93 protein-coding genes and 11 pseudogenes are annotated in these 115343 nt (G+C 41.8%); 49 read left to right on the forward strand and 55 right to left on the reverse strand.

Going from position 1 to position 115343, the window contains the following annotated elements; genetic code table 11:
- A pseudogene (locus H6G92_RS14895) lies at window positions 1-190 on the reverse strand (photosystem II q(b) protein); the annotation flags it as partial.
- A 348-nt stretch (window positions 191-538) separates the two neighbouring features.
- On the opposite strand from H6G92_RS14895, the gene H6G92_RS14900 reads away from it, so the two are divergent.
- A complete protein-coding gene (locus tag H6G92_RS14900; protein WP_190894448.1) occupies window positions 539-1300 on the forward strand; it encodes a hypothetical protein in 762 nt (253 codons plus the stop codon).
- Here H6G92_RS14900 and urtE read toward each other — a convergent pair.
- The 3 genes from urtE to H6G92_RS14915 all read right to left on the reverse strand — a co-directional run bounded on the left by urtE (window position 1263) and on the right by H6G92_RS14915 (window position 2670).
- The gene (gene urtE, locus H6G92_RS14905; RefSeq protein ID WP_109007390.1) at window positions 1263-1961 is read right to left on the reverse strand and encodes an urea ABC transporter ATP-binding subunit UrtE; all 699 of its coding nucleotides are present in this window, start codon (window positions 1959-1961) and stop codon (window positions 1263-1265) included. The genes H6G92_RS14900 and urtE overlap by 38 nt on opposite strands.
- 107 nt (window positions 1962-2068) lie before the next feature.
- Window positions 2069-2371, reverse strand: coding sequence for a type II toxin-antitoxin system VapC family toxin (locus H6G92_RS14910; RefSeq protein WP_242059141.1), 303 nt, complete (start codon window positions 2369-2371; stop codon window positions 2069-2071).
- 17 nt (window positions 2372-2388) lie between these two features.
- Window positions 2389-2670, reverse strand: a complete 282-nt coding sequence (locus H6G92_RS14915; RefSeq protein ID WP_190894449.1) for a hypothetical protein — start codon at window positions 2668-2670, stop codon at window positions 2389-2391.
- A 155-nt stretch (window positions 2671-2825) separates the two neighbouring features.
- Here H6G92_RS14915 and H6G92_RS14920 point away from each other — a divergent pair, with 155 nt between their 5' ends.
- Complete coding sequence (locus tag H6G92_RS14920) at window positions 2826-3074, forward strand: Uma2 family endonuclease (protein WP_190894450.1); 249 nt, start codon at window positions 2826-2828, stop codon at window positions 3072-3074.
- Window positions 3075-3092: 18 nt separating this feature from the next.
- On the opposite strand, the gene urtD is transcribed toward H6G92_RS14920, so the two are convergent.
- The 7 genes and pseudogenes from urtD to H6G92_RS14955 all read right to left on the reverse strand — a co-directional run bounded on the left by urtD (window position 3093) and on the right by H6G92_RS14955 (window position 10902).
- On the reverse strand, window positions 3093-3839 hold the full coding sequence (urtD, locus tag H6G92_RS14925; RefSeq protein ID WP_190894451.1) for an urea ABC transporter ATP-binding protein UrtD: 747 nt from the start codon (window positions 3837-3839) through the stop codon (window positions 3093-3095).
- Window positions 3814-4932 (reverse strand): urea ABC transporter permease subunit UrtC, encoded by a 1119-nt coding sequence (urtC, locus tag H6G92_RS14930; protein ID WP_190894452.1) that lies wholly within the window; start codon window positions 4930-4932, stop codon window positions 3814-3816. The genes urtD and urtC overlap by 26 nt, the downstream gene beginning before the upstream one ends.
- Window positions 4933-5037: 105 nt before the next feature.
- Entirely contained in the window at window positions 5038-6198 is a 1161-nt protein-coding gene (urtB, locus tag H6G92_RS14935; RefSeq protein WP_190894453.1) for an urea ABC transporter permease subunit UrtB, read from the reverse strand.
- Window positions 6199-6403: 205 nt separating this feature from the next.
- Entirely contained in the window at window positions 6404-7720 is a 1317-nt protein-coding gene (gene urtA, locus H6G92_RS14940; RefSeq protein WP_190894454.1) for an urea ABC transporter substrate-binding protein, read from the reverse strand.
- 198 nt (window positions 7721-7918) lie between these two features.
- A complete protein-coding gene (locus H6G92_RS14945; protein ID WP_190894455.1) occupies window positions 7919-9064 on the reverse strand; it encodes an NAD(P)/FAD-dependent oxidoreductase in 1146 nt (381 codons plus the stop codon).
- A gap of 40 nt (window positions 9065-9104) precedes the next feature.
- Window positions 9105-9898, reverse strand: a pseudogene (locus H6G92_RS14950) (IS5 family transposase).
- A gap of 110 nt (window positions 9899-10008) precedes the next feature.
- The gene (locus H6G92_RS14955) at window positions 10009-10902 is read right to left on the reverse strand and encodes an isopenicillin N synthase family dioxygenase (RefSeq protein WP_190894456.1); all 894 of its coding nucleotides are present in this window, start codon (window positions 10900-10902) and stop codon (window positions 10009-10011) included.
- 86 nt (window positions 10903-10988) lie between these two features.
- Between H6G92_RS14955 and H6G92_RS14960 the strand changes: the two genes are divergently transcribed.
- Window positions 10989-11573, forward strand: a complete 585-nt coding sequence (locus H6G92_RS14960; RefSeq protein ID WP_190894457.1) for an Npun_F5749 family FMN-dependent PPOX-type flavoprotein — start codon at window positions 10989-10991, stop codon at window positions 11571-11573.
- A gap of 82 nt (window positions 11574-11655) precedes the next feature.
- Here H6G92_RS14960 and cysE read toward each other — a convergent pair whose 3' ends face one another.
- From cysE to H6G92_RS14975, 3 genes are all read right to left on the reverse strand, one after another.
- Entirely contained in the window at window positions 11656-12420 is a 765-nt protein-coding gene (gene cysE / locus H6G92_RS14965) for a serine O-acetyltransferase (RefSeq protein ID WP_190894458.1), read from the reverse strand.
- Window positions 12421-12633: 213 nt separating this feature from the next.
- Window positions 12634-13125, reverse strand: coding sequence for a hypothetical protein (locus H6G92_RS14970; protein WP_190894459.1), 492 nt, complete (start codon window positions 13123-13125; stop codon window positions 12634-12636).
- A 394-nt stretch (window positions 13126-13519) separates the two neighbouring features.
- On the reverse strand, window positions 13520-15181 hold the full coding sequence (locus H6G92_RS14975; protein ID WP_190894460.1) for a DUF3352 domain-containing protein: 1662 nt from the start codon (window positions 15179-15181) through the stop codon (window positions 13520-13522).
- Window positions 15182-15338: 157 nt separating this feature from the next.
- Between H6G92_RS14975 and H6G92_RS14980 the strand changes: the two genes are divergently transcribed.
- On the forward strand, window positions 15339-15671 hold the full coding sequence (locus tag H6G92_RS14980) for a rhodanese-like domain-containing protein (RefSeq protein ID WP_190894461.1): 333 nt from the start codon (window positions 15339-15341) through the stop codon (window positions 15669-15671).
- A gap of 445 nt (window positions 15672-16116) precedes the next feature.
- Window positions 16117-17268, forward strand: a complete 1152-nt coding sequence (gene hrcA / locus H6G92_RS14985; protein WP_190894462.1) for a heat-inducible transcriptional repressor HrcA — start codon at window positions 16117-16119, stop codon at window positions 17266-17268.
- Between the two features lie 29 nt (window positions 17269-17297).
- Here hrcA and H6G92_RS14990 read toward each other — a convergent pair whose 3' ends face one another.
- The gene (locus tag H6G92_RS14990) at window positions 17298-18080 is read right to left on the reverse strand and encodes an ABC transporter permease (RefSeq protein ID WP_190894463.1); all 783 of its coding nucleotides are present in this window, start codon (window positions 18078-18080) and stop codon (window positions 17298-17300) included.
- Window positions 18081-18357: 277 nt separating this feature from the next.
- On the opposite strand from H6G92_RS14990, the gene H6G92_RS14995 reads away from it, so the two are divergent.
- Both H6G92_RS14995 and H6G92_RS15000 read left to right on the forward strand, forming a co-directional pair.
- Entirely contained in the window at window positions 18358-18981 is a 624-nt protein-coding gene (locus H6G92_RS14995; RefSeq protein ID WP_190894464.1) for an exopolysaccharide biosynthesis protein, read from the forward strand.
- Window positions 18982-19041: 60 nt separating this feature from the next.
- Window positions 19042-19575 (forward strand): hypothetical protein, encoded by a 534-nt coding sequence (locus tag H6G92_RS15000; protein ID WP_190894465.1) that lies wholly within the window; start codon window positions 19042-19044, stop codon window positions 19573-19575.
- 115 nt (window positions 19576-19690) lie between these two features.
- Here the strand turns inward: H6G92_RS15000 and H6G92_RS15005 are convergent, their stop codons facing one another.
- Complete coding sequence (locus H6G92_RS15005) at window positions 19691-20245, reverse strand: hypothetical protein (RefSeq protein WP_190894466.1); 555 nt, start codon at window positions 20243-20245, stop codon at window positions 19691-19693.
- Between the two features lie 131 nt (window positions 20246-20376).
- On the opposite strand from H6G92_RS15005, the gene H6G92_RS15010 reads away from it, so the two are divergent.
- On the forward strand, window positions 20377-20967 hold the full coding sequence (locus H6G92_RS15010; protein WP_190894467.1) for a thioredoxin family protein: 591 nt from the start codon (window positions 20377-20379) through the stop codon (window positions 20965-20967).
- Window positions 20968-20998: 31 nt separating this feature from the next.
- Here H6G92_RS15010 and H6G92_RS15015 read toward each other — a convergent pair whose 3' ends face one another.
- On the reverse strand, window positions 20999-22336 hold the full coding sequence (locus H6G92_RS15015) for a cytochrome P450 (RefSeq protein WP_190894468.1): 1338 nt from the start codon (window positions 22334-22336) through the stop codon (window positions 20999-21001).
- Window positions 22337-22418: 82 nt separating this feature from the next.
- Between H6G92_RS15015 and H6G92_RS15020 the strand changes: the two genes are divergently transcribed.
- On the forward strand, window positions 22419-23012 hold the full coding sequence (locus H6G92_RS15020) for a TetR/AcrR family transcriptional regulator (protein WP_190894469.1): 594 nt from the start codon (window positions 22419-22421) through the stop codon (window positions 23010-23012).
- Between the two features lie 6 nt (window positions 23013-23018).
- Here H6G92_RS15020 and H6G92_RS15025 read toward each other — a convergent pair whose 3' ends face one another.
- Both H6G92_RS15025 and H6G92_RS15030 read right to left on the reverse strand, forming a co-directional pair.
- A complete protein-coding gene (locus H6G92_RS15025; RefSeq protein ID WP_190894470.1) occupies window positions 23019-24230 on the reverse strand; it encodes a sensor domain-containing diguanylate cyclase in 1212 nt (403 codons plus the stop codon).
- 520 nt (window positions 24231-24750) lie between these two features.
- Window positions 24751-25047 carry a hypothetical protein gene (locus H6G92_RS15030; protein WP_190894471.1) on the reverse strand — a complete coding sequence of 99 codons (297 nt, stop codon included), beginning with the start codon at window positions 25045-25047 and terminating at the stop codon, window positions 24751-24753.
- Window positions 25048-25191: 144 nt separating this feature from the next.
- On the opposite strand from H6G92_RS15030, the gene H6G92_RS15035 reads away from it, so the two are divergent.
- Window positions 25192-25545 carry a hypothetical protein gene (locus H6G92_RS15035; protein WP_190894558.1) on the forward strand — a complete coding sequence of 118 codons (354 nt, stop codon included), beginning with the start codon at window positions 25192-25194 and terminating at the stop codon, window positions 25543-25545.
- A gap of 109 nt (window positions 25546-25654) precedes the next feature.
- Here the strand turns inward: H6G92_RS15035 and H6G92_RS15040 are convergent, their stop codons facing one another.
- The 4 genes from H6G92_RS15040 to H6G92_RS15055 all read right to left on the reverse strand — a co-directional run bounded on the left by H6G92_RS15040 (window position 25655) and on the right by H6G92_RS15055 (window position 28910).
- Entirely contained in the window at window positions 25655-25885 is a 231-nt protein-coding gene (locus H6G92_RS15040) for a DUF6737 family protein (protein ID WP_190894472.1), read from the reverse strand.
- A gap of 119 nt (window positions 25886-26004) precedes the next feature.
- The gene (locus H6G92_RS15045) at window positions 26005-26142 is read right to left on the reverse strand and encodes a hypothetical protein (protein WP_190894473.1); all 138 of its coding nucleotides are present in this window, start codon (window positions 26140-26142) and stop codon (window positions 26005-26007) included.
- A gap of 165 nt (window positions 26143-26307) precedes the next feature.
- Window positions 26308-28344 (reverse strand): NAD-dependent DNA ligase LigA, encoded by a 2037-nt coding sequence (ligA, locus tag H6G92_RS15050; protein WP_190894474.1) that lies wholly within the window; start codon window positions 28342-28344, stop codon window positions 26308-26310.
- Window positions 28345-28502: 158 nt separating this feature from the next.
- Window positions 28503-28910: a hypothetical protein gene (locus tag H6G92_RS15055; RefSeq protein WP_242059142.1), complete on the reverse strand. Its 408-nt coding sequence runs from the start codon at window positions 28908-28910 to the stop codon at window positions 28503-28505.
- A gap of 118 nt (window positions 28911-29028) precedes the next feature.
- Here H6G92_RS15055 and H6G92_RS15060 point away from each other — a divergent pair, with 118 nt between their 5' ends.
- The gene (locus H6G92_RS15060) at window positions 29029-30042 is read left to right on the forward strand and encodes a glycerophosphodiester phosphodiesterase (RefSeq protein ID WP_190894475.1); all 1014 of its coding nucleotides are present in this window, start codon (window positions 29029-29031) and stop codon (window positions 30040-30042) included.
- Between the two features lie 73 nt (window positions 30043-30115).
- On the opposite strand, the gene H6G92_RS15065 is transcribed toward H6G92_RS15060, so the two are convergent.
- The 4 genes from H6G92_RS15065 to H6G92_RS15080 form a co-directional block, all read right to left on the reverse strand.
- Window positions 30116-30811 (reverse strand): SAM-dependent methyltransferase, encoded by a 696-nt coding sequence (locus H6G92_RS15065; RefSeq protein ID WP_190894476.1) that lies wholly within the window; start codon window positions 30809-30811, stop codon window positions 30116-30118.
- Window positions 30812-31027: 216 nt separating this feature from the next.
- Complete coding sequence (locus H6G92_RS15070; RefSeq protein WP_190894559.1) at window positions 31028-32143, reverse strand: iron-containing redox enzyme family protein; 1116 nt, start codon at window positions 32141-32143, stop codon at window positions 31028-31030.
- A gap of 236 nt (window positions 32144-32379) precedes the next feature.
- Complete coding sequence (locus tag H6G92_RS15075) at window positions 32380-34218, reverse strand: peptidoglycan D,D-transpeptidase FtsI family protein (protein WP_190894477.1); 1839 nt, start codon at window positions 34216-34218, stop codon at window positions 32380-32382.
- A gap of 243 nt (window positions 34219-34461) precedes the next feature.
- Window positions 34462-35160 (reverse strand): hypothetical protein, encoded by a 699-nt coding sequence (locus tag H6G92_RS15080; protein WP_190894478.1) that lies wholly within the window; start codon window positions 35158-35160, stop codon window positions 34462-34464.
- A 505-nt stretch (window positions 35161-35665) separates the two neighbouring features.
- Here H6G92_RS15080 and H6G92_RS15085 point away from each other — a divergent pair.
- The 4 genes from H6G92_RS15085 (at window position 35666) to H6G92_RS40845 (ending at window position 39508) form a co-directional block, all read left to right on the forward strand.
- Complete coding sequence (locus H6G92_RS15085; protein WP_190894479.1) at window positions 35666-35860, forward strand: hypothetical protein; 195 nt, start codon at window positions 35666-35668, stop codon at window positions 35858-35860.
- Between the two features lie 542 nt (window positions 35861-36402).
- Window positions 36403-36735 carry a hypothetical protein gene (locus H6G92_RS15090; protein WP_190894560.1) on the forward strand — a complete coding sequence of 111 codons (333 nt, stop codon included), beginning with the start codon at window positions 36403-36405 and terminating at the stop codon, window positions 36733-36735.
- 189 nt (window positions 36736-36924) lie between these two features.
- A complete protein-coding gene (gene glgB / locus H6G92_RS15095) occupies window positions 36925-39216 on the forward strand; it encodes a 1,4-alpha-glucan branching enzyme (protein ID WP_190894480.1) in 2292 nt (763 codons plus the stop codon).
- A gap of 106 nt (window positions 39217-39322) precedes the next feature.
- The gene (locus H6G92_RS40845; RefSeq protein ID WP_313889969.1) at window positions 39323-39508 is read left to right on the forward strand and encodes a WD40 repeat domain-containing protein; all 186 of its coding nucleotides are present in this window, start codon (window positions 39323-39325) and stop codon (window positions 39506-39508) included.
- A 294-nt stretch (window positions 39509-39802) separates the two neighbouring features.
- Here H6G92_RS40845 and H6G92_RS15105 read toward each other — a convergent pair whose 3' ends face one another.
- The gene (locus H6G92_RS15105; RefSeq protein ID WP_190894481.1) at window positions 39803-41032 is read right to left on the reverse strand and encodes a tetratricopeptide repeat protein; all 1230 of its coding nucleotides are present in this window, start codon (window positions 41030-41032) and stop codon (window positions 39803-39805) included.
- Window positions 41033-41341: 309 nt separating this feature from the next.
- The gene (locus tag H6G92_RS15110; protein ID WP_242059143.1) at window positions 41342-41782 is read right to left on the reverse strand and encodes a transposase; all 441 of its coding nucleotides are present in this window, start codon (window positions 41780-41782) and stop codon (window positions 41342-41344) included.
- Between the two features lie 3 nt (window positions 41783-41785).
- On the opposite strand from H6G92_RS15110, the gene H6G92_RS15115 reads away from it, so the two are divergent.
- From H6G92_RS15115 to H6G92_RS15125, 3 genes and pseudogenes are all read left to right on the forward strand, one after another.
- Window positions 41786-42109: a hypothetical protein gene (locus tag H6G92_RS15115; protein WP_190894482.1), complete on the forward strand. Its 324-nt coding sequence runs from the start codon at window positions 41786-41788 to the stop codon at window positions 42107-42109.
- Between the two features lie 362 nt (window positions 42110-42471).
- Window positions 42472-42705, forward strand: coding sequence for an EF-hand domain-containing protein (locus H6G92_RS15120; RefSeq protein WP_190894483.1), 234 nt, complete (start codon window positions 42472-42474; stop codon window positions 42703-42705).
- A 136-nt stretch (window positions 42706-42841) separates the two neighbouring features.
- Window positions 42842-43093, forward strand: a pseudogene (locus H6G92_RS15125) (GNAT family N-acetyltransferase); the annotation flags it as partial.
- 30 nt (window positions 43094-43123) lie between these two features.
- On the opposite strand, the gene H6G92_RS15130 reads toward H6G92_RS15125, so the two are convergent.
- Together H6G92_RS15130 and H6G92_RS15135 are read right to left on the reverse strand one after the other, a co-directional pair.
- Window positions 43124-43411, reverse strand: coding sequence for a Mo-dependent nitrogenase C-terminal domain-containing protein (locus H6G92_RS15130; RefSeq protein WP_190894485.1), 288 nt, complete (start codon window positions 43409-43411; stop codon window positions 43124-43126).
- Between the two features lie 13 nt (window positions 43412-43424).
- Entirely contained in the window at window positions 43425-43904 is a 480-nt protein-coding gene (locus tag H6G92_RS15135) for a hypothetical protein (RefSeq protein ID WP_190894486.1), read from the reverse strand.
- A gap of 244 nt (window positions 43905-44148) precedes the next feature.
- Here H6G92_RS15135 and H6G92_RS15140 point away from each other — a divergent pair, with 244 nt between their 5' ends.
- A complete protein-coding gene (locus tag H6G92_RS15140; RefSeq protein ID WP_190894487.1) occupies window positions 44149-44379 on the forward strand; it encodes a hypothetical protein in 231 nt (76 codons plus the stop codon).
- Window positions 44380-44709: 330 nt separating this feature from the next.
- Here H6G92_RS15140 and H6G92_RS15145 read toward each other — a convergent pair whose 3' ends face one another.
- The 5 genes and pseudogenes from H6G92_RS15145 to H6G92_RS15165 form a co-directional block, all read right to left on the reverse strand.
- Entirely contained in the window at window positions 44710-45090 is a 381-nt protein-coding gene (locus H6G92_RS15145; protein ID WP_190894488.1) for a response regulator, read from the reverse strand.
- Window positions 45062-48838, reverse strand: coding sequence for a PAS domain S-box protein (locus H6G92_RS15150; protein ID WP_199344831.1), 3777 nt, complete (start codon window positions 48836-48838; stop codon window positions 45062-45064). Before H6G92_RS15150 ends, H6G92_RS15145 begins: the two co-directional genes overlap by 29 nt.
- A 63-nt stretch (window positions 48839-48901) precedes the next feature.
- The gene (locus H6G92_RS15155) at window positions 48902-51220 is read right to left on the reverse strand and encodes a response regulator (RefSeq protein WP_190894489.1); all 2319 of its coding nucleotides are present in this window, start codon (window positions 51218-51220) and stop codon (window positions 48902-48904) included.
- 78 nt (window positions 51221-51298) lie between these two features.
- Window positions 51299-51469: a hypothetical protein gene (locus H6G92_RS15160; protein WP_190894490.1), complete on the reverse strand. Its 171-nt coding sequence runs from the start codon at window positions 51467-51469 to the stop codon at window positions 51299-51301.
- Between the two features lie 181 nt (window positions 51470-51650).
- Window positions 51651-51884, reverse strand: a pseudogene (locus H6G92_RS15165) (transposase); the annotation flags it as partial.
- Between H6G92_RS15165 and H6G92_RS15170 the strand changes: the two are divergent.
- Window positions 51873-52056 (forward strand): annotated as a pseudogene (locus H6G92_RS15170) (IS5/IS1182 family transposase); the annotation flags it as partial. The pseudogenes H6G92_RS15165 and H6G92_RS15170 overlap by 12 nt on opposite strands.
- Before the next feature lie 114 nt (window positions 52057-52170).
- Here the strand turns inward: H6G92_RS15170 and H6G92_RS15175 are convergent.
- The 5 genes and pseudogenes from H6G92_RS15175 to H6G92_RS15195 all read right to left on the reverse strand — a co-directional run.
- Window positions 52171-52275, reverse strand: a pseudogene (locus tag H6G92_RS15175) (pentapeptide repeat-containing protein); the annotation flags it as partial.
- 75 nt (window positions 52276-52350) lie between these two features.
- The gene (locus H6G92_RS15180) at window positions 52351-52572 is read right to left on the reverse strand and encodes a hypothetical protein (protein ID WP_190894492.1); all 222 of its coding nucleotides are present in this window, start codon (window positions 52570-52572) and stop codon (window positions 52351-52353) included.
- A gap of 141 nt (window positions 52573-52713) precedes the next feature.
- Window positions 52714-53946: an endo-1,4-beta-xylanase gene (locus H6G92_RS15185; RefSeq protein ID WP_313889967.1), complete on the reverse strand. Its 1233-nt coding sequence runs from the start codon at window positions 53944-53946 to the stop codon at window positions 52714-52716.
- Between the two features lie 151 nt (window positions 53947-54097).
- Complete coding sequence (locus H6G92_RS15190; RefSeq protein ID WP_190894494.1) at window positions 54098-56278, reverse strand: glycosyltransferase; 2181 nt, start codon at window positions 56276-56278, stop codon at window positions 54098-54100.
- 111 nt (window positions 56279-56389) lie between these two features.
- The gene (locus H6G92_RS15195) at window positions 56390-57721 is read right to left on the reverse strand and encodes an HlyD family secretion protein (protein WP_190894495.1); all 1332 of its coding nucleotides are present in this window, start codon (window positions 57719-57721) and stop codon (window positions 56390-56392) included.
- Between the two features lie 1563 nt (window positions 57722-59284).
- Between H6G92_RS15195 and H6G92_RS15200 the strand changes: the two genes are divergently transcribed.
- From H6G92_RS15200 to H6G92_RS15215, 4 genes are all read left to right on the forward strand, one after another.
- The gene (locus H6G92_RS15200) at window positions 59285-60778 is read left to right on the forward strand and encodes a sensor histidine kinase (RefSeq protein ID WP_242059144.1); all 1494 of its coding nucleotides are present in this window, start codon (window positions 59285-59287) and stop codon (window positions 60776-60778) included.
- 20 nt (window positions 60779-60798) lie between these two features.
- Window positions 60799-61227 (forward strand): response regulator, encoded by a 429-nt coding sequence (locus H6G92_RS15205; protein WP_190894496.1) that lies wholly within the window; start codon window positions 60799-60801, stop codon window positions 61225-61227.
- Window positions 61228-61346: 119 nt separating this feature from the next.
- A complete protein-coding gene (locus tag H6G92_RS15210; protein ID WP_199344832.1) occupies window positions 61347-62384 on the forward strand; it encodes a sensor histidine kinase in 1038 nt (345 codons plus the stop codon).
- 21 nt (window positions 62385-62405) lie between these two features.
- A complete protein-coding gene (locus H6G92_RS15215; RefSeq protein ID WP_190894497.1) occupies window positions 62406-64880 on the forward strand; it encodes a GGDEF domain-containing response regulator in 2475 nt (824 codons plus the stop codon).
- A gap of 151 nt (window positions 64881-65031) precedes the next feature.
- Here H6G92_RS15215 and H6G92_RS15220 read toward each other — a convergent pair whose 3' ends face one another.
- Entirely contained in the window at window positions 65032-65496 is a 465-nt protein-coding gene (locus H6G92_RS15220) for a hypothetical protein (protein WP_190894498.1), read from the reverse strand.
- 165 nt (window positions 65497-65661) lie between these two features.
- On the opposite strand from H6G92_RS15220, the gene H6G92_RS15225 reads away from it, so the two are divergent.
- A complete protein-coding gene (locus H6G92_RS15225; RefSeq protein ID WP_190894499.1) occupies window positions 65662-66567 on the forward strand; it encodes a YihY/virulence factor BrkB family protein in 906 nt (301 codons plus the stop codon).
- A 166-nt stretch (window positions 66568-66733) separates the two neighbouring features.
- Here H6G92_RS15225 and H6G92_RS15230 read toward each other — a convergent pair whose 3' ends face one another.
- Window positions 66734-66892 carry a hypothetical protein gene (locus tag H6G92_RS15230; RefSeq protein WP_190894500.1) on the reverse strand — a complete coding sequence of 53 codons (159 nt, stop codon included), beginning with the start codon at window positions 66890-66892 and terminating at the stop codon, window positions 66734-66736.
- A 141-nt stretch (window positions 66893-67033) separates the two neighbouring features.
- Here H6G92_RS15230 and H6G92_RS15235 point away from each other — a divergent pair, with 141 nt between their 5' ends.
- Together H6G92_RS15235 and H6G92_RS39450 are read left to right on the forward strand one after the other, a co-directional pair.
- Window positions 67034-68464: an aromatic ring-hydroxylating dioxygenase subunit alpha gene (locus H6G92_RS15235; RefSeq protein WP_190894501.1), complete on the forward strand. Its 1431-nt coding sequence runs from the start codon at window positions 67034-67036 to the stop codon at window positions 68462-68464.
- A 211-nt stretch (window positions 68465-68675) separates the two neighbouring features.
- A pseudogene (locus H6G92_RS39450) lies at window positions 68676-69394 on the forward strand (IS701 family transposase); the annotation flags it as partial.
- A gap of 23 nt (window positions 69395-69417) precedes the next feature.
- On the opposite strand, the pseudogene H6G92_RS15245 reads toward H6G92_RS39450, so the two are convergent.
- Window positions 69418-69693, reverse strand: a pseudogene (locus H6G92_RS15245) (transposase); the annotation flags it as partial.
- A 68-nt stretch (window positions 69694-69761) separates the two neighbouring features.
- Here H6G92_RS15245 and H6G92_RS15250 point away from each other — a divergent pair.
- The 5 genes and pseudogenes from H6G92_RS15250 (at window position 69762) to H6G92_RS41130 (ending at window position 72209) form a co-directional block, all read left to right on the forward strand.
- The gene (locus H6G92_RS15250; RefSeq protein WP_190894572.1) at window positions 69762-69920 is read left to right on the forward strand and encodes a hypothetical protein; all 159 of its coding nucleotides are present in this window, start codon (window positions 69762-69764) and stop codon (window positions 69918-69920) included.
- A 240-nt stretch (window positions 69921-70160) separates the two neighbouring features.
- Window positions 70161-70625: pseudogene (locus H6G92_RS41120) on the forward strand (hypothetical protein); the annotation flags it as partial.
- Between the two features lie 140 nt (window positions 70626-70765).
- Window positions 70766-70996, forward strand: coding sequence for a DUF2997 domain-containing protein (locus tag H6G92_RS15260; RefSeq protein ID WP_190894503.1), 231 nt, complete (start codon window positions 70766-70768; stop codon window positions 70994-70996).
- Window positions 70997-71086: 90 nt separating this feature from the next.
- Window positions 71087-71737, forward strand: coding sequence for an AAA family ATPase (locus tag H6G92_RS41125; RefSeq protein WP_242059146.1), 651 nt, complete (start codon window positions 71087-71089; stop codon window positions 71735-71737).
- Between the two features lie 52 nt (window positions 71738-71789).
- Window positions 71790-72209 carry a hypothetical protein gene (locus H6G92_RS41130; protein WP_390625444.1) on the forward strand — a complete coding sequence of 140 codons (420 nt, stop codon included), beginning with the start codon at window positions 71790-71792 and terminating at the stop codon, window positions 72207-72209.
- Between the two features lie 246 nt (window positions 72210-72455).
- Here the strand turns inward: H6G92_RS41130 and H6G92_RS15270 are convergent.
- Window positions 72456-72788: pseudogene (locus H6G92_RS15270) on the reverse strand (IS5 family transposase); the annotation flags it as partial.
- Window positions 72789-73161: 373 nt separating this feature from the next.
- Between H6G92_RS15270 and H6G92_RS15275 the strand changes: the two are divergent.
- A complete protein-coding gene (locus H6G92_RS15275) occupies window positions 73162-73353 on the forward strand; it encodes a hypothetical protein (RefSeq protein WP_190894504.1) in 192 nt (63 codons plus the stop codon).
- A 353-nt stretch (window positions 73354-73706) separates the two neighbouring features.
- Here the strand turns inward: H6G92_RS15275 and H6G92_RS40300 are convergent, their stop codons facing one another.
- The 7 genes and pseudogenes from H6G92_RS40300 to H6G92_RS15310 form a co-directional block, all read right to left on the reverse strand.
- A complete protein-coding gene (locus tag H6G92_RS40300; RefSeq protein WP_190894505.1) occupies window positions 73707-75101 on the reverse strand; it encodes an ATP-binding protein in 1395 nt (464 codons plus the stop codon).
- A 20-nt stretch (window positions 75102-75121) separates the two neighbouring features.
- Window positions 75122-76783: an FAD-dependent oxidoreductase gene (locus H6G92_RS15285; protein ID WP_190894506.1), complete on the reverse strand. Its 1662-nt coding sequence runs from the start codon at window positions 76781-76783 to the stop codon at window positions 75122-75124.
- A gap of 358 nt (window positions 76784-77141) precedes the next feature.
- On the reverse strand, window positions 77142-79313 hold the full coding sequence (locus H6G92_RS15290) for an STAS domain-containing protein (protein WP_190894507.1): 2172 nt from the start codon (window positions 79311-79313) through the stop codon (window positions 77142-77144).
- A 39-nt stretch (window positions 79314-79352) separates the two neighbouring features.
- Window positions 79353-81470: a glycogen debranching protein GlgX gene (gene glgX, locus H6G92_RS15295; protein WP_190894508.1), complete on the reverse strand. Its 2118-nt coding sequence runs from the start codon at window positions 81468-81470 to the stop codon at window positions 79353-79355.
- A gap of 170 nt (window positions 81471-81640) precedes the next feature.
- Window positions 81641-81892, reverse strand: a pseudogene (locus H6G92_RS15300) (DUF1830 domain-containing protein); the annotation flags it as partial.
- A gap of 29 nt (window positions 81893-81921) precedes the next feature.
- Entirely contained in the window at window positions 81922-82551 is a 630-nt protein-coding gene (locus tag H6G92_RS15305; RefSeq protein WP_190894510.1) for a DJ-1/PfpI family protein, read from the reverse strand.
- A 153-nt stretch (window positions 82552-82704) separates the two neighbouring features.
- Window positions 82705-83097, reverse strand: a complete 393-nt coding sequence (locus H6G92_RS15310; RefSeq protein WP_190894511.1) for a carboxymuconolactone decarboxylase family protein — start codon at window positions 83095-83097, stop codon at window positions 82705-82707.
- Between the two features lie 1547 nt (window positions 83098-84644).
- Between H6G92_RS15310 and H6G92_RS39480 the strand changes: the two genes are divergently transcribed.
- From H6G92_RS39480 to H6G92_RS15400, 15 genes are all read left to right on the forward strand, one after another.
- Window positions 84645-87722 carry a nuclear transport factor 2 family protein gene (locus H6G92_RS39480; RefSeq protein ID WP_242059148.1) on the forward strand — a complete coding sequence of 1026 codons (3078 nt, stop codon included), beginning with the start codon at window positions 84645-84647 and terminating at the stop codon, window positions 87720-87722.
- Between the two features lie 357 nt (window positions 87723-88079).
- Window positions 88080-89267 (forward strand): Nif11-like leader peptide family RiPP precursor, encoded by a 1188-nt coding sequence (locus H6G92_RS15335; protein WP_190894512.1) that lies wholly within the window; start codon window positions 88080-88082, stop codon window positions 89265-89267.
- 235 nt (window positions 89268-89502) lie between these two features.
- Entirely contained in the window at window positions 89503-90627 is a 1125-nt protein-coding gene (locus H6G92_RS15340) for an alpha/beta fold hydrolase (RefSeq protein WP_242059149.1), read from the forward strand.
- Between the two features lie 62 nt (window positions 90628-90689).
- Entirely contained in the window at window positions 90690-91148 is a 459-nt protein-coding gene (locus tag H6G92_RS15345) for a nuclear transport factor 2 family protein (protein WP_190894513.1), read from the forward strand.
- Window positions 91149-91216: 68 nt separating this feature from the next.
- Entirely contained in the window at window positions 91217-92296 is a 1080-nt protein-coding gene (locus H6G92_RS15350; protein ID WP_190894514.1) for a cupin domain-containing protein, read from the forward strand.
- Window positions 92297-92472: 176 nt separating this feature from the next.
- A complete protein-coding gene (locus H6G92_RS15355; RefSeq protein WP_190894515.1) occupies window positions 92473-93207 on the forward strand; it encodes an SDR family oxidoreductase in 735 nt (244 codons plus the stop codon).
- A 54-nt stretch (window positions 93208-93261) separates the two neighbouring features.
- Window positions 93262-94986 carry an iron uptake porin gene (locus H6G92_RS15360; protein WP_313889968.1) on the forward strand — a complete coding sequence of 575 codons (1725 nt, stop codon included), beginning with the start codon at window positions 93262-93264 and terminating at the stop codon, window positions 94984-94986.
- A 308-nt stretch (window positions 94987-95294) separates the two neighbouring features.
- Window positions 95295-96488: an MFS transporter gene (locus H6G92_RS15365; RefSeq protein ID WP_190894516.1), complete on the forward strand. Its 1194-nt coding sequence runs from the start codon at window positions 95295-95297 to the stop codon at window positions 96486-96488.
- A 99-nt stretch (window positions 96489-96587) separates the two neighbouring features.
- Window positions 96588-98135, forward strand: coding sequence for an EthD domain-containing protein (locus H6G92_RS15370; RefSeq protein ID WP_190894517.1), 1548 nt, complete (start codon window positions 96588-96590; stop codon window positions 98133-98135).
- Between the two features lie 142 nt (window positions 98136-98277).
- Entirely contained in the window at window positions 98278-99798 is a 1521-nt protein-coding gene (gene malQ, locus H6G92_RS15375) for a 4-alpha-glucanotransferase (protein ID WP_190894518.1), read from the forward strand.
- A 129-nt stretch (window positions 99799-99927) separates the two neighbouring features.
- Window positions 99928-100506 carry an NADPH-dependent FMN reductase gene (locus H6G92_RS15380; RefSeq protein WP_190894519.1) on the forward strand — a complete coding sequence of 193 codons (579 nt, stop codon included), beginning with the start codon at window positions 99928-99930 and terminating at the stop codon, window positions 100504-100506.
- Between the two features lie 555 nt (window positions 100507-101061).
- On the forward strand, window positions 101062-101871 hold the full coding sequence (locus H6G92_RS15385) for an MIP/aquaporin family protein (protein ID WP_190894520.1): 810 nt from the start codon (window positions 101062-101064) through the stop codon (window positions 101869-101871).
- An 86-nt stretch (window positions 101872-101957) separates the two neighbouring features.
- Window positions 101958-102731 carry a glucose 1-dehydrogenase gene (locus H6G92_RS15390; protein ID WP_190894521.1) on the forward strand — a complete coding sequence of 258 codons (774 nt, stop codon included), beginning with the start codon at window positions 101958-101960 and terminating at the stop codon, window positions 102729-102731.
- 386 nt (window positions 102732-103117) lie between these two features.
- Window positions 103118-105775, forward strand: a complete 2658-nt coding sequence (locus tag H6G92_RS15395) for an MGH1-like glycoside hydrolase domain-containing protein (protein WP_190894522.1) — start codon at window positions 103118-103120, stop codon at window positions 105773-105775.
- Window positions 105776-106184: 409 nt separating this feature from the next.
- Window positions 106185-106550: a hypothetical protein gene (locus H6G92_RS15400; RefSeq protein WP_190894523.1), complete on the forward strand. Its 366-nt coding sequence runs from the start codon at window positions 106185-106187 to the stop codon at window positions 106548-106550.
- Between the two features lie 97 nt (window positions 106551-106647).
- On the opposite strand, the gene H6G92_RS15405 is transcribed toward H6G92_RS15400, so the two are convergent.
- Window positions 106648-107829, reverse strand: coding sequence for a low temperature requirement protein A (locus H6G92_RS15405; RefSeq protein WP_190894524.1), 1182 nt, complete (start codon window positions 107827-107829; stop codon window positions 106648-106650).
- Window positions 107830-108658: 829 nt separating this feature from the next.
- Here H6G92_RS15405 and H6G92_RS15410 point away from each other — a divergent pair.
- The gene (locus H6G92_RS15410; protein WP_190894525.1) at window positions 108659-112198 is read left to right on the forward strand and encodes a WD40 domain-containing protein; all 3540 of its coding nucleotides are present in this window, start codon (window positions 108659-108661) and stop codon (window positions 112196-112198) included.
- Window positions 112199-112526: 328 nt separating this feature from the next.
- On the opposite strand, the gene H6G92_RS15415 is transcribed toward H6G92_RS15410, so the two are convergent.
- Complete coding sequence (locus tag H6G92_RS15415) at window positions 112527-112796, reverse strand: hypothetical protein (RefSeq protein ID WP_190894526.1); 270 nt, start codon at window positions 112794-112796, stop codon at window positions 112527-112529.
- Between the two features lie 298 nt (window positions 112797-113094).
- Window positions 113095-113943: a hypothetical protein gene (locus H6G92_RS15420; RefSeq protein ID WP_190894527.1), complete on the reverse strand. Its 849-nt coding sequence runs from the start codon at window positions 113941-113943 to the stop codon at window positions 113095-113097.
- Window positions 113944-115343: the final 1400 nt, after the last annotated feature.

A 115343-nucleotide genomic window follows, 5' to 3' on the forward strand; every position in this document is an offset into this window, starting at 1 on the left:
GGATTCCATCGATGTCTACTGGAGGTGCAGCGATGAAGGCGATTACGAAGCAAGCTGTTGCGGCTAGCAGGGTGGGGATCATGACTACGCCGAACCAACCGATGTAGATACGGTTATTGGTGCTGGTGATCCAGCTACAAAACCGCTCCCATACGTTGGCGCTTTCGCGACGTTGTAAGGTTGTTGTCATTGTTTTATAAATGCGATTATTTGCGAATGAATTAGGTAGGTTTGACTACCTGTTACACATCTTAAAGAATTTATTTCGTTTTGTAAAGTACTTTCACAAAAAAATTTTTCTTTGGATTTACGCACCTGCAATAGAAAATCCCCAATCCACTAAAAAAGGGGGTGTATGAACCTCTAATCGTTTTCCTGGTAAGCTTTTGCCAAAATAGCAATCAAGATTGTCGCTGCCCATCTTCTACGTAGCGATGATTGGCTAAGATTTCCCAGCCATAGTTTTAGATACAATGGGGATTCCTAATCGCCCTGAAGACGGGTTGCGGGTTCGATTTAAGACTCAGTAAAATCTTTTATGGCACCTTCTATAGAGATAAATTTGCCTGAAGGAGTTTTGCAACGCTTGCAAACAGCGAGAGATATCGTCAACCAAAGCGTTAACTCTTTCAGTAACTCAGTCCAACAAGCTGGACAGTCTTTGCAGGATACAGCAGCTACCACGACCGATAGGGCAATTAATACAGTTACTACAACTCTTGAACAAGCTAAAGGTTCTTTAGAACAAAGTTGGCAACCGATTGATCAATTTAAGAGTACAACATCGGGAGCAGTAAAAACAGCAATTAGTTCTTCTGTTAATGATTGGCTGACACAACAACCTATAGTTTATCGGTTAGTTCAAATACTAGGTTTGGCAGCTAATCACCCAATTATTAGCTTAGTAATTCTGCTTGTCGCACTTGCTCTCATCTGGAGCATCATCAAAGCAATTGTTCGCTTGATTGAAACAGCTAGTTGGTCAATACTCCAAGTTCCGTTAAAATTGCTTCAGGCTTTGATGAAAGTTAGCTTTTTATTCTTAACTAAAATTGGCAGTTCTGCTATTCATCGAATCACACCTACTAAAACGATTGATAACCTGCCAGCTTTGCCACCTGAAAATTTTCAACAAAATAAGCAACAACGATTGGTAGAAATTTCTAGTCGCTTAGAAGCAATTCAAAAGGAACAAAATGAGCTTTTGCAAGAAGCCGCAAACTTGATTGCTTCCGACAGTATTGATATAGAAATTTCAAAAATTAAACAGCTAAGAAGCGTTGAATCACATCTTGGCTGAGTTCGGCTGTGGAACCGGAAGCGACAATACCACCTTTTTGCATAGCGTAATAGTAATCAGCCTGACGGACAAAGTGCAAATGCTGCTCTACCAATAAAACTGAAATACCTGTGGTTTCGACAATGCGACGGACTGCGGCTTCAATTTCTAGGATGATGGAGGGTTGAATACCTTCAGTGGGTTCATCTAAGACGAGTAGTTGAGGTTCTCCCATTAGAGCACGTGCGATCGCTAATTGTTGCTGCTGTCCCCCACTCAAATCGCCACCCATCCGCGAAAGCATGGTTTTTAACACCGGAAATAAGCTAAAAACTTCCTCTGGAATTTCTGCTTTTTTTACTGGTTTGCGTCTGGCTTCCAACCCCAGCAGTAGATTTTCTTTGACTGTCAACCGGGGGATAATTTCTCGTCCTTGGGGGACATAACCAATTCCCAACTTTGCCCTTTGGTCTGGAGATTTTGAGTTGATTAATTCTTCAGCTAAGTTAATAGTACCGCTGCGGGGTTTGAGTAAACCCATAATTGTTTTGAGTAAAGTAGATTTCCCTACGCCATTGCGTCCAATTAGGCAAACCATTTGCCCAGATGGTACGCTTAAATCTACATTGCGGAGAATGTGGCTTTCGCCGTAGTAAACGTTGAGGTTAGAGATTTTTAGCATTAGAAATTACGTAGATATTAAAATTTCATGCAGAGGTAGAGCGCAGTATTAGCTTACTGACCCTAACAAACGAGTAAAACCTTCTTGCTCAAAGTGTTTATCAGTTGTTAATGCCTACATAACGAATAGGTTTTATCGTGTCTTGATAACAATAAATCTATTGCTTCTCGATGTAGCGGCTCATCAACCCATACAATTTGAACGTTTGAATTGTTGATTAGTTCAAGGCTGTATGACAGTACAGTTGAACGGGAAAAGCCTCGAACTAATGCTAGAGCCACTAATTCTGCTAGAACATAGTTGTGCGTAAGCCGAGTTCTGCTTGTAGTAGAAATCAGTTCAACTGCTCTTTCATGTTGTGGTTCATCTTTATGGAGAAAGCAGAGCAATCCTGACGTATCAAGCAGCATAATCTATATTCCAATACTTAAAAGTCATTGGCGTAAGCTTTTGCCAAGTCAGCATCAATGCTTTCATTGTCTATACCGGTGACATAACCCAAGCTAATTGCACCTGCATAACCAAGTAAACGTTGACGTGCTTCTTCTGGCTGAGTTTCGGGTTGTAGCTTTGCACCAGTCAGAAGACCATCCTGCCTACCAAGAGATGTCACAATCAATTCTGCTACTGAAAGACCTACGGCATCAGCTTGCTGCTGCAAAGCTGCATAGACATCATCACTTAATTCTAGTGTTAGCAGTTGGCTCATAGGAATAAACAATTTCAACTAAAGCTAGGGAAATTATAGCTTTTCTCCACTAATATTCTGAAGCGGTTCGGCTGATTATAGTATGTGGTAGTCTGTGCAGGGTAAGAAGGCAAAGCAAATGACCCAAACGACGAAAACCCAAAAACTGCTGACCTTTGAAGAATATCTTAGTTTGTGATTATCGCTACAAGCGGACGGAGTATGCCGCTAGGGAAATATTAGAGTACTGGATTGTTGACCCACAGATGCAACAAATTATGATTTGCCAGTGGGTGGAGGGACAGTATGAGGATAAGGTATTTACAGGTGCTACTTGCATGGAATCACTAGTAATTGTTGATTTGGTGCTAACAGTAGAGCAGGTGTTTAACAGCGCAAATCGACCAGAATTACCAAGCGAATAGAAAATGGAGTCGAGTTTTTCATTCTTCCTGTTTTCCTAAATATACTTCAATCACGCGTGAGTCATTTTGAACTTCCTCAAAATTCCCTTCGCACAGCACAGAACCTTCGTGTAACACTGTTACTTTCTTGGCAATTTGACGCACAAATTCCATATCATGTTCAATTACTAAAATTGAATGACTTTGCGCTAGCGCTAAAAGTAATTCGCCGATGTTATAGGTTTCTTCATCTGTTAAACCCGCAACGGGTTCATCAACAAGTAATAAATCTGGAGACTGTGCTACTAACATCCCAATTTCCAACCGTTGCTTTTCGCCGTGGGAAAGTAAACCTGCTCTGATATCAGCTTTAGGAGTTAAACCGATGGTTTCTAATAATCCTTTAATATTATTCTTTTCAACAGCATTAGAACGTTCAAACAGAGTAGAAAAGACATTTTTCTTCTTGTTACTGGTTATTTCTAGATTTTCGCGGGGCGTTAAATTCAGGTAAATTCGAGGTGTTTGAAACTTACGCCCAATTCCCAATCGCGCAATTCGATATTCAGGTAAAGAACGTAGGTTTCTTCCTTTGAATAAAACTCGTCCAAGGGTTGGTTGCACTTTCCCGGTAATCACATCCAGAAATGTTGTCTTTCCCGCTCCATTGGGGCCAATTACTACCCGTAACTCACCTACATCCATGCTAAAGTTAAGCTGATTTAGCGCCCTAAATCCGTCAAAATTAACAGTTACGTTTTCAGTTTCCAATATTTTCGCGTTCATGTTGCACTTCGGGGTCTTCTTCCAAGGTGGGATATGTCGCAATTTCTTGACGACGGTTGAAAAAGGAAATATTCTGACTACGCAACCATCCAACTATGCCGTCAGGAAGGACTGTGACGACTATCAAAAATAGTGCGCCTTGGAAAAATAGCCAGATTTCGGCAAATTGTTCACTTAAAAAAGTGCGGGCATAATTTACTAATAAAGTTCCGACAATCGCCCCAATCAAAGTAGCGCGTCCGCCTACAGCTACCCAAATTACCATTTCAATCGAAAAGGCAATATCCATTGCTCTGGGTGATACAGAACCACTCTGAATGGTGTAAAATGCTCCTGCTATGCCTGCGATCGCACCGGAAACTGCAAACACCAACACCTTAAAATCTGTAGGGTCGTAGCCAGAAAATCTTACCCGACTTTCATCATCACGAATAGCTATCAACAATCTGCCAAACCTTCCAGTTGTCAACCAGCGACAAATCCCGTAAGTGGCTGCGAGAAACAGTACTGTCAACGTGTAGAAAAGCAATTGCGTCTTGGCATCGCTGACCGTTGCCCCAAACAAAGTTGTAAAATCTATCAGTCCATTTGTACCGTTGAAAAGTTGTTGTTGACCGTTAAAGAAGTTGAAAAATACGATAGTTCCGGCTTGAGTCAAGATAGAAAAATAAACTCCCTTGAGGCGATTTCGGAAAACCAAATATCCCAATAATCCCGCCAATAACCCTGGAATTAGTACCACACCAGTCATTGTCAAAGGAAAAGAATAAAAAGGTTGCCAAAATGCGGGAAGTTCCGTAACTCCATAAAGCCCCATGAAATCAGGTAACTCACCAGTAGGGACTTGCAGTTTCAGGTACATTGCGATCGCATATCCACCCAAACCAAAGAAAATACCATGTCCCAAACTTAGTAAACCAGTATAACCCCAAATCAAATCGATACCCAAAGCCACAATCGCCAGCGATAAAAATCGTCCCAACAAATTCAGACGAAACTCCGACAGCACCATTGGCATAACAATTATAAGGAAGAGTGCGATCGCAACCACTACCCCCACCTCAAGTAATAACCCTCTTCCCCTTTTCCTCATTCTCTGCGTCCTCCCTTCGGGTTCACCAGTCGCCTGCGGTTCGCGTCAGCGTCTCGTAAGAGAGGGAAACCCTCCCGCAGCGCTGGTTCACTGCGTCTCTGCGGTTTAAACATCAATAGTACGTCCCTTCTGTGGAAAAATCCCTCCAGGCTTCCACTGTAAAAACACAATAATCAGCGCAAATACCATCACCTTCGCCATACTCGTCGTTGCAAAAAAAGTAAATAAATCAGCCAAAGGTTTAACAGGACTCAACAACAAAGCCAGAGTCCCAGAACCAATTAAAAAATTAGCCGTACCAATCCCCAAAGCAGCCACAATCGTACCTGCTAAATTGCCCACACCCCCAACGACAACAACCATAAAAGTATCAATAATATAGTTTTGTCCCGTATTTGGCCCTACAGAACCGAGCAAACTAATCGCACATCCAGCCACACCAGCTAAACCAGAACCCAGTGCAAAAGTAATCGCATCAACCTTTTGAGTTGGGATACCCAAACAAGCACTCATACTCCGATTTTGTGTCACAGCCCGAATTTTTAAACCCCAGCTAGAACGTTGTAAAAATAAATAAATTCCCGTCACACAGATTATTGTTAAACCAATAATAAATAACCTGGCAAAGGGTAATTGTACACCACCCAAAGATATCCCTGCTTGTAACCAAGTCGGTGCTGTTACATCCACATTTTGAGCACCAAACCAAGGTTGAGTTGCTGCTAGTTGATAAGTTTGACTCAATAAATTGCCCGTTGTGATTGTCACCCCCAGCGATAATAAAAATATCACGGCTACAATCCAGTTACGAACTCTTCCCAAATCTGTGTGGGAATTTAAAATCCATAAACCTCCAAAAAATAATAGAGAAAACAAAGCTATGCCAATTATTAATACCCAATTCACACTGCGAACAAACTGCTGAAAAATTAAACTAACTCCCCAAGTTGCCAAGAGAGTTTCTAGAGGCCGTCCATAGAGATAACGAATCACGCCTCTTTCTAGAATTAATCCCACAGCAGCCGTGAAAATAAAAGCGATAATCAAAGCCAAAAATATATAGACTTCAAACCATACTCCGCCCAATTGCTTACATATATTTTGCACAACAAATGTTGTATAAGCGCCGAACATCATCAATTCACCATGCGCCATATTGATAACGCCCATCAATCCAAATATAATAGCTAGTCCTAACGCGGCAATCAATAATACAGCGCCAATACTAATGCCATTAAACACAGCTTCTAAAAATCCTGCTAACACTTTTTTCCTCACTACTTATTCGTAATTACCTGTAAAGTGTGTCACGGCACGAGTGAATAAACATAGCGGCAATAAATATTTTTACCGTAACCCACTAAGATAAAGGGTGCGTTGCGCTTCGCTAGAAGGCACCCTATAAAGTTAAAATTGACTAATTCGTAATTTGTAATTAATTACGAATTACGAATTACGAATTACGGATTATTTAGGCTTTCTTGTATTTACCACCCTTAGCCGGGTCAGTCCAATCACAAGCAAATCCCTTAGTCTCTTTTACAAATTGATTCCAAGGAACTGGCTCAACGGCGTTCGGAGTAGCATAGACAATATCAAACAAACCATCTTGCCTAACTTGACCAATCCGCACAATTTTGGATATGTGATGATTAGCATCCATTGTTACTTTACCTTCAGGTGCATCTAGAGTTTGACCAGATGCCGCAGCCCGTACTTTCTCTAAATCAGTAGTACCAGCTTTTTCTACTGCTTGCTTCCACAAATAAACGGCGATATATGCTGCTTCCATTGGGTCATTGGTCACCCGATTTTCACCGTACTCTTTCTTAAAAGCTGCAACAAACTTCTTATTAGCAGGTGTGTCTACTGTTTGGAAATAGTTCCAAGCTGCATAGTGACCTTTGAGATACTCTACACCAATTGCTTTTACTTCTTCTTCGGCAATGCTTACAGACATAGAGGGATATTTTTCTGGTGTCAATCCAGCCCCTTTCAATTGTTTGAAGAAAGCAACATTGCTATCACCATTTAAAGTGTTATAAATCACGCCACCATTGGGCAAGTTTTGCTTGATTTTAGTTATAATTGGTGTAACTTCTGTATTGCCAAGGGGTAAGTAATCTTCACCAACCGTTTTTCCACCTAAAGCTTCTAGTTGAGCTTTAATAATTGTGTTAGCTGTCCGGGGAAAAACATAGTCTGAGCCAACTAAGAAGAATTCTTTGCCCTTATTTTTTAATAGCCAATCAACAGATGGTTCAATTTGTTGATTTGGCGCAGCACCAGTGTAGAAAATATTTTTAGAACACTCCTGACCTTCGTACTGCACAGGATACCAGAGCATATGATTTTTGCTCTCGAATACTGGTTTCACGTTCTTGCGGCTAGCAGAAGTCCAACAACCAAAAACTACAGTGACTTTATCTTGATCTATTAGCTTGGTTGCCTTTTCTCTAAAAGTATCCCAGTTAGAAGCACCATCTTCGGTAACTGCTTCAATTTGTTTACCCAAGATACCACCAGCGGCGTTAATTTCTTTGATTGCTAATTTTTCAGCATCGACAACGCTTTTTTCACTAATAGCCATTGTGCCACTAAGGGAGTGCAAAATACCTACTTTGATGGTGCCACCAGCAGTAGCAGCAGCTGGAGATGCAGCAGGAGGTGCAGCTGGACTCTCTGTAGCAGTTGGGGAATTATTCGCGCAAGCCTTCAGAAAAAAGCTGCTTCCAAAAGTTAGAGAACCGTAGATCAAAAACTTGCGTCTGTTAAATTGTCTTCTCATATCTTGATAAATTTTCCTCTTGATGAATCAACTAACTTAATAGAAAGCTGACAATATCAAACTTTAAAGTGTGATGATAGTGCGATAGTTTACTAGTAAAAAGTGACTTCTTATACAAAATGCCTAATTTTTGTAATAAAAAAATAACTTTATAATATTAATCTTTGTTAAGCCTAGTATTGTGATGTGAAATTATTGTCAACGATGAAGAGATAGCTGGACAATAATCTCATCTTCCTTGCCAGATGCAAAATTAGCAAAGCGCTTTGCCAAAGGTGGTATAATCACCAAAGGATTGCTAAACCCAGAGAATAGATGAACGCTCTCAAATCCTGGGATAGTAGCAATTAAGGGCAGGTGATCGCTACTAAATGCCACCAAGCAATGATGCCAAATTCCTGGTAAATTCTCCAAAGGTGGCAAGATTTGACCAATACTTCTTCGCAACCATTTTTCACTTTCCTTTGAGTTTACCTTGGCATAAGGATCTGTGAGAACGCGGCTAATTTGACCGATGCGAAAGCTACCATCTTGAAACTGAATCGCACCCGCATCTAAAATTGGCGGTGCTGGCTCATTACCTAGTTCATCCCACAATTCATCAACTTGAGTAGATTCAGCTTCTAGTTGAAATCGTTGCAGATTAGCTGGCATAACTAAGGTGCGTAACTGCACATCCACGGGTGGAGTTTCAATGATTTCCGCGTGAGTAAAATACAGCTTGACGGGAATACCAGCAGATTTTAGTAGTTGGCGGCTGAGTCCACCCGCACAAATGGCAATTTTAGCACTGTAGAAAGTTCCAATAGTTGTTTTTACAGCATCTTGCAGGACTTGTAAGACTTGGCTAATCTGCATTTCACCCCCAGCACGTTCAAAAGCTTGGATGTAAGCTTGTGCTGTTTTTTCTGGATTGATATGACCGTGTTTAACAGTTAAAGCACCAGATATCGCCTCTCGATTTAGCTGCGGTTCCAACTCACAAGCTTCTTGTACACTCAGCAAACGAGGTGGAATGGCAAAATGATTATATGATGCAGCAGTTGCTTCTGGGTCACTATAGGCAGAAATAGTAAGTAATAAATCTAATTCCCGAAACTGGATATCAGCATCTAACTCTTGAGATAGGATATGGTAGCGTGCGATCGCTTCTTCGCACAATAGACGAGTTAGTGGTGTAGTCCCTGACCAATAAGCAAGTCCACCATAACTATAGCGAGTTGCATTCTGTGGTGTGCCGTATTGCTCCAACAAAAGTACAGAAAAACCTGTTTTTACTAATTCGTATGCTAGTGCAGCACCCGCAACTCCACCGCCAACCACAATCCAGTCGTAGGTTTTCATATTAAATGTCTTTCTTAGAGACCATTTATAAAGTAAATCTTTAGATGACTAGACGACGTAGCATAATACGAGTCATAACGGCATATATGGCAGCTTCGCTCATTTCAGGGAGACGCTCATAATCCTTACTGAGACGGCGGTACTAGTTAAACCAAGCAAATGTTCTTTCTACTACCCAACGTTTAGGCAAAACCTTAAATTCTTGATCAGTACGCCGTATAACTTCAACATGAGCTTGAATCATCAGCCAAACTGAAAGCGCAAATTTATCACCGTCATAACCGGAATCAACCCAGATAACTTCAACTTTATCTAGTAATTCTGGATGCTCCTCTAACAGTTCCATCAAAGCGTAAGCGGCAAGTACTCTTTCTGGGGCGTTTGCTTCACTAACAATTACTTTCAACAAAAGCCCCTGGCTATCAACCAAAGTCTGCCGCTTTCTCCCTTTTACCTTTTTGCCTCCATCAAAGCCGCACACATCCCCCTTTTTTCCGTCGTTTTTACCGACTGGCTATCAGCAGCGATCGCGCTTGGTTGTGTTGATCTACCTAATTTTTCACGAACTTGGTCACGCAGTGTGTGGTTTAATTCTTCCCAGATGCCTCTGCGCTGCCATTTCCGATAGTAACTGTATACCGTTGAGCTTGGCGGAAAGTCTCCTGGGAGCATATCCCATTGACACCCCGTTTTCAAGTGATAGTAGATTGCATTGCATACTGCTCGCATATCAGTTGTGCGGGGATGTCCGCCTAACTTAGCTGGTGGAATTAGAGGAGCAAGGATTTCCCACTCCATATCATTTAAGTCCGTCGGATAAGACTTTCGTGTCATGAGCAAGTATGTAAATACACTACATAGAAGGTATCCTATCGTTGTAAGAACTCTTTTGTATTCCCCTTTAGATTTACTTTATAAATAGCCTCTTAATTACGAATTACGAATTACGAATTACCATAAGTTGCTTGTAAACGACTTAAAAGATATTCTCCCGCAAGGATAGGCGGATAAATAGGCGATTGTTCTTTCTGGCCACTCTCAAGACAAGCTATTTCTGTATCATCATTAGGATGACAGAAAAAAGCGATAGAATAACGGGACTGGTTTACCCTGCGATCGCAGGGAATCATCACTCGATGTTTGGTTGAGCAAAACATATCATTTGTCCACCGTTGCATTAAATCGCCAGTATTAACTACCACAGTATCAGGAATCGCAGGCGCGGCAATCCACTCTCCAGATGCTGTCTGTACTTCCAACCCACCAACGTCATCTTGGAAAAGTAAAGTAATACTGCCATAATCGGAATGCTCGCCAGCACGCACCTGTTTAGGTTTTGGTGGTGTCTGCAATGGGGGATAGTGGAGTAAGCGCAACGTATGATTTTGTTGATTGTGTCTTTTTATAAAAAAATCCTCTGGCAATTCCAACGCCAAAGCATAAGCTTGTAAGACTGTGTTAGCAAGTTCTGTGCAATTATCATAAAAGGCGAAAATAGAAGTATCTATTTCTATAGTCGCTTGTTTGTTTACATTAAACGCCTCTTTTAAGTCGCCTGGTTTGTTGGGGTCAAGACGTTCTCTCTCAAGACCAACGTATCCTATATTATTAAACTCATCACTCCAAGCTTGCTTCTGCTTAACTTCTAAGGGTAAATTGAAGAAATGTTTGCTGTAAGTGAATACTTGCCTGATTATGTCTTTTGATTTTCCTGAATTCTGCAAGTACATGAAGCCAATTTCATGGCAAGCTTGATAAATTTGTTTGATAATATTTTGCCGAGTTATTGTGTCGCCATTGGTAAACGCAGTTAAATCTATTATGGGAATTGTAACCATTTATTTATAATTAAAAAATTAAAAAATTTGTGTTTTTGTTTTGTTAACAGTAGTATACTCAATACCTATAGGTACGGAAATTTACAATGACTCTTGCTCCTTGGCGAAGCGCGATCGCCCATGCACTCCATCGCAACCGCAGCCTTGTTTATGCCCGTTACCTCCAACTAGCAACGGTTCAGGCTAACGGTCGTCCCGCTAATCGTACCCTAGTCTTTCGCGGTTTTCTGGAAGATACAAACCAGCTAAAATTTATCACCGATAACCGTAGCGCTAAAACCGACCAGATACAGCAACAACCTTGGGCAGAAGTTTGCTGGTACTTCCCCAATACACGCGAACAATTCCGAATCACTGGCTGTTTGACTCTGGTAAGTAATGATGATTCGCACCAAGATTTACAGCTAGCCCGCATTTCTATTTGGCAAGAACTGAGTGATGCTGCACGTTTACAGTTTGCTTGGCCTCATCCTGGTAAACCTAGAGTCCTGGAATTAGAAGCCTTTGAGCCACCAGCACCCGACCCAGTGCAGCCAGCGTCTAATTTTTGCCTACTGCTACTCGACCCAGTGCAGGTAGACCACTTAGAATTACGCGGCGAACCACAAAATCGAAGATTTTATCGCCGCGATGAAAATCAAAAATGGTTTTGTGAAGAAATTAATCCTTAATTTTGTCAGTTAGGAGTTATGAGTTGGAAGGTGCAAGGATAATTTTTATTCCTCACTCCTCACTCTTAACTCCTAACTTTATTTAAATACCCGCACCATCTAGAAACTGCTGTATTGCCTTATCTTTAAGGCTACACACAGGAGCATTTTCTGATAAATCAGCTTGGTTAGAAGCTACACAACCTGCCAACACAAGAGTTTTTTCAGAAGAGTTGGTGCGCTGAAGAGTTTGTATTTGTTCTTCCAGTGCCTCAATCCGGTCTACTAAAGCACGAATTACTTCAGCTTCTGAATCTGGTAAGTTATTGTGTTCAAGAGGTGCAACCCGGACTCCAGAACGATATATAATCCGCCCAGGCACACCCACTACAGTACAGTCTGAAGGAACATCCCTCAGAACAACAGACCCAGCGCCAATACGGACATTATTCCCAACTTGGATATTGCCCAGCACCTTCGCTCCAGCGCCGACTACGACATTTTCGCCCACAGTGGGATGGCGCTTGCCACATTCTTTACCAGTACCCCCAAGGGTGACACCTTGATAAATTAGGGCATAGTCTCCCACGATCGCAGTTTCACCAATTACTACACCCATCCCGTGGTCAATAAACACACTTTGCCCAATGGCCGCACCAGGGTGGATTTCAATTCCAGTCAAAAACCGAGCCAAGTGAGAAATCAGGCGGGGGATAAAGGGAAGACCAACAGTATACAGCCAGTGAGCCAGCCTATGGAATAGCAGGGCTTGCAAACCAGGGTAACAAAATAAAACTTCCAACCAGTTACGGGCAGCTGGGTCACGTTCAAATATGATACGAAAGTCAGCACGCAGTGTAGATAGCACGAGATAGCACCCTCGGAAAGCACAACAAGCTACTCTCCCATATTATCGTCTCAGGCGTTACACCTAATAATTGCAAATGGGACATTGGGCATTGGGAAGAGGACTTAGGGACAAGGAGAAGGGAAAGACTTGTTGTAAGTTATTTCACTTATAAGTCACCTTATCCCCTTGTCTCTCCTACCCCTCTGTTCCCTCATCTCCCCACTCCTTACTTCATTTCTGCTCCACCGTCAGAGTATAATCACGCTTAACCCCAGGGTTAAATGTACCCACCCAAACCCGATAGGTACCATTTTTCCAGTTGCGATCGCTAATGCTAGCATCTTTACTTTTGCCAGTGTCATCACCGCAACGAATTGTTGTTTTATCTGGGCCTTGGATGAGTAAAGTGGTGTCGGTGTTGTTGCTATCGATTTGTATTGTCAGCTGGGAAAAGTCCTTTTCCAAAACCATAATGTGATCTGGATTGGGATCGGCAAAGCCAATACAGGCTTTTTGATCGCGATCTCGGTTACTTATGGCAGACAATGAGTAAGAACCACCTGTAAACCCTTGCAGTGTTCCTTGTGCTGGATTAAAGTTTGTAGATAGATTAAGAGTACCAAAATTTGCTGTCTCTGCTATTACTGGCGTAGCTGTGATGGCGGTAAGTATAGCCAACAACCAGCCGCCGCGAAACTGAAGTCGGGGGCGACAGTATTTCATAGTAGCCCTCCAACAGGCTGTTAGATTAGTAATGATATATACATATTCTAATTAAAAAATTCCAGTGAAATTTCAGTTACTTGTGCCACATTAAAATGTGCCACAAGTAATGCCATGAAAAGCAGGCAGCTAATTGCTAGGTTGTTTCTTGATCTAGACAGCAGCTACAATTAGCGAACTTATAATTTAGATGTAATTACCTCTGTTGGTCGGAGGATTTTTTCCCTTAAAGAAAACCCTCGACGGACGACTTTAGATCAGCAGCCAATAGCTATCCAAAGATTAAAAATACAAATAGCAAAGGTTACATAAAATCTATCTAAATATCATGGATCAAGAAAATGCAGAAGGTAAAATTATTTTACCTTCTGCATTTTTAACTTATGTGAAAATATCACGAATTATTGAGTTTGAAGAAAATACCACCTTTGAGCGATCGCGTGTCAGTTCCATAACTACTGACTGTGAGCGATCGCAGATTATCAAAAAACGGTTTCCCTAAAACTTCTACTAACTTGAGAACTGGTACTTGACGCTCTAACAAATTCTGACTCTTTGTCCAGTCAAGATATATATAGCCTTGATTCGGTAGGGGAATCGCAGCAATACTATCTTGGAATTTGGCATTGTCAATTAGGGAATTATCCTTGGTTGTGAGAATTTCATTCATCGTCTCTAAGTCAGATGTGAAAACTTCGTAATTTCCTAAAGTTGTATGCAATCCTCGCACTTTTGTTTCAATACTGAACGATGGTCGCTCTTTGACATCTGCTTTTGTAGTAGCCGTAGTTAACTCTGTCCAAGCAGAGATTTTTTGCTTGTCTATATTCAATGGATTAATGCTGAGTCCGTTGGATGAAGCGATCGCATCTAATCGAGCAACGCCTTGTTCTACACTCTCGGATTTTTCCACCACAAAAATCCAATGGGGGGTTGTTTGTTCTTTATCAGGTAACAATGCTATGGCATATTCTCCCTGTACCCAGCTAAAAATATCCTCTGGTAAGTTTATGCCCCAGCGTTTTTGAACATCCGCTAAAGGTTTTGCTAACCGAGAAACTACATCTTCCCCAGAACCATATATAGTTGCTGTTGCTTGTCTCCAGAGTTTGGCTAAATCACTGTTACCCAAATTACTCAAATTTGAGCCGGAAATTGCCAAACCTGCGGATGCTGGAACATACTGCAATGCTCCTACAGGTTTAGACAGTGGTGAGGATGGGGGGACAATTTCTGATGAAGTTAAAAAGGTGGTTTCTGCTAGTAATCCTTTGGGGTTCAACGCCAGAGAAATTATTTCGCTGTCATAGGTTTGTTCTGGCAGTTCTAACCCTTGCCATTTTGCGACGATGGGAAGATTCAAGAAAGCTACAGCTAAACTCCCTTTGGACAGTTCTTTGGTAGCTTTTTGATATTCGAAGGAGCTAGTCAAATTTAGATCGGGTGCTTGGACATTATTGATAGCATCTCGTAGAACTTTAGGATCGTTGGCAAACAATACAAAGCCTTCACCGACAACAGCACCTGCAAGCAAGTCTTGTTCTGGTTGAGAATTGTCAGAAATCAGCTTTACACCTTTATATTGTTCAACAGCTAAGTTTGCCCCAGCTAAGGCCCGTTTGGAAAACAGCAACTCGACAAACTCGCGGCTTTTCTCCGGTTGCTGGGTTGCTAGTGCTAATAGATACCCTGGCTGCTGTCCGTTTTCTGGATCGCGATCAATATCTAAGGTGGTAATAGCTAATGTAATTTCGTTCCCTAACCAAGGTTGAATATCTTGTTTGTAATCTATACCACTCTTGGCGAATAAACTGGTTTTGAGTTTAGATAGTTCTCCTTCACGCTCCAACGCCTGTAAACGGTCAGGATTCACCAGCAATGAAACCATTGCTGGGGAAAGTTTCGACACGAATATGGCTGCACTAGGCTGGGACGTAGAAGCAATGAGGTTAGCCGGACTTTTGGCAAAAAACCAGTAAAAACTTGCGATCGCAATTACTAGCAGTGCGATCGCACCAGCTACGATAAAACCAATAAATGAGCGTTGCCTATTCACATTAAACCTTTAAAAAAGACGGTTTACAGCCATTTAAGCAGAAAGCCTACCAGGATTTATCAGCCTTCTTGAGAATGGATACTCATGCAAAGGCAGAGATTTTCTGCCACCATAAATAGGATTAGGACTGTTTATAGGGAATTCTTTTAGTTAACCCATGAACCAGATTAGTGTACAAGAACTGGCACAACGTCTTTCTTCTGGTGATGCAAGTATTCAGTTAGTAGATGTACGCGAACCACAAGAATTGGAGATTGCTAGCATTGAGGGCTTTGTCAATCTACCCCTGAGCCAATTTGCCGATTGGGGAGATCAAGTCCCTAACCTCTTCAATCCCCAAGCTGAAACCCTTGTACTATGCCACCACGGCATCCGCTCTGCCCAGATGTGCCAGTGGTTAATTGCTCAAGGTTTTACAAATGTGCAAAATATTTCAGGTGGTATTGATGCTTATTCTGTCTTAGTAGACCATTCAATTCCCCAGTATTAGCTCGTGTTTAGGTGCATTACTCAGATGGAACTTACTCTTCCATCTGGCTTTTGGTATGCTGAAAATAACACCACATTTTAGGCGCTTGCTAGGAAAGCTTGTAAGTTTATCTACTGGTTATATATCTTACAGAACTTTTCGACCCGATCTTATGCTGCGATCACCGCAAAAGTACGTATCCTACAATACTTTTATCAGTGTAGAATTATGCAAAGATAAAGCAAAAAGGATGTTGTCAATTCAAACCCTCAGTTATTGCTGCAAAAGCCTAGATTATATTGAAAGCGCACTTTTCAAGAGTTATGTACTTGAACCTTAAAATTAATTATCACAATATAGTTGTATAATTTGTTATCTTAATAAACTATTAATATTCTTTGGTTTCGATCAATCCAGAAATTTTTCCAGAGTTTGATTAAAATTTGCCTCTAGCAAAACATACCCTATGGAAGTCCAGTTAACAAATCGACAACAGCATATACTTTGGGCAACTGTACGTCACTACATTGCTACGGCAGAGCCTGTTGGTTCAAAGGCTTTGATCGAGGAGTACGATCTGGGTGTAAGCTCGGCGACAATTCGCAATGTGATGGGCGTTTTAGAAAAGTCTGGGTTACTTTACCAACCACACACCTCTGCCGGACGAATACCTTCTGACTCAGGTTACCGCATTTATGTTGACCAGTTAATTACCCCTTCTCTGCGTTCGCGCAGTGTGTCGCAGACAGATGCTACGCGTAGCTTGCTTCCACAAAGTGGTACAGAATATTTAGGGCGAGAAGTAGAGTTGGCACTGCAAAACCGCCTCCAGTGGGAAGATTGGAGTTTAGAAACTCTATTGCAAGGAGCAGCACAAATTTTAGCAACCTTGAGTGGTTGCATTAGCTTGATTACTATGCCGCAAACTACTACAGCACTATTGCGACATCTGCAATTAGTGCAAATTGAAGCGGGGCGGATCATGTTAATTGTAGTGACCGATGGTTATGAGACACATTCCAAGTTGATGGATTTGTCGCCAACACCAGAGGAAACACAACGGGATTCAGAGGTAATCGATCGCGAGTTGCAGATTGTTTCTAACTTTTTGAATAGCCACTTGCGGGGGCGAAGTCTGTTGGAATTAGCCAACCTCAACTGGAGTGAACTAGATCAGGAGTTCCAACGCTACGGGGAATTCTTGAAAAATTCAGTTGCTGAATTGACTCGTCGGACTCATGCGCCGACTGCAACACAAATTATGGTTCGGGGTGTGTCAGAAGTTTTGCGCCAGCCAGAATTTTCCCAGTTGCAGCAAGTACAAACGATTATCCACCTGCTGGAAGAAGAACAAGACCAACTATGGCGATTAATATTTGAGGAACCAGAGCAGGAGGATGTAGGTAAGTCAAGGGTAACAGTTCGCATTGGCGCAGAAAACCCACTAGAACCAATACGTACCTGCACCTTGATTTCTTCCAACTATCGCCGAGGTTCGATACCAGTAGGAAGTGTAGGAGTTTTGGGGCCAACGCGTCTAGATTATGAAAGTGCGATCGCAGTCGTGGCATCTGCTGCTGATTATCTCTCAGAAGCTTTTAGTTATTTTAATCCTTAAATAGCGATTAATTCTATCAGGTAATGTCTCTAACTCGAAGCACTGGTATAAAATCGCAACGCAAACCGCCAAAACCAAGTAGAAGCGAAAAACAGCACTACTGCCAATATTGCCGCACCTATCAACCAGCTAATTTCACTCCTACCCAATAGCGCTTGGGCTGGGACAGTAGTTAAAAATGCTACTGGCATCACAAAGGTGAAGAAAAAACGGTAAGCAGTAGGATATGCTGCGATGGGATATCGTCCAGCTTCCAACAAACCACGCAAAACTTCTGTGACGTTGTATATTTTGACGAACCAGATACTCATCGCTCCCAGCATAAACCACAGGCTGTACAGAATCACTAAGCTGAATAATAATGGCAGCACACCAAGTAGATAGTCGTCTATCCCTACACCGAGGCGTTTACCCGCGTAGCCAATAATCACACTACCAAAAATTAGATCCGGCATTCCCCAAGGTGAAAGGGTATGGGTGGAAAGCCAAAACTGACTGCGGATAGGTTTTAATAATATAAAGTCCAAAGTGCCTTCTTGGACATGGCGGACAATGCGATTTAAGTTCGACGCCAGAAAAGTAGCAGAAAAGCCTTGTAGTAAGGTAAAAAGTCCTAGAACTACTAAAGCTGCTTCCCATGACCAACCACTAAAAGTGTAGCCAGTCCGGTAAAACAAGAATAGTCCAAAGAGGCTACCGACAAGATTTCCCAAGCTGCTGAGGGTAGCTATGAAAAAGTTAATCCGATACTCTAACTCTGCTGCGATCGCAGCACTCCAAAATAGCTTTAGTACTTTCAAATATCTTTGCATCTTGCACCCTTATCCCAATATGTTCCATCTGTCATGACATTTCCATAATTTACACAATAACTTTAAGGAAATTTAATATTACTTTTTATTCAGGAAAATTGCTAAACGTTAAGATGTTGTGGATCTATTGTTGAGAGGTAAGAAATTCTATGGTTCTGGATTTACCAGAACTAGTGAAATCACTCGGCTACTTTGAGGTATGAGCAATTATCTTTGCTGAGTCTGGCTTGTTAATTGGTATATTTATTTACTAAATTTTGCTAAATCCTGGTGATATATGGCTAAACTATCTAACGAATTACAACGCTATTTTTTTGAGGAAGATCGACCCTCAAAAGTAACTTTGACAGAGATTTTACTATTAGCAAAAGAAAGAATTTTTGGATTTTTGCTGATTATCCTGTCTTTACCTTCAGCTTTGCCAGTTCCAGCACCAGGATACTCAGTCCCTTTCGGCATCCTGATTTTCCTATTAGCGGTACAGCTAATCGCCGGTGCCAAAACCCCCTGGCTACCCAAGCGGATGATGAGTCATCCTATCCAACTCACAACAGTTCAGGGATTCTTGAAAGCAGGGATTCCTTGGTTAAAAAGAATTGAAGCGATCGCTCGTCCTCGTCTGAGCTATATCTGTACTACTTTACCTGGTAGAGTGACCATTGGTATAGCGATCGCCTTGATGGCAATTTCTATGATGATTCCGATTCCAGGAACTAATACCCTACCAGCAATGGGGATTTTTGTAACTAGCTTTGGCTTATCGGAAGATGATGGTGCTATTAGCCTGGGTGGTTTAGTTATGTGTGTACTAGGGGCAGTTTTAACTACTTCCATACTATTGGCATTGATTTGGGGTGGTTCCAGTCTTCTTGACATCATCAAGACTTGGCTAGGTCGTTAAATAGCAAAAATACTACTTGAGGGTAATGACACACGAACATCAGAGGTTGATAATATCACGATGGCTCCCTTAAACACCAACCTCTATCTGTTCTTAGAAAATCTCCTCTTTTTCCTAATTGCCACACTTTTTATTGTGGTTGTAAATTGGGGGTGGAAACAGACAAAGCCTTATACTCTACCTCTACCATTTCCCTCTTGGTATAAAATCTGGTTTGGCTCAGTGCAGCTGCTAGGAGTCTTGCTGCCATTAATCGTTATGCTTTTGTGGGGTGTATGGTGGGGCGATGGCAGTGTGTTAACTGTGCTTGGTTGGTATTTTATCGTATTAGGGTTGCAAATCATCTCTGAGAGAGTAACGCTCAGGCAGTTGCAAAATGTAGTGTGGGTGATGGTACCTTATATATACCTGCCTTACCGCTTCTGGCAGTTGTATGAGGGTTTGACACTTTTGGATTCCAAAAGCGAGTTGCAGTGGGTACGATATTTGTTGGTTTTTGAATTGGTGCTGTGGATTGTTAACTATGCCATAGATGTATCTCAATTGCCACGGCTGTTTCGCTGGGAAGTAAAATCAGACTCTGACCTTAGCTAGGGATTAAAATAATTCGTAATTCGTAATTCGTAATTCGTAATTCAGTTTTGTAACAGAGATTTAGACACTGCTACAAAACTTACCGCTTGTTTGCTTTTTACTGAAACCCACAGAATTAGTTAATCGCAGAATTAGCCATTTTTACCAAAGAAGTGCGATCGCCTGCTTTCAACCCAACAATATATTGCACACCCTGTTGTCTCCAAGTCAAGGTAGCATCTGAGCAATTAGCACCACAAGTAAAATCCACAAAATAGCCAGTAATGCCCTTAGCTAAGGATACAGGTTTACCAGTAAGGCGCGGTGTTTTGCGGGTTACAGCTTCAGCAGAAACAATGCCCAAACGACAGGCAGTTCCACCAGTACAATCGGGACTGAAACCCAGTAAAATTTCGTACTTTTTTTGCGTAGCAGCTTCTATAATTGCGTAAATTGGATTTTCCCCATCCGACTCAGGAATAAACTTTGGCAATAAAATCTTAATTTGAGTCTTTTGCTTTAATTTAGGCATAATAGATTTAAAAACTGGGTGTGGCGAGGTTTTACTCTGCTGTGCTATCAATTGAGACTGGTTATTTATAGTAGCTATGGCTGACTTGTGAAAGCTGCCAACACTGACTAGTAAAAATACGGCACACACAGCACTGGTATTTCTGAAGCTTAAAATCATCTTTTAGAACCTATTTCATCTAAAGTATTTATTTGTAATACCCATTTTGGGTATCCAATTACGTATTAAAGAGCGCTTGGAGTCAGCTAAACTGAAGAAGAAATTGCTTAATAAGTTTTAATAATTCTGTTATGAGTACTGATTCACCTGTTAATTCCCCCGATAAGTCTGAATCCACATTAGGGAAGCGTTTGAGAAACTTTTTAATTGTAATGGTAGCGATCGCTCTTAGCGTTGCCCTCGTCTTAGGATTGCGAACTGAAACAACCTCGGCAACTCTAGCTAAATTAAGCGATTCGTCCACACCGTTAGAAGTAGCAATCAGCAATGGCAAACCATCTTTAGTAGAGTTTTATGCTGATTGGTGTACTGTCTGCCAGAAAATGGCACCAGATATCACTCAACTAGAAACAGAGTATGCTGACAAGATGAATTTTGTCATGCTGAATGTGGATAATACCAAATGGCTACCCGAAATGTTGAAATATCGCGTGGATGGGATTCCCCATTTTGTATTTTTGAGTCAGCAAGGGGAAACCATAGCCCAAGCGATCGGCGATCAACCACGCACGATTATGGCTAGCAACTTAGAAGCTTTAGTGACTGGTTCGTCTCTTCCTTATGCTCAAGCTAGCGGCAAAGTTTCCAAATTTTCAGCCCCAGTCGCACCAACGGCTAGTCAAGATGACCCCCGCAGTCATGGTAGCCAAGTGGTAAATTAGCAATAACCGACGACTGAAGTTCGGAGCGGACTTAATGCGATCGCCGACAAAATTTCACTTTTAAGCCATCACGAGGACGAGAAAACGGTAGTAGATCCCTCTCAAGATTTTGTCCAGGGAGCAGTTCCCACTGATAGTTACGGATTAACAAGGCTGCAAACAACTTAATTTCCAGTCTGGCAAACTCTTTACCTAAACATTCTCGGATACCACCACCGAAGGGAATATGGCTAAAGACTTTTTGTTTGTCCTCAGCCCGTTCAGGAGCAAAGCGCTGCGGATCGAAATGTTCAGGCTCAGTATAAATATTCTGATCTTGATGAGTCTCCTGAATTTGGTAATGTACATTCCAGCCCTTGGGAATTAAGTACCCACCAAACTCGCACGCCTCAATCACCTCCCTAGAACCACTGCGAACCACTGGAGGGGTGAGCCGTAAAACTTCTTTGAGAACTTGCTCTAGGTAGGTCATTCGCTTGAGGTTTTCTTGAGTAAGCGGTTCTATGAAGCCTAGCTGTTGTTGTTCTGCACGAGCAGCTTTTAACACTTCTGGATGCTGGGCTAGCAGCAAACATAAGGAAGTCAGTGCTGAAGTCAAGGTTTCATGTCCAGCGACTAGCAATGCCAAAACGTTATCTTTCACTTCCTTTAAACTCAAACAATTTCCCTCCTCGTCTCGCGCTTGCAACAAGATTCCTAAGACATCTAGATTTAAGGCAGGATTTTGCTGGCGTTGATGGATCATCCGATCAATCTTGGCGAGAAGTTGCTCACGAGCATGTACTGCTCGATCAAACTTACCTCCAGGCAATCGCATCGGAATTGATAACAATCCTTCTCCCCAAGTCTCATAGACTTTTTCTAAGTTCTCATCTGAGGCTGTATTAACTCCCACTAACAACTTACAAGCAATATCAAGGGTGTATTTTTTCAGTTCAGAATACCAAGTCATTTTACCCAAGCGTTCCCATTTGTGCAGATAGCTGCGGGTTATTTCCTCCATTACCCTGACATACCCTGCTAAAGCTCTTGGTTGGAAAGCTTGTGACAACTGCTTACGTAGATTTTGGTGAGAGATGCCATTTTTCATCCCTATAGAACCTGCCCCCAGTAACACCTCAAAACTTAAAGGGTTGGTCATCGCCAATATCTGGCCCTCGCTAGTGAATAGAAAACGGCTGGCTTCTGCCCCAATCAGGACAATTGTTTTCTGACCCAACAAATGGGTTTTGAAGATTGTTCCATATTGCTGCTGTCGCTGCTTAATAAAACCTCCTGGATCGCGCAAATAGCTAATTGTTTCGCCAACGATGGGTAAACCCAAGCTACCAGGGGGTAAAGGGAGGCGCTCTGTAGAAAAAGTTGTCATTTTTATTGTGGGAAAAAAGCTATTATTTTAGTTACGAAACAGTATCGTAAATTTATAAAAGTATGTCAATCGGAAAAATTTTATGAATGAATCTGTCAAAAACTCACCCGGACGACCCCGGAGTATGCGATCGCATCAAGCCATCCTGAAAGCGACCTTAGATTTGTTAGGGGAAGTGGGATATGAACGCATGAGTATTGAAGCGATCGCAGCCCGTGCTGGGGTAGGTAAACCCACTATCTATAGGCGTTATAGCTCCAAAGAAGAACTCGTAGCAGATGCGATCGAAAACTCAAGGGAAGAGATATTAATACCAGACACTGGGACTCTCTGGGGCGATCTTGAGCTAATTATTGAGAGTGCCGGCAGAACCACCCTCACCCCCTTGGGTCGTCAGATCAAAGCCTTGATTATCAGTACAGCCTCCAGTAGCCCACAGTTTGCCCAGGTCTACTGGACAAAATATCTACAACCCCGACGCCAAGCGTTCCGGGTTGTGATTGAGCGTGCAAAAATGAGAAACGAAATCCAGGCTGACACAAACAGCGATTTAATCTTTGACCTAATGAGTGGAGCGATGCTCTATGCCCAAATCTTCCCTCCCACCTCTGAGCCGTGGGAAGCATATATTCACCGTGCCCTAGAGCTTTTTCTCAAAAGTAGCTTAAATCCGTAATCCCCTTCATGCAATAGATTGCCGCTTGAAACGCTTATGAGCGTACATTAATTCGTCAGACTTGGCGATTAGTTGTTCTAGTGACATATTGCTTCCTGGTGAGTAACGCTCTATCCCCATACTCATCGAAAGTTCATAGCTACGGTTTTGCTGTTGATTAAAGTTGGCGATATTTGCTTGCAAACACGCTTGGATGCTATCAGCATCCTTAAAGTAGCTGGAGATGAAAACAATAAACTCATCTCCACCCAAGCGGGCAACAATATCTGAGTTCCGAAAACTTTGTTTGAGTAATCGAGCAGCATTAACAATTAAGGCATCTCCTATGTCGTGACCAAGGGTGTCGTTAATTTGTTTTAGTCCATCTAAATCAATGAAGATAACCCAGCACAAGACTCTCAGGCGATGAGCAATTTTTAATTGTTGTTCAGCCATCAAGAAAAAGCCACGTCGGTTATGCAAACCTGTTAGTTCATCAGTCAGCGATAAATGCCTTCCTTCAATCTCTGCTTCTTTGCGGTTGCGAACTTCCTGCATGAGTTCCATCTGAGCGATCGCCTGCCGAGTTAGGCGGCGCAGTGCATCCAATTGCTGGTAACTTAAAAAGCGAGGAATGGTATCGATTACACACAACGTTCCGAGGGGAAAACCATCAGGCGTAACTAGTGGGGCACCAGCATAAAAACGAATTTTGGGATTACCTTTGACTAAGGGATTGTTAGTAAAGCGATCGTCATTGATGGCATCGGGAACCACTAATATATCCTCTGGTTGAAAAATTGCATGGGCACAAAAAGACCACTCTCTGGGTGTTTCCCTAGCTTTTAGCCCAACCTTAGATTTAAACCATTGGCGATCGGCATCAACTAAGCTAATTAAAGCTATTGGAGTCTTACAAATGTAGGCAGCAAGAGCAGTTAGGTCATCAAACGCTTCTTCAGGTAGGGTATCCAAAATATTGTAGTCCACCAATGCTTTGAGCCTTTCTGCTTCATTTTCAGGTAAAGGAACAGCTTGCTTTTTCACAGATGAGTGTCTAAACCTTAGCCAGGAAAGTCTGGTACGTTGGAAATTTTGCAACAACCGCAGGATTACCTCTCCAGCATCAAGGCTGCGTGATAGAAACATCTCTGCAACGAAAATCAAGATTCGGTTGAATATATAGAAATATTCTATTATGTGATGTTCTTCATGCCTTTGGTTTGCTCTGTTGTTCATGTCATCCTAGCTTTCACTGTGCAGATTCCCTGAGTATCTAGATACTTACAAGGTCTTGTGCCCAAAGCCAGTTTGAAAATGATCAATATAAACTAAAAATTATCAAAACTTATTATACTGTCAAAGTTCCGAGGGACGGCTTTCATCGGAACTTATTCTTTCATCAATCAATAGGCAACTAACCAGACTCACGGCAAAAATAAAAATGCGTGATCGCTAACACTAGTTCCTTAAGTTGAAAAACCCATTTTCTACAGACAAAGACCTTAGAGAATGTTTGAAAAGTATTTTTGGTAACATCTAAACCTAACCCCCCTAGCCCCCTTCTCTACAAGGAAATTGGGGTTTCAAAGCCTCTCGACCTTTCGGGGAGGCTCATGAGCGATCGCTTAACTTTGCAGCACAGTCCTGATTATCTCTGCATATAAGCGCAGAGATAATCCAATATAGGGAAACTCAAAGCCTGGAAAGCTTTGAATTAAGCATTGTCATTTGTTGTCATACAATCTCAAATGGTTGCTCAAGCCTCAAGAATGCGATCGCACTCTCTCTTGATTCCCTCTAAAACCAGAATATTTGAATATCGCAATAAAATTGGCGCTGTGCAAATATTTTTGCGAAAATTCATTTGCCCTTTGATAGAAGCAATTGGTGTGGAAACATCCTGACGCTCAGAAGTTGTCTCTGAATTCTTCTTTAGTAATGTTGCCTTGTACCAGAATAATTGGTACAAGGCAACGGTTGATACAGTTTGAAGAATCGATTTCAGCTTTGATCCTTGATATGCAAGTAATATAAGCCGTAGAAAACTTACCAACCAATTCGGCCGGATGGGTAAATTTTGCCCAAACTAAAAATTAGTAATTTTACTCAGAGGAAAATGCACGCAATATGAGCAATGCTGAACAAGCTGTGCAGAGATGAAATTACAGTTTTTAGGACAAAAATAATGGAGAGAGTAATGATTACCGAAGAAGACTTAGCCCAACAATTTACCCTTATTATTGAGCAAGCTCACCCAAGAGTGTGGGAATTACTACGCCACTGCTATGTAAAAGTGCTAAATTCTAAATTAAAAGGAGTTTATATTGCTCATGCCAAATATATAAGGATTTACTGTCCTGACAGACTGATTGCTGCTGTAGTAGCAGAAAAAAATTTACTGATAGAAGTGGCAGAATATCTGGGGCTAGTTGAAGTTGCTTGCGTGAATGCTACTAATCTGTTACACGACCCCAAATCGAAGCTTAAGAATGTTTATCCTCAGTTGTGGTTAGATTTGCTGTGGATTGTTACGCAAAAGCAAGAATTATGAAAATTGGAGTTATCTCTTCTGCTGTGCATAACTTTGCTGCTAAATTTCTTAACACGATGGAATAATTTTCTCTCCCTGGAAGAATTTCCAATAACACATTAAGCTCGAATTAGTCCTTATATGACTCCAAAATCCCACTGCGAATCATTAGTTGTGGCCAAAACAACACAAAAAATCCCATCCACGTCATTACAGGGATAGAGACGAGAACTGTTAGCCAGATAGTTTTAAAGAGTAACCAGCTACCACCAATCAGTGTTACACCTGTGAGAACTATAGACCAGGGTTGACACCACCAAGGTTTGTAGTTCCAGGGGCTTACGGGCTTTTGTTCAGACATTAGTTTTATTTAGTAAAACTCCAAATTTTCCTTTAACAATTTTTAGGGTAAATGATGTCCCAAAGTTCTAGAGTCGAACGTGTTGACTTTGCCCGCACTTCTCTACGAGAGGCTGCGCCCTAAGCGTAGCTATGCCGCAGGCTTGATAACAGAGCTACGTTACCATCACAGGCATCGCTATCAATATTATCAAGGTTTTGGTAAAATTCGTGAGAAATCTTCGCCAAAACGACCCTTGAAGGCAATCTGTGCAGCATAATCAATGTTTTACACGACATCACATTGATATGAACGTGACGCGTTGGCCAGATAAGCTGTTAAGCATTTAATTTGCACATTGAGATCGCAGGGGGCAAGGGAGAGGGTTTGCAGCTTTTATTACCATGAAAATGATGCAATTTAAATGACGATTAGCTTATGCATCAATCCTTAAGCATCTCTAATAACTGCGCCTCGCTTAATTGGTTAATTCCCAAGGAAAGTGCTTTTTCTAATTTAGAACCGGCTTCTTCTCCTACCACCAAATAATCTGTTTTTTTACTCACGGAATCAGTCAATTTTCCACCAGCTTTTTGAATCAAAGCCTTAGCTTCATCTCGCTTTAAGGTTGGTAATGTACCCGTAATTACAAAAGTTTTACCTGCAAACTTTTGATTAGCATCACCAAGTATTTTTGTTTCCTCTGTGGCAGTTAATTGTAATCCTTCAGCCTGTAAGCGTTCTATCAACCTTTGGTTGGCATCAATCCGAAACCACTGGTACACAGATTGGGCAATTTCAGCACCGATACCGTAAATTCCTTCAATATCTGATTGCTTTGCTGTAGCTAACTGGTCTACAGTAAAATATTTCTGAGTCAACAATTGTGCATTCACACTGCCAACGTGACGAATACCTAAGCCATATAATACCCTTGACCAAGGTTGGTTTTTTGATTGAGCGATCGCATCCACTAATTTCTCTGCCGACTTTTTCCCCATCCTTTCTAATGCACACAATTTCTCTGCTGTCAACTCATACAAATCAGCAACGGAATGCACCAAACTTTTATCAACGAGTTGATGCACCAGCTTTTCGCCCAAGCCTTTAATATCCAACGCATCACGACTTACCCAATGTTCAATGGAACCTTTGAGAATCGCTGCACAGGAAGCATTGACGCACCGAGTCACCGCCTCACCTGATTCTCGCACCACTGGTTGACCACAGACTGGGCAATGGGTGGGCATAACGAAAGGTTCAGTGTCAGCGGGACGAAGTTCTTTGAGTACCCTCAGCACTTCTGGGATGATTTCCCCAGCTTTGCGGACAATGACAGTATCGCCAATGCGAATGTCTAATTGAGTAATGCGATCGCTATTGTGTAAAGTCGCGCGAGAAACTGTTGTCCCCGCCAATTGCACAGGGCGCATCTCGGCTAACGGCGTTAACGCCCCCGTTCGTCCCACATTCACAGCAATATTTTCCACACGAGTGGGTGCTTCTTCGGCTGCGTACTTTAAAGCGATCGCCCAGCGAGGAAATTTCTGCGTAAAGCCTAGCTGTTCCTGAAGTTTAAAAGAATTCAGTTTTACTACTACCCCATCAGTCATGTAGGGTAAATTCAGCCGTTCCGTATCCCAGTATTCATAATATTTTGCCACTTCTGCGATCGAGGCACACAGTTTATGGTTGGGGTTGACTCGAAAACCCATCTTTTCCAATAACTCCAAAGCTTCCCATTGGGTATTGGCAATACTAGTGTCATCTCTACCAGGAATGTGCAAGGTGTAGCCAAAGAAATCTAACCGCCGTTTAGCGACAATGCGCGAGTCTAGTTGCCTGAGTGTACCAGCTGCGGCATTACGGGGATTGGCAAATAACTGCTCACCCGCTTTTTGTCTTTCCTCGTTAATTTGTTTAAATACTTCCAACGGCAAAAAGGCCTCGCCGCGTACTTCCACCCTTTCTAGAATTTCTAACCCTTCAAAATTCAAACGCAAGGGAATTGAGCGAATTGTCCGCACATTTTGGGTGATATCTTCACCTGTTACCCCATCACCCCTAGTTGCACCCCTAACTAGAATGCCATTTTGATAGGTAAGAGCCAAAGCCGAACCATCAATTTTGAGTTCACTGACATATTCCACCGAGTCTATTTTCGGTACCTGTCGCCGCCAACGCTGATCCCAGGCTTGCAACTCATCGATATTAAATGCATTCTCTAGACTGTACAAGGGGATATTATGCCGCACCGAGGTAAACTGCGTTGCTGGCCTCTCACCCACGCGCTGAGTCGGACTATCGGGAGTCGCCAATTCTGGATATTGAATTTCCAGTTGTTGCAATTCTCGATATAGCTGGTCATAGACTGCATCCTCCATAATTGGAGCATCTAAAACGTAATAAGCTAAACTTGCTTGTTGCAATAACTGGCGCAGTTCTTCTATGCGTTTTACTTCCGGCTTAATCTGGGTCATTAGACTTATTACAAAATACCTAGGGAATAGAATAACCTGCTTATGCAGGCTTTGTTTTGGTAGCCGCGACTTGTAGTTGTTGGGATTTAGCGATCCCAGTCTTCGACTTCATATAAAAATCGAGTTTTGCCAATCAGTTTACGATTAGCAGAGGTACTTTAGACAAACACAACATACTTTTCTAGGTTACTAGGTTTAATACGAATCTTTGTATCCATCGGTAGACCTAACATTTCTCGTGCAGCGCCACCTTCAAACAAATCACCCGTTGCCTGATCCATTAGGTTAATTTCCTTTTTAACCTGGATAGTTTCTATTTTTGTAAATGATAAAGATTGGGATTTATGTAATACTAATTCGTAAAACTCTGGTGCATCTTTGCCACCAGTAGGTTCGACATTTTGCACACAATCACATATATTAAATGTTTTGGTGAAATAAGTGGAGCCTGCATCACAATAGTCACCATGAGCAATAATCCCAATCCGAATCAAGGGAATTTCATCTATCAGTCTGGTAAAGGTATTTTCGATTTTTCGCCGTACCTGGGTAAGGCAAGGGTACATACTTCCGATTGTATCAAAAATAAAAACAATTTCAAGATAATTACTTACCATCTGCTCACCTAAATGAATATTTAATTTTTTAATTTTTAACTTACAAAATTACAAATGGTACCCAATTATGGTTAAAGATTTTACAGGGAAGCCCCCAATTATCATTGCTCACCGAGGCGCTAGTGGTTATCGTCCAGAACATACTTTAGCTGCTTATGAATTAGCAATCGCACTGGGCGCTGATTATATTGAACCTGATTTAGTTTCCAGCAAAGACGGTGTTTTAATTGCTCGTCACGAAAATGAGATTTCCGAAACCACCGACGTTGCTAGCCATGCAGAATTTGCTCACCGTCGAACCACCAAAATTATTGATGGCGAATCCAAAACTGGCTGGTTTACCGAAGACTTTACCCTGGTAGAACTGAAAACACTACGAGCCAAAGAGCGAATTCCTGAAGTGCGATCGCAAAATACCGCCTATGATGGACTCTTAGAAATTCCCACTCTCCAAGAAATCATCGATTTAGTTAAGGCTAAAAGTGCTGAAATTAATCGTGCGATCGGCATTTACCCAGAAACTAAGCACCCAACTTACTTTAAATCTATTGGGTTAGCCCTAGAAGAACCCCTATTGGCAACTTTGACAGCCAACGGTTATCAGGGCGCTAATGCACCTATTTTCATCCAGTCTTTTGAAGTGAGTAATTTACAAGATTTATCTACAAAGACAGATTTACCTCTGGTGCAATTGCTGAATAACAGTGGTAAACCTTATGATTTTGTCGTTAGTGGCGATGAACGCACTTATGCAGATTTAGTCACTGCATCAGGTTTAGAAGAAATTTATAAATATGCACAGGCCGTTGGAATTCATAAAAATTTACTGGTTCCGAGAGACAGTAATGGTAAATTGCAATCGCCTACATCTTTAGTCATTGATGCTCATACGGTTGGTTTGCTGGTTCATGTCTGGACTTTCCGCAATGAGGACTGTTTTTTGCCACTGGACTTTCAAGGAAATCCCCAAGGGGAATATGAGCTATTTTTGAGCTTAGGTGTTGATGGCGTATTTAGCGACTACCCGGATACGGTTTTTGCTGTGAATGAAAATTTCCGATTTAAACTTTGTTCTCCATAAAATCAAATTTGCAGCCATGAAAAACAAGATTCCCAACTTTTTAAATAAGTTGGGAATCTGAGTCTATAGATTTTCACAAACTAGTCATAACCTGAGCTAATTGATTAGATAAATCAATTGCATAATCCTGGCATTTGTTAAATAAAACGCCAGCTAAAAAATAATAATCGCCAGAATAAAATGCCATCTTGTTTTTTCGGAGTTTTTCTATGTGGTTCTTTACCTTGGGATCAGAACTATAGTAGCCGAACTGCAAAGGTAACACCATGAAATTTTGAACACAATAACCGTTCTGTTTTGCTAGGTTTAGAGTACTTGTTGGATTAGAAAAACTAGATATTAAAACCAACACATTTTCATAACCTAACGACAAAAGATCGTTGGTAACTGTGGCTCCATCTACGCCCCCAAATAAAAGTGGCATATAAATATCATTATCTGGTGCGGGGAGATATGGTGGATTGGCTACAAGATACTCAGCATCGGGTTGAGAAGAATTAAACAAACATGAATTATGGATTATGTATTTATTAGTGAGATTATATTCATCAATGGTTGAATTTGCGACTTTCCATGCAGAGGTATTTAATTCAAATCCCTGAATTACTCCATCAAACTTGTTTTTCAATAAAGAATTAATTACAGGGCTACCATCTCCTGATCCAAACTCCACAATAGACTCGTAGCTTTTGCAATTTCTGATCACAAAACTGTCTAAGCAGTTTGAGTAGAAATTAGATTCTTCAGGGCAAAAAAAGATATCTTTCATTTGACTGCAATTTAAGGTGTAAGGTATAATCATCAATGTAATAAAAAGTTATTTACTGCCTTAATATCAAGACAATAAATAACCATTCCTTTAGTCAAGAAGTCCTCACTAAAGAAATTGGGTTGTATGTGGATTAGCAATAGGATGATTTAGAAACATCAAATTAGAAATGCCAGAAAAACTCTGCCATTTTTAATTTCTAATTTTTTAGATTTCTTAGATAAGTAAGGCGGATTGTTTGGCTTCGCGTATCGATCGCACAACAGCAGCACCAGCGCGATCGCTCATGAGTTTCTGCTGGTCATACCCAAGCACCAGTTCCCATGCATCATTGGGATATCGTTCTGCTAATGGCAAAGCCACATCATCTAACATCCAACGGCCGTGGCGTTCATCTTCCCTGATGTGCAGTTCCCAATAACCCACCGCTACTTCTGAAAGTCCCAGTCGTTGCGCCGCCATCATATAATTTTTGTAAACCGCAGGGCCAGCCACTTCAAAATAGGTCAAACCGCCGCTGTAACGCAAGAAATAGCGTTTGCGTTCAGTCACCAGAAAATTATGATTTGTAGAAGCCAAAACTTCCCAAGGTACTAAATCGAAATATGCCTCTGGTTCAGTATTCATTCCAAATTCAGCAAGCATTTGGGCAAAAAATGTAGAGTGCTTGCGAGATAAACGACCATTGCCGTATTCTTCTATTAGTACTCGCATCAGGGTACACTGCACTTCATTAGCAACACCACCCAAAATGCGCGAAAGATGACTAGCTTCAACCAAGCCATCAAAAGAGCCGATCGCTAGCAGGTGACGATAGCCGGCTTCAGTCATTTCCTCACGAATATAGCGACTACTGTCCGACAAAGGCGGATCTAAATCGGCAGATGTGCGCTCAATTAGCGCTTGTTTTACATCTAATAGTTGCAATGCAGCTACATCGATTTGTGCCAGTTCCCACTTTTGCCAAGCAGCTTCAATTTGGTCACGACATGAACACAAGTAAAGCGATCGCTCGTTGATATAGTGCCGCAAATCGTCGTACCAAAACAGTTTTAGCCGATTAATTCGATAAAGTATTCGTTGGAGAAAACGGTGAGCCTGTTCATCAGAGCGATCGTTTTTATAGGCGGCGCGAATTGCCCTTGAGAGCGCCTGTTCAAACTCACTAGCTATTGCAGGTTTTACATCTAGTTGATGATCCAAATCCTCCATTGCTAGCAGTTCTATAAATTGTTCCTCAGCACGGTCGTAGTTGGTAATTGTTCTTTCTTCTGTTTGCGTGCTCTTTTTCGCAGCTCCAGCGTTAGGAAATATAACTAAATTGCTTTGCATGGAATCTTTGGTAGATTTGGAAAAGTAAGAAATTAGTTTCATCTCTAATACTTAACTTCCCACACGAGTAGCTTTCTCTACCTCTTTCCTTGGTTATAAAGAAAGATTAAGTCTAGAGGAAAAAAGGAAAAGGGCATTGGGGACAAGGGGAAGGGAAAGACTTGTTGCATGTTCTCACTTAAGTCACCTTGTCCCCTCGTCTCCCCTGCCCCTCTGCTTCCTCATCTCCCCACTCCCTACGGCGCTTTCGGCTGCTGCTCAATCTCCTTACTGGGCGGAATCTCCTCAAGAGGAATCAGTGCTTCGATCACCGACTTCACAATTGGTGCGGCGACAGTAGAACCATAGGCACTTTCTCCTTTTGGCTCATCCACCAGTGCGAACACTACATATCGAGGAGATTCCACAGGCAAAATAGCCACGAAGCTGGTCATTCTAGCACCCTTGATATAGCCACCATTAGGACTTGCTTTTTGGGCTGTACCAGTTTTACCAGCAATGCGATATCCCGGAATTTGTGACGGCTTCCCGCTACCTTCATCGACAACAGTTTCCATCATTTCCACAACCTTTTGGGCTGTTGCGGCTGAGAAAATTTGGCGTGGTATGGTGCGAGAGGGTGAATCATGCATCTGCCCTTTGGTATCAATCAGCCCTCGAACTACATGGGGTGTTACCAACTTCCCACCATTGGCTAAAGCACCGTGCATTTGCACTAGCTGTAACGGTGTCATAGAAAAGCCTTGCCCAAAGGAAGTAGTAGCTGGTTCAATTGGCGAAGCGATAAATTCTTCTTGACTTTTGAGCCGACCACCAACTTCAAAAGGTAAATCTGTATCAACTTTTTGTCCTAGCCCCAAGCGTTCTAGCCAGTTGTAGTAGATTGAAGGCTTTAAACGTTGGATAATTTGCACCATGCCAATGTTGCTGGAATTTTGCAAGATTTGAGCAATGTTGATTTGCCCATAACCATTGTTCATAGCATTTTTGATGGTGTAATTAGCTACTCGAATGGAACCGGAGTCATTAAACATATCATCTGCTTTGATGACACCATTCTCTAGAGCGATCGCCACATTCAAAGGCTTAAAAGTCGATCCCGGTTCATAAAGATCCGCCACCGTCCAGTTTTTAAATAGCGAGATATTAGCTTTAGCGTATTCATTAGGGTTATAGGTAGGCTGAGAAACGAGGGCGAGTAAGGAACCATCCAACGCATCCATTACAATTACCGCCCCACGTTTGGCGTCAAACTTTTCCATCTGCTGTTTAAGCGTAACGCGGGCAATTCGTTGCAGACGGCTATCGATAGTGAGTTGCAGCCGCAAATCATCAAAATGTAAAAAACCTTCGGGCGCATGATCCGGCATCACGGCCCCATTACCCGACCGACTGAGCCGCACCGTTTGCACAGGACGTTCTAGCAACTTCTCTTGAGAGTATTCCACACCCGCTTGACCACGACGGTCAATATTCACATAACCCACCACGTCAGAAACCAAATCGTCTGACGGATAAAATCGGGAGTATTTTTGAATTAACTCCAAGCCATTTAAGCGCAAAGAAGTGACGCGATCAATAATTTCTTCGGGTAGGGCTGGAGTAAGTATAATTCCACTTCTTTTGCTTTGAAAAGTTTTCACCAATTCAGCAGTATCTTTTGCCAATATTGGGGCAAGTCGCTCTGCTATCTCTTCATTAGACTTATCAAACAGCTTGGGATGAGCGTACAAAGTATATACAGGACGGTCAATCGCCAACAGATTACTATTGCGATCTACCACCGGGCGACGGGGCATAAAAGGTCGCAAATTCATCATTTGCTGGTTTCGTGCCTGCTGGGTTAACTTTGGGCCCTTGACAATTTGCAGATTATACAATTTGATACCCAAGCCCAACCCTGCTGCCATTAATATGCTCCATACTATGAACAGTCGGGACTTGGTATTGGATGTTTGTTCTTGGATACTAGAGGCAAGTGTTCCCAAGAACCCTCGTTTAGAATCCTTCTGTCGCCTTTTGAATGCTGGATTCCGAAACTTTCTCAATTTTGTTCTACTTGGTGACTTCTGCATTGATTTCGTCCTTTGTCATTAGTCATTTGTCATTTGCCACAAGTCTGAGTCGTAACGACTAATGACTAATGACTCTTAGCCTTTTACCTATTCTCCAAAATCAAGCTGAAGTAGGAACTCAGATTACAGCGTTTTTCATATAACTTTTGAACCAAAATCTTTCCTAGGGAGGCATACAGTATGGTTTAATTACCTGAAAATTGCTATAAATCGACCTTCTGAATTACGAATTACGAATTACGATTAATATCCCAATGGCGAGAGTATTTGCTGTTGCGTTTCAGAATTTGGCGTTGTGTTAGACGATACTGGCTTAGGGCTATGAGATGCTGGAGGCAAGAAAATCATCCCTTGAGGAGTCGGGGATACCAGATTTGCTGTTGATTCTTCTGCGTCCTTAGCCATTTTATTTATCAACGTCGCGTTGGTTGTCGTCAGCAGCCGCTCATGACGTTGGAGGTTTTGCAGTCTGCGATATGACTTACTCCAAAGGTCTTGAGAATATACTGTCCAGCCATAAACAGCAAGTGTCGATGCTACTAACAAGAACGCTAAAACGGTCGAATAACGATGAAAGGTATACAAGCGCAGCAACCATAAAGGTGCCGCCCCAGAATTAGGCATTATGGGAAAGCGAAGAAAACCTACTCCCGGAGTCTTCTGGTTTGCACTCGACTGCTCATTGAGATTTGGCACTTGTTGTCTATCCAAGTGTTTCACCGATTTGGTTATCACTGCCTCATTTGTGGGAGAAACCGCGAGATTTTTCGAGGAACGCTGTCGTCTTTGAGAGGATACTGGTGCGGCTTTGGCAGCGGCTATAGGAGCGCTCTGGGCTGCCGACTCCAGACGCGCAGAGCGTCGCCTCCCTAAAGAAAGGATAGAATCTCGCCGGAACCAATTACCCCTTGTAGAAACAGCAGATTTACGAGCAACTACCATAAATTTTTTAGATGGAAAATACTGTACTTTAGATTGATTGTCTTAATTGTCTGTTTTTGCTTAGGTTAAAATCGCCTTCTGTGCAATAAGCACACATAACACACTACACCCTTTTAACTGTTCTGATAGGTAGCTGTACCAATGTTTGCATCCTCTAAATATTGCAATGTTTGCAATCAGCGATTAGCAACTGGACAGCTTGTACTTTAGGTATTGCAACTAAAGTATGGCAACGCGGAGCAGCAAGGTGCAATACTCCGTGAAAAAAATAAAATTTTTTGCTATGATAGCTCGGTTTGCTAAAAAATTTGGTAATCTCCGTTTTGCTCCTGAGTTAAGAGAAACTAATCAGATGGCTGTATGATAACCAATCCGAAAAAGAATACCCCAAAGGATTGTTTTTTTGAAGTATGTAATCTCACAGGATTTAAAAAAAAGCAATAAATACGGTATCGTATTCAACAGGTGAAAAATTGTTCTAGCCACAATTGGTGAAAGAGGAGTTATGAAAACAAAAATCTTTGGTTTGGCTCTAATGTTAAGTCTGGCTACAATTCTCGGAGCCTGTGAAGGTGGCGGTGATGGTGCTGGTACTAGTACTCCAGCTGCTACAGGTGAACCAACTGATGCACCTCCTGTTGGGTCTACACCTGCTACTACTCCCGCAGTGACTCCCGCTACCACTGCTACTCCTAAATAAGGCATCTTAAACTTTAGTTTAAATCACGCCTAAAACTGCTTTGTGAGAAAGTTCCTCACTACATAGCTTGAATTAATTAGGTTCACGTGAAAACCTACATCCTTATGTTGGTGTATCAGAGCCTAGAGTTTGCTCAAAATCAGCTAAGTAGGTAGGAAGTAGAGGACACTGGTGAAGAGGATTACGTCCTCAACCAAGTGTCCCGCTCAAATTTGCACCTAACCGAATCTTGTTCCACGTTCAAACGAGTAGAGTTCTGTAAATCTAAGCTATCTTGTAGGCAAAGTAGTTCTTTCGTTTGGTGCTGGGAATGCCTTAGATTCCTAAGTTTTGATCGGGCAAAACAATTAATCGCGATCGCTGGCAATTGCTCTTGAGCATTCCCTGTACTCTATTCCGTATCAGAAGAGACCTGGTGATGTCCCTTGATATTGCCAGATTTTTATTGGGAAAATTCTAATGTCTAGTTTGAAAATTGGGCATTGGCCATTGGGTGCGTGAAAAACAGATTTTCATCCTGCGTTGTGAGCGCAGTTCAGGAGATGGGGAGAGTTAAAGCGAGAAAGTTAATAAAATTACTGGGCTTAATTGTGATTACCGCAACCTTTGTTATATTAAGTAGCAATTGGGGATCAGCAGTAATAGCATTACCGCCACCAGAGGATACGCCAGAAGAAATATTACGCACAAAGATTATCATAGAAGCGCGATCGCCTATTGATGGAAAATTCCTAACAGCTGCCGAATACATCCAATTACAAGCCCAGCTGCAAAAAGCCCCGCCACCAAAACTAGATCCCAAAATTCGGGAACAGATTTTCTTGCTTCGCATACGTAAAACGTTACTTCAGTTTTTCCCATTTTTAAATTTTTGATAAATTACTCAAGGGTCAAAAGTCAAAAGCTTTCCCACATCTCCCCCACTCCCCACCTCCTAAAAAGACTGATGTCTCATTCTGATGTAGGATAACGGTGGCGACAAAATTGCAAATAAATGTAAAGAATATATATAGATATTAAAAAAGTAGATTTAGTCAATCACGTTATTTCACTTAGGTAGCTTCATGTCCATGACCACGATCGCCCCTGAACAGGTTAACAGCATCGTTTGGAATCAGCATAACGATCCCTTTGAAATATTAGGTTCTCATCCCATAGAACAAGATGGCAAAACTGTCTGGGCTGTGCGGGCCTATCTACCAAATGCAAGTGCAGTATGGGTGGTTCTTCCTGAACAACGCAAGGAATACCCAATGCAAACAGTGCATCATCCCCACTTTTTTGAATGCACGATTGAAACCGCAGAACTGGCAAACTACCAGTTACGGATTAAAGAAGGGGAACATGAGCGAGTCACCTATGACCCTTACGCTTTCCGTTCTCCTAACTTGACAGACTTTGATTTGCATTTGTTTAGTGAAGGCAACCATCACCGGATATATGAAAAACTGGGAGCGCACCCCACGGAAATAGGCGGCGTTAAAGGCGTTTATTTTGCAGTTTGGGCACCTAACGCTCGCAACGTTTCATTGTTGGGAGACTTCAACCTCTGGGATGGACGGAAACACCAAATGCGTAAAGGCCCCACCGGGGTTTGGGAATTGTTTATTCCTGAAATCGGTGTGGGAGAGCATTACAAATATGAAATCAAAAATTTTGAAGGGCACATTTACGAAAAATCTGATCCCTATGGTTTTCAGCAGGAACCCCGCCCAAAAACCGCATCCATTGTCACTGATTTAAATTCTTACAGTTGGAGTGACAAAGACTGGATGGAGAAGCGGCGTCACACTGACCCCCTCACCCAGCCTGTCTCAGTCTATGAAGTGCATTTAGGCTCTTGGTTACACGCTTCAAGTGCGGAACCAGCGAAACTGCCCAATGGTGAAACTGAACCGGTAGTTGTCGTTTCTGAACTAAAGCCCGGCGCACGCTTCCTTACCTACCGGGAATTAGCAGACCGACTCATTCCTTATGTCAAAGAATTGGGATACACCCATCTAGAATTGCTACCCATTGCAGAGCATCCCTTTGATGGTTCTTGGGGTTATCAAGTAACCGGGTACTATGCCCCCACCTCCCGTTTTGGCAGCCCCGAAGATTTCATGTATTTTGTTGATAAATGTCACCAAAATGATATAGGGGTAATTGTAGATTGGGTTCCCGGTCACTTCCCCAAAGATGGACATGGTTTAGCTTTCTTTGATGGTAGCCACCTCTACGAACACGCTGACCCCCGCAAGGGCGAACACAAAGAATGGGGTACTTTGGTGTTCAACTACGGTCGCCATGAAGTTAGTAATTTTCTCGCAGCAAATGCCCTCTTCTGGTTTGACAAGTACCACATTGATGGAATTCGTGTTGATGCTGTTGCCTCAATGCTCTATAACGACTATTGCCGCAAACCAGGAGAATGGTTGCCCAACCAGTACGGCGGCAGAGAAAATCTAGAAGCAGCAGATTTTCTGCGTCAGGTAAATCACATTATCTTTAGTTATTTCCCTGGTATTCTCTCAATTGCTGAAGAATCTACTTCCTGGCCAATGGTATCTTGGCCCACCTACACAGGGGGACTGGGCTTTAATTTGAAGTGGAATATGGGCTGGATGCACGATATGCTGGATTACTTCAGCATGGACCCTTGGTTCCGCCAGTTCCACCAAAACAACATCACCTTTAGTATGTGGTACAACCACAGCGAGAACTTTATGCTGGCTCTGTCCCACGATGAAGTCGTGCATGGCAAGAGCAATATCATCGGCAAAATGCCGGGGGATACATGGCAAAAGTTAGCTAATATCCGTTGTTTATTTAGCTATATGTTTGCTCACCCAGGCAAAAAAACCATGTTTATGAGCATGGAATTTGGGCAGTGGAGTGAGTGGAATGCTTGGGCAGATTTGGAGTGGCATTTATTGCAGCATGAAGCCCACCAACAGTTAAAAACGTTTTTCCAGGAATTGAACCATCTCTACCGTTCTGAACCAGTTTTGTACACCCAGGATTTTGCTGAACCTGGGTTTGAGTGGATTGACTGTAGCGATAATCGCCATAGTGTAGTTTCCTTCATCCGTCGTGACAAGGATTCTGATGATTTTGCGATCGTCGTTTGCAATTTTACACCACAACCCCATTCTCACTACCGCATAGGTGTACCGCAAAAGGGATTTTACACCGAGTTGTTCAATAGTGATGCGCGTCAGTATGGCGGCAGTAATATGGGCAATTTAGGCGGTAAGTGGACGGATGATTGGTCTTTGCACAGTCGTCCCTATTCGCTGGATTTGTGTTTGCCACCTTTGGGAGTATTAATTCTCAAGTTGGATAAGAAGAAGACTGCTGAGGCATTGGAATAACGATGAAGGGTGGGCGATGCCCCACCCTACATAAAATAAATTTCACCTATTCACAACTACTCATCTCAGCTCTCTGTAGACATCTCTAGAAATTAAAGATGCGGTTATTTCTGTTGCTATTAACCCCGATGGAGAGACTTTAGTGAGTGGGAGTGCTGATAAAACTATCAAAATTTGGAATTTGCAAACAGGTAAGTTGCAAAATACTCTCAGCGGGCATACTAAATCGGTTTGGCGAGTAGCTTTGAGTCAGGATGGCAAGACTACATCAAAGAGTATTTTTATTAGTTGAAATCAAAACCCCCCAAACCAAATAGATAATTTGGCTCAGGGGATTTTGCTATGTGGTGTTCCGAGGAGTTATTCGGATCTATCACCTTAAAAAATAGTTGTGGAAATATCAGGTAGGAATCGGGTAAAAATCGGGTATATAATCAAAAGCCAGAAATTAAAGCTGCTTCAGGCGATAGCTTAGTCCGTGAACTGTCTCAATAAAATCATTAGCAGCTTGTAACAGAGGTGATAATATTGGCACTATTGTAACTAATCAAGTTTTTCAATTCCCATTCAACTATCTAAATATTAGCTACAAATTTGCTTTCGAGACTTTTTCAATTTGCCCAGTAAAGTATGCTTCCTGATGTTTGAGTTGTTGCGCTATTTCTAATCCTTTTTGAAAAGCTGTTAGTGCTTGAGAAAATTCTTTGCGTTCTAGATACAATTGCCCAATTTGATCATAAGCTTGCATCAGCCCGTAAAAGTTCGCAGCTTGTGCCTCTGTCTGCACAAGAATTTGGCTAGCCTGCAAAGCCTCGTCCGTTTGTCCTTGAGAACGGTACAGCGCAATTAACTTTTGCAAAGCTTCACCAGCCCGAACGTACTCCTGTAATTGCCAAGCTGTGATATAAGCTTGTTGATAATTGTTAAAAGCTTCTAGCAGTAAGTTAGGGTTTTCCATTGCTAGAGATTCGTAATTTGAAGCGATCGCTAGCTTTAATTCTGGTATTTCAGTAAGATTATTTTCATTGATGTAAATTTCTGCTAATTTATTAAGTACATTCAATGACTGCTGCGGTTTTTTTGTCTGCTCGTAAATGTAAGCCAGCCGTTTCAGATATGTTACCTCGTTTACACGTTCGCCTTGAGAAGTAGCTAAACCCAATAATTCCTCGTAGATTGGGGCGGCTTTGGGATAATCAAACCAACTCAAATGTAGTTCCCCAATTGTCTTGAGGTTTTCTACTACTGCGGTTGTATTTTTTTGCTCTCGCACCACTAACAAAACTTGGTCATAAGCTTCAACAGCTAGTTTAGGCGATCGCACATTTTGGTAAGCCTCACCTAGCGATCGCCACAATTCTAGATCAATTTGGGCAGTTTTTTTCTGAGATTGTGCCTGCTTTTGAATTGCTTGCAATCGCTGCGTAATATATTGTACTTCTTGCCCATCATTTTGCAGCCAAGCGATCGCCCCGACTCGTGATAGTGCTTGCACCTCTGCTAATGAACCTAAAAAGCGCCGCAAGCGAAGTTCCCGGTTCCAAATTTCAAACGCCGCCACCTGATCTCCTGCTTGCAGTTTCGCTGCTGCTTCTTGATTTAAGGCATCGAGCGCTGGTTCTAACTTTTGCTGTTCTTGGAGAGTTAACGGCTGTTTATCCTTGGGCAAACGTGGTAGCAGTGGATCGGGTGTGGTAATTTCTAGGGGACTAGGTGGAAATCTATCCGGTGGTGTGGGCTTTTTAGTCTGTGCCAGCGTCAAGGAACTGCTAAAGAGTATAGCAGCAGTCACAATCCCAATTAAGCGCCTGAGCATGGTTACTTTACCTTGCCTTGAGTTAGTTACATGAGTTAATTATCCCCATGTCCTATTATTTTTACCTTATTTCAGCAATTCCGAAGCATCACAGTCGTTGAGTGCAACGATCGCATCAGCATATTCTTTTGGATATGTGCGCTCACTCTTAAATGACAGAACTGGAACAAGCTTGCATCAAATTTGGTTTGACACACGGACAGATTGACTGGCTCAGTTTCAGCACGACTCCATACATGAATCTATCCCACTAATAAAATTTTGTTAATCCAGATATGGATTGTGGCAAGGGAGAGAAAAGCATTGAACCTATCCCACTAATAATATTTTGTTAATCCAGATGTGGATGGTAGCGAGGTCAATAAATGCATCAAAATAAACTTTTCGACGTTCCCATCTGACCACAAGACGACGGTATTTGCGTTGATACCAAGCGAAACACCGCTCTTGTTGAAATCTAGGAACAGAAATTTTGATGGGTCTTCCTCTGTTTTTCTTGGTTTTCCAAACTCGTTTTGGCCATTGAGGGCGAATACCTCTTTTGCGTAGAGCAGCACGTTTTTCTTTGGAGTCATAACCTTTATCAGCAGCCAGTACTTTGATTCGCTTACGTGGTCTACCAGGTTTTAATGTTTTAAGTTTGACTTTATCGAGTAAGGGTATTACTTGTTCTCGCTCGTTACCGTTGGCGGGAGTGGTGGAGTTAGCTAGCGGCATTCCATTGCCTTCAGTCAGGGTGTGAATGAGCATCTAATGCAATACGTTCTAGATTACGCACGGCATCAGAAGTTTGCAGGTGTCAGGTTAGTACAAGCTGCCTATAATAGTAGTTCATTATTTTTATATACCAAGCTCGGATTTCACGTGCGAGAACCACTTGTTGTTTTAAAAGGTACAGCGCTTCAACTTAAAGTTTTAGGATATGTGGTTCGTGCAGCAACAAAGCCAGATATTGATATCTGCAACAAACTGTGTTTTCAAATTCATGGTCATGTTTGTCATCTTGAATTACTTGATGCGATTGAGCAACAAACGCTTACAGTAGTTGAACATAACGGTCATACCAATTCTCTATGAAGATGCACAGAATCAAACACTTGAAACTCCATGCCGGACAAGGAAATTATTCTATGCAGCCTCACATAAATTTGGTATTATACAAAAATTCGTGGTCTTGTGGTTCATTGTGTTTTTAAAGAGAATGTCTAAGCCATGACTGGAGATTAGCTGTATATCTAACTACGTTAGAAAGAAGGCGCGTCCATGTCGATTTATTTTCATCGTTAGACTGTAAACCCTATAACCCACAGCGTACACCCAATCTAAGCCCTAGCGATAGCCGTTTCTACGTCAATTGAAACAAGTTTATTTAATTTTGAGAGATTAATCTCTGAATTAATGAGATATTAAGTTGAAAACGGTTCTTCTGATAGAAACTTATGGCAACCGAGCAAGAGCTTCAATCTCTTTTTGATAAATTAGATACCGATCAAGACGGCAAAATCTCCATTAATGATCTTTTTTTAAGTCCTGGCTTAAGTACAATCATTTCATCAGAAACAAATATCAGTACTCCCCAGGAATTACTAGTAAATTATGATTCAGACTCTGATGGTAGTATTACCTTTGAAGAGTTCAAGTCAGCAGTTGAGAAAGCAAATAATTTAACCTAGCAGTCAAAAAACCCAATACCAAATATCAATACCCAAAATCCCTCTAAGCGCCCACGCTCTGAGGGATTTGCAATTTTGATGGTCATTGGTGACTTGCTAACCCAAAAGAAAAGTCTCCCAAGTTGACGAGCTTGGTTACTGGCTTGCCTCCTCTTATTGGGGACAGGGAATGATGACACAAACTGTTCAGGTTTTCCTCCACTATGCTTTCATAGAACTCGGTTTACTTCGTCTTTGGACAAGAGTATTTGAGTTTAATTGGGGATCGCGTCGAGTTCTAGAGAAGAATGGCTTTAAGCTAGAAGGCATTCAACGTCAACACTTATACCGTGACGGCAAGTTGATTGATGATTATTTATATGGATTACTGAAAACAGATTTAAGCTGATCAGCATAAGTGGCAATTGAAATCGACTTATTAGCAATAAATTGTTATATCTTCATTACACTCATCAGCTAGATATAAGAGGCACTTGAAGCGAAGGCTAACTATTTGTTCGTAGAAAGGATTCAGCTTGCACATTGGTGGAATGAGAAGGATGGTGCGATTGAAAAATTTGATTTTCCGTTCAAAAGGACAATGAGCGGGAATCATTTTGCACAGAAATTTTGCCAGCTTAGGATTATCAATTTCGATAGATTCAAGCCATTGGCGTACTGGGTGCAGTAAATCAAATTTATGATTGAGAAAAGTTAATTTTTTCACTTATCAAACATCCTTAATAATCGATTTTAGGACTGGTTAAAGTTGAGTTTTGCTTGTCTTTAAAAAAATGTGATTCAACAACTTGCAAAATTTCTTCAAGTAAAAGATAATCTGTTGTTGAAGTACCTGCCACCAAGGTATCCATAGCATTTCTATTGAGGATGATTCTGCTGTTGGCAGTAATGCTAAAGTCTCGACCAAGAATCAAGCCTTGATGGATTAATTTTGTAACTGCAAATTTAGTGAGTTCTTCTATAACATCTAAATGTTGTATATCGTGAAGATTACGTAAAGTCCAACGACAAGTATCAGCATCTGTTTCAGATAATTGCAATACTGCTGCCATCAAGATATCACTGGTATATTCAAAACCAACCAGAGCAGTTAGTAATTCCTCTACAGATTTCAGGATTGCTTTGTTCTGGAGCTTTAGGGTGTCAACCATTAGCTCAATTTGGAATTTGAAGGTTTCTAGATAATTGATATCTGGCACAATTTTGCACTCCTTTAGCTATAAAAAATTCCCTCTAAGCTCTATCTTGAAACTTGCTCCAGGCAGAAATAATCGCAATGATTGCAATCATTGCGGTAAACTCTATTCTGGAGAAAATCCTTTAATTTTTGCTTGGTTCAGAAATATAGCAATAACTACTACTGAGCTAATAAACTTCAGTTCAAGCCATCTCTTATAGGTTCTATATTGAAGTTAAAACCTAAAAATGGAGAAACTGTGAAGAATGAGGAGACTTTTTCAAAAAATGTATATGGCAGCGATCGCAAACTTTGTTTCAGGTGTTGGAGCGGGAGTTGCAGGCGATCTTGGTTTAGTCCGCATTTCTCACAAGTTTGAAATGCAGAGGGGCAGAGGGGCAGAGGGGAAAGAACAAGGCACATTGAACTCTCCTCTGCTCCCCTGCTCCCTTGCTCCCCTGCCGACCTCCACAGAACTCCTAAATTTAAACCAATAGAAATCTTTAATCAGACAAGTCCTACTAATTGACTACAGTAGCCCACCAAGAAGCTAGGTTAATCAAGCAGACTCCTATAACAACACTGGAGATGAGGGGAATCCACTGTAGACGTGTAATCATGATGTTGCAACTCCTTTGAGTGTGGCGATCGCTAGTAAAAAGAACAGCGCCAGAATTAGCTGTTGTATTGTCACAAAAGAATGCGACAGATGGATTGGAGCACAACAGTGTTGTGCCCTTACGAATAATTGATGTGTCGCAAACTTTATTTGAATTGGTATTAGTTTTAAGATTAAAGCTGAAAACTGGAGAAATTGTGAAGAGCGATTAGTCGCTCCAGCCCAAGGCATCTGCTACCAGGTCAGGTAAAGTCATAGGATCGAAGGGTTTGACAATCATTGCTGTTAAACCTAATTCAGCAAATCGGTGCCGATCGGCAGCCTGCACTTTTGCTGTCAGCAAAATTACTGGAATATGCTGAGTGACGGGATTAGCCTGTAGCTTTTGAAAAGTAGCGATCCCGTCTAGATCGGGCATCATGATGTCTAGGAGAATGGCATCTAGCTGTTCAGATGCGGCTTTAGCTAACGCCTCATCTCCTGAGGCAGCAGTTAATACTTCCCAACCGCCTACCGCTTCGAGAGTAAGTTGGGCAACTTCCCGGATATCTTCTTCATCATCAACGATCAAAATCCGTCTGGCTGTCATGGTTACTGTCTTCCTTTCTGCCGCGAATAACCCAGTTGAGCAATTTAATTACTCGGCATTCAAATTCCTCCGGTGTAATCCGACCTTTAGTCAGAAACAAGGTCTGTCCTAGCTTCAAACGTTCTCGTTCGCAGTCGTCTAGGTCTTTGGCAGTATACACAACCAATGGCACTTGACACAAACGATTGTGTTGTCGAAGCCAGTCCACTACAGTAAAACCATTACATTCCGGCAGTACTAGGTCAAGCACCAGCAGATCGGGGATAACGCGCTGGCTCATCTGGATGGCTTCCCGTCCTGTCTGAGCGTAATAGGTTTCGATGCCATAACGCTCAAACATAGCGAGCAGCACTTGTGCTAAATCTAGATCGTCCTCCACAACTAAAACTCTAGTATGCCGATCCGATCCATTCAAAGCCCGCTCTAAGGCTTTGAATAGCTGCTGCTGTTCTGGAGGCTTAACAATCCAGTCACTTATTCCTGGATGCGGCACTTCTCTAGCATCCGGCAATAAACCGCTAAGGATAATTATCGGAATTTTTTGAGTGCTCGGTTGCTGTTTGAGAATTGCTAAAGTTTCCCACCCATGCATACCAGGCATCATGAGGTTAAGGAGAATTGCATCAGGCAGCTGCACGGCTGCCTGCTCTATCGCTGCCTGACCCGAAGCTACTGCTACTGACCGATAGCCCTGCTTTTCTAGCATAGCTTGCATGACATCTCGAATTGAGGGATCGTCATCGCACACTAGCACTAAGGGATTGTTAGAATCGGCAATCGCTACTGTTGATTCCAATGGCAGTACTGGCAGCGTAAAGTAGAAAGTACTACCCTCCCCAAGGGTGCTTTCAGCCCAAATTTCCCCACCCTGATGCTGTAAGATGCTACGGCAAATAGCTAACCCTAGCCCAGTCCCGCCTTTTTTTCGCGAATCCGAAGCATCGACCTGCTGAAAGCGTCCAAAAATTGTTTCCAACTTATCAGCTGGGATACCCCTGCCCTGATCTTTTACTTGGAACAAGAGTTCAAGTGAGGAGTTTTGCTTTGCCTGCTCACTCCTGAAAAGTTCAGCAGTCAGCCAAACAGTAGAACCTTGGGGGGAGAACTTAATTGCGTTACTGAGCAAATTCGTTAAAACCTGAATTATCCGGTCTGGGTCAGCCCATAATCGAGTTGATACAGGAGAAACGGATAAAGTAACTCCTGCCTTTTCAGCCATATCCCGCATGGTATCTGCTGACTGGAACATCAAGTTGGCCGCATCGCAGGCTTGCCGCGTCATGGTGACTTTGCCTGACTCAATGCGTTCGATATCAAGAATATCGTTGATCAGACGCACTAACCGATCTGTATTATTTACTGCAATGTCCAACATCCGTTGACCCTTTTCAGGTTGGGTGCGTAGTACGCCATTCGCTAGTAGACCTAAAGCACCACGAATCGAAGTTAGGGGCGTGCGTAACTCGTGGCTAACTACAGAGACGAATTCATCCTTCAACCGTTCGATTTCTCGGCGCTCGGTGATGTCACGAGCAATACCGCGATAACCTTGAAAAACACCTTGGTGATCGAATACAGGAGAGCCACTGGTTTCCAGCACAACTAAATGACCATCTTTGTGGGTCAGCGTTTTTTCCAGCCGGGTGAAAGGCTGTTGTGTAGAGATAAAGTAACTAACCACTTGAGCAAATCGTTTGGCTTCATTCACCGTCATTAAGTCAAAAGTACTCTTACCGAGAATCTCTGCGATTTTGTAGCCTAGAATTTCTGACGCTTTTGGACTGACGTAGGTGAAGATACCATTGGCATCGATTTCCCACACCCAGTCGCTGGTTTGTTCAACGAGATTGCGGAATTTCTCCTCGCTCTGCCGTAGCGCTTCCTCCACCTGCTTCCGTTCAGTAATGTCTTGGAAAAAAACTGATAGCCCTTCTTGATTAGGATAGGCGTGGACTGCAAACCAGGTGTTAAGTGGCGGATAAAATTCTTCAAATTCGACACTAATGTGCTTCGATACCGCTTTGTGATATTCTCTATAGAATTTGGAAGCTACTGCTTCTGGCAACTCATTCCACAAATTTTTACCTAGTAATTCAGCACGCGATCGCTGCAACAGATGTTCTGCTTGCTGATTCAGGTAGGTAAAACGCCACTGGTTGTCTACAGCATAAAAGGCATCTGTGATACTTTCCAGAATTTTTGCGACTTGGTTGCGAGCTGTCTCTGCTTCGGCACGTGCTGCCTGTTCATAGGCATACAGCTGCTTGCGTTCTTCCTCTACACGCTTGAAATCGTCAATATCTGTATTCGTCCCGAACCAATTAACGATCGCATCTTCGCGATCGCGCAGAGGTAAAGCGCGCCCTAAGTGCCAACGATAAGTTCCATCAGCTGACTGCTGCAAGCGAAATTCAATTTCGTAAGGCTTGCCCGTTGCCAAGGAATGCTGCCAACGTTCGAGACACTGTGGTAAATCCTCCGGATGGATCTTTTCCTGCCATCCCCAACCTAAAATTTGCTCGTAGGTACAGGCGAAGTAGTCAAGGACGCGCTGGTTAACATAGCTGAGTTTGCCATCTGACTGGGCAATCCACACTTGCTGAGGAATCGATTCGGCTAAAAAGCGGAAGCGCTCTTCGCTTTTTTGTAACGCTACTTCTGCTTGCTTGCGCTCGGTAATGTCCATCGTTACCCCAGTCATACGCACTGCTTTGCCAGTCTTGTCGTAATAGACTTGACCCTTGCTCGCCACCCAGTGAATTGATCTGTCGGGCCAGATAACCCGGAATTCAATTTCGTAGTCCGCCCCTGCAAGCAGTGCTTGTGTCACTGCTTGATGGATCGATTGGCGATCGTCGGGATGAACGCTAGCGAGGAAGCTTTCATAACTGCCAGCAAAAGAGCCTGGGGTAAGACCGAAGTGTGCTTCTGTGGCAACAGAGTGAGACACTTTGTTGGTCAGAATGTCCCAGTCCCAGCTACCCATGCACGCAGCCTCCAAGGCTAAACTTAGGCGTTCCTCGCTTTGACGCAGTGCTGCTTCATGCCGTTGGCGCTCGGCGATCGCTGCTCGCTGTTCTGCCCAACTCTGGCGTTCTTGCTTGACTCTCTCCCGGTAGTGGTGGAAAAAGTCAGCCAACTCTGGCTCGTCCCCTAGCAAAAACCTAAAATGCTCAATAGCTCGCTTGTCTGCTGCATAAGCGACTTCAGGGTGAGCTTCCATCCAAGCATGACATGTCTTTACATAAGCAATGAAGGATACTAAGTGCTGGTAATTGACTGTACCCAGTAGGTGGCGCAACTGGGTGCGATAGTAATCAGCTAGCCCTCCTTCCAAGGAGATAAAGACTGCACAGATGAGCAGGCTTTCTTCAATGGTTGAATTCCAATTAGACAAAACTGCCAGATGCTCAGAATGAGCAGCGAGTATCTCCAAATGAGCATTCATATCCGTTTGGGCTGGGGGAGGTGCTTCAAGCAGGTTTAACACTTCCTTTGCCCTCACCCCTAACGGACGTAGGGAACAGCTATGACAAATCATGCAGTAGGGAATGGCACAATAGCGCGAGAGGTACGCAGCCAGCTTTTCTTTAAATAGCGGCGACAGCGGATTGTTGACATAGGCAGAAAGTGTCTGTTGCCATAGGTTTTCTAATACATGCGGGTTCTGTTCTGCTGGGCTGAAGAAGGGTGGGACAAAACCGAATTTCTCCTCGATTTCTGCCTTAATTTGCTCGCTAGTTCGCATAAATTTATACCTCCCTTCCCTAAACCTTGCGATTGCCCCATCAGCGCTTTTGCTACTATTCAGTTAAGCGTTGGGGCTATTCCCGCGATCGCTTCCAACTGCTTGAGCTTGACGCAACGCCGCTTTATATAGCGCTGCCAGGTTAATACCGTCTTGGGGATATTGGATCGCAGCAGCACTCAAGGTTACTTGAAACTGAGTGCCGTCAAAAGCTGTAAACTTCTGCTGGTGTAGAGTTTTTAGGACTTCAGCTAGCTGCTTAACTCCATCAGAGCGAGTTATACCATACATCCCCACAATAAACTCTGCTCCTCCCCAGCGACCTACAACGTCATCACTTTGAAAGTGTCGTCGCAGCAGTTCTCCCAGGCGAGTTAACACTGCATCACCACTGGCATGACCATACCACTCGTTGACCTGCTTGAAGTTATCTAAGTTTAAAACAGCAAAGCAAAGTGGCTGTTGGTGGCGATCGCATAGGTCAAGCAACTGAGTTAGTTCTTGGTTTGACTTGCGGTAATTAGCAACTCCAGTTAAGGCATCGGTTTCCACCAAATTTCGCAGCAAGCGCGATCGCTCTAAGCGATTGAGGATGCGGGTAACCAGTTCCGGCCCTACAATCGGCTTACTCACATAATCATCGCCACCTGCTGCAAACACCTGCTGCATTGTATCTGCATCTGTATGGGCGGTGAGAAATAGGATCGGCAAACCACTCCAACGCATATCAGCACGGACGGACTGGCACAACTCGATTCCACTTATCTGGGGCATTTCTACATCCAAAATTAGCAAATCTGGTGCTACAGTTTCCAGGTTATTCCAAAACTGCAAGGGGCAATCGAGAGTAAAGAGCTTGAATCCCCAAGGCTCTAGTAAGCTGTGGAGTGCGGTCAGCACTTGGGAATCATCGTCCACCACCATGATAGTTGCACTCTTGCGATCGCGCTGCAACAAAGCCGTAACTGCTTCTAGCACCTGAGATGGAGCCACAGGCTTAGGTAAAAATCCGCGTCCGCCTAAACGCGCTACTTTTACTCGGTCGATTGCACGATCGCGATCTACAAGCACCAGCACTGGGACTGGAGGTGTGCAGGCATTCAATTCTGCCAGCAGCGTTAGATTTTCCTGTGGGGTATTAGCACAGAGATCAAGCAGTACTATATCAGGGCGATCGCTAGATATTCGCTCTCTGGCTAGAGTTGGAGTTGTAGCTATTTCTGCTCGCATTCCCCAAGTAGCAGCCTCGACGACCAACGCCTTAGCCAAGGACTTATCCCGCTCGACGAGCAATAGCCAAGGTCGTTTGTCTGGTGACGATACCTGAAGTGTCTGTCCTGCGGTTGTTTGTTGCAACTCCTGACGCAATGCCACAATTAATTCAGATAAATGCAGCGTTTGGTTTCGATCTACCAACTCTCCAGATTGAAAAAAATGTTCTATTTCTTGAGCTAGCCGTGAACCTTGGACAAAGCCATACATCCCTAGCGAACCTGCTAGCTTGTGAGCTTCCCGTTCTGCGGCAAATTGCAATTCATCGTTGAGCTGATTTTGTCGTAGCGCTGTCGTTGCTTGTTCGATTGTGGCTATGCGATGACTCAACTTTTCTTTGGTTCGCTCCCAGACTTTAGCAATCTCTAGCAAAGTTTGCTGCTTTTGAGCAGCCGAGAGGCGATTAGGCGCTACTTGCCCTTTGCGTGCCTGTTCTTGTAATGGTTTCAGGTGATAACCAATGCCATATACTGTCTCGATTGGATCTTCGGGAACTCCTGCTGCCTTCAGTTTTTGCCGTAACCCCTTCAGATGGGATCTAACTGTTTCCTCTCCTGGCAGTTCTTCAAACGACCAAATACGATCTAATATTGCACTACAGCTAAATATGCGCTGGCGATTGCGGAGGAAAAGTTCTAGTAGACTATACTCTTTTGGTGTCAAACGTAACGGTTGCTGGTCATATGTGACTGCAAAATTACTGGGGTCAAGACGCAGGTTTCCCCACTCTAGTAAGGGAGAAGAGGTCAAATTTCCCCGCCGCAGTAAAGCCCGGATTCGCGCTAGTATCTCTTGCAGATCGAACGGCTTGACCACATAGTCATCTGCTCCAGCATCCAACCCCATGACTTTTTTGGTACTGCTGTCTTGGGAAGTCAGCAGAATAATTGGCGATCGCAGCCCTTGCGATCGCCACCGCCGGCAAAGGCTAATGCCGTCTAGCTTAGGAAGCATTACGTCTAGCAAAATTAAGTCGTAAGCAAATGCCTCTACTAGCTCGCAACCTGCTTGACCATCCGTAGCAACATCTATAGCATAATGCTGGTCAGTGAGAGCTTTTACCAGAGCTTCAGAAATTAGCTCATCATCTTCGACCAGTAAGATCCGCATAATGAATTATTACCGCAGATTACCGACAATTAAAAGATAACTTAACAGGCACTGTTAGGATAATCTCCTTCGCCAATCCTATCCTGGATCAAGTAATAGTTTGACCTTGATTTGCAAATATAAACATTTACAGTTCTCTTGGAATTGCAGGAATGAAGGGTGCGATCGCCCATTTACAAGATGAGGGCGAACAAAGCGTAGGCTAGCCCGTCGCAGGCATTGCCGTTCATGCCGATTGATTTTCATCATCAGACTGTATACCCTATAACCCACAACGTACACTCAATCTAAGCCCCAGCGATAGCCGTTTCTACATCAATTGATACAAGTTTATTTAATTTTGAGGATTAATCAGAGATTAATGAGATATTAAATTGAAAAACGATTCTTCAGATAGAAACTTATGACAACCGAGCAGGGTTAGTGCGTCTCAAACGCTATTGACAGACAGGGGGATTATGGCAGAGGTACTGAGTTTGAGAGAGCCGCAGCCAACACAGAAAGCATATAGCGGATCGTTCATAGCTGCTCGTCGTGATTTTTGGCGAATACTGCGACGAAAAGATGATTCTCGCTCTAATGCATTCAGGGCAATACGACGTAGTAAAGCAAAGTTTTGTGGGCTGTGCAGAGAACGAATTCGGGACTCATCCTCATTAAACGAACTTCTGAGACGTTTGAGCAGTTGCCCAAGCGGTGGATTGTTGAGCGAACCAATGGAAAAGCTAAATCGATTTCGGCGGTTGAGCAAAGATTATGAGGTGTATTCAGAGGTGAGTGAAGCGATGATTTATGGTTCTTTGCTTCGTCTCATGGTCAGGCGATTAGCTACTTAAGATTTACTTTACGAATCAGCTCTTACCCTAGCTCGGATTGTGCCACTTTGTTTCCAACCTGATTGCTGATCAGACAAGTCCGCTTGTCAATAGCGTTTGAGACGCGCTAACCCTGGCTAGATCCACCCCAATATCTGCATAGCTAAAGTTCGCCCCAGCAAGGTTTTGACCTTTGAAAGAACAACCCCTAAGATTTTGACTGGAGAAGTCCTGGGGCATGGTTGGGCGCTGTATAGAAATTTATTTTTGGATACAGATATACCACAATCAATTCCGGATTTTTAACGGTTTAAGTTAATTTTCTATTTCCATGCCAGAATTTAATCGAATTCGCAAGCCATAAACACCACGATCAGTCTCTTGTGTGAATTCAAAGCGATCGTCATAACAGAGGGTATTTTTCCCAGAACAGGAAATCTTGGTTAGCAGGTTCGCTACAAATTCCCTGCCATAGCGATCGCTCTCACAAACAAGAGGATTGATATCACGGTATACCGTGAATGAGAAGGTGGACAATTCTCTTGATTTGAGCAGGGATTTAGTCTGTTTTTATCGCCAGCTTTGAGTAATTATTTAGCGTTCGCTCCCAACCCAACATCCATTTATAAACTTTGATAACTTTCGAGTTAGATGCTTGTTAAATTAGCATTTAAACTATTAATTTAGCATAATAAGTACTGAAGAACCGGATTGATTTATTTGAGATTGAAATGAGAATGAACGAGTTTTACTCCAGTTCCATCCTTTTACCGTTACCTGGTACTGTCCAAAGAAAGCAGGGGTTGAAAATTGACCATTCTGATTGGTGATCCCATTTGATCGAGTCCACCATCGGTGGAAAACTAGCTCTTGATAAACTTTTGCAGCCAGTTTTGGTTGGAAGTTTTTGTCAAAAATAGCTGCTTGAGGTACCCAATGAGCCTTCTCGCAGAATCCCCACATTAGAATTCCCTTAACCATTGGGTGGGCAAAAGCGATTTGATAGAGATTAAGCAGAATTTTTGCTTGTTCCTGCTCAGTATTGGCAAGTGTAGAAAATTCTGTGATCTTAATTGGTAAATTGAATTGTGCTAACGTATCTAGACTGTATTGGATCTGTGCTGGTGTGATATTTTCTCTTAAAATGTGTGCCTGAATCCCAATCCCTCCAACTGGGACTCCTTGCGTCAGTAATGAACGAATTTGTTGAACATAGTCATCCAATCTTTTACCATTCAGGATGTTGTAATCATTAACATATAGTACTGCATCCGGATCGGCAGCATGACATCGCTCGAACATTGTTTTGACAATATCTTCTCCTAAGCGTCGTCTAAAAAAATCACCATGTAGCATCTCATTTAAAACATCATATTCACGAATTCGCCCTCGATAGCGATCGCAAATTTCTGTTGCTCGCCGTTCAACAGCAAGTCGCAGTTCTTGCTTGGAGAGAGATTTGAGCCAAGGCTGGTTCCATTGCTCTACTTCCCAAAAAAGTGCGTGTCCTCGTAATTGTAGAGAATGGGCTTCGCTCCAGCTTAAAATTCGATCTGCATCTGCATAATTGACGTGTCCCTGTTGTGCTTCAGTTGCATACCACTTAAGAGCGTTTTCATGCACAGTGCCATTGAAAAGTTGCCTAGAAAGATTAAAATATTGACCTTGGTCATTAAGATTAGCGCCTTGAGCAAACATTTCAGTACTGAGTGCTGTACCAAACTCAAATTCATGGTTAACCTGCTCAAGTTTAACTTCTACACCAGAGACTGGTTGTTGCTTAGAATTAACAACCTGGATAACAATATTTCCTGTACGAGTTCGATCAATTTGCTCTGACAAGCTGAGTTGATTGGCTTGCATAAAGGATAAAGGAGTAAGTGTTTCTGTGAAAATTGAACTCTTGTTCACCAAAAGTATGCTTAAGCACAATATTAATATTAAGTATCGTTCAAATTTAAGCATTGCTAAACAGTTATTTTATTCAACTAGCCCTAGTCAACTAAATATAATTACTTAAACAGGACATGAAAAAACTGCAAAAGTATAGACTAATGATTGTTCAGTCATACCGATTTAGAAGTGGTCTGGCTTGAATTGTGGAGGCTATCATTGCCAGAAAAGAGTCTAAAGTTCCAGGCTTCTTGCGCTGTTTCCACCAAGTCATTTCGGTATAAAGTACCTCAACCAATTTACGCTGTTGCTCAGTTTCAAGCTGGACAAATTGCAGGGCGATGCCGAACTGATCCTTCTTGACAAAAAAACGCACAATTTCCGCCTGTATGGAAAAGCCATACTCCAAAAATGTAACCTCGAAAATTGATGTATTGAGGGCGACATCTGGCGTAATCAACAAAACTCTAGCTCCACCTTCAGAAAGGTTTTGAGTGTAACCCAAAAAAACTTGATCTTTGACTGTAATCTTACAAGCTGTTTTTAAAGGGAAACGATCCATTGTCCGCCGAATTGGCTGGTCGATAGCTGATAGAATAGCTACTCCCATAAATAAAACATTGTAAAAAAGCCAGAATATTAATACACCTGAACTTTCATCCAAAGTTAACCAAACTCCAAGTTGTACCCCAACAAGATTTAATCCAATAATCAATACCGACAATGCTAAAAGTATAATGAGTGGTAATGTATGATTGAAATTGTAATTCTTTCGATCTGCCTTGACCCCTTTACGAGTAGCTCGACTTGCTTTTGCAAAAGGATTGCGAATAATGAGACATAATCGCTTGAGTGCTGGAAAACAAAAAATTGTTTCGTATACTTCGTTCCAAAAGTAAGAAACTCGGTAATTTGATGCCCAACCATAAATTGCAATATGCAACAACCAGAATGGCATGAAGTAGTAGAGAATTTCAGGCAGGGTTGCAATAAAGGGTGAAATTCCAAGGTAGGCACTGCACAAAGGTGCCAATAGAAAAACAGATCGAAAGACTGATTGAAAGCAATAAAGAAGCTGCGATATGCTGTAGCTTTTTTGAATCCAGTTCAGTTTCGACCAAATTGGAATATCATCACCACAAAAGTAAACCTGAAAATTTCCTTGTAACCAGCGAAGTCGCTGATCTATAAAATCTGTATAAGTTCGAGTTGATTCTCCTGTACTAAGAACTTCATTGAGAAAAATTAGCCGAAAACCGTGCGTCAACATTCGCAAAGATGTTTGAAAATCTTCAACGCAGCATCGAGTGTAATAACCTCCAATGGCGTCGAGACAACTTCGTCGAACAACATAGGAACTACCACAGCAAATCACACTATTGCCCACATCTCGATTTGATTGCTGTAATCCGTAGAAATGCTCTAAATCATTGGGTAGAAAATTTTCTAACCCTAAATTACGAGCATGATAATCAGGATTATAAAAGTATTGCGGAGTCTGAACAAGGGAAATTTCTGGATTTTGAAAAAAGCCAACTGTTCGAGTCAAAAAGCTTTTGAATGGCACAAAATCTGCATCAATAGACACAATCAATTCACCGCCAATATGCTTCAACGCATTATTTAAGTTACCAGCCTTTGCATGAGTATTATCTGGACGGGTAATGTATTCACATCCCAATTCCTCTGCCAGTTCTTTAATATGAGGGCGGCGAGTATCATCCAAAATATAAATAGTTTTGTTGAGATACTCCATTGCCTGACAGCCAATAACAGTTCGGCGAACAATATAGTCTGGTTCATTATAAGTAGGAACCAGCACATCAACTGAGGGAAGATATTGGGTGGAAAGAACAGCTTGAGAATATTGATTCGCCTCTGCACTTCGTACTTTGGAGGTTGACCAAATAGTTTGCAGTGTATATAAGCAGCAAGAGAAAAAGGAAATTGCCTCTAAAATATAAATTGTTAAAGAGAAAACTATACTAGCTGGATGTGATAAATTTAAGGTGGCAACTGTTCGCCAGATAAAGTAGCGTGTTGCCAGAAATAATAGGATTAATTTCATGACAAAGCGGCTACTATTTGTAGGTCGAATAAATCGCAGGCAAACACAAATTACAAGAACAGCAACAATAGGAAATGACAATTCCCATTCAATGGATGGCACCTGTAATACAGTTGGCAATAATCGTGTAATTGTTGGGTTGACTTCATAAGTTGGGAAAAACGTCGGACCTGTGCTTGTCCAACTACTAATAAATACTGTTGATACAAATACAAGGGCACTGACGAGAAATAGTGTCCAGACCCATGAAGAAGAGACTTTTTGAGGATTGGTTTTCGTCATTATTATAACAGTAGTAAAAACTCAAAATCCCTTGATAATGCGGACGTGAAAAACCTTTAACAAGTGTATTAATATGGGGAAATAAGTATAATTATTGGTAACTTGTGGAAATTAGAAGCCCGCAAAAAAACTGGTAGATCGCACCTTGAATACCACCCGCCCTGTATAACCGATGTAACAAAGATTACCATTATGCATATTCTCGGATGAAGAAGAGCTAGGTTCCGTATCTAATGTAATATGCACTTGCGTATGTCGTGGTAAATTTGGCATCATTGCTACAACAGTATCTTCTCCAGCAGATAATCGCCCGATCCCCGAACGGATTACCGAGATTTTTCCTGTCAGGGTAATGGATGACGCTGTACCATTCAGCTTAATCTCGGCTGGAGTTCCAACTTGAAGTAATTGCACCTTCTGCTCGTCCACCCAAGCATCTACCCATCGTTGATTACAGGCCGCAATTTGCCCTAACGATTCTCCTTGTTGCACAAACTTGCCAAGTTGGGCAGTCAGCCGCCACATTACTCCAGATTCGGGCGATTTGATTGTTACAATCTGTTTGTGTTGTAAATCTTTCTTTGCCTGATCAAACTCTGCTTTAGTTCCTTGAATCATTTTTTTCAAGGTTTCAATTCCTTGCTGGTCTTCAGCAATTTGCAATTGCAATTCTACTAAACGAATGCTTGGGTCGTAGTTACTCCTTGTTCTGGATAATGATAAGCCATTACGAACAGCATCCTGGTTAACCTGTAAGGCTGCAAGTTTAGCTTGCAGGCTTTTTACTTCACTTTCACGCTGTTTGAGTTCGATTTCTGCTGTATCAAGGCTGGCTTCAGCGATCGCTCCTTCTGACTTTAAAAGCTTTGCTCGTTTATAGTTTAATTGTGCAAGTTGATAACGCGACTTTGTACCTTCAAGATCGGAAAGCAATTGCTTTTGGTTTTGCTGATTCTCCGAGACTGCCAACCTCTCCTGGTTTACAGCATCTCGATTTACTATATTCAAAAGTGACAGTTTATGCGCTAAACGTTCTTGAGCCTGTCTCAATTCTGCTTCTTGTTGATTCAGGCGACTAGAAACTTCTTGAGCTTGAAGTTGGCTTGTGCGTTGATTTTCTATAACAAATAACAAATCCTCAGATTTTATAGACTGACCAGTTTTAACTGTAACTTTTGAAATCACACCTTCTTGTTGTGCCCGTATATCTGTTAGCATACCGTTCATAACTGCATCAACGCTATTTACAGTTGTTAGTTGAGCTTTCATGAAACGGAAAGACCAACTTAGCAATGCAGCACTGATTAGAATCATTGCTGCATTGGAGGCTAGAGAGCGTACTGACTTTGGTTCATACAAGACTTTTAACCCATGAATGGATGAATGCTGAACATTAACAGTTTTAGTGGGCTGGGAGGCAGGAGGACGTTTAAATATTGCCATAATTAAACCGTTTGTGTTGAGATGATTCCATACTTCAAATTTAATGATTTATAAAGTTTAAATTAAAGTTTATCCATTTGAATTTCACATTAAATCAATTAGATAACTTATATGAATCAAATCTGCTTAGAGTGAAGACTATCAAACCTAACTACTCTTGATTATTTTTAATAATCCTTCAGATTCCAGCTTCATAAATAAACGATTTAGACCTTATATTGAGATATAAGTCTTTGAGAAATTTCTCCGTTTATACTCAGGTAGGCAATAATGGGAACTGAGTATAGCAATAAAATATACTGACACAAACTAAAAATATTGATTAAAGTTAGTTTATTAGCTAAATAGCCAATAGCGTATTAAAGGTTATACTCAATTTGATGATTAAGCTAGAACAATTAAGTCTTTCAGATTAAATGTTTAGACATAATTCTTGAATTTATGTCTGTTTTCATTTCTACTCGATAGTTTTTATGAACTGCAATCATAAATGCCCAAAACTGCAATCAAGGCAATTTTGAAACCACATTAATCTGCAACTAGAGGTGGTCTCAAAACCACAATAAATGCGGCCCAAACCACAATAATTGCAACGAAACTGCAAACAAGCGTTCTGAAAGCACAATAAATGCAACTAATCCAAAAGCTATAGCCAGAGACATTTTGAGAGATTTATGCTGCCCCAGGTGTCTAGATTAAACGAGGAATTAAATCGAACACATATATTCATTTTTCGTGGTTTAATCTAATACCGTCCAGAAAAATATTGATTGCAGTTTAAAGCGGAACTCCCTCTGTTTCTCCTCTTCTTATGGTTATTTATGCTTACTTGCGGGTCTCAAGTGATCGTCAAGACCTCAATAATCAACGGCATGGCATCATGGAGGTTACGGTGGCTATAGGCACCATTACGGCTATGGTCACAACTAATCCTTGCAAAAAAAATTAAATAACAACATCTAGTCTACGTATTAAAGAGGTCAATTTAATATCAAGCTAGTACCACCAAAGATTTTTAAGTGTAATTACTGGGATCATATAGCATGTCGACATAATTTATGCAAGCGAAAATCTCCTGAAGATCGCTGGGGAAATATACTGAATAATTGAACAAAATTTATTATTTGCCTTGCTAATGAGTCAGAAAATATACGCTCACAATAATTAACTAATATAGATATCCTTTATTAGAGCTAGTTTGCTCTAGAAGTTAAAAAACTTGGTATCAGCTAGCACGACTATGACAAGTAATACCGTGAAAAACTTTTGGCATTGCTGATTTAGAGTATGGATCAAGGTTTTGACATTAAACAAAATCATTTTCATACTTCTTATTCAGCAAGCCAATTTTTTCATGGGTATTGTTTGGTGGAACGAAGATATAGCCGCTTACTGGGGCTGCTAGTCACCCTTCTCCTTCCGTACAGGATGCTACGCGTAGCTCCCCGTAGGAGTACGGCTCTTCTAATGTCTGTACTAATGGGCTGTTAACCGTCTACAGGGGTGGCTCAACGTTTTTACCACTTTAGTTAGCGGCTACTTTTTCAACTAGGAAGGTAAAAAATGGAATGGGCTATTTACAAAAAGAATACGGGCAGTTTTGTAATAGCAGTGGCAATTATGGCTGGTGTTGGCGTAGTCTCGTATCTTAGTTTGCTTCAGTATAGAGAAAACGCTCTATTGGTCACACATACGCGCGAGGTGCTGGAAAAGACTAAAGAAGTAATGTCACAACTCAAAGATGCAGAGACTGGACAACGGGGCTATCTTCTTACGGGCAAACAACAGTATCTGAAACCGTATAGCAGTGCAACTGGCGAAATTGCTCAGAAACTTAAGGCTCTGCGCCAATTGACTGTGGATAACCCCAATCAACAACAGCGGCTCGATCGCCTTGAACCCATGATTGCCAAAAAACTAGTTTTGATCGAACAGGCGATTCAGGCGAGGAGCAAAAATTTAGAGTCCGCTTTGCGAATAGTTCAGACAGATCAAGGACAGCAGATCATGGAGGACATCCGAATGCTGACTACGGCTATGGAAAACGAAGAGAATGAGTTGTTGAAACAGCGGACAATGGAGGCGAACGCCAGCGCTCATCAAACAACTTTGCTGACTATTTTTGGCAGCGTTATAGCTTCTGCTATCGTCGGTTTAGCTGCCATGATCACCAATCAAGAACTCGTCAAACGCAAGCGGATGGAAAATTCTCTGCAAAAGGCTCGTGATGAGTTAGAAATAGAGGTTAACAAACGGACTGCCGAACTGAGAAACACTAACGAAGAATTGCAAACTGAAATTAATGAGCGTAAAAAGGCGGAGTCAGAGATTCTGCGCCTGAACGTCCAGCTTGAGCAGCGAGTTGCAGAACGCACAGCACAACTCGAAGCGACTAACAAAGAGATGGAAGCATTTAGTTATTCTGTGTCTCACGATTTGCGGGCCCCCTTGCGGAGCATCGATGGCTTTAGCCAAGCGCTACTAGAAGATTATGCCGATAAGCTAGACGGGGTAGGTCAAAACTACCTCCAGCGAGTGCGTGCAGCCACCCAGAGGATGGCACAACTGATCGACGATTTACTGAATCTGTCACGATTGACGCGCAGTGAAATGCGGCGTGAGGAGGTTGATCTGAGCGCATTGGTAGAGGCGATCGCTACAGAGTTGCACAAAACACAACCAGAACGCCAAGTAGAGTTTGCGATCGCGCCGGGATTAGTTACCAATGGCGATGCTCATCTGTTACGGATCGTGCTAGAAAACCTACTGGGTAATGCGTGGAAGTTTACAGGAAAACATCAAAGAGCAAGGATAGAATTTGGGCTTTTGCAGCAAGATGACACTCATGTGTATTTTGTCCGTGATGATGGCACAGGATTCGATATGGCTTATGTTGAAAAACTTTTTGGTGCTTTTCAGCGCCTGCACGCCATGACTGAGTTTGAAGGCACTGGCATCGGACTAGCTACTGTGCAGCGGATCGTTCACCGTCATGGTGGCCGTGTCTGGGCTGAAAGTGCAGTAGAGCAAGGCGCAACATTTTACTTCACCCTTTAACTATAAGGAAAATATACAACATGATTCTACTAGTAGAAGACAATCCTGACGATGAAGCGCTAACCTTACGGGCACTGAAGAAAAACAATATTATGAACGAGGTAGTGGTAGCACGCGATGGAGTACAAGCCCTAGATTATCTCTTTGGTAAAGGTGTGTACGCCGATCGCGACATGAGTGTTATGCCGAATCTCATCCTCCTAGATTTGAAGTTGCCTAAAATGGATGGTCTGGAAGTTTTGCGGCAGCTGCGAACCGACGACAGGACAAAAATCCTTCCCGTCGTGATTCTTACTTCATCCAAGGAGGAGCAAGACCTAATCAATGGTTACAGCTTGGGTGCTAATAGCTATGTTCGCAAACCAGTAGACTTTTCCCAATTCAGTGAAGCAGTGCGCCAACTAGGGTTGTACTGGTTTGTCTTAAACGAATCACCCCCAAGGGTGTAAATTTCCAATCCTCCAAAATCAGGTTATAGATGCAAGGCTGACTTTCTTAATTACGAATTACGTTAGCGTAGCGTTAGCGAGTATTCGAGCGTCATTACGAATTACGAATTACGAATTACATGGGTATACCTCTGCGCGTATTACTTGTTGAGGATTCAGAAGACGATGCTTTCTTGCTGCTGCGTGAACTGCAACGTGGTGACTATGAAATAACCTTTGAACGGATTGATACACCCACAGCCATGAAAGCTGCGATCGCAGGGCAAAAATGGGATATCGTCATTTGTGATTATTCCATGCCCACTTTTAGCGCTCCTGCTGCATTGAAGCAGGTCAAGGAAAGTGGGCTTGATCTGCCATTCATTATCGTCTCAGGAACTATTGGTGAAGATACCGCAGTAGCAGCCATGAAAGCTGGTGCCCATGACTATATTATCAAAGGCAATTTAGCACGACTTATCCCTGCTGTTGCCCGCGAGTTGCGTGAGGCACAGGTGAGACGGGAGCGTAAACAAGCAGAGGAGCAAATTAAAGCATCGCTTCAAGAAAAAGAGGTGCTATTGAAAGAAATTCATCACCGCGTAAAAAATAATTTACAGATTATTTCTAGTCTGCTCAACCTACAAGCAGAGTATCTCAAGGACAATCAAGCCCTTGAGGTATTCAAAGATAGTCAGAACCGGATTGAATCAATGGCTCTGATCCACGAGAAACTGTATCAATCTCAAGACTTGGCAAGGATTAATTTTGCTGACTATATCCAAGATTTAGTAACTAATTTATTTTATTCATACAACGTTAATTCCAACACTATTACTTTGAAAATGAAAGTTGAGGAGGTTTTTCTAGCTATTGATGCAGCTATTCCTTGCGGTTTGATTATCAATGAACTTATTTCGAATTCTCTAAAATATGCCTTTCCTGAAAGAGAACTGGGAGAAATTTGTATTGACTTTTGCTCTATAGAACCCAATTTATTTACACTTACTATTAGTGATGATGGTGTCGGTCTTGCCCAAGATTTTGACTTTCAAGCTACCGAATCATTAGGTCTACGATTAGTAAAAGGTCTCACACAACAACTCCAAGGCAATATCGATTTTATCAGCGATAACGGAGTGAAGTATACAATTCAATTTTCGACTAAAGATTTCTAAATTTAAAATTTAAATAAAATCATGAATCGAGTAAATATATTAGTTGTTGAAGATGAAATGATTGTGGCAATGGATATACAAAGCCGACTAAAAAAATTTGGATATACTGTTTTGGGGCTTGCCGATTCTGGAGAAGAAGCAATTAAGAAAGCAGCAGATAATTCTCTAGATTTAGTTTTAATGGATATTCATCTCAAAGGAAAGATGGACGGTGTGGAGGCCGCTCAGATAATTCATAATATTTTTAATGTTCCAATAATATATCTTACTGCTAATGCAGATGAATCAACATTGGATCGAGCAAAGGAAACAGAGCCATTTGGCTACATTCTCAAGCCTTTCAAAGAAAAGGAATTAAAATTCACTATTGAAATTACCCTTTCCAAACATCGAACGGAAAAAAAATTAAAGCAGAATGAACAATGGCTGACTACTGTACTGAAAAGTATTGGAGATGCTGTGATTACTAGCGACGCATCTGGATCTGTGACTTTTATGAATCCGATTGCGGAGGTAATGACGGGTTGGAATTATTCAGATGCGTTTGGTAAAGAAGCAACAGAAGTATTCAATATTGCTCATGAAAAAACTCGTGTAATAATTGAAAGTCCGATAACGCAAGTCCTTCAGTCTGGCGTTACTGTCGGTCTACCAGAACAGACAATACTTATTGCTAGAAACGGTGCAGAAATACCAATTGATGATAGTATTGCACCTATTAAAGATGACAACGGTAACATCACGGGTGCAGTTTTGGTCTTTCAAGATATCACCGAGCGTAAGCAGATATTGGAGGCACTAGCGCGTCGCCAGCAAGAATTCAAAGCACTAGTTGAAAATGCACCCGATATTATTTCCAGATTTAACCCTCAATTGCGCTATGTTTACGTTAATCCAGCTATTGAAAAGGTTACAGGGATATCAGCCGAAACATTTATCGGCAAAACAAACGCAGAGTTAAATCTGCCGGAAGAATTTTGCCGGATATGCGATCGCAAGCTCCAGCAAGTTTTCCAAACTAAGCAAGAAACCGAGTTTGAATGCAGTCTAGCGATCGCTTCCCAAACAAGACATTACCATACCCGGCTTGTGCCTGAATTGGCTAACGATGGTTCAGTATATTTTGTCTTGAGTATCGCTCGCAACATTACTGCTCTAAAACTTGCAGAGGCGCAATTAATTTATGATGCCTTTCACGATATATTAACCGGTCTGCCAAACCGCGCCTTATTTCTTGAACGGCTAGAGCGTGCGCTCATGCTGGCAAAACGACGTACAGACTATACATTCGCTGTTCTCTTTCTAGACCTAGATCGCTTCAAAGTTGTCAACGACAGTCTCGGCCATATGATTGGCGATCAACTACTAACTGCCCTGGCTCGCAGATTGGAGAATTGCCTGCGCTCTGGAGACACAGTTGCCCGTTTAGGGGGAGATGAGTTTACAATTCTGCTTGATGATCTCAACAACATCAATGACGTAACAGGTGTAGTGGAGCGGATACACGAAGCTCTGACATCTGCGTTCCAACTCAGCGGGTACGAAGTATTTACCACCGTCAGCATTGGCATCACCCTGAGCAAGGGTAGTTATAACCATCCAGAGGAACTCCTGCGCGATGCTGACATTGCAATGTATCGCGCTAAGGCATTGGGTAAGGCACGCCATGAGATATTTGACTCAACCATGTACAGCCAAGTAACAAAACTATTAGAGTTAGAGATGGATCTACGACGGGCAGTTGAACGCCAGGAGTTTCAGGTTTACTACCAGCCAATTGTTTTGTTAGAAACTTGCAAGATTATTGGCTTCGAGGCTCTCGTTCGCTGGCAACACCCGCAACATGGATTAGTTCCTCCAGACAACTTTATTCCATTGGCGGAAGAAACTGGGCTGATTATCCCTATTGGTTATTGGGTACTGGGTGAGGCTTGTCGGCAGATGCGGGCTTGGCAAATACAATTTCCTACTGACCCACCCTTGACAATCAGTGTCAATCTTTCCACTAAACAGTTTTCACAACCCGGACTGATTGAGCAAATTAACCAAATTATCCAAGAGACTGGTCTGGAAGGCGGCAGTTTAAAGCTGGAAATTACCGAAAGCGTACTTATGGAAAATATTCAATCAGCAGCTTTTATGCTCTTGCAACTGCAACAGATGAATATTCAATTACATTTAGATGATTTTGGCATAGGTTATTCATCCTTGAGTTACCTGCACCGCTTTCCAAGTAATGCCTTGAAGATTGATCGTTCGTTTATTACTAAGATTAGTGCTGATGGAGAAAACCTGGAAATTGTTCAAGCGATCATCACCCTAGCACATAGTCTAAATATAGATGTAATAGGAGAGGGCCTAGAAACTGTAGAGCAACTGACACAACTTAGAGCGATGAAATGCAAATACGCACAGGGATATTTTTTCTCCCAACCCCTTGATAGCAATTCGATAGAGACATTAATTGCATCTGGCATTCAGCCAAGACAAGGATAGCGTTACCTATACCACTCTGCTGTTCGGTTAAGGTTTATTTGATGAAAATCACAAAGACGGCGAGTTATCGCGTCTCTTCTTTTTCCCATCTCAGTTGTGGTCTAAATACCTAAATGCTGTAACAATTCAAAAACACTGAAGTTCAGGCGCGTCATTGACTCTTTTTTTCTCCTCCGGCTCGTTCCCGTGTCAAGCTATCAATTGCATCACCCAAGGCAGTAGTCAGGCTATTGCGGGTTTGGGCATGGTTATCCTGCTCAGTTTTCAAAGCTTGCAAGAGGCGATCGCGTTCTTTGATTACGGCGATGAGTTTAGCTTGCAAGTCCTCCACAGATTGTAGTTGTTCTATTTCTTGTTGGATCGCAATTACTGGTGTCCCAGCAGCCAATGTGTCGACCTCATGACCCTGGAGTTTATGTAGGTCTGCCTTGAGCGATGCGATCGCCTGTTGGGACAGTTGGGCATCTGTACGCCGTTGTTCTGCTTCTGTGTTATAAAGCTGACGCCATTTTTGGGCACTTTCCCAAGCCGCATCGCGATCGCCCTGAAGTCCCGCCATCTGCTCTTTGAGTACCTGGATCTCTGTCAACCACTGTTGTGTTAAATCTTGATTCATAAATAAATAGTCATTAGTTATTAGTCAATGTTCATTAGTCATTAGTCATTAGTCAAGAGTCATTAGACTCCCCACTCGGTGTTGTTGCGGTAAAAAGATAAATGCGATCGCTACGCAAAATTTGGCAAAGTAGTTAATAAAGTCAACCAGTTTTAACTCTAAATCATGCCAAAGCCTCGTTTTTTTCGCTTCTTTCGCCACCTCAATTGGCGCACACTCAAAAAAACTTTTGCCAGGACAATCGAAAGACGACTGATGGGACTGGCCTCAGAAATCGCCTTCAACGCCATGCTATCGTTGTTTCCAGCAATTCTTGCTGTCCTCACAGCCATTGGTTTATTGGCAGAATCTTTGCAAGCCACCTTTAAACAATTGGCGATTCAACTCAGTCAAGTCCTACCTGAAGAAGCCCTGATTCTGATTCGTGATTTTGCCACCACAGAAATTACCAATTCTAGAAATAGTGGTTTATTTTCTCTAAGCTTTGTATTGGCAATTTGGACTGCTTCTGGGGCGGTGAGTACCGCGATGACCGCCTTTGACCAAATCCATCAAATTCCTTCAGAAAAGATTCGTCCCTTTTGGAAAGCCAAGCTCGTCTCTCTGGGATTAACAGTCGGTACTATGCTGCTTTTAGTGCTAGCTTCTTTCTTAGTGTTTACCAGTGACCTACTGTTGGGAATGGTAGTACGCGGAAATGGTTCTTTGATTTTCTTGTTGCATCTTTGGCAGCTGTTACGCTGGCCTTTAGCTTTAAGTATTGTTGCTGTCGCCTTTAGCTTTGTCTATCGCTATGGCCCAAGCCAGTGGAACCCAGGCACGCCAATGATGCCTGGAGCAATTTTAGCAGCTGTTTTCTGGGCAATGTTGTCTGCTCTATTTCGGCTTTATGTGGCGAATTTTGGTAATTATAATAAAGTCTATGGTGCTGTAGGGGCTGTGATAGTTTTAATGCTCTGGCTGTCGATGAGCGCCGCTGTTTTATTAATTGGTGACCAGTTGAACGTAACTGTGGGCGAAGATATGCGCTCAAAAGCACAGTCACAATCTAACGAAAAATATATTAATTAGAACCTATCCCACTAATAATATTTTGTTAATCCAGATGTGAATGGTAGCGAGGTCAATGAATGCGTCAAAATAAACCTTTTGACGTTCCCATCTAACAACGAGACGACGGTATTTGCGTTGATACCAAGCAAAACACTGCTCCTGCTGAAATCTCGGAACGGAGATTTTAATGGGTCAACCGAGTGTTTTTCTTAGTTTTCCAGACTAGTTTTGGGATTTGAGGACGAATACTCGGAAAGCGTAGGTCAGCACGTTTTTGCTTTGAGTCGTAACCTTTGTCGGCAACCAGTACCTTGATTCGCTTACGTGGTCGACCGCGCTTCAAAGTTTTTAATGTCAAAAATTATATGTTTCAGCTGAGGCCACTTGAGACTAAAGACTGATTTCTCAATTGATTTCCACCAATAGGATTAGAAAATACTTACATTTTTTTGTCTAGAAAATAACAGATTTTTCAATTGTTACCATGCCCAATAGTGTTTTACCTCAAGAGGGTTCTCAACAACAAGTAACATCCCAAACCAGAGTAGTACAAGAGGACTCTGCTGGTGGACTAGATCCAGATAGATTCGATTGGCAGGAAGTTTGGTATCCTGTTTGTTACATTGAAGACTTAAACAAATCTCAGCCAACTCGCTTCACCTTGCTAGAGCAGGATATTGTTCTGTGGTGGGATAAAAATGAACAGACATGGCGAGCATTTATAGATCAATGCCCACACCGTTTAGCGCCTCTTTCCGAAGGCAGAATTAATCATCAGGGATGGCTAGAATGTCCTTATCATGGTTGGGCTTTTTCGGGAACAGGTAAGTGTGAGTTTATACCGCAGCAAACACAACGAACAAAAGCAGAAGTTTCTCAACGGGCTTGTGTAGCAACACTAGCCACCGCAGTTCGTCAAGGAATGTTGTTCGTCTATCCTGGTCGAGCAGAGAATGCAGCTAAAACTAAAGTTCCTATTGTTGAACCACTAGAACTTGACCCAGATGGGTGGATTTGCCTTAACACCTTTAGAGATGTACCCTACGATGCCCTGACATTAATGGAAAACGTTCTTGACGCCAGCCATATTCCTTACACTCATCACCGTACTGTTGGGAATCGGGCTAACGTGTCTCCAATAGATTTAGAGATTATAGAATCGGGGAAATGGGGGTTTAAAGGGACTTGGGCAGAAGGTCCGCGCAAAGGAACTTTAGGGCGACAGGATACTACATTTATTGCTCCGGGATTGATGTGGCACGACCTCACCTCCAAGCAGTATGGCAGGACACTAACAGTGGTCTACGCAACTCCGATTCGCAAGGGAGAATGCCGCTTATTTGCCCGTTTTCCCTTCAAGTTCTCTTCTATTTTACCAGGGCTATTTCTGAAGCTGACTCCGCGCTGGTATGCTCATATTGGTCAAAATCGTGTCCTTGAAGACGATCAGATTTTTTTACATTATCAAGAACGCTATCTGGAAAAGCTTGGTGGTAGCACCAACTTTACTAAAGCGTATTATTTACCAACCAAAGCAGACCTTTTCGTATCTGGGTTACGTTCTTGGGTAAACCAATACAAGGCTGAACCGTTTAAAGAAGTAGAGTGTCTACCACCACCGTTATCAAAAGAAATGTTACTCGATAGGTATCATTCCCATACAAAGAAATGCGCCAGTTGTAGAACTGCTTTAACTCGGGTGCAGCGCTTGAGAGTAGGAATAGCGGTGTTGGTAGCTTTAATTTGGGGGTTGCTTCCTTTATTGATGTTGATTCAGAATCAGATTTCTATTATCACTATTGTTGTTTCAAGCCTAGTTATGATAATTGGCCTTTTGATCTGGCTTGGTTTGGGCAAGTTAGAGCAACAGTTTTATCTAGGAGGGGAAATCCCACCTAGAAATCTGCCAGGGTAAGACATATTTTTGCCTCAAGTAATAGAATTTTTCCACTACCGAATTTTTCAAATGGTTGAAGTCAACTTTAATGTTTGGGGTAACGTAGAACTTACGCATTGACAAGCAAGACAAAAAGTACATAAGGAAAATACAGAAAAAAACAGCGATCGCTAGTTACCAGAGGCGTTAAAAACAGATAATTTACTTGGCCGTGTTTAGGGTTCGGACAATCAGAGCAATTACTAAACCATCAACCGCTAAATGTGACTTGAACACTTATACTCTGTTTCTACTGGCAGAATCAAAGTATCCAGGTTGCACACGTCTGGCAAAGATAATGGAAAATTTATCTCATGATAGCGTCAATAGATTTTTGCTACGTGAACGGTACGAACCCTGCATACTTATTTGAAGAAATCAAGCTCAATATCAATCTAGTTGGAGGTACTTTAAGCGGAGATGATACGGTAATTGATAAGCCTCATAGTGACCCGAAAATAGCAGAATTAATCGGTTATTACTAGTCAGGTAGACATCATCGTGCCGTTAAGGGAGTTCAGTTAATTACCTTGTATTACACCGATTTATCAGGTAAATCTGTACCTGTAAATTATCGCATTTATAACAAACAAGATAACAAGACTAAAAATGATTATTTACGAGAAATGATTACTGAGGTAATGGATTGGGGTTTAGAGCCTAAAACAATGACAACTGACGCAAGGTAAATCCAGCCAAGAAAACCTGAAGTTACTGAAAAACAAGCAATTAGGGTTTTTAACTGGTGTAGCTAAAAATCGCTCATGTGCAGTTGATGGCAAGAATTATACCCAAGTCCAAAATCTAGAAATTCCCGAATCTGGTTTAATAGTGTATCTGAAAAATTTTGGTTGGGTGAAGGTATTCCGCAAAAGTTTCAAAAACGAAACTTCCAGATATTACATTATTAGAACTTACGCATTGACAGAAAACTAGCTATGTGAATTCAAGCCCACCTTTTGTTTAAGGTGTTCTAGGATGAAGTCACGAGCGACCTGAAGAGATAAATTTCTTTGGAGTTCATACCAGTTTTCAATTAACTCTTCAGAACGCATCAATTCCAATTGGGTAAAAGCCCGGATTGAACTAAAAAAGTGAGTTTTAATTGCTTCGGTTGTTCTTACCATAAATCGGTCAATGCCACAGACTTGCTTGATAGCTCTGTGGTAGCACTCAATCCCCCAATGGATTGAATGTAATTCTTGAAATTTTGCTCTATCAATTGAAGAGAGTGCATCTTTTTCAGGGCTGTACATAATCAGAAGATACGCTGCAATTGTCTGGCTCCAACTCCACCTATAGCTTGGCAGCAGCGCCAACTGGTTTGGCTACAGGTACAGCCTTATTCCTGAATGAAACTAGTCCTGAACTAATTGCGATCATTCAAGGTTCTAGCAACCTCACCCTTAGTGCCAGCTATTTCCTAACTGTCTAAAACATATCTCAAATACAATCTAAAATTCTTTATCAAGTTTTAGACTTGCACTACTTAAAGTTTTTTATTTTTTTTTGATGCCCAGATAAGTAATTAAGAGTAGCTAATAAAAGCAGTAACTTTAGATTAATAACCCAAATTGCTAGTTAACTTGGTACTGCTCTTTAGTGGTAACTGGTCATACACTAACATTGACTAAATCAACATCAGCAAGCCATATTGTTCTGCTTTGGGTAGACACTCGTTTGGAATCAGTTAATCAATATTAGAGACAACATTGCCCCTGGTTTACGCAATCAGCTAAAAGTTGATTACGAGTCAGGGTTTGTTGATTACCAAGAACGGATTGACAAATTCCTCTCGCTAAATGCTTGGGAATTACCCCACGACAAGCAAGAATCAGTCAAAGCCAACTTGCTAAGAGCATTTCCGACTCTGACCGATCTCGAAGACTATTTGCAAGTCGTTATTGGTCGTCCGGTAATTATTCCTGCCCTCTCTGAACAACTGAACCAGCAGCAAGCCGAATGTCTTGATCAGATTACCAAGTTCATCCAACAGTATGACCAAAATCTAGAGCAACGATTAAGGGAATCTGCTTTAGCTGGTGGTGAACAACTCGCTGTCCAGTTGCTTGAAGAGTTGGCTGATTGGGAGCCAGGACGCAAGCCCGTACAGTTTAAAAAGAAGATGGAACGCCATCTGTTGGTTCGTGCTAAAGCTGCCGAGTTACAAGAAAGGTTTGGTGAATGTGCGATCGCTGAATCAACTAACGCAAGTGTGCAAACCCTACGCCTAACCTTTGCCGGACATCAAGAAGTTAAACAATTTGCACGGTGATAAATATGGAACGTTCAATACCGATTCATTTCGACAATGCTACAGGTGAAGTTCAAGTGGAGGCTGAGGGATTCGAGGGTTTGAGTTGTTTATCAGCTACGCAACCATTTGAAGAAGCACTTGGAGTTGTGGGTGAGAGCGATGCCTACGGCGGTAAACTACGCACTTACAAGGATGAAGCCCAAACCCAACAGTTTCGGACTACGAACAGTAATCAAACACGTTTGCACCAGTAATCAGTCATCAGTTACCAGTCTTAACTCGGCTGGTAACTGCTGATCATAAAGGCTTCGCCATTTCATAAGTGAAATATTTGAATAATTGACATGAAACTCTCAAATCTTCTCTCCACGCTTGATTCACAAATTCCCATTGCTGCGGTTGATGTCCTGTCGCCCGATGAAGCGACGATTATTCAGTGGCTGACTACAGAGGCATCGAGCAAGCTCTCAAGTCCAGTGTTCTTCTGGAATCTGGGAGTATCAACCTTGGAGCAATGTTTAATTGCAGCAGATGGGGGATTGGATTTACTGCGAGAGTGGTTGACTCGGCGGCGGCGGCTATTCACGCAAGAAGCGCGTGAGCTGCACCTGCCTCAACCGAAAGGTGTGTTGCTTGCAGGGCCGCCCGGTACAGGTAAAACATTACTGGCTAAAAACATTGCTAATATCCTTAATCTACCATTGCTTCAGCTAGACATTGCATCCCTCTTGGGCAGTCTGGTCGGTGAGTCTGAGGGGAATGTCAGACGTGCTTTGAAAACTGCCGAAGCGATCGCACCCTGCGTTTTATGGGTGGACGAGATAGAAAAAGCGCTTTCGGGGACTGGTGACACTAGTGGAGTCTCACAGAGGATTCTGGGCAATATTCTCACGTTTATGTCGGAATCTCGGTGTGGTGTGTTTGTCGTGGCTACTTGCAATGACCCCTCTGCACTGCCAAGTGATACCAATTCGCAATTCGCAATTCGCAATTAAAAAACTTAGATGCAGCAAAGTTTTCAGGGGTTACATCTGTATCAGGTTTTTCGTGAAATGGTATGAGCTAAAGAGGAAGGGAAGATTTGACGAAAATTTCTTTGTTGATCTGCCCACAGAGCCAGAGCGTGTACAGATTCTGGGGATTCATCTACAACGTTTTGGCATTCACCTCGAATCGGAGTATTTGGAGGCGATCGCAGCTAATACCGCGAAATTCTCCGGCGCAGAACTGGAAACCCTTGCTTCGGAAACTGCTCTGCTGGCATTCGATGAGGGTAGACCGCAGCTCTTAACGCTTGCTGACCTCGAAGCTTGCCGTCAAACCATTACCCCGCTTGCCATTCAGGATGCTGCGGCAGTTGAGCGTATGCAGGCTTGGGCATCCACCGCACGACGCGCTAGTAGTCCTGTAGTTGCAGCGAAAACTCAATCTTTGCGTGCTGCTAAGTTTCGCAACATGAACTTATGAGAAAGCGATTGTCTCTTGATTCTATGGGGCGATCGCCACCGGAAAGGGCAGGTACGCCATCGCTCTTTCTTTTGCTAATTGATAACAGCCTTTTAATAGTTAATAAGACGAACAAACACGACAACAGACTTAGTTACTTAAAGACCATTTATAAAGTAAATATTTAGACGGCTAGACGGCGTAACATAATACGAGTCATAACGGCATATATAGCAGCTTCGCTCATTTCAGTCAGACGTTTGTAATCCTTACCGACTGACTGTCTGCGGCGAGCGCGCTTGGTTGTGTTGATTTACCTAGTTTTGCGCGAACTTGACCGCGCAGTGTATGGTTTAATTTTTCCCAGACCCCCTTACACTGCCATTTACGGTAGTAGCTGTATACCGTTGAACTTGGTGGAAAATCGCCTGGAAGCATATTCCATTGGCATCCAGTTTTCAAATGATAATAGATCGCATTGCATATTTCACGCATATCTGTTGTGCGTGGATGTCCTCCAGTTTTTGCTGGTGGAATCAAGGGAGCCAGGATTTCCCACTCTATATCAGTTAAGTCTGTGGGGTAAGACTTTCGAGCCATGAACAACTATGTAAATACACTGTATATGAGGTATTTTAATCCTTAAGAGCATCCTCTCCTACTCGCCTTTAGATTTACTTTATAAATAGCCTCTGAACTCGAAGATTATGCCATAGACTATCAATCCATATCAGACGAAAGTGCTAAACCAAAAAATCAGTTGATTATCCTTTGCTGCTATGGCTGTCTTTGGGGCGCAGTTATTGGAATTGCGACGTTGTTTTTCAAGCCTAATGTGACTTTGGCAGCGATTGGGTTGGGTTTTACGGCTGGGGTGTCTGGGAAATTGTTGGTTCAAAAAGGGGAATAAGTCGAAGTAGTTGAAGATTGGTTTTAATTGTTTAGCTGAACTCTTGGATTCATTGGAGTAAATATGTCTTGGTCGAAATCTATTTCTCTTGATGTTGCTAACAAGCTTTTTGACGTAATTGGAGTTTCTTTTGAGCAGAACGAATTAGAGGGCGGTTACATCGCTAAACATGAAAGTAAAACCTTAAGAAGAGCAACCTTAACCGCTTGCTGTATGGCTGTTTTAACTGACTGGGTAACAATTAAGGAAAGTTGAATTTATGTCAGAAGAGCCAGTTTCAAGAGTCAGGATGATCTCAAAACTAGAATTCTTGCTTTTATTGACTACTTTAATCAAACAATGGCTAAACCTTTAAAGTGGACATATAAGGGTAAAGTTTTGGCTGTTTAATACTCGGTTTATCTACGCCGTGCTGTACTAGCCTCGAAAACTTTTGAGGATGAATTAGACCTTGCTTATGCTGTCATCGATGGAATTCAAACAAGAGGAGAAAAAGGAAACTACAGTACGCAACGTATAAGATTTAACTCTAATTCTTCTGCTTAATTTTTTGTTACATACTTATAAATTTCCTCCCAGACTTACTTAGTAATTATTCGGTCAGTACTTTACGAATGAATGATAGGCAAACGAATCTGAAAGCGTGTCTGGCCAGGTTCAGAAAAACAGCGAATTTCTCCGTAATGCTGAGTCACTACAATTCGATATGAAATTTCCAAACCTAACCCAGTACCAGCACCAACCTCCTTGGTTGTAAAAAATGGCTCAAAAATTCGAGATTGAATTGCAAGGGGAATTCCTGGCCCGTTATCTATAATCTCGACAACAATATAGTCTTTGTCTTTGCAAGTACGTATTAAAATGTCGCCTTGTTCACCTAAGGCATCGATTGCATTATCAATCAGATTAGTCCACACTTGATTCAATGCACTGCCATGAGCTTGAATTGATGGTAGATTTTTGTCATACTCGCGTGTCACCACAATATTGTGCTTCCGCAATTTATAGTGCAGAATTGTCAAAGTATTTTCCAGACCCTCATGTACATCTATCTTCAATAGTGAAGCCCGATCCATGTACGAGTAGTCTTTAATCGCCTTGACTATTTCGGAGACACGAGTAGTACCCTGTTCCAGTACCTTCAACTGCCCGATTATTGACAGCGTTGCTTCCAGCCAAACTAGCACATCAGTAAAGGTCTTAGTTGTTAAATGCTCACTAATGGCTTCTAACTTCTGATCGTTGACTCCCGCAGCAACGAGGGTAGGAACAAGTTTCCACCCGTCAGTCACATTATGTAACTCCAACCATTGCGTTAATTCATCTTCTTGATCAATCTGAAACAGTGTGTCGGAAGAATTTTGTGTATCAGTGTGTGCAATGTGTTCAATAGCATCTTGCCTAAAGCTTAAGAGATGTTTGAGTTGACTTTCTGTGAGATTTTGCCCAATCATTTTGAAAGTAACATCATCCAATGACTTAACTGTGTCTTGCAATTGACTTGCAGCTCTATGTGCTGCGGATACTGGATTATTTAGTTCATGGGCAAGACCAGCAGACAAAGTACCTAAAGCAACGAGCTTTTCGTGTTGCTGAGATAACAACTGTAACTCTTGCATTCGAGAAGCCATATGGCCGAGAACAATTTTTCTAATATTTGGGCAAATAGTAATCATTTGCCAAAAATCATTCTCGTGCAGACAATACATATGACTTCTACGCACTACTTCACCGCTTGCAAGGTGAGGTGTACCTGCAAGTAGAGGAACTTCACCAAAGAATGAACTACTACCGTATGTAGCTAATAGGATTTTTTGGTTAACAATCTCTCGTGAAAGCTGGATTGCTCCTTCAAATACTATATAGAAATACTCTACAGGATCTCCTTGGTGAAACAGCATATGTCCTGAATCGAGCCATAATTCCGTACCATTGAGAAAACACTTGAGTTCGTTTTCATTCAAGTGTTCAAAAACCGATATCTTACGCAATGTCTCAAACATGGTCATTACCCGAAATATCGCTACACAGATGCTAAATATTGGTGAATTAATTGAACAGCGATCGCTCCCTCACCCACTGCGGAAGCGACTCGTTTAACTGAGTTACAACGCACGTCGCCGATGGCAAAAATACCAGGCACGTTAGTCTCCAAAAAGAAAGGATCGCGCTCTATTGTCCATCCTTTCGGTGACATTCCATTGCGGATTGTGTGAGTTCCGGTAAGAATAAAGCCATGTTCATCACGCTCTACAATATGTTGTAACCAATCGGTACGCGGCTTGGCACCAATAAAGCTAAACAAAGCATTGGTGGGAATAGTTTCAATTTCACCTGTTACTGAATTAAAAATGGTTATCGCCTCCAACTTATCTTCTCCGATAAATTCTTTCACCTCAGTCAATAGCTTGACGTTGATATTATCAATCTCTTCAATCTGAGCAATCAAATATTGAGACATACTTTTTTTCAGTGAGTCGCCCCGAACTATCAGGTTAACGGAGCCTGCGTACTTAGAAAGATAAACAGCTGCTTGTCCAGCCGAGTTACCCGCACCCACAATAAACACATCTTCGCCTTTGCAAGTCAGTGCTTCGGTCATAGCAGCGCCATAGTAGATACCAGCACCTGTGAGTTTTTCACTTCCAGGGATGTTGAACTTGCGATAAGATACCCCTGTTGCAATAATCAAGGTGTGGGTGCTAAGTTCGGAACCATCTGCTAGCGTGATCAATCGATATTGACCATTCACACGAACATTAGTCACTTCTTGCGGTGAAAGAATTTCTGTTCCAAACTTTTGAGCTTGTGTGACAGCACGTTTAGCTAAATCTCCCCCATGCACACCACCCGGAAAACCAAGATAATTTTCGATCCGAGAACTAGTACCTGCTTGTCCTCCTGGTGCCTCTCGTTCAATCAACACAGTGCGAAGTCCTTCAGAGGCCCCATAAACAGCTGCTGCCAAACCAGCAGGCCCAGCACCCACAATGGTTAAGTCATAAAACGGCATCTTGGGGCGTGTTTTTAGCCCTACTTTTTCGGCAATTTCCATATTTGTCGGCTCTACAAGATGTGAACCGTCAGGGAAAATAACTAACGCCTGACATCTAGTATCAGAATTAATAGCGCAACTAACAAGGCGATCGCCCTCATCTGACTCAATATTTAGCCACTGATAAGGAACATGATTGCGGGCTAAGAAATCTTTGATTTGATGCAATCTAGGCGACCAACGAGAACCAACAACGCGCACACCTTCAAAAGGTGGACGGAAAGAAGCTTGCCAAACCTCTAGCAAATCGTTAAGTATGGGATATAAACGCTCTTGAGGAGGGTTCCAAGGCTTCAACAGGTAATAATCAATCTTGGCCTTGTTGATAGCATGGATAGCTGCGTTAGTGTCTGCATATGCTGTGAGTAAGACACGTTTGGTCAAAGGAAAGATTTCAATTGCCTGTTCTAGAAATTCCACACCGCTCATTTGTGGCATTCGCTGATCTACAAGAAACAGCGCTGCTGATTCGTTACGCAACTTTAACTTTTGCAGTACCTCTAAAGCCGTCTTAGGCGAGTTGGAGCGTACCACCCGGAAGCGATTGCCATACTCTTTACGTAAGTCAAGCTCGATCGCTTGCAAAACTTCCAAGTCATCATCTAATGCCACTATCACAGGTTTAGCCATAATTTCTTCAAAATGCTGCTTCTAGCAACATCCAGCAAACGACACAATTGTTTTTTATAGTTCGTGTTTATTGAGTTTCCTCACAGTTATTTATGTGAGTTTAAGTTCATGAACTTTTAAGTTGCATAGGATAAACAAGCTCTAAAACCAAATCCACAAAAATTTTCTTTGAATACAATATGCAAATTAAAGGTGTCAGCTAGTGAACTATCGCACTAATGTTAAGGAAAAATGCGTTTGTAGTAAAAACTTTAGTTCTGAAATATTCTCAATTCCAATCTTTATATTCTTACTACAAACCTATCAAAACTTTGGCGATAGTCCACTAGTGGCAAGCTAAAAAAGGTTTTGTGCTTACCTAGACAGTGGCTAATTCAACAGTCTCATACTGCTCTACAACAGTGACACCTTCACAGAATGCGCCTTTCCTCAAGAAACCCAATACATTCTCATTCGCGCCGACTAAATAGATATCAACCTTACTACCCAGTTTTTGCTTGGTGAAAATGAGATATCGTAAACCAGCCGCACTTATACATTTCAAATCCTCTAGTTGCAACACTAGGCGTTTGATAGATTGGGCTGTTGCTCTTTGCAATTCTTCCTCAAGTAGTCCAATAGCATTAGCGTCAAGTAAACCACTTAAAGATAGTTTGGCAGTACCTCCGCTGACTTCTAACAAAGTTGCATTGAAAAATACTTGCGTGGGAAGCAGTCGAACTCTAATTTTGATTTCGTCCTGAGTTGATGGCAGTTTGACTGTTAGGTTTTCGGCATCAAAATCGGCATAAGGCTGGCCATTAATCCAAACTTCGCCAATTTGGACACTGCCTGGTGGTAAGATATCTGGCTGAACCCGGAGGATGTTATCTTTAAAAGCTCCTGGTTTTGGCTTGAAATACAAATCCATTGGCTTCTTAGTCACCAATAAATTAGTATACACACAAGCTAAATACGCCAGTTCAAACGAGTGGTAACCACTCATGGAGTGACTACCCTTGCCCCTTTCAGTTCCTAGCAAATAGGGAATTCCATTAGCCAAAACATTGAAGTAGATACCGCCATCTGCGTAATCGAGGAACCAAGCGTTATAGAAAGCTGCTGATTCCCGCGCTAGTTTTTGATACTCAGATTTGTTAAGTGAACCAGCCAGGATCAGATAGGCTAGTATGGCTTGTTCTTGCTGCCACCAAGCTTTGCGATCGTGCCAAACAAAGCGGTGTGTTTTTTGGCCTGGTTCTAATATCCGCTCTACAACATCATACCACCCTCCACGTTGTTGGTCACTGCCAACAGCAGGCATGATGTCTGCAATTTTTTCAGCTAAGGCAACATACTTCTCTTTTGGTTTGAGGTGGTGCATCCGCATCAGGTTCCAAGAGATTTTGAGGTTGTGACCTACAACTGCTCGGTTCTGTTGCCATCCCCATGTTGTATCATGACTCCAATCTTCATGAAAACGCTCTTGCACAAATGAACTAGAGTCGTAGTCAGGAAAATGCTTTTCAATTGTGTCAAAAGTATACTCAAGTAAATCAGCATACTCTTTCTTACCACTCGCCAGCCAAAGATTGATTAAGTATGCTGGGGCATGGTCACCTACCGAATTCCAATTCTTTTTCGCCCGGTTATGGCCCAAGGTACTACTGTGGGGACTCAGAGTAATCGGATCAATGTGTGAGTAAAATCCTCCTTTGTCTGTTTTGTCTAGAAAATAGCGATTGAACAGATTTAAAGTCAATTCAATGTCATTCAAGATACTGGGATCGCCTGTCACCCGATAAGTCTGGGTTGGGCCAGCTAGTGCATAAATCTGTTCATAAGCTGGTATGGCATCATAATCATCCCCAAATTCTGAGGAAAATATTTTTTGTTCTCTACCATCTGGTTGAACATCAATTGCGTGATACCAATAGCAAATTCCTTCACCTTCATCCAGAAAACGCAAGTGGTCGCGCAAGTATTCAGTGCCTTTTTCAGCAGCTTCTAGGTAACGGTCATCCCCAGTCATCAAAAAGGCTGTAGCAAAACCATAAACCAGACGCGAAATCGTGTCAGTTTCTTGTCTAGTACTGATTTCTTTTGTACCAACTAAGCCTAAATTAGTGCGATATTTTCCATAGTCAATTTCTCCATCTTCAAACTGCACTTTTAAGTAAAAATTGGCGAGATTTCGTACTTGGTTCACCCACCAGTCTTGCTTTTCAAATGCATACTCATTTTCGGTTTTGCCAAGGAACACAATATGTTTACCTTCAAAATTGTGTTCACCATCCTCTGGATAAAAAGTGCCATATACAAAAAGGTAGCGATCTGCAACTAACATTTCTCTCATTTGCAGAGTGCAATCGTAGTAAGGCTCACCCAAGTTCCGCACTAGTTCTGCATAGGTGTTTGCGGACAGTGCTACCTCAAATTTTCTGCCATCGGTGGTTTTCAGATTGAAACTTCCAAAAGCTCCCTTTTGAGAATTAAATTTAGTAACATACCCAGCGATTAAATCTGAAAATGGAAAACTTACTTGGTTCATGGAATTATCTCCAAAAATTTAATTTCGTTGACCAGGAAACTATTTGGAAATCAAAACAACACTACTACGACCTTGAACTAAAGAGAAATTCTCTGGAATTAAAATCTCTTGCCCAGGTTCCATAATATCCATAGGAGAAGGCTGAGCAGTGTCGATAACTTTGTACCATTTTCTATCTGAAAGAGAAGGAATTTCAAATTTCAGAGTATCCCAGTACATGTTAAACATGACGTGGATATCTGCTGCTCCTTTAAAGCCTGCTAATGTAAAAGCGAGAACTCTAGCATGAGAATCTCCCCAAGCAGGTTTATGCAGATGTAAGCCATGCCAAGAGATGTCTGCCAAACCCCGCTCATTAACTTCACCATTGAAGAAGTGGCGGCGGTGCAAGGATTCATGACAATAGCATTTACGAAAACTAATTAACAGTTTGTAGAACCTGTATATATCAATATTTTTGTCTACAAGATTCCAATCAAACCAACTGATTTCATTATCTTGGCAGTAGGCATTGTTATTGCCGTTTTGAGTACGCCTGACTTCATCACCATATGTAATCATCGGCACACCCTGGGAGAGCAAAAGAATAGTTGTAAAATTCTTAATTTGTCGCCGCCGCAGTGCATCAATATGTAAGTTGTCAGTCTCTCCTTCAGCACCACAATTCCAACTTAAATTGTCACTAATTCCATCCCGATTGTTTTCGCCATTAGCTTCATTGTGCTTGTGATTGTAAGAAACTAAATCATTGAGAGTGAATCCATCGTGGCAAGTAATAAAGTTGACGCTATTAATTGGTAGGTGTCCGCTTGATTGGTAAAGGTCAGCACTTCCAGACATGCGCCAAGCCACTGCCCCTACCAGTCCTGGATCTCCTTTGATAAAGCGCCGAACATCGTCTCGGAAGCGTCCGTTCCATTCTGCCCAACGATAGCCTGGAAAGTAACCAATCTGATACAATCCAGCAGCATCCCAAGCTTCAGCAATAATTTTTGTCTCCGCCAAGACTTCGGATGTTTCAATTTGCCAAACTACTGGCGGATGAACCATTGGAACTCCACTTTGGTCGCGGGATAAGATAGAGGCTTCGTCAAACCGGAAGCCATCAACGTGCATCTCTTGCACCCAAAACTCTAAACAATCAACAATTAACTTCTGGATTAAGGGATGGTTGCAGTTAATCGTGTTCCCACACCCTGAGTAATCCATGTAGTATTGTTTATCGAATGGTACAAGGTGATAGAATATGCTATTGAAAAATCCCTTAAAGTTAATAGTTGGGCCTTGATGGTTTCCTTCACTAGTGTGGTTAAAGACTACATCTAGGATGACCTCAATTCCTGCCTTATGCAAGGCTTTAACCATATCCCGAAACTCTGTAATTGGGTTTTTCTCATGGGGAGAAGCACAATATGAAGTTTCTGGAGCAAAAAAACTGTGTGGGTTATATCCCCAGTAATCTTTGAGTTGTTTGCCATTGACTTCTCGCAAAACTTCTGTTTCATCAAAGTCAAATACTGGTAATAATTCAACAGCTGTAATTCCTAATTCTTGTAGGTAAGGAATTTTTTCGATCACTCCAGAAAAAGTACCAGGATGCTTGCAGCCAGAGGAAGGTGATTTAGTAAACCCGCGAACATGTAGTTCATAAATGATGGTTTCATTCATGGGTCGGTTCAAAGGGCGATCGCCTTCCCAGTCATAATCTGATATATCTATGACTACACTACGCATTGAAGTAGTCAAGTTATCTATAGACCCTAAAGCATCAGTGCGCTTCCACAGCGTAGTACTATTTCCTTTTGAGTAAGGATCAATCAGTACTTTATTTTTGTTAAAGCGATGTCCTTTGCCGTGTAAATCCTTAGGTCCATCAATGCGATAAGCATAAGCAGCACCAGCTTTTAAGCCTCTGACATAGATATGCCACAAAAAGAAAGTTTTATTCAGCTTTGGGTCTAACTCAATGATTTGTATCGGTTCTGCGTCGTCAGGTGTCTCAAATAACAAAAGTTCCACAGATGTGGCATGTTCTGAAAAGATTGAGAAATTGACTCCATATTTGTCGGGTTTTGCACCCAAAGGATATGTGCGTCCCAACTCTAGTTGGTAATTGGTTGTAGTTTCTGCTTGATATTGAAATGTTGTTGCAATCATTTTCTCTTTCTTCTCACCTGAAAAATTAATTGATAATTGACTGAACAATTCCGCAACAGTTTGTGAGGAACAAGCATATGTTCTAAAACATAAATTCATTAATCATAGAAACCTAGTTTTTACCAATAGGAGTAACTAAGCTTCGGCTTGAGAAATGAATTGATGTTCTAGCTAATGCGTAAGCGATCGCACTGAATCTTATCTGAGAGAATTGCACTAGCTATAGTGCCCGTATGAATTTCCAGATCGGCATCGGCAGGTGCTTCAAAACGAAAACGTTGTTTTGGGAAAAGAACTCGCTCAAAGTACCAATTAGGAATATTTGCGATCCGAAGTACCTGAATCTGGCTAGTAGCGTTAACGTAATTGCAGACAATCCAACCAGACTGGTCAGAAATTAGCAGCGCTTTTCTTTCCCACATGACAGACTCGAATTTTTCATCCTAGTTGCTTACTTGGTAGCTAGCTGCAATCTCTGCTCATTAATTGCTTTTAAGAAAACTTCCATGAATTCGAAAACTACATTCGGATGTTTTGCTGTAATCAGATTGCCATTAATATGTATATTCGTAGTTCCATCGCCATCAAAAATAATTATGCCTCCAGCATTTTTGACATCACAAATGATGTTATGGGCACAAGTTACTTCCCGATTCTTCAACAATTCTGGATCAGCACAAAATAACCAAAGACTATGACAAATAGTTCCAATATTTAATTTTCCAGCATCCATAGCCTTTACAGCTTTGCGGAGAAATTTGACAGCGGGAGATTGATTGGATTGCCCTTGTTGAGGATATTCTTCATAGCGCAGACGATCCATAGCATATGCACCAATGAGAATAATGCCTTGATAATCAGTAGGTTGAATATCGTTTACTTCTACTGTAACAGTGACTTCTTCTGTTAAGTCAACGCCCTTAAAAGTCAATTGTTCTTGATTCCAAAGATGAGAAATATATTCGATCTCGTATCCATGAGATGGGAAAAAACTATTAAAAGCTCGAAACTCAATTTCATCAAAGTGTTCTTCAATGAGTACACCTATCTTACCCTGATTTTTCGTACCAGTAGTTACCATGATTTTGCCTCTCATTTGATTTGTACATATTTACAACATAGAAGTTGTACTGTTAGAATTAACGTACACTTTCTACTTACTAATCAAAAACTCAATACCTGAAATAAAGTGTAATTTGGCGCTCAAGTTATTGTCTGGCACTACATCAGTGTGCTATTGATTGGAATTAAGAATATCGTTTAGAGTACCAAAACAGCCCGCGGCCTTATTAAATCCTGCGTAAACGCACATGAACAAAAAAAGTTCTTCTATTTCTGCACGTGTAGCACCTTGTTGCATAGCCATCTTGACGTGCGCTGCAAAAGGACTACCAGTCCCGACTTGATCTTGATTGACAACATCAATAGCAATTGTGATTAAAGCCTTGGTTTTTTGGTCGATTAACGGCAGACCCCATGCTTCACCTGCTACACGAGTACAAAAATCCCCAAACTTCGGATTGATACTATTTAAAGCATCTTGAAGTTTTATATCATCTAAAACAGCATTTTTATATAGTGTTGCTTTACCATTTTGCTCCAATGCTGTATGATTCGTTGGACTCATAGTTTTTCTCCATTTATTACACAAATTTTGTTCTTGTACTGCAAAATTTTTTTGAGAATGCAAAGATCCACTCAGTGCTATGCTTGTGTAATACAGCAGTCCCAGATAAATCGTGAACGAAAAAAATCAGGATAAACCGTAAAGTATCGAAAGTATATGTTCCCTCAGCGTCTCGTAGAGAAAAAAGACAACAGAGAAGTGTTCACAAAAAATTGAGGATTGCTGTAATACCAACAACTTTGATGAATAGCTTAATTTAGATTTCCATCGATTGAACTAATGGAATTATACTGATAATTTTTCTGGTTATTCAGTACGAATTATCCTAAATTGTTTCATCATTATTCACAATGCACTAATAGCAGGCGTCTCAGCTAATATTCTCTCTTAAATTCTCTGGAACGCATTGTCTCGCCTTTGTGTGATACTAGATTCATACTCTTAATTAGCAACACAACCTTAGGACGCAACAAGCTAATAATTAGCATAATATAGGACTCCAATTTGATTTTTGAAAAAATACTGAGACTGAAAAGCCTGTTTGATCAGGGTTTCATCTCAAATCCTGTTGAGAAATCAGATAGGATTCCTATAGGTACTTAAGAAGCACTCTTCTTTGTACTGGATTCTGATGAATCAAGGAAACTTGTTTCTTTATTTCTTTTTAACAATTTCAGAAAGTATCAGCCAGCTAATATCTTTAAGTTAAGACTAAACTTAAGCTTTTATACTACCTACAGGGATAATTTTGTAAAAATACTCTTGCTCAAGGCACTATCCGTAAAATATAATCACTGGCTTATAGCTGTACTTGTTTTCAGCAAATTAAGGCACTTATGACTGTAGAAAACAAAGTCAGCAAGTCCACCCGCATGATTTATGTAGGGCAAACGTATCCAAAGTATAAAGCCGAAGGGAAAAGGGATAAACTCAACGCGGCCACAATTCTACTAGCTTAAAACCTTTTCCCCTTCCCCCTGAGCCTTCTTGATAAAAATCGTTTATTGCAATTTGCAGTAGGGGCGCACAGCTAGCTGTGTGCCCCTACAATGCCAAAAAGGAAGCCCAAGAAGTGATTTTTGGAATCCCACGCCTTGAAGCTGTGGGAGGATGTTAAAACTTTCTCCGGTGATACTCTTAAATTGATCCTTAATTTATCGATCTTCTATACTCAAATCTTAAAAAAAAGTAAACAATTATTTCGTACTGAAACATTTGAACAGACTCTGACTAACAACTGGTTAGCAGATGTGCGTTTATCACTTTCTTCGTGTTGACAAATAAATTTAATAAGATATAGGAATTCTATCTGATTTTTGAACAAGATTAGAGGCTAAACTTTCTTCAAACAGGCTTTTGAGTCTAAGTATATTTCGCAAAAATAAATACCTAGACCTATATAATCACTAAGCGATCGCTAACATGAATGTAATTCATAATTAGATATGGACAAAGAAATGTTTGCTATCTCAGAACCGGATATCTGACTTAATTTCGTGAGATTTTTGCCCCTAACTAATTACTGAAGTTAATGGTTGCAGCCTAAAATGACATATGAAAAGGTGTACGAAAATGCAGTTCTGGATGATCAAGAACTCCAAGAGAGTTTAAAAGGTATCAATCCCAAGTTTGGTGATTTTGTTACTCGTGTAGCAGGAGAAGCATGGGGTTTACCATTAATTAACCAAAAGACTAAGGCTTTAATCACACTTGCAGTTGATGTAGCCAATCAAGACCATATAGGTTCAGGAAATCCTTTTTCAGCACATGTGAATATGGCTCTCAAACAAGGAGCAACTTCCGCAGAAATTGAAGAACTTTTTTTATTCATGTGCGTTTATGCAGGATTCAATAAGGTTGCAGGTTGTTTTGGTACTCTTAATCAAATTATTGAACAAAGTAGAGTTGGACAAATGATCTCAGCAATCAGAAAGGCCGATTATGCAATCCGCGATCAAAAAGGCAAATTAGTATTTTACGTTCTTTTATGGAAAAAAAAGGGAATAAAGCTAGACCTTTTTAATGACTATTGGAGAAATGTTCATGGTCCAGTCTGCGCTAGACTACCAGGCCAACATCAATACTGGCAGTTTCATTTATCTCATAATCAGGGTGATTTGTGGGCAGTGAGTAATGGTATAGACTACAACTCCCAGCCAGAAGATCAATTTGATGGTATTGCCGAATTAACCTTTGAGACAGAAGCAGACCGGCAGAAATGGTTTCAGGCTGCGGCTGTGTTAATGGATGATGAACATAACTTATTTCACAAAGCAATTGGATATAACACTAGCTTTGGTAATTCCAAAACTTATGTTGATACCATTACCACAGGAGACCCTAACGGAGAACCGGGTATTCTAAAGTTCCACGTCATGGTGAAAAAATCTGATGACGTGAGTGTGGAGGAGTTCCGTAAATATATGAGAGATAGCTTTGCCTCAGCTATCGTCAAGAATGATTTGGTACTCAAATTTAGACTGCATTTATTTGAGGAAGTAGATAATTCGCGTCCTGATGCAGCAGGAGTAGTTCATAATGAACCACCAAAGCAACAGTATCAGGCGGCTTTTGAAATTGCATTCTCTAATCCTTTGGAAATGGAAAGATTCTTTGCCTCGAAAGAGTATGCAATAGCAGTCAAAGAACAGGCAAAATATGTTAGACAAATCAATTCATTTGCAGAACGGAGTGTTTACACTTTTGTCTACAACGGTCAGATGACCTTAGCAGGTCAGCGGAGTTCTAAAGTGGCACAATTAATCACAAAAATCGGAGCAACCAATCAATTGCAGGAGAATATAGTTTCTCTCATGAATGGTAAGCAAAATGTTAAGTCTGGATTGGGTCATTATCTGCAAGGAATGCAACATGTCGGGGTTACGGTTCAAGACATGGAAAAATCCCTCGAATTTTATTTAGAAGTGTTAGGAGGGAAATTAGTTCTTTCAGAAAATGGTTTGATGGGTGATGGGATGCAAAACACTCTTTTTCAAAAAGAAGAGATAGATGCAATTTTTCAAGGAATTGACCCGGAAAATTTTGACATTCCCAACCTCAGAGATGAAAAAGATGCATTGGATATTAAATTTATCTCTTTTGGTAACACTTGTATTGAACTGATATATTTCCGAGATGCTGCGACACCAAATGCTTTAGTTTCTTCTAAAAACAGCATTCCTTCTCACATTGGTAATGTGAATGCAATGCATATCTCTTTCCATGTGAAAGATGATATCGACTTGAATGTTTTCGCCAAAATGTTGGAAGACGAGTGTCAAAAACGAGGGCTAACTAATGTTGTTTTTAATCGTGTAATTCGAGTAAAATCCGCAGAAGAAAGAAGAAATATTGCCCTGAAATACAATTCTAATAAATTTTGGAATGAGCCAGATTTATTAGCAGAGGGTGAAGCAGAAACAGAATTTGGTGAATTTGAAGGCTGGGCATTGTTTTATTGTAAAGGCCCCAATGGAGAACAGCTTGAATTCAATCAAGTCACCCGTAAGGCTAAAGAACATTTTGATAAAGCACAGGAGGAATATAATATGTCGAATGGAATATCTATCCCTGTTTCCAATGGGAAAGCAGAAACTGCGATCGCCAATTTCAACCAAGCTAATATAGAAAGACTTCCAGGTACAACAACAGACTTGGTAAAACGCTTGTTCTCAAGAGGCGAAGCCTTTGATGCTGAAGGATTTATTACTTTCTTTACTGACACACCAGTTTATCAGTTCGGTAACTTTGAAGTGTGTTTGGATAAAGCTGCAATTAAGAAATCTGCGGAAAATTTCTTCAGCCAAATCTCTGCTGTATACCACGATATCAAGATGATTCGGGAAATCGAAGATGTGGTATTTGTGGAAATGGATGTGATTTACTGGCGAAAGGATGGTTCTGTAGTCACACTACCTTGCTCTGATATATTCCGCGTAGAGGGCGATAAATTCTCGGAACTGCGAATTTTTATGGATGTAAATCCTGTATTTAACCCAACAATTTTTGTCCCTCCCACAGCTTCGGTATTTACTATCAGCCAAGGCAAAAAACTTGCTGGATCAAGTATCATGAGGAAGCATTTTGCAGAACATCCTGAAGGTAAAAAAAGGGTGGAAGCTGGATTTGTTCCTAAATGGTCAATAGATGGGCCGAAATGGTCCATAGGTCAGCAAGAAGTAAATTTATCAGAACAGTTACAAGCTGTTGTGCAACTGTCTGAGTTCGTACTCAAGGAAAATTGGGAACAAGCTAAGAATTTTCTGACTGATGATATCTTTTATAAGGTTGGTTCATCTGAGCCAGTTTACGGAAAGCAAGCTGTTGTGAATTTCTTGTCTTCTTTGTTTACAAATACCGCCAAATTTATCAATCATGAAGTCAGAAAAATCTGGCAAGAACCAGGCATTGTTGTTGTAGAAATGGATGCCAAATACATCACTATCCAGGATAAAAGACATTTGACGATCGCCTGTTGTGATATTTATCGCTTGAGGGGCAACCAGGTGAGTGAATGGCGGGTTTATGCAGATATTCTGCCATTTTATCAAACTAGCCCCCAAGAACAACCAACTCCAACCAATGGTAATGGAAATAAATATACTTCCAGTGTTGGATTGAAATAGTCACATCAAATTGATTTCCACTATCAGGCGAAGATTTTTCGGGTCATGAATTATGTTCTCCTTGGTTAATTTTTCTAGACAGCGAATGCAGCGATCGCTACATATATAGTCATCCGCTTTGATTTGTGAAATTATTTGCGTAGTCCGGGAGTGCGGAGTGCAAAGTGGGGAGTAGGAATAAAGGCTGTTTGAGTGTACGCAGTTTTTTCACACAATCAAATATGAGTCCTATATTTTTAGTTCTTCGGTGTATAGGTTTCAATCAACCATCTGCTCATAGAAAGCTTAACCAAAGAGATTTTTCTCAAAAATTGGCTATGAATTCCACAAAATATAGAAACAAAATGAGGTTAGATCATGTCACAGAAAGTAATTAGTTTATTAGCATCGGCGTTTGAAAATCCTAGCTTGCAACAGAAACTTCACTCAGCTAATACTCCCGAAAGCTTCGTCAAAATAGCATCGGAAAATGGCTATGAAATTACTAAAGAAGAATTAGCCAAATCACTTGGTACAGTACATGTGGTTTTTGGTGAAGTCGTTCTATCAATGATGGATGAGTTAATGGCAGGAGCATCTGCTTCAAACGATAAAACCCCGACAATAGAAAAAGTTTCTGGAACCAATGTAGACTTAGTAAAGTGCTTGTTTTCTAGAGGTGAAGCTTTTGATTCAGAAGGATTTATTACGTTCTTTACAGATAACCCAGTATATCAATTTGGCAATTTTGAAGTTTGTTTAGATAAACAAGCGATTAAAAAATCGGCGGACAACTTCTTCAATCAAATCTCGGCGGTGTATCACGAGATCAAAGTGATATGGGAACTAGGAGATTTGGTCTTTGTAGAAATGGATGTTCTCTACTGGCGCAAAGATGGCTCGCTGGTTTCTCTTCCTTGCACAGACATTTTCCGCGTCGAAGGGGATAAGTTCAGTGAACTGCGGATTTTTATGGATGTGAATCCCGTGTTTGATCCTACCCTTCCTGTTCCTCAATCTGCTTCTGTGTTGACTGCAAAAGAAGGAAAGCAATTATTACCTCCTGGAACAATGAGGAAGCACTTCGCAGAACATCCCGAAGGAAAAGAAAGGGTCAAAAATGGATTTGTCCCAAAATGGTCAATCGCTGGACAAAAATGGTCAATTGATTCTGAAAATAAAGCTAATGACCAATCATCAGAACAGTTAAAAGCTGTGGGTGAATTAGCTCAGTCCGTTATGAATCAAGATTGGGAAAAGGTCAAAACTTACTTAACTCCTGACATCTTTTACAAAGTAGGTTCAGGTGAACCTGTTTATGGCCCTCAAGCTGTTGTAAATTTCTTTAAACAAGTATTTAACAATACTGCGGTGTTTTATGGTCATGAAGTCCGGAAAGTTTGGCAAGAGCCAGGCATCATCACCATAGAAATGGATGCCCAATACCAGTTAGTTGGAAGTAAAAAGCATGTTACTATCGCCTGCTGCGACATCTATCGTCTGAGAGGAAACCAGGTGAGTGAATGGCGGGTTTATGCAGATATGTCTCCGTGGAACACCCTGTGAGGCTGAAAGGGTGACATTTTTAGGTCAGCAACAACTTGTCAATAAGTAATCATGCTTAAAATCTCGTTAAAAATCGTGTTTACAACTTCGATTTTTAAGCCAGCAATGCCCAAGGGCAAGCCTCTAAGTGTCCACACCCCATCTTGAAAAACATGGTTCAGTTCATCCTTTGTCAGTGCAACCTTAACTTAGCAGTAGTGAAACAAAGTTAGATAGCCAAAGGAAAATAAAAATCATGATGAGACGACTAACCTCGCTTTTCGCATCAGTGGCGCTGGGAGTGAGCCTGATGCCCTTGCCGAGCTTTGCTCAGAACGTAATTAGCAGTGAGCAGATAGGCGGTGGCAATATTACAAGCGAGCCTGAGAACTCTGATGCGACGTTCACCCATCATACAGCTGATGTCAACGGCGTACGTCTACACTATGTGATGGGTGGACAAGGCGATCCCCTCGTCTTGCTGCATGGCTGGACGCAAACTTCATATGCGTGGAATCGCATCATGCCTGCTCTGGCCGAACGCTACACGGTGATTGCACCAGACACGCGGGGTCTTGGTGATTCCTCGAAGCCGGACAGCGGCTATGACAAACGAACGATGGCTGAAGACATCTACCAGCTCGTCCAGCATCTCGGTTTTGATGATATCTCTCTCGTTGGGCACGACATAGGCGGACAGATCGCCTACGCCTACGCCAATGCTTATTCGGAAGACGTAAACCATCTGGCGATCCTGGAAGTCCCGATTCCGGGTCTCGAAGGTTGGGAAAATGTTTCAAGCGAACAAAGTGCTTGGCACTTCCAGTTTCATGCCGTCCCCGACCTCCCGGAGGCTTTAGTCACGGGGCGAGAGCGGATTTATTTTTCCCATTTCTACGAAAATTATGCCTACGACCCGACAGCAATCACCGAGGCTGACATCAACGAGTATCTTCGGACTTATTCTAACCCAGATGCCCTGCACGCTGGATTCGAGTACTACCGAGCTTTCCCTGAGGACACGAGGTACAACAGAGAACACATTAAAATGCTCGATATGCCAGTGTTAGCGCTGGGGGGCGAAAGCACCTTAGGAGACTTTCCCTTGATACAGTTGCAAACGGTGGCCAAGAACATTCGCGGTGGCACGATGCAGGGCTGCGGACATTACATACCGGATGAGTGTGCAGAGGCTCTGACTGAAGAGCTTCTGAGCTTCTTAGGCGACTCTGATCACCCTGTATCTCAACCTCCTTTGGTTAATATTCCTGAACCGAGTTCTACATTGAGCATACTCGCCTTTGGCGCTTTCAGTGCTGGTGTGCTGTTAAAGCACAGACAGCGACAGACAGAAACCTCAAAGTTGTTTCGAGCAAAGTAGAAACTGATTTTGTTTCGTCAATAGCTAGCTTCAAATAATTAATAGACAAAAAAGGAGTAATTATGTCAGAACAGTTACTTTCGGAACAGTTAGAAGCTGTTGTACAACTGTCAAGCTTTGTACTTAATGAAAATTGGGAACAAGCCAAGCGATTTCTCACTGATGACATCTTTTATAAAGTTGGTTCATCGGAACCTGTTTATGGTAAACAAGCTGTGGTGAATTTTTTATCTTCTATGTTTACAAATACAGCCAAATTTACAGGGCATAGCGTCCGAAAAATTTGGAATGAACCAGGCATTATTGTTGTAGAAATGGATGCGAAATACATCACTGTGCAGGATAAAAGACATTTGACCATAGCCTGTTGTGATATTTACCGCTTGAGAGGCAACCAAGTGAGTGAATGGCGAGTTTATGCAGATATTTTGCCTTTTTATCAAACTAACTCCCAAGAACAACCAACCCAAACAAATGGCAATAGAAATAAAGATTCTTCCAGTGCTATTTTGAGCAGGTAACAGTGAGTTAACAGAGTCGTTGTTAGGATGTCAAAACTGTAGATTTTTAGTTAAAGAGTCACCTGTATATGGTTACTAAAAAAAAGTTATCAATGCTTGTCGCTGGAGCAGTGATTTCAGGTTTTTGTTTAGGGCTACAAGCTGCATACGCACACGGTGGGCAGGAACATAGTGGGCATGAAGAAGAACCAGAGAATGTTTTAGTTGTACCACCAGAAGCCCCAGGTCGTGAGGCATTCTACGCATCGGGCGACCTGTATACCTTTTTAGCAACTGGCAAAGAAACCAAGCAACTGTTCTCGCTATTCAATTTTGACGTTCCATCTGGGGGCGGGCCTGATCTACACGTCCACGGTCGTGAAGCTGAGTCGTTCTTTATTCTACAGGGAGAGTTGACGGTTCAGATGGGAGACCGTAACAACAGCATGGTTGCGACCCCCGGAACCTTCATTTACCTTCCTAAAGGTAGACCTCACTCATTTATAAACAATACATCAACGCTGGTGAGGACGCTATCGCTCACTACTCCCGCCGGACTTGAGAATTTATTCATTAACTTAGGCATACCAGTTACCGACAGAAATGTTCCGCCACCTCCCATCACTGAAGAGGATCTCCGAAGATTTGCCGAAGAAGGCCCGAATTACGGTCTACAACCTATACCACCTGGAACCACACTCCCCCCAACAGATGGACTTTTAGATTTCGTAGTAGTGCCGCCTGGGGCACCAAATCGTGAGTCATTTTTAATTGGGGGTAACAGGTATACTTCTTTAGCAACTGGCAACGAGACTGGCGGTCTGTTCTCGCTATTTGATGTTTCCGTTCAACCGCAAGCTGAGGGTGGACTGCTACAGAGCAACTCTAAGGATGCTGAATCGTTCTATGTGCTAGCAGGGGAGCTGACATTCGAGTTGGAAAACCAAAGCTTTGTTGCCAAGCCCGGAACCTTTGTTTATCTTCCCGAAGACACACCTTACAGCTTTCAAAACCTTGGAACCACCCAGGCAAGGACGCTGTTCCTTCGCACCCCGACTCCTGTCCCCGAACCATCTTCTTGGTTGGGTGTATTGGGATTTGGTACGGTTTTAGTGTTGAAACAGAAGCAGAAACAGCAGAAATTAGCCAGTTTTTCAAACCCAGAGTAACTAAGAATCTGTGATGAACCGAACTTAATTACTTGAGGACTTGCCCAACTCTGATGCCTGAAACCTCTTTGTTTTAAACTCAGCGTTGGTAAGTAGTTTCTTGTTGCTTAGTCTAAACTCCAGTCATCTATAGAGATTCAGCTAAACTGATCAGCGAAATCAAGGAGAATAACAATATGGGAACACTTGTCGGAAAAGTCGCAATTGTGACTGGAGCATCACGGGGTATTGGAAGGGCGATCGCAGAACGCTTAGCTCAAGACGGTGCGTCCGTTGTGGTAAACTATGCTAACAGTTCTGCCAAAGCGAAAGAAGTGATCGCAGGTATCGAAGCTAGAGGTGGACAAGCCCTTGCCTTACAAGCTGACATCAGCAAAGTTAACGATATCCGCCACTTGTTCCAGGCAACAATCGATCACTTCGGTCACTTGGATATCTTAGTCAACAATGCAGGACTTGCCATTTATAAGCCATTCGTGCAACTGACGGAGGAAGAATTTGATACGGTCTTTACGGTCAACACTCGGGGTACTTTCTTCGCCTTGCAGGAAGCAGCGCGGTGGATGGCGGACAACGGTCGCATCGTCAGCATTTCAACAGGTGGCACTGTTTCGCCTAGCCCTACCGCTTCCATCTACGCTGGAAGTAAAGCAGCAGTCGAGCAGTTTACAAAAGTACTTGCTAAGGAGATAGGAGAACGGGGTATTACAGTTAACGCTGTTTCACCAGGATTTACGGATACGGAAATGCTCGCTAGCAATCCCCAATTGAAAGAAAAGGGACTGAAGATGTCTCCCTTGGGTAGATTGGGGCAACCTGCTGACGTAGCCGATGTCGTTGCGTTCTTGGTCAGTGAAGAAGCACGCTGGCTCACAGGACAAAACATCCAAGCTGGCGGCGGAGCGGTATAGATTCATACGCTTGGGCAAAGAAATTGATTTGTTAAAGTATTTTACAAATTACCAGTGGTGAGAAGAATTTATTTGCACTTGATCAGTAGCCTCAGCATCCTGGGACTAATTGCCCAGAGTACTTTTGCATTAGCTGGAGTGTCTGAGTCTACTGCTGTTAGCCGAGAATGGTTAATTACTCCTGAGGCAGTATCTGCTGCAAACTTTGACCTTTGGGGAACAACAGACAAAACCACGACAGCTACAACCATTCCACCTACCACCACTTTCATAGCCCAACTAGCCCCAGATGCTACTCTCCAGGGTGAAACTCTTTCCACGCCTGCCTCAATGGATTCAGTCACCTCTGTATCCCAGTTTGCAGATGTGCAGCTTACTGACTGGGCTTTTCAAGCATTGCAGTCCTTAATTCAACGCTATGGTTGTATCACCGGTTATGCCGATGGCACTTATCGTGGCAACCAAGCTTTGACCCGCTATGAATTTGCTGCTAATTTAAATGCTTGTTTAGAGCGAGTTAATCAGCAGATTGCCACAGCGACAGCAGACTCAGTAACACAAGAAGAATTAGTTACTTTGCAACGTTTGCAAACTGAATTTTCACCAGAACTCGCCACCTTGCGAGGTCGTGTGGATAGTTTAGAAGCACGCACGGCAGAGGTAGCAGCTAGTCAATTTTCTACCACTACAAAGCTCATTGGTCAAGCAATTTTTGCCGTGAATATGGGCGGATTTAGTGGCGATCGCATCATTGCTCCCACAGGGGCAGTGATTGCCGATGAAAACCCGAATGCTACCTTTATCTATCGGGCTTCTCTAAATCTGAACACCAGTTTTAACGGCACCGATCTGTTACAAATCCGCTTACTTTCAGGCAGCGATGGTTCCAATGATAACGCCGCCGGATTTTTGGAACCCAACTTTGGCAGTGTCCTAGACTTTTCTGTTCCTGGTAGGAACGACCAGTTGGGTATCGGTCGTCTGTTCTACACTTTCACCCCTGTTAAGGATCTGAGTGTAACTCTGGGAGCAGCGATCGTTGCTACAGACTTTGTAGATAAAAACGCCTACGCTAATACAAGTTTTCTGGACTTTTCAACCCAAGCATTAATCAATAACTTTATCCTATTCCCCCGTCCGGCTGGATCTGGTGCAGTCATTAACTGGAATCCGGGAGGAGGCGCATTTAAGCTACGGGCAGTGTATGTAGCTGCAAATGGAGCTAGTTTAAACTCTGATAGCCAGAGATTTATTGGTGGACCATCAGCTCCTATATTGATATTTCCTAACCGTGGTGGTGATGGTGGTTTGTTCGCAGATCCTTACCAAGGCATCATTGAACTAGAGTACTCTGAGGGCAAAGCTTTTGCTGTGCGTCTCCAATACGCTGGCGGTGAAGTATTAGATAGCCGCTTTAATGCTTTCGGAGTCAACTTTGAACTAGCACTCTCACAAACAATAGGTGTCTTTGGTCGTTATGGTTATGGCGACTACAGCAACACATTCCAAGGTGACATTAACCCCAACTATTGGATGGCTGGTATCGCTTTCCGAGATTTGTTTGTACCAGGAGGTTTAGCGGGTATTGCTGCTGGTCAACCGTTCATTGAAAATACAGTAGGAAATGCCACCCAAACTAATATTGAAGCGTTTTATAACTTACCAATTAGCGACAACATCAGAGTTACGCCATTGGTACAGGTAATCATCGACCCTGGTAATCAGAACATTAACGGCACGATTATCACTGGTACAGTGCGGACTGTCTTTTCCTTCTAGAATCTGCGCTCCTACTATTAGAAATATCCACAAATTAACCTCAAAGTTGGCGTTGCTGAATTTGAATATGAAATTCAAAAATCAACTCTTCTCAACTCTTACTCTGGAGCAACTCTGCGCCTCTGCGTGAACAAATTTGCGTAAAATCGTAGCGAAATGAGGGTTGAAATTTAAACGCACAGGAGCGCAGAGGTAAGCGCAAAGTTACGCAGAGAATTCGCTATAAATTAATAAAATTTTGTACTTAGATACAGGGAGAAATACAACACTTGTTTACTGTTCATTGTTAATAATAAGGAAGCCTAAATATGGATTCAATTGAACATATCAGTCACGGTAAAAACCGTAGTCCAGTCTATCTTGATCAAAATCTTCTGATTATTTTCGGTATTACTTTGATGGGTATACTAGGAGTTTCCAGTGTGACTCCGGCTTTTCCAAAGCTAGCCCAAGAATTAAATGTACCACCTCAAAATGTTGGATTACTGGTGACGGTATTCACCTTTCCTAGTATCTTACTCACTCCTGTTCTTGGTGTCCTGGCAGACCGATTAGGCAGAAAAAAAATACTTGTTCCCTCACTGATGTTATTTGGAATTGCCGGAGTAGCATGTGCCTTTGTTCGTGATTTTAATCTGTTATTAATATTACGTTTCATTGAGGGTATGGGTGCAGCTTCCTTAAATTCTCTGAATGTGACGCTGATTGGCGATTTATATTCAGGTAAAGAACGCACCACTGCTATGGGCTACAACGCCAGTGTCAGTAGTGTAGGTACTGCAACTTATCCAACTATTGGCGGAGCAACTGCGGTGATGGGATGGAATTATCCTTTTATGCTTCCCATATTGGCCATACCTATAGGACTGCTTGTTTTGTTTTCACTCAAAAATCCGGAACCAAAAAGCAAGCAGAATTTTCTTGAATATGTGAGAAATGCATGGGGAAGTGTGAGAAATAGACAATTTTTTGGAATTTTTTTCAGCACGGTTGCAACTTTCATGCTCCTCTATGGAGCCTATGTAACCTATTTGCCAATTGTGATGAAAAATTCCTTCAATGCCTCTGCTTTTACGATTGGCATTATTCTCTCAAGTATGTCTGTTACAATTACACTCACATCACTGCAATTGGGAAAATTAACAAAAAAGTTCTCAAAAAAAAGTTTGGTGAGAGCATCATTTGTATTCTTTGCGATCGCTCTAGCAATAATTCCCTTGATTCACAGTCTTTGGTTCCTGTTAATTTCAACAATGATTTTTGGCGTAGGCCTTGGCATCGGCTTCCCTAGTATTCAAACTCTCTTAGCAGAGATGGCACCCAAGGAATATCTAGCTGCAATTATGTCGATAAATGGAACCTTTTTAGGATTTGGGCAAACTTTAGGGCCACTATTAATGGGAATAGCTTTTGGCATGTTTGGAATTAGTAGTGTTTTTTATGTGGCTGCAATCTTTTCACTTGCCACTCTTTTAGTTTTTAAACGTTGCACATGCATGTAATCAATTAAGGTTATTCTGGAAAACTTGAAACATCAAACAAGTTTAAGGATTAAGTTTTCATCTCAATCAAAACAGTAGATGTAGCAAAGGAAAGCAGTAATGTTAGCAACAAGTAGAAAATTCGATTATGCAGTCAGGGATCAAAAAGGTAAAGTATCCTTCTATGTTCTCTTGTGGAAACGTAAAGGAATTTCTCTAGAACTTTTTGATGACTATTGGAGAGACGTTCACGGCCCAGTTTGCGCCAGACTACCAGGACAGAATCAATACTGGCAGTTTCACGTAGCTGCAAATGAAGGTGGTCTATGGCCAACCATTAACGGCATTGAATACACTTGTCCAGAAGAAGATCAATTTAATGGTATTGCCGAATTAACCTTTGAGACAGCAGCCGAACGGGATCTCTGGTTTAAATCTGCTGCCATCCTCATGGATGATGAGCATAATGTATTCAGGAAAGCCATCGGTTACAACACTAGTTTTGGTAATTCTCAAACTTATTTTGATAGCATTCCCACAGGAGATCCTAACGGTCAATTAGGTGTAATTAAGTTTCACGTTATGGTGGAAAAATCTGATGCCGTGAGTGTGGAAGATTTTCGCCGATATCTCACAAATAGCTTTGCACCAGCTGTTATCGAGAGTGATTCTGTTTTCAAATTCCGCCTACATTTGTTCGAGCAAGTAGATAACTCTCGTCCAGATGCGGCTGGGGTTTCTCATTACGAATCCCCAGAAAAACAGTATCAAGCTGCGTTTGAAATTGCTTTTGCTAATCCTTTGGAAATGGAAACATTTTTTGCTTCCAAAGAATATGCGATCGCTGTTAAAGACCAAGCTAAATATGTGCAGCGGCTTTTACCATTTCCCGAACGAAGTGCTTACACTTTTGTTTACGACGGCAAAATGACTCTAGCAGGTCAGCGCAGTTCTACAGTAGCAGAATTGATTGCAAATATTGGCGCAACTAATCAACTCAAGGAGGACGTAGTTAGTCTTATGTTAGAGCAGAAACTCATTTCTTACTCAAATGGTCAGTCGAATGGTCACCAAAACACCAACACAACCAACACATTGATTAATAAACGAACTAACTACTACAAAGATTTAGCCGCAGATTATTCTCGACCAGGACTTGTGAGTGCTTATGTAGCAAAAAAACTCATAGAGGATGCTGAAAAAATTGTGGCAATGAAAGAAAGAACTTTGCCAGAAATTAGTCCTTATTACACTCTAAAACAAATTGAACAAGAAAATAAAGAATGGTGGCCTACCCATTGTGAGGCATTGAGACAGGGACGTGGCGATATATTAACAGGTGAATATCGAGATGATTTAGTTTATTTCTGTCAGGATGGACCCTATCAAGGCTTAGAACAACAAAAAGAGCGCGAACAGCATTGGTGGGCATTAATTGCTCAACCAGGTGTGACCATGTGCTGGCCAATTGTCATGTTTCATGATGAAGTTACCTACTTTGAATGGAAGTGTGTCGATGATGAAACCAACGAAACACTCGCCAAGGGAAATGTTACCTGGATTCGACGTGGCCATCGAGGCGGATGCTATCTCAAAACAGAACAATTGACGTTCTACCGCGATGTTTTTGCTCCCAGTGAACTGCTGAAGTTAATCAAGACTGCCTAAGACAGGAGTGGGGAGATGGGGAGACAAATTGTAAGAAGTCTTTGGTGTTGTCTCCAGTCGCCAGTCGCTAGTCGCCTCCCCATTCCCCAGTTCCAGGAAATATTTGATCAACGTAGATTTGGCTTAACCATAGGGTCTTGATATGCCTTTTCCTAGATCTAGCGGTATTTTATTACACCCCACTTCTTTTCCAAGTCGGTTTGGTATTGGTGACTTGGGATTTGAAGCTTATCGGTTTGTTGACTTTTTGGCAGACAGTGGACAGCGGCTTTGGCAAATATTGCCATTAGGACCTACGGGAGATAGTAATTCTCCCTATGCATCTTATTCAGCAATGGCAGGAAATCCATTGTTACTTAGTCCCGAACTCCTGGTAGAAAAGGGTTTGCTAGCTAAAGAAGACCTTTTCGATCTGCCAGAATATAGCACTGTAACAGTAGATTTTGAGCGGGTCATCCAAACCAAGATGCCTTTGCTGCAAAAAGCCTTTAAGAACTTTAAAGCCTATGCTTCATCTATTCAGCACAAGGAATTTGAACAGTTTTGTCAAACTAGGGCTTACTGGCTAAATGACTATGCGTTATTTATGGCGCTGAAGTATGTTCATGGGGATGCCAAATGGAATAGTTGGGAACCAGCTTTAGCCGAACGTGAACCAGATACAGTTCAACAATGGCAACAACGATTAAGCCATGAAATTTCTTACTACAAATATCTTCAGTTTGAGTTTTTCTATCAATGGTCAAACTTAAAGCGTTATGCCAATCAACATGGCATCCAAATCATCGGAGATATTGCAATTTATGTGGCTTACGATAGCGCTGATGTTTGGTCTCATCCCCAAATCTTTTGTCTTGATGAACAAACAGGTTCACCTGCATTGATGGCAGGAACACCGCCAGACTACTTCAGTACCACTGGTCAATTATGGGGTAACCCGGTCTATAATTGGGCGCAGTTACAAAAAGAAGACTTTGATTGGTGGGTACAGCGTTTCCAAACCATCCTTGATTATGTAGACTTGATTCGAATTGACCATTTCCGGGGCTTCCAAGCATACTGGGCGGTAAAACAAGGGGAAACAACGGCTGTTAATGGTGAGTGGATTCAAGCTCCTGGGGAGATTTTCTTTGAAGTACTCAACCAAAAGTTAGGCAAGTTACCAATCATCGCCGAGGATTTGGGAGAAATCACACCCGATGTAGAAGCTTTGCGTGACCAGTTTGAATTTCCTGGGATGAAAATTTTGCAGTTTGCTTTTGATTCTGGCGCTGATAATCCGTTTTTACCATTCAATTATCCCCGCAACTGTGTGGTTTATACTGGCACTCACGACAATGACACAACAGTAGGCTGGTTTAATCAACTAGCAGACCAAGATTCAAAAGCAGTTTTTCACTATTTAGGTTGTACCAATTCTGCGGATATCTACTGGGATTTAATTCGTTTAGCATATAGTTCTGTAGCTAATCAAGCGATTATTCCTCTACAAGATATTTTGGGATTGAATACTTCTGCTCGGATGAATTTACCTGGCCAAAGTGTAGGTAATTGGGGATGGCGTTATGAATCTGCGGCTTTAACAAAACAGCTGCGCGATCGCCTGAAAACCATGACTGAAATTTATGGACGAGCTGTTTCTCACAGCAACTTACAAGCATAATAAGTCTTGATCATAGAGGCTATTTCTCTAAAAACTCTATATCTGCACTCACAAAACAAAACTGTTGCGATCGCTTTTGTCGTAGCAACAACCGTATAATTCACGAGCACTCTGTTACAACTAATACTTATGACATCTACACCTAAAATTCTGGCCTTTGCTGGCAGCACCCGCGTTGATTCCTACAATAAAAAATTGGTCAAAATTGCGGCAGCTGGCGCTCAAGCAGCAGAAGTAGAAGTGACTTATTTAGACCTACGCGATTTACCACTACCTCTTTTTGATGAGGATTTGGAAGCTCAAGAAGGTTTACCTGTAAACGCCCGCACTCTCAAGGATTTGCTGATTTCTCATCAAGGATTGCTGATTGCTTCGCCTGAATACAACAGTTCACTCACACCAGTTTTGAAGAATGCCATTGACTGGGCATCCCGTCCATCTGCAAATGAAGCTCCATTGACTGCTTTTGCAGATAAGGTTGCTGCAATTATGAGTGCTTCACCTGGCGGTCTTGGTGGTTTGCGGGGGTTGTCCCACCTGCGGGCTATCCTGCAAAACATAGGAGTTTTGGTACTTCCCGCTCAGGTAGCCGTACCTAAAGCTTATGAAGCCTTCAACACCGATGGCAGCTTAAGAGATCCCCAACAGCAAGAATCTATTGAGAAACTAGGTAAGAATGTAGCAAACATATTGCTGAAGCTTTACTAAATTTTTGATAATTTTCTAAACCGGATGCACTAAGGCTACTAATACTATTTGGGATTGGGAATTGCTTTATGCATCTGGGTTTTATAAATCTATCTGTGTTAATCATTTTCATCTGAATTAAATTTGATAGCAATTTGGTGGCGGTTTATTAAGAGGTTGTTTGAAAAGTGGTTAGCTGTATCTTTGCACCTATTGATCCCCCTTTCAAAAGCAGGGCTGTTTCATTCCCTAAAAGGCGCTGATTTACAAGCGTTTCAAGCAAAAAAAAACAGGTGACTAAAAAATCTGATTGGGCAAGAAAATGGTGAACGCACTAAAGAATGCTGGTTGAGGTGGTAGTTTTTCTTTTTCCCACTCAAGCAAATTTCTGACTCATACTCTTGACAAAATCCCTAAGAAATCGAATGAATCAGCCCTGCCATCCAAAAGGGGGGGGAACTTCTTAAAGTCCCCCTTCAAAAGGGGGATTTAGGGGGATCTAAAACTTTTTGCTACCAACAACAAGACTTTTCAAACATCCTCTAAGTCCACTTTGATTTTTGAACTTATAAACTTATGAATAGCTTCATAAATTGGAAAAGTTTTAATTGGTCTGAATATGGTGCAGAATTCCTTGGAACTGCATTCAATCTGTTGGTTGGATTCAGTATAATTACTTTCAATTTTGGTAAAGGTTTACCTATGGAGCGCCTCATCCCTCCAGAGAGTCCTCGTTTACTGATTAATGGCTTAATCTTTGCTGGAAGTGGGGCACTGTTTACTATTTCCCCATTGGGAAAACTAAGTGGCGCTCATCTCAATCCTTGCGTATCACTGGCTTTTTGGATACAAGGAAAAATGCATGGACGTGACCTAATTGGATATATAATTAGTCAATTTTTGGGTGCAATTATTGGCACATTTTTAGTAACAAAATTGTGGGGTGAGTATGCTCTGAGTGTGAATAATTACATCACCTTGCCTAATAAAATTTACCCCCTTTGGTATGTATTTTTGGCTGAGGTTTTCATGACCTTTCTGTTAGTGTTGTGTGTATTTATTTTCTTAAGCCATCATCAGTTATTACGCTGGACACCTTTAATGGTGTGGCTTCTTGTAGCAACTATGGTTTGGTTAGGAGCGCCAATTTCTGGTACTAGTTTGAATACGGCACGCAGCATGGGGCCTGCTTTAATTTCATGGTTCTGGCAAGACCAGTGGCTTTATTGCATTGCACCACCATTAGGGGCATTGATTGGTGTAGGAGTATTTCGATTAATAGCTATGGGTGAACGCGAAGTTTTAACAGGTAAACTTTTTCACGTTCCCCATTATCCTTGCATTTTCAAAAACGTTAAAGTGCCACATCTGAAGAAACAGCACTAGATTTAACGTTACACCTATTCACAGAATTTACTTTATTTTCATGCAAGGATTCAGGTCAAACAAATATCAAAATCAAGAGAAAGTCAATGAATAAACTTCAAGGTAAGGTAGCTTTAGTAACTGGCAGCAGCAGCGGAATTGGTCAAGCTATTGCTGTGCGTCTTGCTCAAGAAGGTGCAGATGTTGTGATTGACTATCGCTCTCATCTCGAAGGGGCTGAAGAAACTCTATCAAAAGTAGAAGCTTCTGGACGCAAAGGTTTAATTTTCAAAGCTGACTTAAGTGTCATTAGCGACATCCGCCAACTGATAAACGAAGGTATTCAATACTTTGGTAAACTCGATATTTTAGTAAATAATGCCGGTATTGACGGCAAGAATGCAGATTTCTGGGACATCACTGAAGCTGACTATGATGCGGTGCTAAATCTCAACCTGAAAGGCACATTTTTTGCTACTCAAGCGATAGTACAGCACTTGATCGAAACCAAACGAACTGGCAAAATTATCAACATTAGCTCTACCCATGAGGAAATAGCGTTTCCTCACTTCACTTCCTACTGTGCTAGTAAGGGTGGTGTGAAGATGATGATGCGTAATTTAGCAGTTGAACTTGGGCCTTTGGGAATCACAATCAACAATGTGGCTCCAGGAGCAATTGAGACACCAATCAATAGTAAGCTATTAAACGATCCTGAAAAATTAGGGGCGCTGTTGAAGAACATTCCCTTGGCTCGCTTAGGCAAGCCGGAGGATATCGCACCGATAGTTGCTTTTTTAGCCTCATCTGATGCCGACTATATCACAGGCGCAACCTTTTATGTAGATGGGGGGCTTAGCCGGAACTATCACGAACAGTAGGTAAGCTTTTACGCATTTAAATCCCATATAGCAGTCCGATTTGATTTAGGAACCTATCCCACTAAGAGGATGTTTGAAAAATCCTCTTGTCGGTAAACGTTTTACATCCGCCTAAATCCCCCGATAAATTGGGGGACTTTGATTCTATTTCCCCCCCCTTTTTTTTAAGGGGGGATCAACAAGTGCAAAGATACAGCTAACCACTTTTCAAACATCCTCTAATAAGATTTGTGCTAAAAATAAAAAATCAAGATTTTCAAGCACATTTTCCCAAAAGAAGTAGGAATTTTTAGAATAGTGGGATAGCTTCATATTTTTGTTCATCTACTTCAAGATAAGGCACTCAAAAGTCTTTCAACTCCCAAAATTCAATACACAAAATAGCTATGACCCAAGAAGAAGCAAGATTAGCAGCAGACCGCGATCGCACTGCATACTGGAAACGATGGGGTTCCTATCTGAGTGAACGCCAGTGGGGAACGGTGCGAGAAGACTATAGCGCTGATGGTAGCGCCTGGGACTTTTTCCCCCACGACCATGCCCGCTCCCGCGCCTATCGTTGGGGAGAGGATGGAATTGCTGGAATTTCTGATAATCATCAGCGATTGTGTTTTGCGATCGCTCTCTGGAATAGTAACGATGCAATTCTCAAAGAGAGACTCTTCGGTCTCACAGGGAATGAGGGTAATCACGGTGAAGATGCTAAAGAATACTACTTCTACCTGGATAACACCCCTACTCATTCCTATATGAAATATCTTTATAAATATCCCCAAGGTGCTTTCCCCTACACCCAACTGGTAGAAGAAAATCGGCGCAGAGGCCGCCAAAGTCCTGAGTTTGAATTAATCGATACTGGTATATTCGACCAAGACCGCTACTTTGATGTATTCGTTGAGTATGCTAAAGCTTCACCGGAAGACATTTTGATTCAAATCAGTGTAATTAATCGAGGACCGGAAGCAAAAACGCTGCATTTACTACCAACGCTCTGGTTTCGCAATACCTGGTCTTGGACTTCTGGTGAAGAAAAGCCGTGGTTGAAAATTAGCCAATCTAACTCTGAACTCAGTACCATCGAAGCTTATCACCCTTCTTTAGAAACCCAATGGTTGTATTGTAATCAAACTCCAGAACTACTATTTACAGAAAATGAGACTAATAATCAAAGATTGTTTGGGGTCAGCAATGCTTCGCCATACGTTAAAGATGGAATAAATAATTATGTAGTGAATGGGCAAAAAGATGCTGTCAATCCCAATCGAATTGGCACTAAGTTTGCTGCTGTTTATAAATTGGATATCGGTGCAGGCGAAACTAAGATAGTACGATTGCGCTTAAGTGACGTGCAAAATTTAATTGCACCATTTGGGACTGAATTTGACACAATTTGCCAACAACGTAAGCGTGAAGCAGATGAATTTTATCAGCGAATCTGCCCGTTTCCTTTATTAGAAGATAGGCAGAATGTGCAGCGGCAAGCATTTGCTGGAATGCTATGGAGCAAACAATTTTACTACTATGTAGCTGACCAATGGCTCAAAGGCGATCCGGCTGGACTGCAACCGCCAGCATCACGACTTCATGGCAGAAATCATGAGTGGGTTCATCTATTTAACGATGACATACTTTCCATGCCTGACAAATGGGAATATCCTTGGTTTGCAGCTTGGGATTTAGCTTTTCACGTAATTCCACTCTCCATGATTGACCCGGATTTTGCCAAACTGCAACTCAGCCGCTTGACACGGGAGTGGTATATGCATCCTAACGGTCAACTACCAGCTTATGAATGGGCTTTTGGTGATGTGAATCCACCGGTTCATGCTTGGGCTGCATGGCAAGTTTATCAGATTGAGCAAAAAATCTATGGTCGTGCGGATAAAAAATTTCTGGAGAGTGTTTTCCAGAAATTACTGCTGAATTTTACTTGGTGGGTTAACCGGAAAGATTTTGAGGGCAAAAATATCTTTCAAGGTGGCTTTTTAGGTATGGATAATATTGGTGTGTTTGACCGTAGTGTTCAACTACCAACTGGTGGATATTTGCAACAAGCAGATGGCACAAGTTGGATGGCAATGTATTGTCTGAATATGCTGACCATCGCCTTAGAGTTAGCAAAGGAAAATTCCACCTATGAAGACATCGCCAGCAAGTTTTTCGAGCATTTTTTATACATTGCTGATGCCATGAATGGCGTTGGTGATGCCCAAATAGCACTTTGGGACGAAACTGATGGCTTTTACTACGATGCTCTACATTTACCCGATGGTCATCAATTCCCGATGAAAGTGCGATCGCTGGTGGGGTTAATTCCATTATGTGCTGTGAGCATTTTAGAACCAGAAATCTTGGATCAGCTACCAGGCTTTAGACAACGGACGCAATGGTTTTTGCAAAATCGCCCTGACTTGACCCGAAATATCGCTTGTATGCAGAAACAAGGAATTGGTGAGCGTCGGCTGTTAGCGATCGCTTATCCAGATAAACTCCGTCGCATCTTAGAGAAAATGTTAGATGCAACAGAATTTTTCAGTCCTTATGGTATTCGTTCTGTTTCTAAAGTTCATGAGTCCCATCCTTACGTTTTGACCGTAGATGGTCAGCAGTATCGAGTAGATTACGAACCTGCTGAGTCTAGCACAGCTATGTTTGGCGGTAATTCCAACTGGCGGGGACCAATTTGGTTTCCGATTAATTATTTACTGTTAGAATCGCTGCAAAAGTTTTATCGCTACTTTGGTGACGATTTCAAAGTTGAGTGTCCTACTGGTTCTGGACAAATGATGACACTCAAGGAAGTAGCAATTGAATTAGCTCAAAGGCTGATCCAAATTTTTCTCACAGATGCTTCTGGTAAACGACCTTTTTATGGTGGAGTCGAAAAATTCCAAACTGACCCGAATTGGCGCGACCTGATTTTGTTCAATGAATACTTTCACGGAGATAATGGCGCTGGTATTGGTGCTAGCCATCAAACTGGTTGGACAGGTTTAATTGCCAAATTAATCCAGCAGTGTGCAGAACAGGTGTTGTCAGATTAATTGCAAGCTTCTGTTTGGGGGAGATAAAAATTCCACCTTGGGTGTTCGGTTCTAGTTTTCGCTACTGCTATCGTTACGAACAGCCCTCAGTTTTTGGGGGTTTTCGCTATGCGGCTAGTAAATTTCTCAGTACACCTTACCATCAATCAGCTACAAAATTAACTTTTAAAATTTACAGTGTCTGGTGCGATCGCAATTTTGATTTCCGACCGCTTTTTGCGCTGAGGTCTACTAAGTTCATTCTTAATTTGTCTTTCTTCCCTTGTCAAAATATTTTAAATATCTCAACATAGATAAAATTGATAACCGTGCGATGATCAAAATTCCAGTAAATCCCAAACTTCGGGAAAACTACGGATAAATAACAATCAACTATTTAAACATTAATTTTTAGATAAGTGGTAATTTCGTGGCGAAAAATAAAAGTGAAGAAATTGTAGTTATTAAGGGAGCTATACCGAAAGCTTTAAAGCTTCAATTTAAGGTTGTTTGTGTACAAAAAGAGTTGGAGATGAGTGAAGTATTGGAGAATTTAATCAAGCGTTGGATACAAACAGATACCCCTGTTATTGAATTGTCTGTAGATTGGTTGAATCAGGAATTGGAAGATGTTAAAGCATATGTACCAAAATCTTTAAAACATCAATTTAAATTGCTCTGTACTAAGAAACGAATCACGATACGTTCTACTTTACATGTACTCATCGAGCAATGGCTACAAATGGAGGTAGCATCTCAATTTTATATAAATGCTGACAGAAAAAATAGTTTGTGATTTGGAAGGCATCACCGAGTTGGAATCCCGAATTAAGGAGAAACCACCTGGTTCATGCAGAATTGGTCTAAGGCTTTAAGTTTTATATCACGTCAAATTAAATTTCTGGATCGACTAAGCGGGTACTGGGACGTGCCTGATATAAATCCTGAACGACCTGCACAGCAGAAACTACAGCTACAAGACTGATGACTACAACAGGTAACAAACCTTGACCCAAAATAGCGATCGCTAGTAGTACTCCCGCACTCGCAAGTCGATATTGGGAACGAATTTGACAATAGCGTAGCACCCCATATATATGGAGAATACTGATAGATAGCGAGCATAATCCCACTGAACCACAAATTAACCATCGCAGGGAATCAGGTAGTGGTAGAGTTGGATTATTTAACAAAATTTGTTCTACACCAACTCCAGCTGCAACAATCCCAATTACTAGGGGTAAATGAGTGTAAAGCCAGAGATTGACAACACCAATTCTTCCATGTGTCCGCGCTATCTCAATCGGTCTGCCACCCAGATTATCAAAATAGACCCACCACCAGCTAAAAGCAATAAGTAGACCAAACACGGCGGTAATCACGGTTAAAACATCCCATTTCTGCTGAGACATACCATCGACCACCGCGATGATTGCTTCGCCTAAGACAATAATGGTAAATAGCCCAAAGCGTTCAGGTAAGTGGGATGCGTGGGGGAGTAACTTGATTTGGAACTTACTTCCGATTAAGGGTGTGACAAAGTCAATAATCATTCCCAATGTCCAGAGTCCGAACCGCCAAGGAATTGGTATAGCTGCTGATATTAACCAGAAAAATGCTGCGATCGCAAAACCTATGGCATATTGAGTAGTCAAAGGACGTGCTGAAGGGATATGTATTCCAGCACGGACATACTCTATCACCAAGACAGCACGACCAAGAGCATAGGAAAGAGCAAAACCAGCAGAACTCTCAGTCAAACCGTGGTGGATATTGATAGCCATTGCTGCTGCTGTCAGCATTTGTAGACCAATTAATAGCCGATGTCCCACATCATCGCTATCAAAGCGGTTGGCATAAAGTGTGGTTCCAATCCATGACCACCAAACCGGTATAAATAGAACTACAAAGCCAAATAATCCTGATAGCGAAATATCTTCTTTGAGATTGTGGGCGAGTTGAGAAACTGCAACCACAAATACCAAATCATAAAAAAGTTCTAGCCAGGTGGTGCGTCGTTCTTCTTCGATGTCTTCACCAACCCGTAATCTTGGTGGTTCGAGAAAATTCGTCATATTGGCAATTATTTCTAAAGTAAAGTGGATCAAATCAAATGCAAGATTTTCATCTTGTAATTAAGGGACTTCCAACAAAAAAATATTCCATAGTAGGGGCGCACAGTTGTGCGCCCCTACAAATGTGCAAATAATTTGGGATAATTTATTTTCTGGAAGTACCTTAACGCAGCATGAGCAGCAGATTTCTGAAGCTATTATACTCAATACATGCTCTACTAATTTAACATTGGCTGAATCAAAAGTATTACAGACAACAATATTTCTGAACCTTGGCTTTAGGGAAAAAACTTTTCGATCTATTGCATTATTATTCTTCCATCGAATTTTATTCATTAGACTTCTTGCATCAGACTTCTTGTATAAATAGTCAACAAAAGGGTGATAAGTAGTAAATGACATGTAAAAACTCACTTTTGCAAGAGACTCCATCAGTTGCACTCACAACAAGCAATAAAAATTTCTTTTCCCTACTCCCCACTCCGTAGAGACGCGATTAATCGCGTCTCTACCCACTCCCTATTCCCTATTTTGAAGGCAGGTCTATTGTTTCAGATTACAACAGCCCCCTACTCATAAGATCGTCTTAAACTTTTTAAGATCGTCTTAAATTTTTTTTGTTTAAGTCCTTAGAGCCGCAAGTACTTTTTGTGATATATTTTTGATGTATTATCCATAATTACGTGATTTTACAGCTCTTGTATTAAAGATATTCAGTTGTAGTGAAAAAGCAACTGAAAAATTGTAATTCCTAAAAAAAGCGCATTGAAAGTAAATGAATTAATCATATACCAAAGTCGTTAATTTGATGGCTTCAAAGGTGGCTTTAATGAAACTTACAAAGCAGAAACGTAAACGTGGTCTTATTCTAACTCTAGAAGGATTACAAAAACTTCAATCCGCTAAACTTACTGCCGAATTCAACGAAAATTATGGAAACAGGTATACCCTTGAAGATTTAAGTGAGCGGATTGGAATAAACACTGCGACAATCTCCAAGGTGCTGTCTCGTGAAGACGGAGTTGACAAACGAACAATTGAGCTTTTCTTCCAAGCTTTTAATCTAAAATTGGATAAAGATTGTTATACAAATTCCGACCAATGTCACCACCAAGATTGGGGAGAAGCGACTAACGTTTCAAATTTTTATGGTCGAACAAAAGAAATAGCTACATTAGAACAGTTGGTTGTTCAGGAGCGTTGCAAGTTAGTGGCAGTTTTAGGAATGGGAGGAATCGGTAAATCGGCTTTAGCTATTAAGGTGACGGAGCAGATTAAAGGTAATTTTGAGTGTATCATATGGCGATCGCTGCGGGAAGCTCCGCCCATCAAAAATATTTTAGCTAGCCTGATCCAGTTTTTATCCGATGAGCAAGAAACAGAAGCTTCTTTACCAGAAAATATAGGTGAGAGAATATCCCGACTGATTGATTATCTGCGGCAGCATCGCTGTCTTTTAATATTAGATAATATCGAGTCAATTCTGCAAAGTGGTAGTCGAGCCGGACTTTACCGAGAAGGATATGAAGGATATGGTGATCTGCTCAGACGAGTGGGAGAAGTAACTCACCAAAGCTGCTTGCTTTTAACAGGTAGAGAAAAACCGAAAGAAGTAGCAGCATTAGAAGGAGAAACGCTATGTGTACGTTCATTTCTTCTTGGTGGTTTGCAGGCGGTGGATGGGCAAGAAATTTTAAAAGTCAAGGGAGTTTTTGCTTCTGAGTCAGAATCTGGGCAACTGGTAGAGCGTTATGCAGGCAATCCTTTGGCTTTGAAGGTGGTTGCTACGACTATTCAAGATGTATTTTGTGGTGATACATCGAATTTTTTACAACAAGAAAGTATTGTTTTTGGTGATATTCATGAGCTTTTAGAGCAGCAGTTTACACGGTTGTCAAATTTAGAAAAGGATGCAATGTATTGGCTAGCAATTAATCGTGAGCCAGTTTCGCTATCAGAAATACGCGAAGATATCGTATCACAAATACCGCCACAAAAATTGCTAGAATCTTTGGAGTCTTTGGTGAGGCGATCGCTCATCGAAAAAAGCGCAGGGCTATTCACGCTACAACCTGTAGTGATGGAGTATGTGACTCAGCGATTGATAGATCAAGTTTGTGAAGAAATTGCCACTGAGAATATTGATTTGTTCAGGTGTCATGCCTTGATGAAGGCTACGGCCAAAGACTACGTGAGGGATATTCAAATTCGCCTGATTGTCCAACCAGTTATAGATGGGTTGCTTGGTATTTTTAGAAGCAAGAAAAATCTAAAATATCAGCTAACCCAAATCTTGGCAAATCTCCGACAAACATCACCCCTAGAACAAAGTTATACAGCAGGCAATGTCCTGAATCTGCTTTGCCATCTGGGGACTGACCTCAGCGGCTATAATTTTTCTGATCTGAGTATTTGGCAAGTAGACCTACGGTGTATGAAATTGCACGATGTCAATTTTCAAAACGCAAATTTTGAAAGGTCTGTTTTTGCTGAAACCTTCGGCGGTGTTATGTCGGTAGCCTTTAGCCCTGATGGCAAACTTTTGGCTTTAGCTGATACCAATGGTGACATTCGCCTATACCAAGTTTCAGAGTGTAAACAACTATTAACCTGTAAGGGTCACACGAATTGGGTTTTGTCGCTTGCCTTTAGTCCTGATGGCAGAAGTTTTGCCAGCAGTAGTACTGACTATACTGTAAAGTTGTGGGATGTCAGTACTGGTGAATGCCTCAAAACTTTCCACGGACATAATCATGAGGTTTGGTCAGTTGTCTTTAGTCCGGACGGTAACACATTAGCTAGTGCTAGTGATGACCAAACGATAAAATTATGGAGTGTTCAAACTGGTGAACGCCTCAGAACTTTCCAGGGACACACTAGTTGGGTATGCTCTATTGCCTTCAGTCTAGATGGGCAAATGCTGCTAAGTGGTAGTGATGATAACACAATAGGGGTGTGGGATCTCAGTACTGGTGAATGCCTCAAAACTTTCCACGGACATCATGACGGCATACGATCAGTTGCCGTCAGCCCTGATGGTCAGGTACTGGCAAGTGGCAGTGAAGACAAGACGGTGAAGTTATGGGATATTAATACTGGTGAATGCCTCAAAACTTTCTACGGACATTCTAGTGAAGTATATTCAGTTGCCTTTAGTCCACAGGGCGATCTTCTGGCTAGTGGCAGTTTTGACCGGACAGTGAAGGTGTGGAGTGTTAGCACTAGTGAATGCCAATGCCTAAAAACTTTCCAGGGACATTCTAGTTGGGTATTCTCTATTGCCTTTAGTCCACAGGGTGACCTCCTTGCTAGTGGCAGTTACGATCAAACGGCAAGGCTATGGAGCGTTTACACTGGTCAAAGCCTCAAAACGCTTCAAGGATATACAGATCAGGTACTCTCAGTCGTCTTCAGTCCCGATGGGCAGACGCTTGCAAGTGGCAGCCATGACTCTTGTCTAAGGTTGTGGGATGTCAGTACAGGTCAATGCCTGAAAACCTTCCGGGGACATCGTGCTGCCCTCCAGTCAGTAGTCTTCAGCCCAGATGGACAGACGCTTGCAAGTGGTAGTGAAGACCAAATACTCAGGCTATGGGATGTCAGTACAGGTCAATGCCTGAAAACCTTCCAAGGGCATCGTGCTACGATTCGGTCAGTCGCTTTTAGTCCTAACGGTCAGATCCTGGCGAGTGGTAGTGAAGACCAAACACTCAGGCTATGGGATGTCAGTACAGGCCAATGGCTGAAAACATTGCAGGGACATAAAGCTCAGGTTTGGTCAGTAGACTTCAGTCCTCAAGGGCTGATTCTAGCCAGCGGTGGATTGGAGCAGACAGTCAAATTGTGGGATGTCAGCACTGGTGAGTGCATTAAGACCTTGGAGGGACATACCAGTTGGGTTTGGTCTGTTGCTTTTAGTCCGGATGGTGAACTGTTGGCGAGTACTAGCACAGACAAAACCTTAAGGTTATGGAGTGTCAGCACTGGTGAATGCCTTAAAACCTTGCAAGTGGATACAGGATGGTTACTATCAATTACCTTTAGTCCAGACAGCCGAACAGTAGCGAGTAGTAGTCAAGATCAGACAGTCAAGTTGTGGGATGTTAGCACTGGTGAATGCGTTAAAACTTTGCAAGGACATGCGGGGGGTTGGCTCAGGTCAGTCGCCTTTTGTCCAGATAATCAAACTCTGGCTAGCGGCGGTGAAGATGAGACAATTAGACTTTGGAACTTAACAACAGGCGAGTGCTTAAAAATTCTGCAAACTGAGAAACCCTATGAGCGCATGAATATCATGGGAGTTACAGGTTTAACTACAGCAATTATTGCTACGCTGAAAGTTTTGGGGGCGGTTGTTGGTGAAAAATAGACTATTTAGTAGTTTTATGAAACAAGTGCAAACTTGTCTAAAACATCAGGTTGATGAATAGAAGATTTTTTGGCATTGCATAAATGCGGGATGAATTGGCGGTTGAAACTATTGAAAATTAGTTCCAAATTGGACAAAATCATCCCATGATTCAGCAACGCCGATTTTTTCTGTCGAAGTAGAGTTAATCCCTGAGTGTCTAGCTTTTACGTGAGCCAGGGCTAAGCCGCTTTAAAGCTGCTTTGACTCTTAACTTCACAGGTACTAGACAATCAGGGCTATCGACAGTTGAATCTTAAGTCATTAAATGCAGAATTATAGATAAATTCTACATCACACCAAATTCTGTGTCACTTGGCAATCCTTGCGCGAATTCAGTTGTCATGATACTTTCCAAATCGTCAAATTCGATGTTATTCAATATATAAAAACTAGTCTCAAGGTGTTTGCTGGTAACATCCAACCTCGAAGACTGCAACCCAATAGTTGCAGTTTTAATTCTATTTGGAAACATCTGTGAAAAAACAGCCTCATTGCAAAAACCCAACACTAGCGATATTACAATCGAAAATCCAAAATCTAAAATCTGAGATAGCATCTTTATTCTCCTTGTAGTTTAGACCTCTTGCAAAAGACAGTTTTTACATGTCAGTTACTACTTATCACCCTTTTGTTGACCATTTATACAAGAAGTCTTTTGAACAATACAGTTAAAGGTGTCTGAAAAAAGCCCTTCTTGCTTACGAGGTCATTTCTTTAGCTTTTGAAAATTAGTTCACACTCGTAGGGAAGTATTCACAGCGCTTTTCATATAGATGAAGTACAGCCCGCCCCAACCCTCTCCTTGGCAAGGGGAAGGTGCGCTCTGGGCGCGGGTGGGGTATTTTTGTACCTCACTAAGTTGAAATCTGCTGTAACTCTAGTGGTTTCAATACATTCTGAAGTTCTTCATCTGATATGTAGTCTTCTTTGGGTGGAGTAAAGCGCAGCAACGCAGTTTCATAAGAAGCTTTCGCTATACGGATAAGCTCTTTGCAAGTTAGATGTGCAACAACTTCAACTGTCTCCTCTACATGCTTCACTTCGGCACCAACACCGCTGTGTATGCGTAGCCAACGTGTGGCATGAGTACCTGGTGGCAACAAAGCTTGTACACTCTGGATGTACTCCTCCCCTTGAAATATCCCTAAGCGTTCGCTTGTATAGAAAAACCCAACGCAATCAATTGGATCAGTCGTTTGCACACTTTGGATGAAGTAATTTATCAAAGTCTTTACAGTAGGAGGAACCAGCGCTTTTACGACAGCTTCAGCGTCATATCCCATCGATTGAATATCAAGTAAGGCGAGTCGGTCGTGACCGGCTTCTTCTTTGGCTTTCTGTGCAGCCCACTGTGCTAAATTCTGACGACCAGATGCAGCAAAGCGCCCAGCCGCTTCTTCCATCAGTCGTGTAGTATGACAGCTTGAATGGTATGCACCTGCAAGCCGCCATACCCAACGTATAGGGGTCAGTTTTGGTGGTCTGCGATCGCTCTTGACTGTATGCCAAGCATAGGCGATCGCTCTATCTAAAAGCTTCTGGGTTCTAGCTATGGTGTCTGCATGACTGATGTTTGAGGTGATGCGATCGCCACTTCCCACAAAACCACGTTGAGAGATTCTATTACCGTTGCTACTTTTTACCGCCAGATCCTCAAGCAGAATACAGCCCGATTCAGTATTAATTAAAAAGTCATTACGCATGATTAGTTTCCTCTGTTGTGATTACTACAGATAGGATGAAAGAAAGTTATTCCCAGCAATAATCAAGTTGTTAGTAAATTATCTGAATAATCGCTCAAATCGACTTACAGCAAGCATTTTTGGTTAGTTTCAAACATTTGTATAACTGAAGCCAAAACCGACCTATCCGATCAACTTTATGAGACCTACAAAGGAATGCAGGTTTCAAAGCCTCTCAGAAGTGTGGGATCCAGTCCGTTGACTATTTTCCGCCCGTTGTAACAACTAGCGTGAGAGTTTTGGAGAGGGAATTGTAATATACTTTGTGGCTTTTTAAACATACTCTAAAACAAATCTTGGTGAGGTAGTTTCTAAAATTGTTGAAAAAGTACTTTAGCTGCTTTCTAAGGGTTTTAGCCCAAAAGTCCAAAAGTACTTTTTTAAAGTCTTTAGTCCAAAAGTTCTTTACTACTGACTATGAGACTTTGATGGCTCTATTTTCCCTAGATACCTCCAAAATCGGGCGAATTTTAATTCTTGATAAGGATTTTGGTGTTGCTGAATTCATACTGTTAATCACCAATACCCGAATTTTTATATCCGCAAGCACTAGCAATCATATCTGCAAGTAAGTCTAGAACACCAAACTTTATCTGCAATAGCAAGATAGAATATGTTCCAGCAATCAGCAAATTAATAGCTGAACTTCAGGACAGCTTTTCAACCTTCTTGGAGGTTATTTTAAAAGTGGTGACTGAGTTATCCAAAACTTTAGATTCTCCTAAATCCTCATATTAAAGGAGGACTTTGAGGAGATTATTCCCACCTTGAAAAAATTTTGTAGACTAAGCATAAGAGGTTTAACTACTAAAATTTTAATTCAAGTTGATGTAAACTTTGTTTGTGATTTGTACTTTCTCACTTATTGATATTATCATAACTTTACAATTTCTGGAAGTAAGTTGTAAACATTTTATTTTTTTGCAACTTTAGCTACGTTATTGCGAAGCAAATCTATGCTGTTCAAGATATTGCAAAATAACAAATCTTCAACTGCAAAGTTAGTAAATCTCAAACAGACCTTGAATAATTAATGTTTTGTTAACGTTAATATAAGAATGTAATGACCTTTTTGAAGGGTAGAACTCACCATTTATAAGATAGAATAATACGATTCATAATCTTTGATAAATAAACTGAAGTTTGTTGATACTGAGTCTTGCAGTCGTACAAGATTTTGTGAAATCAAGATCGATAACTTAAGGACTAACTTAAGAGGTTGTTTAAAGTCCATCCAAAACAGAGGTGCTTGAAAGCCAGATTCAAAGCTGATTTCTTAGGATTGTATTCCCAAGAGAAAATCAATGACTCTTCAGGCTTTTGGAAAATTTTCCAGTATACTGGACGCTGCCGAATTGAAG

The organism is Nostoc foliaceum FACHB-393 (assembly GCF_014698505.1).
GTDB classification, from domain to species: Bacteria; Cyanobacteriota; Cyanobacteriia; order Cyanobacteriales; family Nostocaceae; genus Nostoc; species Nostoc foliaceum_A.

Excerpts from the sequence above, each read along its gene's own strand:
- H6G92_RS15385 (WP_190894520.1), top strand. The coding sequence starts at position 101,062 with ATGAATAGCTTCATAAATTGGAAAAGTTTTAATTGGTCTGAATATGGT.
- H6G92_RS14955 (WP_190894456.1), bottom strand. The coding sequence starts at position 10,902 with ATGGTTACAATTCCCATAATAGATTTAACTGCGTTTACCAATGGCGAC.
- H6G92_RS15220 (WP_190894498.1), bottom strand. The coding sequence starts at position 65,496 with ATGAATCAAGATTTAACACAACAGTGGTTGACAGAGATCCAGGTACTC.
- H6G92_RS15260 (WP_190894503.1), top strand. The coding sequence starts at position 70,766 with ATGGAACGTTCAATACCGATTCATTTCGACAATGCTACAGGTGAAGTT.
- H6G92_RS15105 (WP_190894481.1), bottom strand. The coding sequence starts at position 41,032 with ATGCTCAGGCGCTTAATTGGGATTGTGACTGCTGCTATACTCTTTAGC.
- H6G92_RS15370 (WP_190894517.1), top strand. The coding sequence starts at position 96,588 with ATGTTAGCAACAAGTAGAAAATTCGATTATGCAGTCAGGGATCAAAAA.
- H6G92_RS15420 (WP_190894527.1), bottom strand. The coding sequence starts at position 113,943 with ATGCGTAATGACTTTTTAATTAATACTGAATCGGGCTGTATTCTGCTT.
- H6G92_RS15055 (WP_242059142.1), bottom strand. The coding sequence starts at position 28,910 with ATGTACCCTTGCCTTACCCAGGTACGGCGAAAAATCGAAAATACCTTT.
- H6G92_RS15390 (WP_190894521.1), top strand. The coding sequence starts at position 101,958 with ATGAATAAACTTCAAGGTAAGGTAGCTTTAGTAACTGGCAGCAGCAGC.
- H6G92_RS15000 (WP_190894465.1), top strand. The coding sequence starts at position 19,042 with ATGGCTCCCTTAAACACCAACCTCTATCTGTTCTTAGAAAATCTCCTC.
- H6G92_RS40300 (WP_190894505.1), bottom strand. The coding sequence starts at position 75,101 with ATGTTTGAGACATTGCGTAAGATATCGGTTTTTGAACACTTGAATGAA.
- H6G92_RS15005 (WP_190894466.1), bottom strand. The coding sequence starts at position 20,245 with ATGATTTTAAGCTTCAGAAATACCAGTGCTGTGTGTGCCGTATTTTTA.
- H6G92_RS14990 (WP_190894463.1), bottom strand. The coding sequence starts at position 18,080 with ATGCAAAGATATTTGAAAGTACTAAAGCTATTTTGGAGTGCTGCGATC.
- H6G92_RS14960 (WP_190894457.1), top strand. The coding sequence starts at position 10,989 with ATGACTCTTGCTCCTTGGCGAAGCGCGATCGCCCATGCACTCCATCGC.
- H6G92_RS14945 (WP_190894455.1), bottom strand. The coding sequence starts at position 9,064 with ATGAAAACCTACGACTGGATTGTGGTTGGCGGTGGAGTTGCGGGTGCT.
- hrcA (WP_190894462.1), top strand. The coding sequence starts at position 16,117 with ATGGAAGTCCAGTTAACAAATCGACAACAGCATATACTTTGGGCAACT.
- H6G92_RS15415 (WP_190894526.1), bottom strand. The coding sequence starts at position 112,796 with ATGCTATCTCAGATTTTAGATTTTGGATTTTCGATTGTAATATCGCTA.
- malQ (WP_190894518.1), top strand. The coding sequence starts at position 98,278 with ATGCCTTTTCCTAGATCTAGCGGTATTTTATTACACCCCACTTCTTTT.
- H6G92_RS15070 (WP_190894559.1), bottom strand. The coding sequence starts at position 32,143 with ATGCAAAGCAATTTAGTTATATTTCCTAACGCTGGAGCTGCGAAAAAG.
- H6G92_RS15145 (WP_190894488.1), bottom strand. The coding sequence starts at position 45,090 with ATGACAGCCAGACGGATTTTGATCGTTGATGATGAAGAAGATATCCGG.
- urtC (WP_190894452.1), bottom strand. The coding sequence starts at position 4,932 with ATGAGGAAAAGGGGAAGAGGGTTATTACTTGAGGTGGGGGTAGTGGTT.
- H6G92_RS14900 (WP_190894448.1), top strand. The coding sequence starts at position 539 with ATGGCACCTTCTATAGAGATAAATTTGCCTGAAGGAGTTTTGCAACGC.
- H6G92_RS14980 (WP_190894461.1), top strand. The coding sequence starts at position 15,339 with ATGAACCAGATTAGTGTACAAGAACTGGCACAACGTCTTTCTTCTGGT.
- H6G92_RS15215 (WP_190894497.1), top strand. The coding sequence starts at position 62,406 with ATGAATCGAGTAAATATATTAGTTGTTGAAGATGAAATGATTGTGGCA.
- H6G92_RS41125 (WP_242059146.1), top strand. The coding sequence starts at position 71,087 with ATGAAACTCTCAAATCTTCTCTCCACGCTTGATTCACAAATTCCCATT.
- H6G92_RS15020 (WP_190894469.1), top strand. The coding sequence starts at position 22,419 with ATGAATGAATCTGTCAAAAACTCACCCGGACGACCCCGGAGTATGCGA.
- H6G92_RS15110 (WP_242059143.1), bottom strand. The coding sequence starts at position 41,782 with ATGCTCATTCACACCCTGACTGAAGGCAATGGAATGCCGCTAGCTAAC.
- urtA (WP_190894454.1), bottom strand. The coding sequence starts at position 7,720 with ATGAGAAGACAATTTAACAGACGCAAGTTTTTGATCTACGGTTCTCTA.
- H6G92_RS15010 (WP_190894467.1), top strand. The coding sequence starts at position 20,377 with ATGAGTACTGATTCACCTGTTAATTCCCCCGATAAGTCTGAATCCACA.
- H6G92_RS15340 (WP_242059149.1), top strand. The coding sequence starts at position 89,503 with ATGATGAGACGACTAACCTCGCTTTTCGCATCAGTGGCGCTGGGAGTG.
- H6G92_RS14970 (WP_190894459.1), bottom strand. The coding sequence starts at position 13,125 with ATGAAATACTGTCGCCCCCGACTTCAGTTTCGCGGCGGCTGGTTGTTG.
- H6G92_RS15040 (WP_190894472.1), bottom strand. The coding sequence starts at position 25,885 with ATGTCTGAACAAAAGCCCGTAAGCCCCTGGAACTACAAACCTTGGTGG.
- H6G92_RS15395 (WP_190894522.1), top strand. The coding sequence starts at position 103,118 with ATGACCCAAGAAGAAGCAAGATTAGCAGCAGACCGCGATCGCACTGCA.
- H6G92_RS15035 (WP_190894558.1), top strand. The coding sequence starts at position 25,192 with ATGATTACCGAAGAAGACTTAGCCCAACAATTTACCCTTATTATTGAG.
- H6G92_RS15405 (WP_190894524.1), bottom strand. The coding sequence starts at position 107,829 with ATGACGAATTTTCTCGAACCACCAAGATTACGGGTTGGTGAAGACATC.
- H6G92_RS15205 (WP_190894496.1), top strand. The coding sequence starts at position 60,799 with ATGATTCTACTAGTAGAAGACAATCCTGACGATGAAGCGCTAACCTTA.
- H6G92_RS15190 (WP_190894494.1), bottom strand. The coding sequence starts at position 56,278 with ATGACGAAAACCAATCCTCAAAAAGTCTCTTCTTCATGGGTCTGGACA.
- H6G92_RS15275 (WP_190894504.1), top strand. The coding sequence starts at position 73,162 with ATGTCTTGGTCGAAATCTATTTCTCTTGATGTTGCTAACAAGCTTTTT.
- H6G92_RS15350 (WP_190894514.1), top strand. The coding sequence starts at position 91,217 with ATGGTTACTAAAAAAAAGTTATCAATGCTTGTCGCTGGAGCAGTGATT.
- H6G92_RS15085 (WP_190894479.1), top strand. The coding sequence starts at position 35,666 with ATGAAAACAAAAATCTTTGGTTTGGCTCTAATGTTAAGTCTGGCTACA.
- H6G92_RS15305 (WP_190894510.1), bottom strand. The coding sequence starts at position 82,551 with ATGGTAACTACTGGTACGAAAAATCAGGGTAAGATAGGTGTACTCATT.
- H6G92_RS15200 (WP_242059144.1), top strand. The coding sequence starts at position 59,285 with ATGGAATGGGCTATTTACAAAAAGAATACGGGCAGTTTTGTAATAGCA.
- H6G92_RS15195 (WP_190894495.1), bottom strand. The coding sequence starts at position 57,721 with ATGGCAATATTTAAACGTCCTCCTGCCTCCCAGCCCACTAAAACTGTT.
- urtD (WP_190894451.1), bottom strand. The coding sequence starts at position 3,839 with ATGAACGCGAAAATATTGGAAACTGAAAACGTAACTGTTAATTTTGAC.
- H6G92_RS15235 (WP_190894501.1), top strand. The coding sequence starts at position 67,034 with ATGCCCAATAGTGTTTTACCTCAAGAGGGTTCTCAACAACAAGTAACA.
- H6G92_RS15150 (WP_199344831.1), bottom strand. The coding sequence starts at position 48,838 with ATGCGAACTAGCGAGCAAATTAAGGCAGAAATCGAGGAGAAATTCGGT.
- H6G92_RS15015 (WP_190894468.1), bottom strand. The coding sequence starts at position 22,336 with ATGACAACTTTTTCTACAGAGCGCCTCCCTTTACCCCCTGGTAGCTTG.
- H6G92_RS15380 (WP_190894519.1), top strand. The coding sequence starts at position 99,928 with ATGACATCTACACCTAAAATTCTGGCCTTTGCTGGCAGCACCCGCGTT.
- urtE (WP_109007390.1), bottom strand. The coding sequence starts at position 1,961 with ATGCTAAAAATCTCTAACCTCAACGTTTACTACGGCGAAAGCCACATT.
- H6G92_RS15160 (WP_190894490.1), bottom strand. The coding sequence starts at position 51,469 with ATGATGAAAATCAATCGGCATGAACGGCAATGCCTGCGACGGGCTAGC.
- H6G92_RS14995 (WP_190894464.1), top strand. The coding sequence starts at position 18,358 with ATGGCTAAACTATCTAACGAATTACAACGCTATTTTTTTGAGGAAGAT.
- ligA (WP_190894474.1), bottom strand. The coding sequence starts at position 28,344 with ATGACCCAGATTAAGCCGGAAGTAAAACGCATAGAAGAACTGCGCCAG.
- H6G92_RS15355 (WP_190894515.1), top strand. The coding sequence starts at position 92,473 with ATGGGAACACTTGTCGGAAAAGTCGCAATTGTGACTGGAGCATCACGG.
- H6G92_RS15365 (WP_190894516.1), top strand. The coding sequence starts at position 95,295 with ATGGATTCAATTGAACATATCAGTCACGGTAAAAACCGTAGTCCAGTC.
- H6G92_RS15075 (WP_190894477.1), bottom strand. The coding sequence starts at position 34,218 with ATGCAGAAGTCACCAAGTAGAACAAAATTGAGAAAGTTTCGGAATCCA.
- H6G92_RS14910 (WP_242059141.1), bottom strand. The coding sequence starts at position 2,371 with ATGCTGCTTGATACGTCAGGATTGCTCTGCTTTCTCCATAAAGATGAA.
- H6G92_RS15065 (WP_190894476.1), bottom strand. The coding sequence starts at position 30,811 with ATGAAAGATATCTTTTTTTGCCCTGAAGAATCTAATTTCTACTCAAAC.
- H6G92_RS15060 (WP_190894475.1), top strand. The coding sequence starts at position 29,029 with ATGGTTAAAGATTTTACAGGGAAGCCCCCAATTATCATTGCTCACCGA.
- H6G92_RS15045 (WP_190894473.1), bottom strand. The coding sequence starts at position 26,142 with ATGCTGCACAGATTGCCTTCAAGGGTCGTTTTGGCGAAGATTTCTCAC.
- H6G92_RS39480 (WP_242059148.1), top strand. The coding sequence starts at position 84,645 with ATGACATATGAAAAGGTGTACGAAAATGCAGTTCTGGATGATCAAGAA.
- H6G92_RS15080 (WP_190894478.1), bottom strand. The coding sequence starts at position 35,160 with ATGGTAGTTGCTCGTAAATCTGCTGTTTCTACAAGGGGTAATTGGTTC.
- H6G92_RS15140 (WP_190894487.1), top strand. The coding sequence starts at position 44,149 with ATGAGGAGACTTTTTCAAAAAATGTATATGGCAGCGATCGCAAACTTT.
- H6G92_RS15155 (WP_190894489.1), bottom strand. The coding sequence starts at position 51,220 with ATGCGGATCTTACTGGTCGAAGATGATGAGCTAATTTCTGAAGCTCTG.
- H6G92_RS15210 (WP_199344832.1), top strand. The coding sequence starts at position 61,347 with ATGGGTATACCTCTGCGCGTATTACTTGTTGAGGATTCAGAAGACGAT.
- H6G92_RS15115 (WP_190894482.1), top strand. The coding sequence starts at position 41,786 with ATGCAATACGTTCTAGATTACGCACGGCATCAGAAGTTTGCAGGTGTC.
- H6G92_RS15120 (WP_190894483.1), top strand. The coding sequence starts at position 42,472 with ATGGCAACCGAGCAAGAGCTTCAATCTCTTTTTGATAAATTAGATACC.
- H6G92_RS15335 (WP_190894512.1), top strand. The coding sequence starts at position 88,080 with ATGTCACAGAAAGTAATTAGTTTATTAGCATCGGCGTTTGAAAATCCT.
- H6G92_RS15025 (WP_190894470.1), bottom strand. The coding sequence starts at position 24,230 with ATGAACAACAGAGCAAACCAAAGGCATGAAGAACATCACATAATAGAA.
- H6G92_RS15285 (WP_190894506.1), bottom strand. The coding sequence starts at position 76,783 with ATGGCTAAACCTGTGATAGTGGCATTAGATGATGACTTGGAAGTTTTG.
- H6G92_RS15290 (WP_190894507.1), bottom strand. The coding sequence starts at position 79,313 with ATGAACCAAGTAAGTTTTCCATTTTCAGATTTAATCGCTGGGTATGTT.
- H6G92_RS15090 (WP_190894560.1), top strand. The coding sequence starts at position 36,403 with ATGGGGAGAGTTAAAGCGAGAAAGTTAATAAAATTACTGGGCTTAATT.
- glgX (WP_190894508.1), bottom strand. The coding sequence starts at position 81,470 with ATGATTGCAACAACATTTCAATATCAAGCAGAAACTACAACCAATTAC.
- H6G92_RS14915 (WP_190894449.1), bottom strand. The coding sequence starts at position 2,670 with ATGAGCCAACTGCTAACACTAGAATTAAGTGATGATGTCTATGCAGCT.
- H6G92_RS15310 (WP_190894511.1), bottom strand. The coding sequence starts at position 83,097 with ATGAGTCCAACGAATCATACAGCATTGGAGCAAAATGGTAAAGCAACA.
- glgB (WP_190894480.1), top strand. The coding sequence starts at position 36,925 with ATGTCCATGACCACGATCGCCCCTGAACAGGTTAACAGCATCGTTTGG.
- H6G92_RS15225 (WP_190894499.1), top strand. The coding sequence starts at position 65,662 with ATGCCAAAGCCTCGTTTTTTTCGCTTCTTTCGCCACCTCAATTGGCGC.
- H6G92_RS15345 (WP_190894513.1), top strand. The coding sequence starts at position 90,690 with ATGTCAGAACAGTTACTTTCGGAACAGTTAGAAGCTGTTGTACAACTG.
- H6G92_RS15410 (WP_190894525.1), top strand. The coding sequence starts at position 108,659 with ATGAAACTTACAAAGCAGAAACGTAAACGTGGTCTTATTCTAACTCTA.